At 56.2% G+C, this 115,343-nt stretch carries 100 protein-coding genes, 6 tRNA genes and 1 other RNA gene (2 of these 107 only partly in view); 24 read left to right on the forward strand and 83 right to left on the reverse strand.

Annotation, left to right across the window (positions count from 1 at the left end; translation table 11 throughout):
- The 10 genes from pdxS to glgA form a co-directional block, all read right to left on the reverse strand.
- Window positions 1-824: the 5' portion of a pyridoxal 5'-phosphate synthase lyase subunit PdxS gene (gene pdxS, locus G5S47_RS04190; RefSeq protein WP_219585153.1), read on the reverse strand. The gene continues 79 nt to the left of window position 1, outside the view; 824 of the gene's 903 nt are visible here — the first part of the coding sequence; it begins with the start codon at window positions 822-824; the stop codon falls past the left edge of the window.
- A 2-nt stretch (window positions 825-826) separates the two neighbouring features.
- On the reverse strand, window positions 827-1,588 hold the full coding sequence (locus tag G5S47_RS04195) for a YebC/PmpR family DNA-binding transcriptional regulator (RefSeq protein ID WP_219585154.1): 762 nt from the start codon (window positions 1,586-1,588) through the stop codon (window positions 827-829).
- A 134-nt stretch (window positions 1,589-1,722) separates the two neighbouring features.
- On the reverse strand, window positions 1,723-2,217 hold the full coding sequence (locus tag G5S47_RS04200) for a SixA phosphatase family protein (RefSeq protein ID WP_103632575.1): 495 nt from the start codon (window positions 2,215-2,217) through the stop codon (window positions 1,723-1,725).
- 224 nt (window positions 2,218-2,441) lie between these two features.
- Window positions 2,442-3,131: a histidine phosphatase family protein gene (locus G5S47_RS04205; protein WP_103632573.1), complete on the reverse strand. Its 690-nt coding sequence runs from the start codon at window positions 3,129-3,131 to the stop codon at window positions 2,442-2,444.
- 47 nt (window positions 3,132-3,178) lie between these two features.
- Entirely contained in the window at window positions 3,179-6,118 is a 2,940-nt protein-coding gene (locus G5S47_RS04210; RefSeq protein WP_219585155.1) for a bifunctional [glutamine synthetase] adenylyltransferase/[glutamine synthetase]-adenylyl-L-tyrosine phosphorylase, read from the reverse strand.
- Complete coding sequence (locus tag G5S47_RS04215) at window positions 6,118-7,452, reverse strand: glutamine synthetase family protein (protein WP_103632571.1); 1,335 nt, start codon at window positions 7,450-7,452, stop codon at window positions 6,118-6,120. Before G5S47_RS04215 ends, G5S47_RS04210 begins: the two co-directional genes overlap by 1 nt.
- Before the next feature lie 71 nt (window positions 7,453-7,523).
- Window positions 7,524-8,396, reverse strand: a complete 873-nt coding sequence (locus G5S47_RS04220) for an SPFH domain-containing protein (RefSeq protein ID WP_040318606.1) — start codon at window positions 8,394-8,396, stop codon at window positions 7,524-7,526.
- A 14-nt stretch (window positions 8,397-8,410) separates the two neighbouring features.
- Entirely contained in the window at window positions 8,411-8,875 is a 465-nt protein-coding gene (locus G5S47_RS04225; protein ID WP_006681117.1) for an NfeD family protein, read from the reverse strand.
- 49 nt (window positions 8,876-8,924) lie between these two features.
- Window positions 8,925-9,710 carry an ABC transporter ATP-binding protein gene (locus tag G5S47_RS04230; protein ID WP_006681118.1) on the reverse strand — a complete coding sequence of 262 codons (786 nt, stop codon included), beginning with the start codon at window positions 9,708-9,710 and terminating at the stop codon, window positions 8,925-8,927.
- A 42-nt stretch (window positions 9,711-9,752) separates the two neighbouring features.
- Entirely contained in the window at window positions 9,753-10,976 is a 1,224-nt protein-coding gene (gene glgA / locus G5S47_RS04235; RefSeq protein WP_006681119.1) for a glycogen synthase, read from the reverse strand.
- A 176-nt stretch (window positions 10,977-11,152) separates the two neighbouring features.
- On the opposite strand from glgA, the gene glgC reads away from it, so the two are divergent.
- Both glgC and serB read left to right on the forward strand, forming a co-directional pair.
- On the forward strand, window positions 11,153-12,391 hold the full coding sequence (glgC, locus tag G5S47_RS04240) for a glucose-1-phosphate adenylyltransferase (protein WP_006681120.1): 1,239 nt from the start codon (window positions 11,153-11,155) through the stop codon (window positions 12,389-12,391).
- The gene (serB, locus tag G5S47_RS04245) at window positions 12,388-13,098 is read left to right on the forward strand and encodes a phosphoserine phosphatase SerB (protein WP_257878403.1); all 711 of its coding nucleotides are present in this window, start codon (window positions 12,388-12,390) and stop codon (window positions 13,096-13,098) included. Before glgC ends, serB begins: the two co-directional genes overlap by 4 nt.
- 90 nt (window positions 13,099-13,188) lie before the next feature.
- On the opposite strand, the gene G5S47_RS04250 is transcribed toward serB, so the two are convergent.
- The 12 genes from G5S47_RS04250 to G5S47_RS04305 all read right to left on the reverse strand — a co-directional run bounded on the left by G5S47_RS04250 (window position 13,189) and on the right by G5S47_RS04305 (window position 21,360).
- Entirely contained in the window at window positions 13,189-13,746 is a 558-nt protein-coding gene (locus G5S47_RS04250; RefSeq protein WP_006681122.1) for an NUDIX hydrolase, read from the reverse strand.
- A gap of 3 nt (window positions 13,747-13,749) precedes the next feature.
- Window positions 13,750-15,006 carry a PrsW family intramembrane metalloprotease gene (locus G5S47_RS04255; RefSeq protein WP_219585156.1) on the reverse strand — a complete coding sequence of 419 codons (1,257 nt, stop codon included), beginning with the start codon at window positions 15,004-15,006 and terminating at the stop codon, window positions 13,750-13,752.
- A 38-nt stretch (window positions 15,007-15,044) separates the two neighbouring features.
- Entirely contained in the window at window positions 15,045-15,677 is a 633-nt protein-coding gene (gene pgsA / locus G5S47_RS04260) for a phosphatidylinositol phosphate synthase (RefSeq protein ID WP_006681124.1), read from the reverse strand.
- Window positions 15,677-16,237: an HIT family protein gene (locus tag G5S47_RS04265; RefSeq protein ID WP_006681125.1), complete on the reverse strand. Its 561-nt coding sequence runs from the start codon at window positions 16,235-16,237 to the stop codon at window positions 15,677-15,679. The genes pgsA and G5S47_RS04265 overlap by 1 nt, the downstream gene beginning before the upstream one ends.
- Window positions 16,238-16,242: 5 nt before the next feature.
- Entirely contained in the window at window positions 16,243-18,270 is a 2,028-nt protein-coding gene (gene thrS / locus G5S47_RS04270; protein ID WP_006681126.1) for a threonine--tRNA ligase, read from the reverse strand.
- A 146-nt stretch (window positions 18,271-18,416) separates the two neighbouring features.
- Window positions 18,417-19,454, reverse strand: a complete 1,038-nt coding sequence (locus G5S47_RS04275; protein ID WP_219585157.1) for a lipid II:glycine glycyltransferase FemX — start codon at window positions 19,452-19,454, stop codon at window positions 18,417-18,419.
- Between the two features lie 43 nt (window positions 19,455-19,497).
- Window positions 19,498-20,745: a carboxylate--amine ligase gene (locus G5S47_RS04280; RefSeq protein ID WP_179369683.1), complete on the reverse strand. Its 1,248-nt coding sequence runs from the start codon at window positions 20,743-20,745 to the stop codon at window positions 19,498-19,500.
- Between the two features lie 142 nt (window positions 20,746-20,887).
- Window positions 20,888-20,959 (reverse strand) — tRNA-Val (locus G5S47_RS04285).
- A gap of 1 nt (window position 20,960) precedes the next feature.
- Window positions 20,961-21,031: transfer RNA gene (locus G5S47_RS04290), tRNA-Cys, on the reverse strand.
- A gap of 40 nt (window positions 21,032-21,071) precedes the next feature.
- Window positions 21,072-21,144 (reverse strand) — tRNA-Gly (locus G5S47_RS04295).
- A gap of 70 nt (window positions 21,145-21,214) precedes the next feature.
- Window positions 21,215-21,286, reverse strand: a tRNA-Val gene (locus G5S47_RS04300).
- Window position 21,287: 1 nt separating this feature from the next.
- Window positions 21,288-21,360: transfer RNA gene (locus G5S47_RS04305), tRNA-Gly, on the reverse strand.
- 419 nt (window positions 21,361-21,779) lie between these two features.
- Between G5S47_RS04305 and G5S47_RS04310 the strand changes: the two genes are divergently transcribed.
- Together G5S47_RS04310 and G5S47_RS04315 are read left to right on the forward strand one after the other, a co-directional pair.
- The gene (locus G5S47_RS04310) at window positions 21,780-22,313 is read left to right on the forward strand and encodes a DUF3000 domain-containing protein (protein ID WP_219585867.1); all 534 of its coding nucleotides are present in this window, start codon (window positions 21,780-21,782) and stop codon (window positions 22,311-22,313) included.
- A gap of 2 nt (window positions 22,314-22,315) precedes the next feature.
- On the forward strand, window positions 22,316-23,557 hold the full coding sequence (locus tag G5S47_RS04315; RefSeq protein WP_219585158.1) for an HRDC domain-containing protein: 1,242 nt from the start codon (window positions 22,316-22,318) through the stop codon (window positions 23,555-23,557).
- A gap of 23 nt (window positions 23,558-23,580) precedes the next feature.
- Here G5S47_RS04315 and dxs read toward each other — a convergent pair whose 3' ends face one another.
- Window positions 23,581-25,464 carry a 1-deoxy-D-xylulose-5-phosphate synthase gene (dxs, locus tag G5S47_RS04320; protein WP_219585159.1) on the reverse strand — a complete coding sequence of 628 codons (1,884 nt, stop codon included), beginning with the start codon at window positions 25,462-25,464 and terminating at the stop codon, window positions 23,581-23,583.
- Between the two features lie 129 nt (window positions 25,465-25,593).
- Here dxs and G5S47_RS04325 point away from each other — a divergent pair, with 129 nt between their 5' ends.
- Window positions 25,594-27,594, forward strand: a complete 2,001-nt coding sequence (locus G5S47_RS04325; RefSeq protein WP_219585160.1) for an alpha/beta hydrolase family protein — start codon at window positions 25,594-25,596, stop codon at window positions 27,592-27,594.
- Complete coding sequence (locus tag G5S47_RS04330; protein ID WP_219585161.1) at window positions 27,594-29,414, forward strand: chloride channel protein; 1,821 nt, start codon at window positions 27,594-27,596, stop codon at window positions 29,412-29,414. Before G5S47_RS04325 ends, G5S47_RS04330 begins: the two co-directional genes overlap by 1 nt.
- A 54-nt stretch (window positions 29,415-29,468) precedes the next feature.
- Here G5S47_RS04330 and rnpB read toward each other — a convergent pair.
- Window positions 29,469-29,818, reverse strand: an RNA gene (gene rnpB, locus G5S47_RS04335) — RNase P RNA component class A.
- A 39-nt stretch (window positions 29,819-29,857) separates the two neighbouring features.
- Between rnpB and G5S47_RS04340 the strand changes: the two genes are divergently transcribed.
- Entirely contained in the window at window positions 29,858-30,676 is an 819-nt protein-coding gene (locus G5S47_RS04340) for a YaaA family protein (protein ID WP_006681134.1), read from the forward strand.
- Between the two features lie 99 nt (window positions 30,677-30,775).
- Here G5S47_RS04340 and G5S47_RS04345 read toward each other — a convergent pair whose 3' ends face one another.
- A complete protein-coding gene (locus G5S47_RS04345; RefSeq protein ID WP_006681135.1) occupies window positions 30,776-31,510 on the reverse strand; it encodes a zinc ribbon domain-containing protein in 735 nt (244 codons plus the stop codon).
- Window positions 31,507-32,355 carry a Nif3-like dinuclear metal center hexameric protein gene (locus G5S47_RS04350; RefSeq protein ID WP_442953386.1) on the reverse strand — a complete coding sequence of 283 codons (849 nt, stop codon included), beginning with the start codon at window positions 32,353-32,355 and terminating at the stop codon, window positions 31,507-31,509. Before G5S47_RS04350 ends, G5S47_RS04345 begins: the two co-directional genes overlap by 4 nt.
- Window positions 32,356-32,571: 216 nt before the next feature.
- Between G5S47_RS04350 and lipB the strand changes: the two genes are divergently transcribed.
- The 5 genes from lipB to G5S47_RS04375 all read left to right on the forward strand — a co-directional run bounded on the left by lipB (window position 32,572) and on the right by G5S47_RS04375 (window position 39,004).
- Window positions 32,572-33,261 (forward strand): lipoyl(octanoyl) transferase LipB, encoded by a 690-nt coding sequence (gene lipB / locus G5S47_RS04355; RefSeq protein ID WP_219585162.1) that lies wholly within the window; start codon window positions 32,572-32,574, stop codon window positions 33,259-33,261.
- Window positions 33,245-34,318: a lipoyl synthase gene (gene lipA, locus G5S47_RS04360; RefSeq protein ID WP_219585163.1), complete on the forward strand. Its 1,074-nt coding sequence runs from the start codon at window positions 33,245-33,247 to the stop codon at window positions 34,316-34,318. Before lipB ends, lipA begins: the two co-directional genes overlap by 17 nt.
- A 40-nt stretch (window positions 34,319-34,358) precedes the next feature.
- The gene (locus tag G5S47_RS04365; protein ID WP_219585869.1) at window positions 34,359-35,837 is read left to right on the forward strand and encodes a class I adenylate-forming enzyme family protein; all 1,479 of its coding nucleotides are present in this window, start codon (window positions 34,359-34,361) and stop codon (window positions 35,835-35,837) included.
- A gap of 173 nt (window positions 35,838-36,010) precedes the next feature.
- Complete coding sequence (locus G5S47_RS04370) at window positions 36,011-37,423, forward strand: NAD(P)/FAD-dependent oxidoreductase (RefSeq protein ID WP_219585164.1); 1,413 nt, start codon at window positions 36,011-36,013, stop codon at window positions 37,421-37,423.
- A gap of 66 nt (window positions 37,424-37,489) precedes the next feature.
- A complete protein-coding gene (locus G5S47_RS04375) occupies window positions 37,490-39,004 on the forward strand; it encodes a hypothetical protein (protein ID WP_219585165.1) in 1,515 nt (504 codons plus the stop codon).
- A gap of 125 nt (window positions 39,005-39,129) precedes the next feature.
- On the opposite strand, the gene G5S47_RS04380 is transcribed toward G5S47_RS04375, so the two are convergent.
- A complete protein-coding gene (locus G5S47_RS04380) occupies window positions 39,130-39,744 on the reverse strand; it encodes a cation efflux transmembrane domain-containing protein (RefSeq protein ID WP_219585166.1) in 615 nt (204 codons plus the stop codon).
- 255 nt (window positions 39,745-39,999) lie between these two features.
- Window positions 40,000-42,816, reverse strand: a complete 2,817-nt coding sequence (locus G5S47_RS04385; RefSeq protein ID WP_219585167.1) for a Cna B-type domain-containing protein — start codon at window positions 42,814-42,816, stop codon at window positions 40,000-40,002.
- Window positions 42,817-43,230: 414 nt separating this feature from the next.
- On the opposite strand from G5S47_RS04385, the gene G5S47_RS04390 reads away from it, so the two are divergent.
- The gene (locus tag G5S47_RS04390) at window positions 43,231-46,068 is read left to right on the forward strand and encodes a Cna B-type domain-containing protein (RefSeq protein ID WP_257878512.1); all 2,838 of its coding nucleotides are present in this window, start codon (window positions 43,231-43,233) and stop codon (window positions 46,066-46,068) included.
- 182 nt (window positions 46,069-46,250) lie between these two features.
- On the opposite strand, the gene G5S47_RS04395 is transcribed toward G5S47_RS04390, so the two are convergent.
- Window positions 46,251-47,087, reverse strand: a complete 837-nt coding sequence (locus G5S47_RS04395; RefSeq protein ID WP_219585169.1) for an ADP-ribosylglycohydrolase family protein — start codon at window positions 47,085-47,087, stop codon at window positions 46,251-46,253.
- A gap of 216 nt (window positions 47,088-47,303) precedes the next feature.
- On the opposite strand from G5S47_RS04395, the gene G5S47_RS04400 reads away from it, so the two are divergent.
- The 5 genes from G5S47_RS04400 (at window position 47,304) to G5S47_RS04420 (ending at window position 53,102) form a co-directional block, all read left to right on the forward strand.
- Complete coding sequence (locus tag G5S47_RS04400) at window positions 47,304-48,731, forward strand: purine-cytosine permease family protein (protein WP_219585170.1); 1,428 nt, start codon at window positions 47,304-47,306, stop codon at window positions 48,729-48,731.
- Between the two features lie 29 nt (window positions 48,732-48,760).
- Window positions 48,761-50,521 (forward strand): adenine deaminase C-terminal domain-containing protein, encoded by a 1,761-nt coding sequence (locus tag G5S47_RS04405; RefSeq protein ID WP_219585171.1) that lies wholly within the window; start codon window positions 48,761-48,763, stop codon window positions 50,519-50,521.
- A gap of 8 nt (window positions 50,522-50,529) precedes the next feature.
- The gene (add, locus tag G5S47_RS04410) at window positions 50,530-51,528 is read left to right on the forward strand and encodes an adenosine deaminase (RefSeq protein ID WP_103631843.1); all 999 of its coding nucleotides are present in this window, start codon (window positions 50,530-50,532) and stop codon (window positions 51,526-51,528) included.
- A 387-nt stretch (window positions 51,529-51,915) separates the two neighbouring features.
- Entirely contained in the window at window positions 51,916-52,746 is an 831-nt protein-coding gene (locus G5S47_RS04415) for a class I SAM-dependent methyltransferase (protein ID WP_006681150.1), read from the forward strand.
- Between the two features lie 2 nt (window positions 52,747-52,748).
- The gene (locus tag G5S47_RS04420) at window positions 52,749-53,102 is read left to right on the forward strand and encodes a cupin domain-containing protein (RefSeq protein ID WP_219585172.1); all 354 of its coding nucleotides are present in this window, start codon (window positions 52,749-52,751) and stop codon (window positions 53,100-53,102) included.
- 440 nt (window positions 53,103-53,542) lie between these two features.
- On the opposite strand, the gene G5S47_RS04425 is transcribed toward G5S47_RS04420, so the two are convergent.
- From G5S47_RS04425 to G5S47_RS04435, 3 genes are all read right to left on the reverse strand, one after another.
- Complete coding sequence (locus tag G5S47_RS04425; RefSeq protein WP_219585173.1) at window positions 53,543-57,646, reverse strand: ZmpA/ZmpB/ZmpC family metallo-endopeptidase; 4,104 nt, start codon at window positions 57,644-57,646, stop codon at window positions 53,543-53,545.
- A gap of 264 nt (window positions 57,647-57,910) precedes the next feature.
- Window positions 57,911-57,984 (reverse strand) — tRNA-Val (locus G5S47_RS04430).
- Between the two features lie 84 nt (window positions 57,985-58,068).
- Window positions 58,069-58,467, reverse strand: coding sequence for a DUF3052 domain-containing protein (locus tag G5S47_RS04435; RefSeq protein WP_006681152.1), 399 nt, complete (start codon window positions 58,465-58,467; stop codon window positions 58,069-58,071).
- Window positions 58,468-58,749: 282 nt separating this feature from the next.
- On the opposite strand from G5S47_RS04435, the gene aceE reads away from it, so the two are divergent.
- Window positions 58,750-61,488 carry a pyruvate dehydrogenase (acetyl-transferring), homodimeric type gene (gene aceE, locus G5S47_RS04440; RefSeq protein WP_179369696.1) on the forward strand — a complete coding sequence of 913 codons (2,739 nt, stop codon included), beginning with the start codon at window positions 58,750-58,752 and terminating at the stop codon, window positions 61,486-61,488.
- A gap of 135 nt (window positions 61,489-61,623) precedes the next feature.
- Here aceE and aspA read toward each other — a convergent pair whose 3' ends face one another.
- The 18 genes from aspA to rpsB all read right to left on the reverse strand — a co-directional run bounded on the left by aspA (window position 61,624) and on the right by rpsB (window position 78,435).
- Window positions 61,624-63,087, reverse strand: coding sequence for an aspartate ammonia-lyase (gene aspA, locus G5S47_RS04445; protein ID WP_219585174.1), 1,464 nt, complete (start codon window positions 63,085-63,087; stop codon window positions 61,624-61,626).
- Window positions 63,088-63,296: 209 nt separating this feature from the next.
- Entirely contained in the window at window positions 63,297-63,647 is a 351-nt protein-coding gene (locus G5S47_RS04450) for an acyl carrier protein (RefSeq protein WP_179369698.1), read from the reverse strand.
- Window positions 63,648-63,650: 3 nt separating this feature from the next.
- Window positions 63,651-64,154, reverse strand: coding sequence for a DUF3145 domain-containing protein (locus tag G5S47_RS04455; protein ID WP_006681156.1), 504 nt, complete (start codon window positions 64,152-64,154; stop codon window positions 63,651-63,653).
- A gap of 138 nt (window positions 64,155-64,292) precedes the next feature.
- Window positions 64,293-64,784, reverse strand: coding sequence for a peptide deformylase (def, locus tag G5S47_RS04460; RefSeq protein WP_006681157.1), 492 nt, complete (start codon window positions 64,782-64,784; stop codon window positions 64,293-64,295).
- Window positions 64,784-66,595, reverse strand: a complete 1,812-nt coding sequence (locus G5S47_RS04465) for a proline--tRNA ligase (protein ID WP_219585175.1) — start codon at window positions 66,593-66,595, stop codon at window positions 64,784-64,786. The genes def and G5S47_RS04465 overlap by 1 nt, the downstream gene beginning before the upstream one ends.
- 86 nt (window positions 66,596-66,681) lie before the next feature.
- Window positions 66,682-67,128, reverse strand: a complete 447-nt coding sequence (locus G5S47_RS04470) for a hypothetical protein (RefSeq protein WP_006681159.1) — start codon at window positions 67,126-67,128, stop codon at window positions 66,682-66,684.
- A 103-nt stretch (window positions 67,129-67,231) separates the two neighbouring features.
- Window positions 67,232-67,726 carry a hypothetical protein gene (locus G5S47_RS04475; protein ID WP_006681160.1) on the reverse strand — a complete coding sequence of 165 codons (495 nt, stop codon included), beginning with the start codon at window positions 67,724-67,726 and terminating at the stop codon, window positions 67,232-67,234.
- Window positions 67,727-67,743: 17 nt separating this feature from the next.
- Window positions 67,744-68,919 carry a flavodoxin-dependent (E)-4-hydroxy-3-methylbut-2-enyl-diphosphate synthase gene (gene ispG, locus G5S47_RS04480; protein ID WP_006681161.1) on the reverse strand — a complete coding sequence of 392 codons (1,176 nt, stop codon included), beginning with the start codon at window positions 68,917-68,919 and terminating at the stop codon, window positions 67,744-67,746.
- 226 nt (window positions 68,920-69,145) lie between these two features.
- Window positions 69,146-70,195 (reverse strand): threonine aldolase family protein, encoded by a 1,050-nt coding sequence (locus G5S47_RS04485; RefSeq protein WP_219585176.1) that lies wholly within the window; start codon window positions 70,193-70,195, stop codon window positions 69,146-69,148.
- A 12-nt stretch (window positions 70,196-70,207) separates the two neighbouring features.
- Entirely contained in the window at window positions 70,208-71,446 is a 1,239-nt protein-coding gene (locus G5S47_RS04490) for a M50 family metallopeptidase (RefSeq protein WP_006681163.1), read from the reverse strand.
- The gene (dxr, locus tag G5S47_RS04495; protein WP_219585177.1) at window positions 71,443-72,657 is read right to left on the reverse strand and encodes a 1-deoxy-D-xylulose-5-phosphate reductoisomerase; all 1,215 of its coding nucleotides are present in this window, start codon (window positions 72,655-72,657) and stop codon (window positions 71,443-71,445) included. Before dxr ends, G5S47_RS04490 begins: the two co-directional genes overlap by 4 nt.
- A gap of 15 nt (window positions 72,658-72,672) precedes the next feature.
- Window positions 72,673-73,224, reverse strand: a complete 552-nt coding sequence (locus G5S47_RS04500) for a DivIVA domain-containing protein (RefSeq protein WP_101627854.1) — start codon at window positions 73,222-73,224, stop codon at window positions 72,673-72,675.
- Window positions 73,221-74,468, reverse strand: coding sequence for a dual-specificity RNA methyltransferase RlmN (gene rlmN, locus G5S47_RS04505; protein WP_006681166.1), 1,248 nt, complete (start codon window positions 74,466-74,468; stop codon window positions 73,221-73,223). The genes G5S47_RS04500 and rlmN overlap by 4 nt, the downstream gene beginning before the upstream one ends.
- Window positions 74,469-74,476: 8 nt before the next feature.
- Window positions 74,477-75,367: a phosphatidate cytidylyltransferase gene (locus G5S47_RS04510; RefSeq protein WP_103631876.1), complete on the reverse strand. Its 891-nt coding sequence runs from the start codon at window positions 75,365-75,367 to the stop codon at window positions 74,477-74,479.
- Window positions 75,364-75,921, reverse strand: a complete 558-nt coding sequence (gene frr / locus G5S47_RS04515) for a ribosome recycling factor (RefSeq protein WP_006681168.1) — start codon at window positions 75,919-75,921, stop codon at window positions 75,364-75,366. The genes G5S47_RS04510 and frr overlap by 4 nt, the downstream gene beginning before the upstream one ends.
- An 18-nt stretch (window positions 75,922-75,939) precedes the next feature.
- Complete coding sequence (gene pyrH / locus G5S47_RS04520) at window positions 75,940-76,656, reverse strand: UMP kinase (protein ID WP_219585178.1); 717 nt, start codon at window positions 76,654-76,656, stop codon at window positions 75,940-75,942.
- A gap of 90 nt (window positions 76,657-76,746) precedes the next feature.
- Complete coding sequence (gene tsf, locus G5S47_RS04525; protein WP_006681170.1) at window positions 76,747-77,574, reverse strand: translation elongation factor Ts; 828 nt, start codon at window positions 77,572-77,574, stop codon at window positions 76,747-76,749.
- A gap of 33 nt (window positions 77,575-77,607) precedes the next feature.
- A complete protein-coding gene (gene rpsB / locus G5S47_RS04530; protein WP_006681171.1) occupies window positions 77,608-78,435 on the reverse strand; it encodes a 30S ribosomal protein S2 in 828 nt (275 codons plus the stop codon).
- A gap of 348 nt (window positions 78,436-78,783) precedes the next feature.
- Here rpsB and G5S47_RS04535 point away from each other — a divergent pair, with 348 nt between their 5' ends.
- Complete coding sequence (locus G5S47_RS04535; protein WP_219585179.1) at window positions 78,784-79,305, forward strand: M23 family metallopeptidase; 522 nt, start codon at window positions 78,784-78,786, stop codon at window positions 79,303-79,305.
- Window positions 79,306-79,350: 45 nt separating this feature from the next.
- On the opposite strand, the gene G5S47_RS04540 is transcribed toward G5S47_RS04535, so the two are convergent.
- The 17 genes from G5S47_RS04540 to G5S47_RS04620 all read right to left on the reverse strand — a co-directional run bounded on the left by G5S47_RS04540 (window position 79,351) and on the right by G5S47_RS04620 (window position 95,304).
- Window positions 79,351-80,265, reverse strand: a complete 915-nt coding sequence (locus G5S47_RS04540) for a tyrosine recombinase XerC (protein WP_219585180.1) — start codon at window positions 80,263-80,265, stop codon at window positions 79,351-79,353.
- Window positions 80,266-80,275: 10 nt separating this feature from the next.
- Window positions 80,276-81,430, reverse strand: coding sequence for a DNA-processing protein DprA (gene dprA, locus G5S47_RS04545; protein ID WP_219585181.1), 1,155 nt, complete (start codon window positions 81,428-81,430; stop codon window positions 80,276-80,278).
- Window positions 81,414-82,973 carry a YifB family Mg chelatase-like AAA ATPase gene (locus G5S47_RS04550; RefSeq protein ID WP_219585182.1) on the reverse strand — a complete coding sequence of 520 codons (1,560 nt, stop codon included), beginning with the start codon at window positions 82,971-82,973 and terminating at the stop codon, window positions 81,414-81,416. Before G5S47_RS04550 ends, dprA begins: the two co-directional genes overlap by 17 nt.
- Entirely contained in the window at window positions 82,970-83,380 is a 411-nt protein-coding gene (locus G5S47_RS04555; protein ID WP_006681176.1) for a YraN family protein, read from the reverse strand. Before G5S47_RS04555 ends, G5S47_RS04550 begins: the two co-directional genes overlap by 4 nt.
- Before the next feature lie 111 nt (window positions 83,381-83,491).
- Window positions 83,492-83,788, reverse strand: coding sequence for a DUF2469 domain-containing protein (locus tag G5S47_RS04560; protein ID WP_006681177.1), 297 nt, complete (start codon window positions 83,786-83,788; stop codon window positions 83,492-83,494).
- Window positions 83,789-83,823: 35 nt separating this feature from the next.
- Complete coding sequence (gene rnhB / locus G5S47_RS04565) at window positions 83,824-84,507, reverse strand: ribonuclease HII (RefSeq protein ID WP_006681178.1); 684 nt, start codon at window positions 84,505-84,507, stop codon at window positions 83,824-83,826.
- Complete coding sequence (lepB, locus tag G5S47_RS04570) at window positions 84,497-85,204, reverse strand: signal peptidase I (protein ID WP_006681179.1); 708 nt, start codon at window positions 85,202-85,204, stop codon at window positions 84,497-84,499. Before lepB ends, rnhB begins: the two co-directional genes overlap by 11 nt.
- 107 nt (window positions 85,205-85,311) lie before the next feature.
- Complete coding sequence (gene rplS / locus G5S47_RS04575) at window positions 85,312-85,668, reverse strand: 50S ribosomal protein L19 (RefSeq protein WP_006681180.1); 357 nt, start codon at window positions 85,666-85,668, stop codon at window positions 85,312-85,314.
- A gap of 181 nt (window positions 85,669-85,849) precedes the next feature.
- Window positions 85,850-87,193 carry a tRNA (guanosine(37)-N1)-methyltransferase TrmD gene (gene trmD / locus G5S47_RS04580; protein WP_219585183.1) on the reverse strand — a complete coding sequence of 448 codons (1,344 nt, stop codon included), beginning with the start codon at window positions 87,191-87,193 and terminating at the stop codon, window positions 85,850-85,852.
- A complete protein-coding gene (gene rimM, locus G5S47_RS04585) occupies window positions 87,193-87,717 on the reverse strand; it encodes a ribosome maturation factor RimM (protein WP_179369709.1) in 525 nt (174 codons plus the stop codon). Before rimM ends, trmD begins: the two co-directional genes overlap by 1 nt.
- 172 nt (window positions 87,718-87,889) lie before the next feature.
- On the reverse strand, window positions 87,890-88,129 hold the full coding sequence (locus G5S47_RS04590; protein ID WP_006681183.1) for an RNA-binding protein: 240 nt from the start codon (window positions 88,127-88,129) through the stop codon (window positions 87,890-87,892).
- A 2-nt stretch (window positions 88,130-88,131) separates the two neighbouring features.
- Window positions 88,132-88,620: a 30S ribosomal protein S16 gene (gene rpsP, locus G5S47_RS04595; RefSeq protein ID WP_103631881.1), complete on the reverse strand. Its 489-nt coding sequence runs from the start codon at window positions 88,618-88,620 to the stop codon at window positions 88,132-88,134.
- A 227-nt stretch (window positions 88,621-88,847) separates the two neighbouring features.
- A complete protein-coding gene (locus tag G5S47_RS04600; protein WP_219585184.1) occupies window positions 88,848-89,954 on the reverse strand; it encodes an amidohydrolase family protein in 1,107 nt (368 codons plus the stop codon).
- Window positions 89,951-91,552 carry a signal recognition particle protein gene (ffh, locus tag G5S47_RS04605; protein WP_219585185.1) on the reverse strand — a complete coding sequence of 534 codons (1,602 nt, stop codon included), beginning with the start codon at window positions 91,550-91,552 and terminating at the stop codon, window positions 89,951-89,953. Before ffh ends, G5S47_RS04600 begins: the two co-directional genes overlap by 4 nt.
- Window positions 91,553-91,706: 154 nt before the next feature.
- Window positions 91,707-92,984, reverse strand: a complete 1,278-nt coding sequence (gene ftsY, locus G5S47_RS04610; RefSeq protein WP_219585186.1) for a signal recognition particle-docking protein FtsY — start codon at window positions 92,982-92,984, stop codon at window positions 91,707-91,709.
- A gap of 88 nt (window positions 92,985-93,072) precedes the next feature.
- The gene (locus tag G5S47_RS04615; RefSeq protein WP_050998791.1) at window positions 93,073-93,417 is read right to left on the reverse strand and encodes a hypothetical protein; all 345 of its coding nucleotides are present in this window, start codon (window positions 93,415-93,417) and stop codon (window positions 93,073-93,075) included.
- Window positions 93,418-93,534: 117 nt separating this feature from the next.
- Window positions 93,535-95,304, reverse strand: coding sequence for an RNA polymerase sigma factor (locus tag G5S47_RS04620; RefSeq protein WP_373273801.1), 1,770 nt, complete (start codon window positions 95,302-95,304; stop codon window positions 93,535-93,537).
- Window positions 95,305-95,619: 315 nt separating this feature from the next.
- Between G5S47_RS04620 and G5S47_RS04625 the strand changes: the two genes are divergently transcribed.
- Window positions 95,620-96,720 carry a polyprenyl synthetase family protein gene (locus G5S47_RS04625; protein ID WP_103631884.1) on the forward strand — a complete coding sequence of 367 codons (1,101 nt, stop codon included), beginning with the start codon at window positions 95,620-95,622 and terminating at the stop codon, window positions 96,718-96,720.
- 104 nt (window positions 96,721-96,824) lie between these two features.
- On the opposite strand, the gene G5S47_RS04630 is transcribed toward G5S47_RS04625, so the two are convergent.
- Window positions 96,825-97,175, reverse strand: a complete 351-nt coding sequence (locus G5S47_RS04630; protein ID WP_006681191.1) for an Rv2175c family DNA-binding protein — start codon at window positions 97,173-97,175, stop codon at window positions 96,825-96,827.
- 120 nt (window positions 97,176-97,295) lie between these two features.
- Here G5S47_RS04630 and pknB point away from each other — a divergent pair, with 120 nt between their 5' ends.
- Window positions 97,296-99,338 carry a Stk1 family PASTA domain-containing Ser/Thr kinase gene (pknB, locus tag G5S47_RS04635; RefSeq protein ID WP_219585188.1) on the forward strand — a complete coding sequence of 681 codons (2,043 nt, stop codon included), beginning with the start codon at window positions 97,296-97,298 and terminating at the stop codon, window positions 99,336-99,338.
- Window positions 99,339-99,640: 302 nt separating this feature from the next.
- On the opposite strand, the gene G5S47_RS04640 is transcribed toward pknB, so the two are convergent.
- The 3 genes from G5S47_RS04640 to G5S47_RS04650 form a co-directional block, all read right to left on the reverse strand.
- Window positions 99,641-101,056 carry a class II 3-deoxy-7-phosphoheptulonate synthase gene (locus tag G5S47_RS04640; RefSeq protein WP_179369715.1) on the reverse strand — a complete coding sequence of 472 codons (1,416 nt, stop codon included), beginning with the start codon at window positions 101,054-101,056 and terminating at the stop codon, window positions 99,641-99,643.
- 8 nt (window positions 101,057-101,064) lie between these two features.
- Entirely contained in the window at window positions 101,065-102,282 is a 1,218-nt protein-coding gene (locus G5S47_RS04645; RefSeq protein WP_179369716.1) for a pyrophosphate--fructose-6-phosphate 1-phosphotransferase, read from the reverse strand.
- A gap of 125 nt (window positions 102,283-102,407) precedes the next feature.
- Window positions 102,408-103,226 carry a lysophospholipid acyltransferase family protein gene (locus tag G5S47_RS04650; RefSeq protein ID WP_179369717.1) on the reverse strand — a complete coding sequence of 273 codons (819 nt, stop codon included), beginning with the start codon at window positions 103,224-103,226 and terminating at the stop codon, window positions 102,408-102,410.
- A 49-nt stretch (window positions 103,227-103,275) separates the two neighbouring features.
- Between G5S47_RS04650 and G5S47_RS04655 the strand changes: the two genes are divergently transcribed.
- Window positions 103,276-104,022 (forward strand): 3'-5' exonuclease, encoded by a 747-nt coding sequence (locus tag G5S47_RS04655; RefSeq protein WP_219585189.1) that lies wholly within the window; start codon window positions 103,276-103,278, stop codon window positions 104,020-104,022.
- Window positions 104,023-104,170: 148 nt separating this feature from the next.
- Here G5S47_RS04655 and trpD read toward each other — a convergent pair whose 3' ends face one another.
- From trpD to G5S47_RS04685, 6 genes are all read right to left on the reverse strand, one after another.
- A complete protein-coding gene (gene trpD / locus G5S47_RS04660) occupies window positions 104,171-105,232 on the reverse strand; it encodes an anthranilate phosphoribosyltransferase (RefSeq protein ID WP_179369719.1) in 1,062 nt (353 codons plus the stop codon).
- Window positions 105,229-105,624 (reverse strand): response regulator, encoded by a 396-nt coding sequence (locus G5S47_RS04665; protein ID WP_006681198.1) that lies wholly within the window; start codon window positions 105,622-105,624, stop codon window positions 105,229-105,231. The genes trpD and G5S47_RS04665 overlap by 4 nt, the downstream gene beginning before the upstream one ends.
- Before the next feature lie 119 nt (window positions 105,625-105,743).
- Complete coding sequence (locus G5S47_RS04670; RefSeq protein WP_257878404.1) at window positions 105,744-106,730, reverse strand: FKBP-type peptidyl-prolyl cis-trans isomerase; 987 nt, start codon at window positions 106,728-106,730, stop codon at window positions 105,744-105,746.
- A gap of 22 nt (window positions 106,731-106,752) precedes the next feature.
- Window positions 106,753-107,106, reverse strand: coding sequence for an iron-sulfur cluster insertion protein ErpA (gene erpA, locus G5S47_RS04675; RefSeq protein ID WP_006681200.1), 354 nt, complete (start codon window positions 107,104-107,106; stop codon window positions 106,753-106,755).
- Between the two features lie 113 nt (window positions 107,107-107,219).
- Entirely contained in the window at window positions 107,220-108,206 is a 987-nt protein-coding gene (locus G5S47_RS04680; RefSeq protein WP_219585191.1) for a glycerate kinase, read from the reverse strand.
- On the reverse strand, window positions 108,203-109,579 hold the full coding sequence (locus G5S47_RS04685; RefSeq protein ID WP_006681202.1) for a M20/M25/M40 family metallo-hydrolase: 1,377 nt from the start codon (window positions 109,577-109,579) through the stop codon (window positions 108,203-108,205). Before G5S47_RS04685 ends, G5S47_RS04680 begins: the two co-directional genes overlap by 4 nt.
- Window positions 109,580-109,680: 101 nt before the next feature.
- Between G5S47_RS04685 and G5S47_RS04690 the strand changes: the two genes are divergently transcribed.
- A complete protein-coding gene (locus tag G5S47_RS04690; protein WP_006681203.1) occupies window positions 109,681-110,274 on the forward strand; it encodes a DUF3043 domain-containing protein in 594 nt (197 codons plus the stop codon).
- Between the two features lie 106 nt (window positions 110,275-110,380).
- On the opposite strand, the gene G5S47_RS04695 is transcribed toward G5S47_RS04690, so the two are convergent.
- The 6 genes from G5S47_RS04695 to glf form a co-directional block, all read right to left on the reverse strand.
- Window positions 110,381-111,256: a TrmH family RNA methyltransferase gene (locus G5S47_RS04695; protein WP_219585192.1), complete on the reverse strand. Its 876-nt coding sequence runs from the start codon at window positions 111,254-111,256 to the stop codon at window positions 110,381-110,383.
- On the reverse strand, window positions 111,253-112,311 hold the full coding sequence (locus tag G5S47_RS04700) for a quinone-dependent dihydroorotate dehydrogenase (protein ID WP_006681205.1): 1,059 nt from the start codon (window positions 112,309-112,311) through the stop codon (window positions 111,253-111,255). The genes G5S47_RS04695 and G5S47_RS04700 overlap by 4 nt, the downstream gene beginning before the upstream one ends.
- Before the next feature lie 18 nt (window positions 112,312-112,329).
- On the reverse strand, window positions 112,330-112,845 hold the full coding sequence (locus tag G5S47_RS04705) for a hypothetical protein (RefSeq protein ID WP_219585193.1): 516 nt from the start codon (window positions 112,843-112,845) through the stop codon (window positions 112,330-112,332).
- A 392-nt stretch (window positions 112,846-113,237) separates the two neighbouring features.
- The gene (locus G5S47_RS04710; RefSeq protein WP_006681207.1) at window positions 113,238-113,399 is read right to left on the reverse strand and encodes a MetS family NSS transporter small subunit; all 162 of its coding nucleotides are present in this window, start codon (window positions 113,397-113,399) and stop codon (window positions 113,238-113,240) included.
- On the reverse strand, window positions 113,396-115,018 hold the full coding sequence (locus G5S47_RS04715) for a sodium-dependent transporter (RefSeq protein ID WP_006681208.1): 1,623 nt from the start codon (window positions 115,016-115,018) through the stop codon (window positions 113,396-113,398). The genes G5S47_RS04710 and G5S47_RS04715 overlap by 4 nt, the downstream gene beginning before the upstream one ends.
- 166 nt (window positions 115,019-115,184) lie before the next feature.
- Window positions 115,185-115,343 carry the 3' portion of a UDP-galactopyranose mutase gene (glf, locus tag G5S47_RS04720; RefSeq protein WP_219585194.1) on the reverse strand. The gene runs 984 nt beyond the window's last position, so only the last 159 of its 1,143 coding nucleotides appear in the window; its start codon lies beyond the right edge, outside the window; the stop codon is at window positions 115,185-115,187.

The raw sequence follows: 115,343 nt of genomic DNA on the forward strand, positions 1-115,343 counted from the left end.
CGCGAAACCTCAGCAATAACGGACGGATCATCGTAGAAGGTGGTTGCCTTAACGATGGCAGCTGCACGCTTCGCCGGATCACCGGACTTGAAGATACCGGATCCAACGAAAACACCCTCAGCACCGAGCTGCATCATCATTGCAGCGTCCGCCGGGGTAGCAATGCCACCGGCGGTGAACAGAACGACAGGAAGCTTACCTTCGCGAGCGACCTCGGCGACCAGCTCGTAGGGAGCCTGGAGTTCCTTGGCGGCAACGTAGAGCTCATCTTCGGGAAGCGAGGTGAGGTGACGGATCTGGTCGCGGATCTTACGCATGTGCGTCGTCGCGTTGGAAACGTCGCCGGTACCAGCTTCACCCTTGGAGCGAATCATTGCTGCACCTTCGGTGATGCGACGGAGTGCCTCACCCAGGTTGGTTGCACCGCAGACAAAGGGAACGGTGAAGTTCCACTTGTCGATGTGGTTGGTGTAATCGGCCGGGGTGAGAACCTCAGATTCGTCGATGTAGTCGACGCCGAGGGACTGCAGAACCTGAGCTTCAACGAAATGGCCGATGCGAGCCTTTGCCATGACCGGGATGGAGACAGCGTTGATGATGCCATCGATCAGATCCGGGTCAGACATACGGGCAACGCCACCCTGTGCGCGAATGTCCGCAGGAACGCGCTCGAGCGCCATGACGGCAACTGCGCCCGCATCTTCGGCGATCTTTGCTTGCTCTGGAGTAACGACGTCCATGATGACGCCACCCTTGAGCATCTGAGCCATACCGCGCTTAACCTGCGGGGTACCAACTTCGCGAGTCGACGTGAACTCAGCCATCGTCACTCCCCTTCTTCCAGCTGCGCGCGGACCTCATCCGAGTACGTCATGTTGTTGTAGATGTTCTGAACGTCGTCAGATTCTTCCAGAGCGTCGATCAGTTTCTGAACCTTCAGTGCGCCTTCAAAGTCGACCTCAACGTCGGTCGATGCGACGAATTGAACTTCAGCGGAATCGTAATCGATACCTGCTGACTGGAGCGCCTTACGGACCTCGACAACATCGGAGGCTGCGGATTCGATGACGAATCCATCACCGGTGTCGGTCACTTCTTCAGCACCCGCATCCAGAACGGCTTCCATGATCGTGTCCTCGTCAACGCCGTCTGCTGCGCCCACCTCGACAATGCCACGACGGGAGAAGAGGTAGGAAACCGAACCCGGGTCCGCCAGCGAGCCTCCCTGACGGGTAAAGCCAAGGCGGACGTCGGAAGCTGCACGGTTACGGTTGTCGGTCAGACATTCGACGAGGAATGCAACGCCGTTCGGGCCGTAGCCTTCGTACATGATGGTTTCGTAGTTCGCGCCACCGGCTTCTGCACCGGAGCCACGCTTGACAGCACGATCGATGTTGTCAGCGGGAACGGAATTCTTCTTTGCCTTCTGGATGGCGTCATACAGGGTCGGGTTACCTGCGGGATCGCCGCCGCCGGTGCGTGCTGCAACTTCAATATTCTTGATCAGACGAGCGAAGAGCTTTCCGCGCTTCGCGTCAATGGCGGCCTTCTTGTGCTTGGTGGTCGCCCATTTAGAGTGTCCCGACATTACTGCTCCCTTGAAGGGTGGATTGCGTACCCGTATATCTTAGCGGGATTAGTAAAAGGTCAGCGTCTTCAAAGGTGGGCTATGGGACACAGTAAACGTTCGATGCCAATGCCCGTCAGCCTTGAACTCTGCGATTACAGCACGCGTGGGACGGTGACAATCCGTACTGGCAGGTTCGCGCCGGGACGAAAATCAGCGAAACTTCCTTCGCTTTGAATGATCAGAGCAGTCGCTTTACCGACGCCAGTGCCAAGATCGGCTTTCGCACTATCGTCTCCGATCAGGTATCCAACATGGCCGATTGTTGGCTGATGTCCGACAATCAGTGCGGATTCTCCAGGCAGGGAGTTAATCGTTTCGATGAGTGACTCTGCCCCTGCATCGTAGATTGAACGATCCTTGTACGTGGTCCTCATTGGCAGGTTCTTCGCGATCTCGTCGAAGGTCTGCCATGCGCGCACTGCTGTTGAACTGACCCCTAGTTCGATGTCTCCAACTTCGGCTTGCAGTTTGATGCCAAGCTCGTGCGCCCGACGGAGACCAAGATCGGTCAACGGTCGCGAGTGATCCGACAGCGCGAAATACTCCGGGTCAGAGTGGCGAACAAGGATCAGCGTGCATTGACTCATGCGAAAAGATTACAGTGTGAGGGATCGAGGAGGTTCAATGGCATTGGGACGAGGCCGCGCTGACGGTGTGTGTCAGGCACGCGAGTGTAATGCGCAGGCGGTGTGGATCATCACCTGGTCAAACCCGAAAATCCCGTGGGCGGATTCCAAGACGTGGCTGTCATGCAATGAACACCGCGAATTTCTGTCCGATTACATGCGATACCGGGGTTTTCCCTTTGAGATCAATCCTCTAGATCCCACTGATCAACTGGACGGTTATTCCACGTCAGACCAGTGAAGGCACCTCGCAGATCGTCGGGGTTGTGAGGAACGGAGGTGCCGAATCGTTCGGTGGGCCACTGCAAGATGACGGTTCCCGTATTCGACATGAAGTGAGTCATCACAAGAGTGCCGGAGATGTTGTGCGCAAGCGTCGATGCCAGCAGGCGCAGTAGGGCTCCATGAGCGACGATCACACCCACGCCGTCCGGATCTTCCTCAAGTACGAGGCCAGCCACTTCGGCGATAACGGGCAACGCACGGGCAAGCGCGTCCTCCCCCGTTTCAGCGCCAGACATACGAATGTGAGTTGCACCGTGCGACCAGTTTCCCGTTCCTTCAACGTAAACGGAGTCTGAGAACGGGTCAGCGTTCATCTCAACGTCACCTGAGCGTAATTCACGAATTCCTGGTCTCACCAGCGGAGTCAGGGCATACTTAGCGCATAGGGGTGCGCAGGTTTGGCGAGTGCGAAAAAGAGGTGAAACAGCAACCACTGTTGGAGCCTGCCCGACTTCAGATTCCCAGCGCGAAGCAAGATCGGTGGCTTGAGCCAACCCATCGGCGGTTAGCGGTAGTCCAGGCCTAGAGGTGTCAAGAGCGTGCGCTTCATTGGCGTAGGTCTGTCCGTGACGCACGAGGACGATTTTCACAACTGTGTTTCCGTTTCTTCTTCGTGCCTTGGTGTGCAAGGCAGTATTCAGTTCCAGAAGTAGGTATCCATCAATGCGCGTGCTTTGCGCGATCGACGAAGCCATTCTTCTTCCAGCTCACACTCGCTTGCCGCACCATATCCAAGAACGCGTGCCAGCGGGATAAGGTCCTTCGAGTCTCTGGGAACGGTATCGAGTTTAACTCCCGACATTCGCCCGGTTGTCAGCACGTTCGCCGCCCGGATTTGTGATGCGAGGCTCCACGCATTTTCCAACGTCTTCGCATCATGAGGAGCAATCCATCCCGAACGAGTTAATGCGCGCAGAGCATCAATCGTTGACGAGGTGCGTAAAGAGTCATCGGCATGAGCATGTTTCAGCTGAAGAAGCTGAACAATCCATTCGACGTCTGACAGGCCACCCGGCCCCAATTTCACGTGACGCGTGGGTTCGATGCCACGAGGCAGGCGTTCGCTTTCCATTCTTGCTTTGAGCAGACGAATGTCTCTGATCTGGGCCTCGTCAATCGCGCTGCCATAGCGCACGCGGTCGATTAACTCCCCCATCGAACGCATCAGATCATCGGGGCCGGCGAATACGCGCGCCCGAAGGAGCGCTTGGCGTTCCCAGGTCGATGCCCACTTGTCGTAATACTCCGCGTACGATTCGACGGTTCTGGACATCGGTCCGTTGCGTCCTTCTGGACGTAGGTCTAGGTCAACGCTGACACTCATCTGCGCTGTGACCGTCCCCAGCAATGCTTTCACGCGGTTGATGATTGTCGTTGCAGCGTTCACAGCGTCGCTCTCGCTCACGCCATTGGTCGCGCGATGAAAAGCCATGACATCAGCGTCGGAGGCATAGTTTGATTCACGCCCACCGTAACGTCCCATCGCCACGAACCCAACGTCGACGCGGTGACCGTTCTTGAGTTCTTCTTCGCGTGTTGCAATCGCTAATGCGCCGACAACTGCTGCGTCCGTAGCATCGGAGATTGTCTGCCGCCTGGCTCCGATTCCAGTCACCAAATCGCTCATCGCAGCACGAGTAAGTTCACGCGAACGCATGGCTCGCACGCGATATGCGGCCTTATCCGAATCTGCGTGGCGGTCAATCAACGAGGCCGCCTCGACTTTCAAAACCTCAGCTTCACGAGGGGCGAGGTCTTTATCAAGATCCAGCCAGGCGACTGCTTCGGGGCGATGTGACAGAGCCTCAGCGATCCACTTCGAGTTCGGCAGCATCTCGCAGAGCCTGGATGCGGCAACTCCGGAATCACGCAGGAGAGCCAAATACCAGTGAGAATCACCGATTTGCTCCGATAGAGCTCTAAAGTTCAGCAAGCCAAGGTCTGGATCTGCACCGTTGGAAAGCCACGAAATAAAAACGGGCAGAAGATGACGCTGGATCTTCGCACGCCTGCTTGTGCCCTGCGAGAGGGCCGTGATGTGGGCAAGAGCTCCTCGGGGATCGCGATAGCCGATGGCTTGAAGACGAGCCTGAGCACCATCGGAGTCCAACGTAGCTTCATCTGGGCTAAGGCCCGCAGTTGCCTGAACAATCGGACGATAGAACACGTCCTCATGGAGCATTCGAACACGATCTCGAATGCGTTTCAGTTCCTTCGCCAGAGCCTCGGAACTACCACAATGCTCAAGATCAACTCCCCTGCCCACCGCTCGAAGTTCGTTCGCTGACGTAGGGATCAGGTGGGTGCGACGCATGCGTTGAAGCTGAATACGGTGTTCAACAGCACGCAGGAAGCAGTAGCATTCACGCAATTCTTGAGCATCGCTACGCGCCACATAACCACCGTCGCTAAGGCGAGACAGCGCATCCAACGTTGATCTGGCGTGAAGCGAATCATCGGTACGACCGTGGACCAGTTGCAACAGCTGCACGGTGAACTCGACATCACGCAGGCCACCTCGCCCGAGCTTCAGTTCACGGTCAGCTTCACGACGGGGAATCGTGTTTTCAACGCGACGTCGCATTGCTCGAGCATTTTCAACAAAGCCATCACGCCCCGTAGCATTCCAAATGTACGGAGAAGCAACACGGAAAAAGGCCTGACCAAGCTCCATATCGCCAGCTGCCGGGCGAGCTTTAAGAAGAGCCTGGAACTCCCACGTTTCAGCCCACTTATCCCAATACTGTGTGAACGAGTCAAGTGTTCGCACAAGCGCGCCATGACGCCCTTCGGGACGCAGATTCGCATCCACGCTCCAGAGTGGCTGTTCATTACCCGGCCCCGAACATACCTGAGCCGAAAGCGCTGCCATGCGCGTACCCAGTTCGATGGCACTACGCTCATCAACACCCTCAGCCGGGGCAACAACGTACATCACGTCAACGTCGGAAATGTAGTTAAGTTCTTGAGCGCCTGTTTTTCCCATCGCAATAATCGAAAGACGAGCATTACCCTGCGGATCAATATCTCGTCGTGCCAGTGCGAGGGCAGCTTCGAGTGCAGCGTCAGCAAGCACCGCAAGGCGCACACCGACTTCCGGCATATAATCGGGCGGGTTCGGGTGCGTAGCATCGTCAGCAACGAGGTCCAACAAAACTCTGCGATACGCACGACGCACATCGTCGCCGTTGTAGCCGGGACCCGCAACGGGCATCTGCGACGCTGGATCAGCCCCCACTGCGTGAAGGAGCTCCGTCAACGGTTCATCGGGTTCAACAAGCAAGCCATCAATGCGTGAAGGGTCAGCAATCAGGTAGTCGCCCCACCAGGAAGATGCACCAAAAACCGCGACCAAGCGCCGAAGCCCATTGCCCCCGCGTTCAGCGATTGTGGCTAATTGAGTAGGGGCGGCCTCGTGAAAACGCAGGCAGGTTACCAGCGCGGAATCTGGATCGGCGCAGGCGTTGAACAGCGGTAGCCACTCGCCTAGCTCGCCGGGTAGGTCAGCCAAAAATGACGCTGCTCGCACCGGATCCAAGAAACCGCTACCGCGGAGGTCCTTCGGGACAACCTCCATCAGTAGACCTTGAGGAACTGGCGAATCTCCTGAGGCGTCACCTGCTGGCGGTACTCACGCCATTCCTTTTCCTTGTTGCGCACAACGTAGTCGAAGACCTCTTCACCAAGAGCACCGGCAACCAAGTCAGATTCGCGCATCAAACGAACCGCGGAAGCCAATGACGTCGGCAGAGCCTCGATCCCCATCACTTGACGTTCGCGATCCGTCAGATCCCAAACATTGTCCTCAGCTTCGGGGACAAGTTCGAGGCGACGTTCAATGCCGTCAAGACCTGCAGTGATCAGAACGGCGAGTGCAAGATACGGGTTCGCAGCCGGATCCAAGGCACGGTACTCAATGCGTGCTGCCGTACGCTTTTCAGGCTTGTACAGCGGGACTCGAATCAACGCGGAGCGATTGTTATGACCCCAGCACACGTAAGACGGAGCCTCGCCCCCACCCCAGAGGCGCTTATAGGAGTTCACGTGCTGATTGGTGACAGCAGCGATCTCGCGAGCATGTTCCAAGAGCCCCGCAATGAAGTGGCGCCCCGTGCGTGACAGCTGATAGTCACCTGACGGATCGTAGAAGGCATTTTCTTCACCTTCGAGCAGTGAAAGGTGCGTATGCATACCCGAACCCGGATGGTCAATAAAGGGCTTGGGCATAAACAGTGCGGCAAGGTTCTCGCGCAACGCGACCTCTTCGATGACGGTTCGAGCGGTCATGATGTTGTCGGCAGCACTCACCGCATCGACTGCACGCAGGTCGATTTCGTTTTGACCGGGGCCACCTTCGTGGTGAGAGAACTCGACCGCAATGCCCATATCTTCGAGCATACGAACCGCGCGACGACGGAAATCATTCGAATGCCCACGCGCAACATGATCGAAATAACCCGCAGAATCAACAGGCTTCAAGTTGTCGACACTGATCGGCTGTTGGAGCAGATAGAACTCAATCTCAGGGTGAACCATCACAGTGAAGCCGCGCTCTTGGGCTCGTTCAACAACGCGTTCCAACACGCCGCGAGGGTCACTACGTGCAGCCTGACCATCGGGGGTCAACACGTCGCAGAACATTCGAGCAACGGGATCTTCTTCCCCTCGCCACGGCAACATCTGGAATGTCGAAGCATCCGGACGCAACAACATGTCGGACTCGTGCACGCGGGTCATGCCTTCAATCACAGAACCGTCGAAACCGATACCTTCAGCGAAGGCATCTTCCAACTCGCCCGGGTCAATTGCTACAGACTTCAAGACACCAGCGACATCTGTAAACCACAGGCGAATAAAGCGAATGTCGCGGGCAGCAACCTCGCGCAGAACCTTTTCCTGGATGGAGTCCACGAGTCTCTTCTTTCAATCGGGGGCGATGGTGAGGGGGATGGTCAAGAACACGTCGTCCACACCGGACAGTTTTACTTGTTCGGGTTAAAACCCTTCGCAATGGAATCCAGAGCAGCCGTCAGTTCGGTGGGAACAACCCACACCTTCGACGAATCCCCCTTGGCAAGTTCCGGAAGCATCTGCAAGTACTGGTAGCTCAGCAGATCAGGCGTTGGATTGCCCTCGTGGATCGACTGGAAGACGGTACCGATAGCTTCTGCTTGACCGCGGGCGCGAGTGACAGCCGCCTGAGCTTGTCCTTCAGCCTTCAAGATGGCGGACTGCTTTTCACCCTCAGCCTGAAGGATCTGCGACTGACGGACACCTTCAGCAGTCAGAATCGCTGCACGCTTATCACGTTCGGCTCGCAACTGCTGTTCCATGGCCTGCTGAATCGACGGTGGCGGATCAATTGCCTTCAACTCAACGCGATTCACGCGGATACCCCAGCGTCCCGTTGCTTCATCAAGAACACCACGAAGCTGAGTGTTGATCGAGTCGCGACTCGTCAGCGTCTGCTCGAGGTCGAGCGAGCCAATGACATTACGGAGCGTCGTCACCGTCAGCTGTTCGATTGCCTGAATGAAGTTCGCAATCTCGTAGGTCGCGTGCATTGGATCCGTGACCTGGTAGTAAATCACCGAGTCGATGGAAACCACGACGTTATCGGCGGTAATCACCGGCTGTGGAGGGAAGCTGGTGACCTGTTCACGCAAGTCAACGCGCGCTGCAATACGGTCAAAGAACGGAATCAGCACATGCAAACCACCGTACATCACCGTGTGAAAACGACCGAGGCGCTCGATCACCAACGCGCGAGGCTGGGGAACAATCTGGACGCTCTTGGCAAGGATGACCACAACAAGGATCAACAGGAGCCCAGCAACGAAGGGACCAATACTCATGTCCACGGCGGCACTCACCCTTTCTGTTCTTCGAATGTTTTACTACGGTTCTCGACGGACGTAACAACCGCCGTAGCACCGTCGATCTCGCACACATACGCATGCTCGCCCACAAGAAGGGGCTTCTCGTCGATTGTGCGGGCAGACCAGACTTCGCCATCAAGTTTCACGCGACCACTGCTGGCGTTCACGGTTTCAATCACATCGACCTGTCGCCCAATCAAGGCGTGCACATTGGTTTTCACGTTCGTTTGCGACCAGAGCATACGCATTTTCAGCCACGGACGAAGCGCACAAAGAAAGACCAGCGAGCAGACCACAAAAACGCCGACTTCGGGCCAGAGCCCAGGGACAACAAGAGAGGTTAACGCCGCTGCTAAACCACCGATGGCAAGCATGAGGAACACAAGGTCAACCGTTGCCATCTCAATCAGTCCAAGAACGATGGCAACAATCACCCACCACAAAGCGTGCGTCATACACACTCCCCTTTGTCCGACGTGTCCACGGTGATACCTATGAAGAGACTTACCTGACGGCGCGAGCCCACCAGCGTCCGTTGTCGTTACCGGCGCTCAGAGGCAGACAATACGTCGCTGACAGATTCACTCCGGTGATGACGGAATCAATGACACCCGACTGGACGACCTTTGCTCCGTCCATCAAGACCGCGTGCGTCATTCCGCTGGGAATTTCTTCCACCTGGTGTGTAACCAAAATGACCTGCGGAGCATGCGGACCGGAAATGATCTCTTCAAGAGCTCCGATCAATAGTTCGCGGGCGCCAAGATCCAAGCCAGCGGTGGGCTCATCAAGAATCAGGACCTCCGGGTCTGTCATCAGGCTTCGAGCAAGCAACACACGTTGCGCTTCGCCCTCAGAGAGAGTTCCAAACTGACGATCCGCCAAATGATCAATACCGAAAGCAACAAGCAGATTGTCGCAACGCGCATCATCTTGAGCTTCGTATTCTTCGTCGCGATGAATTGCGATACCCCACGCTGCCGTGCGAACAAGGTCGCGAACAGTTTGGTGTGCACGAATGGAGGGGGCAAGCGACTTCGAAACAAGTGCAACGCGGGAAGCAAGTTCTTGACGGTCGAGAGCAAAAATGTCTTCGCCATCAAGTTTCACGGTGCCCTGCGCCAATGCTTCACGACCGGCTAGCGCTCGGATAAGAGTTGTCTTACCCGCGCCATTCGGGCCAAGAATCACCCAATGCTGGCCTTGCTCGGTGCTAAAAGACACCGAATCAAGAATCGCAGTTCCACGTTTGCTTACAGTTGCATCCACACATTCAAGGACATAAGTCATACCTATAAGCCTACCTTTGTCACCGAAATATGATCGGCTGACTCACACCAGTGTGCGATACAGATCCGCGGTCTTCTGGCCGATGGCATCCCAAGAGAAGTGGTCGCGAGCACGCGTCAGGCCTGCCACTCCCATCGTCTTGGCGCCCTGAGGGTTATCGAGGACTGCGATCAGGCGCTCGGCCATATCATGAACGAAGGTATCGGGCTTCAGAGGAGTGCCGGTGCCGTCATTCATTTGTTCGATCGGAACCAGATAGCCGGTCTCGCCGTCGACGATGACATCGGGAATACCGCCAGTTGCCGTACCAACAACGGGCAGGCCCAGCGCCATCGCTTCGAGGTTCACGATACCGAGTGGCTCGTAGACCGACGGGGTGATGAACACGGTCGACGCATCCAGAATTGCTGCAATGTCGGGCTGCGGGAGCATCTCAGAGATGAGGATGACGCCCTGACGCTTCGCCTGCAGGTCCTTCACAAGCGCGTCGACTTCGGCTGCAATCTGCGGAGTATCGGGAGCACCCGCACACAAAACAATCTGAACGTCATCGGGAAGCAGGTTCGCTGCGCGCAGGAAATGGGGCAGACCCTTTTGACGCGTAATGCGTCCAACGAACACAACGGTTCGCTTGGTCGGATCAATCGAATACGTCTTCAGAACGCGTTCTTGGTTCTCGCGTTCAGCGTCGGTAGACGGAGCACGCCACTTCGCCAGATCAATGCCGTTGTGAATGACGTGAACCTTCGCGTCGTCAACGTTCGGGTAGGAGCGCACAATGTCGGCCTTCATACCGTTCGAAACTGCAACAATGCCGGCCGCGGCCTCGTACGACGTCTTCTCGATGTAGGAAGAAATGCGGTAGCCACCACCCAGCTGCTCGGCTTTCCAGGGGCGCAAGGGCTCCAGAGAGTGTGCTGAAATGACGTGCGGAATGTCGTGAAGCAGAGCCGAAAGATGGCCGGCAAAGTTTGCGTACCAGGTGTGCGAGTGAACCAAGTCTGCGCCTTCGGTCTGGGCCGCGATGGAAAGATCTACCCCGAGTGTCTTCAGTGCCGCGTTCGCTCCTGCCAGTTCCACTAGGTCAGCGTGGCCGACGACTCCAGTTTCGGCTCCTTCGGTTCCGGGTTCACGAGGCCCGTCAAACGCGTGAACTCGAACCTCGTCGAGGCGGGGACGCAGAACTTTAGCAAGTTCAGTAACGTGAACACCTGCACCTCCATAAACAAAGGGCGGATACTCGCGGGTCAGCAGGTCAACGCGCATGATGGTCCTTTCAGGGAAGGCACAAACTTCTTGAGCTAGCCTATCGCGGGCACAGAGCACTCACCGACGAATCCCCGCATGCGTGCACACAGTTGCGCATTCAATGACCATATGTGATGGGCGCCACACAGTGGAATATGCGTGCAGGATCACACTGACTCTCATAGGCTTAGCCCATGGCCAAAAATCATGTTCTCGCAATTGTTCTTGCAGGTGGTGAGGGGAAGCGACTGATGCCGCTGACCGACGACCGCGCTAAGCCCGCTGTTCCCTTCGGCGGACACTATCGTTTGATCGACTTTGCTCTGTCCAACATCGTGAACTCCGGTTATCTGAAGATCATCGTGTTGACCCAGTACAAGTCCCACTCGCTTGACCGCCACGTCACCAAGACCTGGTACACATCTCCCCTTCTCGGTAACTTCATCGCCCCTGTTCCGGCTCAGCAGCGTCGCGGGCCTCACTGGTACTTGGGTAGCGCTGACGCTATCTACCAGTCCCTGAACATCGTCGATGATGAGCAACCCGACTACATCGTCATCATTGGTGCCGACAACATCTACCGTATGGACTTCTCTCAGATGGTGCAGCACCACATCGATTCTGGACTCCCGGCCACGGTCGCAGGCATCCGTCAGCCGATCGAACTTGCTTCCGCTCTCGGCGTGATCGACTCGGCAGACGGCAAGATCAACCAGTTCCTCGAAAAGCCGAAGAACGCTGCCGGCCTTGCCGACGATCCCACCAAGGTGCTCGCTTCCATGGGCAACTACGTGTTCACCACGAAGGACCTGATCAAGGCTCTCCGCGAGGACGCACACAACCCCGAGTCCAAGCACGATATGGGTGGCAACATCATCCCGTGGTTCGTCGAGCGTGGCGAGTGCGGTGTATACGACTTCCAAGACAACGACGTCCCGGGTTCGACCGACCGCGACCGTAACTACTGGCGCGACGTTGGTACCCTCGATGCCTACTACGATGCCAACATGGACCTGATTTCAGTCCACCCCGTGTTCAACCTGTACAACCGCAAGTGGCCGACGATGACGATGATCGACGGTTCCTTGCCACCGGCTAAGTTCGTGTACGGTGAAGAGCACTCGCGAATGGGTCACGCTGTTGATTCCTTCGTCTCCCCCGGGGTCATCATTTCCGGTGGCGAGGTCTACCACTCGGTTATCTCCCCCGGTTGCTACATACACTCCTGGGCTCAAGTCACTGACTCGGTTGTCATGGATGGGTGCCGTATTGGTCGCCACGCAGTGGTATCCAAGGCAATCCTCGACAAGAACGTTGTTCTTGAAGAAGGCGCTGTCATTGGTCTTGACCTCACGCGCGACCGGGAACGTGGCTTCACCGTTACGGATTCCGGTATCACCGTTGTCCCCAAAGGAACGGTTGTTACCCGTTGAGTAATACGCCCCGTTCTCTCCCGGATGCTTCGGCGTTCGGGAGAGACGCATTTTCACCCCCGCCTCGCCTGATCGTCACTGATGTTGATTCGACTTTGATCGCCCAAGAAGTCATCGAAGAGTTGGCGCATTTCGCTGGGACGCGCGGGCAGGTTGCTGACATCACCGCGCGGGCAATGAACGGCGAGATAGACTTCGCCGAATCTTTGCGCCTCCGTGTCTCCACCTTGGCGGGCGTTCCCGCTACGGTGTTCGATGAGGTTCTTCATTCGATCACTCCCACCCCCGGTGTGTGCGATCTGATTGATGCGGTTCATGCCCACGGTGGTTTTTTCGGTGTGGTCTCAGGTGGCTTCGAGGAAGTTGTTGCTCCTCTTTGTCACCAGCTGAACATCGATCATTACTTGGCTAACCGACTTGAGGTCACCAACGGCTTCTTGACGGGTAAGGTCCTGGGGGCAATCGTGACCGCGGACGCCAAGGTGCAGGCGTTGGAAGGGTGGCGTCTATTGCACGGACTGGATGTTAACCAGACAGCCGCCATCGGAGATGGAGCAAACGATATTCCAATGCTCCAACGGGCAGGCTTGGGAATTGCTTTCTGCGCGAAGCCCACAGTTCGTGAGCAAGTGAAGTATTCGCTGAACGTTGCACAACTGGATCTCTTGATTGAGCCATTGGGACTATCTGGGGTTCCTCGCACCTAGGCGCACACTGAGTACCAACAAATTCTCAATTGTCGGAGCTTTTTGATTAAAGGCGTATCGGATCGGAAATGGTCATCCGATCCGATACGTTCACTCTTCAGCGCTTCCTTGGCAGGCGCTTGATTCACGAATACGGTGAAGCTGACCGTCCCAACCGTTCACCCATGATTGGGCAAGATTCGCAAGGTTGAGGGGGTAGACCTCGCCGTTTAGCGCCCGTTGAGCAAGCTCATCGAGATCCCACCAGCGCTGTTCGTCGATCACGTCGCGTTCTAGGTCGGTCCACCCATCATTGTTCAGCGTGACACGTTGAGTGTGAGCGATGAAGAACCACTCGTCCTGTTTGGCGGTAATGGATAAAAAGTCGAAGGTTGCTTCACGATAGATCACGGGGCCAACAAGAGCATCGGGTTCTAAGACAATCCCCGTTTCTTCAAAGAGCTCTCGACAGGCTGCTTCTGCGGGATTCTCCCCCTCCATGATTCCGCCACCGATGGTGAACCACCACTGGCGTTCCGGCTGATCACGATCGTGTCCTTTGGCAAGGAGCAATCTGCCATTCTCATCAAAAAGGATCACGCGAGCCGCTTGTCGGTGCGGGTAGCCGTCTGCATCCACCGGCCATTCGTTTTCATCAAGACCAGACATGGATTACCTCGCGTTATTCAATGTCGTCTGTGTCATCGCATTGAGGAAGAACTGACGATCTTGACTGACCTGAGCAACCAACTGTCGGTCGAGTTCGATGCGAGAATCATCCGCACCCAAACGTTCTTGGAGCTTTTGATCAAGCCCCAGGGCGGCAAGATGAGAAAGGAATCGTCTCATTGCTTTTTGCGCGTCCTTGCCCGCAGGCTTCACCCAGTTCATCGCAGTTCTGCGACCGGCTTTCTCACTGACCATGACCACCTCGGCGGGAAGGACCCATCCGGCTTGGACGTAGGGAATGAGCCCTTCACGAACGGTCTTCAATTCGCGTCGTGAAATCCAGGTCAGCACAATCATCCAGCCGACGAACAGTGGAATCTCGACAAAGAGATAGTTGGTAATAAAACTGGTAGCTTCTGAGGTTCCCGCATAATTCCACAATCCGTGAACGTACATTGCGATGCTTAATCCCAGAAGGCTGACGATGGTACGGGGTAGCCAGGAGCGTAGGCGAATCAGCGCAAAAGCGAGAGCAAGGCCGGTGAATGATGTGGCCATCGGGTGCAGGAATGGGCTGAAAACCCCACGAAGGATGACAGTGACGGTCAGGGCCGCTGATCCTTCTTGGCTTGCCTGCAGGAAGTATTGAATGTTCTCGATAAAAGCGAAGCCTGCGCCGGAAAAGCCGGCATAGACAATACCGTCAATCAGGGAGTGAATGGTGCTTCTACGGGCGAGGATGATGAACAGAACACCGAGTGCTTTGAGTGTTTCTTCGACCGGAGGGGCAACATATACGGCTGTCCACCGCATTGCTTCCATTTCGTCGCCAAGTACCAGCGTGGCGTTGAGGAGCAGTGCAGAGTTCAGCATGGATGCCCCAACAATGGCGACGCCCGCACCCCAGACGAAAGCAACGATTTTTGTCCACAAGGGTTCTGGCTCATGACGATCCAAGTGAATGAAGAACCCCAGAACAACGATCAGAGGGAAGGATGCAAGGAATGCTAAGTAGGCGGTGGTTGATACGTCGCTCAGCGAAATGTATCCGTAAATGCTCAGCGCGATACAGATCGCTGAGACAGTAATGATTGACGTTTCGAAGCGCGGAAGGCGAAAATGTTGAGGCTGGGGCACATCCCACATTGGCGCTGAATAATGCGTCGTCGGAGAAACCATGTTTGCTCTGGGCACGTCGGGGCGAATACGCGAAAGTCGGAACTGTTCTCCAGGACCGGATGATGCACTTTCGTATGTCACTGATTCTCCGTTAATTGCCTACGTAGACGCGGGGCTTCTCAGATATGGCCGTCGATCTTCTTCAGTGCACCGGCAGTAAATGCGATTCGCTGGCCGACGGTGAATAGAGAGGCGAAGGCGACCCAGATGAGGCCTGCGACGGCCCACCACTGTCCACATCCCCAGTCGGTCAAAGCCGCCCCGACGAGGACAACGATCAACCGATCGGTTCGTTCCGCGATACCAACTTTGGCCAGAACTCCGATGGATTCGGCGCGTGCTCGAGCGTAGGGAACGGCTCCGGTACCGACGATGGCGATGAGTCCTCCAACCAGTCCAACCGTGCGTGCGGTTGAAGGCTCCCATCCGAAGATCAACCACGCGCACACTGATGCGAATACTGCGCCGTCGGAAATACGGTCCAGCGTTGAGTCAAGGAAGGCGCCGAAGCGCGACCCACCTGTCGTCATACGTGCCAGTGTGCCGTCAACTGAGTCTGCGAAAAGAACGAGGCCCAGCGCAATGCCGCCTTGCCAGACGTAGCCGAATGGAATAGTCGCGCACGCGACACCAACGCTGGCAATTGTTCCGATGATCGTCACCGCATTCGCACTGACCCCAAGTTTGGCGAGGAGGCGTGCAAGCGGTGTAAAGATCGTCTTCGTCATTGAACGACCGTGATTTCCAAGCATCAGGATTCCTTCGGCCAGGCGTCAGCGAGCATGTGGCGCGCATCTGATAAAAGCTGGGGAACAGCTTTCGTCTGAGCAATAATCGGCAGGAAGTTAGCATCCCCAAGCCAGCGCGGAACGATGTGTTGATGCAGGTGAGCAGCAATTCCCGCTCCGGCGACATCACCCTGATTCATCCCCAGGTTAAAGCCCTGCGGCCCACTAGTAGCGCGAAGAACTCGCATAGAGGTAGCCGTCAGCTCCCCCACTTCAATGCGCTCTTCATCGGTTAAATCCGTGTAGTCAGCGACGTGACGGTACGGACAGACCAGAAGGTGCCCAGAATTGTAAGGGAACAGGTTCATCAGCACGAACGCACGGCGACCGCGATAGACGATCAAGGCGTCCTCATCGCTCTTCGATGGAGCTGCGCAGAACGGGCAGGTGTGATCCGTTGAGTCTGATGGTTTGCCTTCGCCATTGATATACGCCATGCGGTACGGCGTCCAAAAACGTTTGAAGGCATCCGGAGCGCCCGCTATTTCACGGGAATCTTCAACCAGTGGCTCAACGTCACTCATGGTGTTCAGTCCTGCTCGACAAAAAGGTCCGAGTTGTTGCGCCTACGGACATGGTTCACGATGCGGGCAACAGCATCGTCGATGGCCACGCCGTTGTCCTGCGAGCCGTCACGGAAACGGAAGGACACCGCACCGGCTTCAACATCTTCGCCACCAGCAATCAGGGTGAAGGGAACCTTTTCCTTCGATGCGTTTCGGATCTTCTTACCGAAACGATCGTCGGAGTGGTCAACCTCTACGCGGATGCCTTCGGCCTTGAGCTTGGCGGCGACCTGGTCGACATAGTCAGCAAACGCCTCGGCAACCGGGATAATCTTCACCTGGACTGGAGCAAGCCATGCTGGGAATGCACCCGCGTAGTGCTCGGTCAGAACACCGATGAAGCGTTCGACGGAGCCAAGCTTCGCCGAGTGAATCATGACCGGGCGCTGGCGTGAGCCATCAGCAGCCGTGTATTCGAGGTCGAAACGCTCGGGCTGGTTGAAGTCGTACTGAATGGTCGACATCTGCCACGTACGGCCGATAGCATCCTTGACCTGCACGGAAACCTTCGGACCGTAGAATGCTGCGCCACCCGGATCTGGAACCAGTTGCAGACCGGTTGCCGAGCAGGCGTCTTCAAGAGCCTTCGTGGCGTTCGCCCAGTCTTCATCGGAACCGATGAACTTGTCCTTCTTCTTGCCGTCTTCGTCGCGCGTCGACAGTTCAAGATAGAAGTCATTCAGTCCAAATGCTTCCAAGATGGACAGGAAGAAATTGATCTGCGAGCGAATTTCTTCGCCTGCCTGCTCGGGCGTGCAGTACGTGTGCGAGTCATCCTGAGTGAAGCCACGCATACGGGTCAGGCCGTGGACAACACCGCTCTTCTCGTAGCGGTAATCGTGGCCCATCTCGAAGAATCGTGCGGGAAGTTCACGGTAGGAACGACCGCGTGAGCGGAAGATCAGGTTGTGCATCGGGCAGTTCATGGCCTTGAGGTAGTACTCCTGGCCAGCCTTCGTGATGTTGCCTTCTTCGTCGCGTTCCTCGTCAACCTGCATGGGTGGGAACATCGTGTCCGCGTAGTACGGCAGGTGGCCGGAAGTGTGGAACAGGCCGCCCTTAGAGATCTCGGGGGTGTGAACGAAATCGAAGCCAAACTGCTCGTGGCGTTCGATCACATACTTCTCAATCTCGTGACGCAGGATGCCCCCCTTGGGGTGGAAGACGACAAGGCCGGGGCCAATTTCCTCCGGGAAGGAGAACAGATCAAGTTCTGCGCCCAGGCGACGGTGATCGCGGCGTTCGGCTTCCTTGATACGCTCCTGGTAGGCGACGAGATCGTCCTTCGAGGCCCACGCAGTGCCGTAGATACGCTGCAGGTGATCTCCGGACTGGTCGCCCTTCCAATAGGCGGCTGATGCCTTGGTGAGCGCAAAGCCGTTGCCGATCAGGCGGGTGTTCGGCAGGTGTGGTCCGCGACAGAGGTCTTTCCATGCAACGGTGCCGTCTCTGCGAACGTTGTCGTACATGGTGAGCTCGTGGCCACCGACCTCAACTGAAGCACCTTCTGCACCCGAGCCCTTCGTGGTGACAAGTTCCAGCTTGTACGGCTGGTCTGCGAGCTCAACACGCGCCTCGTCCTCAGAAATGACGCGACGGACGAACGACTGGCCTTCCTTCACGATGCGCTTCATCTTCTTTTCGAGTTCACGCATCAGTTCGGGGGTCACCGAATCGATATTGCCGAAGTCGTAATAGAAGCCATCGGTAATGAACGGGCCAATACCAAGGTTGACATCCGGGAAGGTGTCCTGAACTGCCTGAGCCAGCACGTGAGTGGCGCTGTGGCGAAGAATGTCCAAGCCAGCGGGCGAATCAATAGTGATTGCCTCGACCGTCATTCCCTCTTTAAATTCAGTGAACAGGTCGCGAGGAGTGCCGTCAATCATGAGGGCAACGACCTCACGACGCTGCTCATACCAAGTAGTACCCGTGGTTCCACTTTCCACGGTCTGCTTCTCTTGGTCGATGACGAGGTCGATGCTGGACACGAATGTCTCCTTGATCAAACGATGAATATACCGCTGACAGTCTACTCGCCCAGTCGCCTCATCACCGCACCCGACCCCCTCAGTGAACCAACCAACGGACAAATCTCGACGCACGTGTGTACAACTGACGGAGATGAAAGAGGTGACTAACGGGAAACTCGACGCAACTTTCGTTTCACATTCAGCAACGAACGCACCGTGATGTACTGCGGGCGCGACACAGGCAGATCCCAAGCGCCAGCAACATCCGTGTATGAAGTCGCGAAAGCAAGCTTGTAGCGGCCAACGTGGAACAGCGTTGAATTACGCGGAGAATGAATGCCTCGAAGATCGAACCCTTTAAATCCTTCGCTACCAAGGAGGATTGCAACCTCAACATCCAAGAACGCAGGACTTCCCAAGCGGCGACCGCGATCCGAAGAAGCGCCGTACTCAGCTTGAGCATTCTTACCGTTCAGCAACACCAGATCCCAGCAGAGGATCTCGTTGTCCTGCGTACGAGCAGTGAATACGCGAGCGTGCTGTGACCCTAGGGTGCGCAACAGAGACTGGTAATAGCCGATGGGGTGTGGACGGAATCCATCACGCTCCGCTGTTTGCTTCAGGACCTCGTAGTACGGTGAAAAATCAACTGATGCGGCCTCGGTTTCCTCGTGGATCTGAACGCCGAACTCATCGGCTTTCTTCGTTGAACGACGAAGCGTGCGCCTGCCATCATTGGTCAATGATTCGAGCACTGCATCGCGATCCCCGCGTCCGGTTTCGATGATGACGGTGCGGTCATATGTCACGATCTGCAACGGTTCTTCAAGATCCTTGGCGGCAAACCACGAATGCAGACGGATGAAGACAATTCCGCGATCGCGACTGCGAACAAACTTCAGTAGGTCCTTGCGCAGGCATTCCTCGCGTTCAGGAGTGGCCTCGCGGATCCAGACGGGACCTGATTTTGCCCACAAGTAGCGCAACGCGCGAAGCTTGTATTCAAACAGCGCGATGACAGCGATGCATTTGTCGTTCTCATACCAAGCAAGGCGACCGAGCTCCCCTGCCCAGAGAGGATGTCCTTGTGCAGCTGAAAACTCTTCCCACTGCTGCGACTGTTCGATAGGAAGTCCACCCACGCCGGAAACAGCATGTTGCATGTCGCGTGCGCTAATCGGTCGCAGACTCGTGGAAGTCATGTAAAGCCTTTCGTCTCTGTTCACCCAGCAAGTAGTCATGGGCTCAGAATGAGCGGTCAGTCGGTCGAGGATAGTAGCGAGCAAATTTTCGGAAGTGGTTCAAACGTTGCAAGCGAACAATTATGTTCCGCTTTACATTGTCCTCGTGCGGATTGATCAGCGGATCAAAGCGACGATGGTTCTTGATCAACGATTTCACGCGCTTCTTCAAAGGTTCATCTCGCAAGTATCGCAACAGCAGTCGGTCTGGAACCATCGAATAGAGAATTTCACGCGAAATGCGCTTGTGTTCCATGCGCTTCCCATCGATCAAATCGCCCACCATGACGAGCATCGGATTGGCTCCACCTGCGGTCATGTACCAATTGTTGCGTCCAATTCGAGGATTCACTTCGAAGAATACGGCGCGGTTATCACGTGGATCGATCTTCACGTCAAAGTTGGCAAAACCGCGATATCCGGCACGTGTCAGCAGGCGTTCAGCTTGTTGCCACAGTTCAGGGAATTCTTCGGTGATCATGGCAACCGGATTACCGATCATGGTCGGTGCATGATCTTCAAGAAGCACTCGCGCCGAGCCGATCAACGTCACCTCGCCGTGGCTATCGACGTATGCGGTGATGGAACGCATTGCGGTGTTGTCGCCAGGGATCAGTTCCTGGACAAGAAAAAGATCGCGGAATCCGGCTTCTCCGAGCATTCTCCACATCTGCGCCAATTCGACCTCATCTTCGAGGAACCAAATCTTGCGTTTGCCTTCAAAGTGCAGACGATCGTAGGCATCTGCTCTGGCAGCCTTGGCAACAATCGGGAAGTCGAAGGGAATCGAAGGTGCAACCCACTGATCGGAATAGTCAGACATGTCGACGCCGATGCCTCGAGGCGCATCAATGCCAGCGTCTTCACATGCCTGCGCAAAAGCGACTTTGTCTGTAAGAAGCTCAATCGTTTCCAGGGATGGGAACGGGAGCGCGTAGTATTCGCCGAGCTGGTCGTAGTTGCGAGCAATGAAGGTTGAATGCAGGTCATGGTTTGCCATCAGAATCAATGCTTTATCAGCGTTTTCTTTGGCAATTGCACAAAGTTCGTGAAGAAGAACGTCGTCAGATGCGTCTGCTTCGATGTGATGAACGTCGAAGAAGTTCGAGCCCGTGATGGACACGGTGGGCTCGTTTGATACGCACAGGCATCGACATCCAAAGGCCTCGTTGAAAGAGCGACCGATTCCGTAAACACCAAAATCGCCACCCAAGATCACGGGAAGAATCACTCGTGAGCGAGAAGAGACCATGAATTCAAACCACCTTTGTGCGCGCCCGATCAGCCTACCTGTTTTGCTCTTTCAAGGATATAAGGGAAACCCTCATTACTGGGTGACCTGCCACGAGGTAACAAAAAAACGTCTTTCCCGCAGGAAAGACGAAATCATCGAGTGGGCGATACTGGGATCGAACCAGTGACCTCTTCCGTGTGAAGGAAGCGCGCTACCCCTGCGCCAATCGCCCGAGGTGGGTACGGGATTCGAACCCGTGTATACGGCTTTGCAGGCCGCTGCCTCGCCTCTCGGCCAACCCACCACGCTTGACCCATCGGAAAGGTTGAATCCGGGGCTCAACGAGCGGATGACGGGACTCGAACCCGCGACCCTCACCTTGGCAAGGTGATGCTCTACCAACTGAGCCACATCCGCGAACTTGTCCCAACTGATCTGGAACTGGGATTTACCCGTCGTGTCCCAAAAAGTATTGAGAGACAATGAGTGGGCGATACTGGGATCGAACCAGTGACCTCTTCCGTGTCAGGGAAGCGCGCTCCCGCTGCGCCAATCGCCCGAGCGGATGACGGGACTCGAACCCGCGACCCTCACCTTGGCAAGGTGATGCTCTACCAACTGAGCCACATCCGCGTATCTCTTCGAACACTTACGCGTTCATTTCGAACAGGGAAAACACTAACAGGGAATCACGCAAAAAGCGAAATCGAACGAACGTTGCGCGCGTCACAGCCACTGTTTTCCGCAGTATTTTGCGAAAAGATTACTCAGAGCCTCGGTGAGCGTACAGGCTTCCTTAGATACGCACGATGGACCAGCAACGAGTTCCTCATCGATACACCCCGCGAAGAGGTGGGCAGTATCTTTTCCGAATGTGCATGTTTTTACTCTATAAGTGACAAAACTACCATCGGATGCGATGCGTGAAGAAAAACAACGTCATTGCTCAGTGTGACGTGAATCGTGGCGGGTCATTTTCGCAGTGGACGGCGTGCCCAGCAAAGGGGTTGCTTTCACTCACTTAGCCTAAGTGCGTGGATAATCGCGCTGGCATGGAAGAGTTCGCTGAATCGTTGGCAACTCTGCGTCACGCTATCGATAATCCTCTTCTCGAGTTCGAAGAAGTTCCCCCACCTTCACGCATGGCACCTTTCACCGCAGCTCTTGTCATGCGAACATTGGCCAACGATGGCAGAGAACCTCTTGCTCAGGGACGTTTTGTCATCCTGCATGATCCCGACGAGCAAGCCGGCTGGAATGGAACATACCGCCTGGTTGCGCAGTTGCGTTCGCAAGTTGACCCTGAAATGGGGCATGACCCGTTGCTCACCGAAGCTCTCTGGGCATGGACAGATGATTGCCTGGTTGAAGAAGGCGCAGCGTATCACGACCTGACGGGAACAGTCACCCGAGAGTTTTCAGAATCATTTGGCGGTCTTTCATTGCGAGGCTCCACTCTCAACGTCGAAATCCGAGCCTCGTGGACGCCTTCGACTACCGACTTAGGAGCCCACCTACGAGCTTGGACAGATCTGATGCTTCGTACCAGTGGTGTGGCATCCCAGCGATTCCTTGAGGGAGTCTAAGAGTGCACATTCACCACACCGGCGGTTTACCTGACGGCGATACTGATTCTCCAGAGCTGATCGTTACCCCGCGCGAAGGCGTACCTAGTGTCATCGATACACCTGATGCGCTTGATCAAGCGAGGCGCAACCTAGAGCAAGGACTCACTCCCATCGCTGTGGATGTTGAGCGCGCCCAAGGCTTCCGTTACGGCAACGACCCCTACTTGGTTCAGATTCGACGCGAAGACGTTGGTACCTTCCTGATCGATACAGCCGCATTGCCTGACTTGTCGTCGCTTCAAGCGGGCGTGAACGACGTATGGCTTTTGCACGATGCGTTGCAGGATCTGCCGAATTTGCGACAGGTGGGACTCAATCCCCCGTCGTTGTTTGATACTGAGGTCGGCGCGCGTCTTCTGGGGTTAAAGAAGTTCGGTCTTGCTGCCGTATGCGAGCAGGTGCTCGGTTTGAGCCTCGTGAAAGACCACCAGGCATCTAACTGGTCGGTTCGTCCGCTATCGAAGGACTGGCTTCGCTACGCGGCCCTCGATGTCGAATTGTTGACGGAACTTTACCGTCGCTTGTCCATCCAACTGAACGACGCGGGTCGCTGGGAGTGGATGGAAGAAGAATGCGACTACCTGGCTCACCTGGATCCGCCTGCGCCCAAGAGGGACCGCTGGCGAAATCTGCCCGGCGCGGGAAAGATACGAGGCCGGCGCAACCTAGGAGTCCTCAAGGCTTTGTGGGAGGCGCGCGAAGAAATCGCTCAGGAACTTGATAAGGCACCCGGTCGTTTGGTGCGCAATGCTGCTCTGGTGCAGGCTGCGCTGAATCCTCCGCGGAATAAGCGTATGTTGCTGTCGATTTCTGAGTTCCGCTCCCCTGTTGCCAGGCAATACGCTGACCGTTGGTTACGCGCGATCCGACTGGCCGAAACGGCAAATGAGGACGAATTGCCACCGCTACGTCTTCCTCATCGTCCAGGTTCAGTTCCCGAAGCGCGAAACTGGGGTCGTATCGATCCTGACGCTGCAGCGCGATTGGCGGCTGTTCGCGGGGCAATGACCGAGCTTTCTGAAGAAATCGGTATTGCTCCCGAGGTCATTCTTGAACCTCGTATTCAGCGTTACTTGGCGTGGGCGCCTCTTGATCCGAAGCGTCCCAGCGGCGACGAGATTGAACAGAGGATGTTTGACAAGGGCGCTAGGGATTGGCAGATGGACCTTTGTCTTGACCCGATCGCGGATGTCTTGGAGTGACTCTTGAGGATTCAAGCTTCTCTTTAGAGGGTACGTGAAATACGTTCCGCAATCTGGTGAGCCGTCAAACCGCACCGTTCCAGCAGGGACTCGCGCTCGGCGTGCCGCAGGAATACCTTCGCAACACCCAGCGTGATGACGGTAGCATCCACGGACTCGTTGGCAAGAAGATCGCGCACCCCCCAGCCAAAACCGCCGTCAACGATGCCGTCTTCCAGAGTCACCACGCGTTGTGCCTGCTTGGCAAAACTGGCAAGTTCAGGGTTGATCGGTAGAAGCCACACAGGATCCACAACACGAACACGCTTACCCTGTTCAGTCAGAATGCGTGCTGTTTCAAGACCCTCGGGACCAAAAGCGCCCGCTACTACGAGGAGCACATCAACATCGTCAGTGTCGGGTTCAAAGAGAACATCCACACCGTTTACTGAGCGAATTGCGTTCATCGGCGCTGGTAGAGAGCCCTTACGGTAGCGGAGAACGGTCGGCCGATCCTTCACTCCCACCGCGCGACGCAAGCTGGCGCGAAGAGTTGCCTCATCACGCGGGGCAGCGAGCTCAAGTGAGGGGATGATCGAGCACATCGCGATATCCCAGACACCATTGTGTGAGGCGCCATCCGCGCCGGTGATACCTGCACGGTCAAGAACAACCGTCACGCCAGCCTTGTGCAATGCCACGTCCATTAACAGCTGGTCAAAAGCACGATTAAGGAAGGTTGCGTACAGCGCAACAACCGGATGAGCGCCCGCATAGGCCATGCCAGCAGCGCTAGCAATCGCTTCCTGTTCAGCAATACCCACATCGACAACGCGGTCCGGGAATTCCTCGTGGAATGGTTTCAAACCGACGGGAGCCATCATCGCTGCGGTGACACCGACAACAGTGTCGTCTTCGCGCGCAATTTTGACGATCTCGTCGGCAAATACGCTGGTCCAGCCGAAACGTGCCGGAGCAACGGGGAGTCCCGTTTCGGGGTGAATCGGTCCAACGGCGTGGAAGCGATCAGCGATGTCTTCTTCGGCGGGAGTATAACCGCGTCCCTTTTGGGTGATGACGTGGACAAGAACTGGATACTTCGAAGTCCGCGCACGCTGTAGTGTGGTTTCAAGCTCGGTCTCATTGTGTCCGTTGACGGGACCTAAGTATTTAAAGCCCAGGTCTTCGAACATTGCCTGAGGAGCAATAACGTCTTTGATGCCGGTCTTCAGACCGTGTAGCGCGTCGTATGCCGCTTTACCAGGATCCCCCAGAGCAAGCAGATGACGCTTACCCCAAGCAAGAGCACGTTCGTAGCCTTCCGAGGTGCGAAGCGCGTCGAGATGATGGGCAACACCGCCGATTGTTGGCGCGTAGGAACGTCCATTGTCGTTGACGACTACGACAACACGACGATCAGTTGATTCGGCGATGGTGTTCAACGCTTCCCAAGCCATACCACCGGTCAGGGCACCGTCACCGATGATGGCGACCGTTGATGACGCGTCGCCCCGGCGTTTCTTCTCGCGGGAAATACCATCGGCCCATGCCAGTGAGCTTGAAGCGTGCGACGACTCAATAACGTCGTGATCTGATTCTGAGCGGGAGGGGTAGCCAGACAGTCCACCTTCTTGGCGCAGGCCGGAAAAGTCCTGGCGACCCGTCAGAAGCTTGTGGACGTACGCCTGATGGCCGGTGTCAAAAAGAATCGTGTCTTTGGGTGAACGAAATACTCGGTGCAGGGCAATCGTCAGTTCAACAACGCCCAAATTGGGACCCAGGTGCCCACCGGTTTTCGACACGTTGGTGATCAGGAAGCTACGAATTTCCTTGGAAAGCTGAACAAGTTGAGCCTCTGAAAGGGTACGTAAATCCGACGGGGAATGGATGCTGGTGAGCAGTGGCATATCCGCGTCTGATGAACTCATAGCCCTCATACTAGTTGCCACACATGTTCCTAGCGACCTTCGCCCTCGAAAAGCACATCGTGAGCGGGCTAACATAGAGCTAACATGCTTCCTTTAGTCAACCGAAATGCCTGTGTGCAAGGAGGAACAATGAGCGTTACCGTCGCCCCCTACGGTGAATGGACATCCCCAATTTCCGGCGATTCTTTTACTGCTCGGTCAGTCACTCTCTCGCAGGTTCGCGTTGACGGTTCTGCTACCTATTGGGTTGAAGGACATCCGAAAGAAAACGGACGAGGTACCCTGTTGCGTCGTACCGGTGCTGGCGTTACTTCAGAGGTCCTCCCCCTGATCGATGGTGCTCGCCTTCCCGATATTCGCACTCGCGTTCACGAATACGGTGGTCGTGCCTACGCGGTGCTCGATGGTTTCATCGTGTTCTCCGACGGCTTTGATAACCGCGTCTACCGTTTCGACACCAACGACCCGCACCGTACGATTTCTCCGCTTACCACGCTGTCGAAGTCGCGCTACGGCGACTTCGAGATTGATGATGTTCGCGGCCTCGTCTATGCGGTCAGGGAAGATCACTCGGGCGACGGCGAACCGACAAACACGCTGGTCGCAATCCCGATCGACGGTAGTGCTGCACGCAACGACGCTGCGATCATCACGATCTTTGAAGGCACTGACTTTGTTGCTGCACCTGCAGTTTCTCCTGATGGCACGAAGCTTGCATGGCTGTCGTGGAACCACCCGCATATGCCGTGGACACAGAGCGCACTGCACGTGGGCGCACTCAATTTCGAAGGTCGTATTGAGGTTTCGAAGACGATCGTCGACAAGGAAGACGTGTGTGTCTACGAGCCTCGGTGGACTCTTGACGGTGACCTCATCCACGTCGATGACACGACCGGTTGGGCCAACCTGTACCGCACGGAAGGCTTTACGTGGAAGGATGACGAGCCCTCAGACGCGTGGACAACGCGCCTTCGCACTCGTGCCATGCACCCGGGAACTCGGGCGTTCTCGCACCCGCACTGGCAGCTCGGTCTGCACTCCTACGATAACTACGATAACGACCTGCTGATCTGCTCGTGGGCTGAGGACCTGACGTGGCACATCGGTACCGTGCGCATCGACAACGGAATGGCTGAAGAATGGGCAACCGGCTGGTGGCCGATCGGTAACGTGGCATCCAACGATGGTCGCGTAGTCTTCCTTGCTGACTCCCCCACGCACACGCCGGCAATTATTCAGATCAAGGGTGGCGCCACGACGATTATTCGTCCGTCATCCGAAGCTGAAATCAGCCCGGATCTGGTTTCTTCAGGGCAGATTATCTCCTGGCCGACCTTAGATGGCGAGACCGCGTACGGCTTCTACTACGCACCAAAGAACCCTGACTTTTCAGGCCCGAAGAATGCTCTTCCCCCGCTGATCGTCAATGTTCACGGTGGCCCGACTTCTTCGACCCGACCCGGCTTGTCGATTCCATTGCAGTACTGGACCAGCCGTGGTTTCGCTGTGCTCGACGTTAACTACCGTGGTTCAACCGGATTCGGTCGCGCATACCGCGAGCGTCTCAACGGTCACTGGGGCGTTATGGATGTGAATGACTGCGTTGATGGCGTGCGCTATCTGGTTGACCGAGGTTTCGTTGATCCGAAGCGCGTTGCTATCCGTGGCGGATCCGCCGGTGGCTTCACCACCTTGAACGCACTGGCAAACACCGATGTGTTCACCGCGGGAACGTCACTCTATGGCATCGCTGACCTGCGCCTTCTGTCTGCAGAAACCCACAAGTTCGAGTCTCGTTACAACGATCGCTTGATCGGTACTGAAGATCCGAACAGCGAACTGTGGGCCAAGCGCTCGCCGATTACTCACATTCACCAGATCAACGCTCCTCTTCTGCTGTTGCAGGGCGAAGATGACAAGGTGGTTCCGCCGTCACAGGCACGCCTCATGTTTGATGCACTGAAGGATCGCGGAAACGCTGTTGCGATGAAGATCTACCCGAATGAAGCTCACGGCTTCCGTCGCGCAGAGACGATTCGTGATGCGTGGAGCTCCGAGCTCGCGTTCTACGGGCGTGTCTGGGACATGGACGTCGACGTTGAATCCGACATCGATATCGCCAACCTCTGATGCGGGCTTCTGTTTCTTTCTTGGCACAACTGGGTGAAAAAGCAGGTCAGCACCGTTCTTTTGTCGGTCTATTAGCAGCGCTCGTCGGCATTATCGTCGGTGGTGCAGCGGTTCTTTTTAACCTGATGATTCAGGGGTGGACGTGGGTCACCACCGGTTACAGTGACTACTCAACGCATGCTGGCGACCCCCACGGAGTCTTCGGTTGGTCCCCCTGGGTGTTCTTGCTTCTGGCTCCCGTTGTCTCAGCGTTGATCTATGGGCCCCTGGTTCAGCGGTTCGCTCCCAGTGCGCGGGGCCACGGTATTCCAGAAGTGATGCTGGCCGTTCGACGCAAGGGAGGCAAGATTCCCGGGCGCGTCGCAGTGGTGAAGCTGATTGCTTCTTCTTTGACGATTGGCGCCGGTGGTTCAGCGGGACGAGAAGGTCCGATTGTCCAGGTCGGAGCGTCGCTCGGTTCCTCGTTGGCGTCCTCTCTTCGTTTGCCTCCGCAACGCGTAGTTCTTTTAGCGTCCTGTGGCGCAGCGGGTGGCATCGCCGCAACTTTCCATGCTCCGCTTGCTGGCGCAGTCTTTGCTCTCGAAGTGATTCTGACGCAGTTCAGTGCCGAAACCTTCGGATATGTCGTTATTTCTTCAGTGATGGCATCCGTTGTTGCACGCGCGTTGCAGGGTGACGAAACGATCGTGAATCTTGGTCATGATCTCTCCTTCTCGCATCTGACAGACATGTGGTGGGTTGCTCTCCTCGGTGTGATCGCCGGTCTTGCGGGTCTAGGTTTCTCGAAGCTCCTTTATTGGCTTGAAGATGTGATCGACGCTTTCTGGAAACGTCTGAGCCTTCCCGAATGGTCACGTCCGGCTGTTCTCGGCATCCTTTTGGGCGCGGGTATTGTGGCCTTCCCGCAGATGTTCGGCTCGGGATACCCGATCGAAGAAGACGCTCTAGCAGGCAAATACACGATTGGCTTCCTGCTGATTTTGATGGTGGGACGCGCCCTGTACACGTCCTACACGATCGGTATCGGTGGATCCGGTGGCGTTTTTGCCCCGACGCTTTTTATCGGCGCAATGGCCGGAGCCTCATTCGGGCAAATCCTTTCCCCCATTACTGACACTCCCGCCGGCGTCTTCGGTGTGATTGGTATGGGCGCGGCATTCGCTGGAGCGGCACGCGCTCCGATGACCGCCGTTTTGATCATCGTCGAAATGACGGGGCAGTATTCGCTGATTATGCCGATGATGCTTGCCGTCGTTCTGGCCACCGGCGTCTCGAGGTTCCTAACACGCGCCACCATCTACACCGAAAAACTTCGTCGTCGAGGCGACGTTCTGGATGACCCTGTGGATGCAACACTGCTCGGCGCTCACCCGGTTTCGCACTGGATGGAGGACGCTCCCGGTACTTTGGCACCCTCGACCACGCTCGATCAGGCGATTAAGAAGATGCGTGTCCTTGGTGCCCAGACTCTTCCCGTTGTCGACGATGCTGGAACCTACGTTGGGCTAGCAAGCGCCATTGATCTTGCTCTGGCGCGCCAAAGCGAAACAGATATGGCCTCGTCGCTGGATTCTTTGAAACTGCCCAACGTGCACGTCACGCCCACCGCACTACCGTCGAAGGTGCTCGAAGTACTGCAGACATCAGGTCTGCCGGGGATTCCCGTCGTCAATGATTCGTTGCATGTGGTGGGCTGGGTGTCCCAGCAGTCCCTGATTGAACGCCTCTATCGCGATCAGCGTCGCGCCATCGCAGCTCGCGCACAGTCGTCGTGGGGTTCGAGGTTCCAAGAGAAGCATTCACGCCGACACACGAGTTAACGAAGCGTAAGCGTAGAGTCTGGTATCACTCAGCGAAAACCCGACGTATACGGACGGATGAGTCGGTCTGTACGCCGGGTTTTGTCCCGCACAAGCGGTGGCGACCATCTATCTAGGACGTTTGTTGCCAAACGCCTCAAGCAACCTACCCGCAGGCGTCGGGCGGGCCACCCATACCTGCTGCTCGGTCTTGCTCTGGGTGGGGTTTACCAAGCCGGCTCGGTCACCCAAACCGCTGGTGAGCTCTTACCTCACCTTTTCACCCTTACCGCTTGCGCGGCGGTTTATTTTCTGTGGCACTATCCCTCGGGTCACCCCGGGTGGCTGTTAGCCATCACCCTGCCCTGTAGAGCCCGGACGTTCCTCGAGAACCGTGTGGTCCGCGCGGTCGCCCAACCGACTCATCCGCGCCCATAGTCTAACGCACCCGCTAGGCTTCACATATGTTCATCTGGTTACCCCCGTCCGAATCCAAAACAACACCAGCACACGGGCCTCGTTTTGACGTGACACAGCTTGCTCGCCCTGAGCTTGCATCCTGGCGCGAAAACTTGATCCACACTGTTCAGGCGCTCAGCGTTCGCGACGACGCTGCTCAGTTGTTCGGTCTTGGCCCGGCTTCAGCTGCGGATTTACAGGCGAATATCGACTTGTATTCTGCACCATGCGATGCGGCTGAAAACCTGTTTACAGGCGTTCTCTATGACGCGGTCTCATTCCCAACACTGCCGGAGCAGCATCATGCGGTCGCGCTTGAAACAACGCGTGTCTTCTCTGGGCTTTTTGGTGTGGTGAACCTCGACGATGTCCTGCCCAACCACCGTCTTGCGATGGGCACGAAACTGCCGGACATCGGCCCTTTGCCGACCTATTGGAAGAAGCCCCTTGATACATCGCTCAAAGCAGAAGCTGAAGGAGCTCCGATCGTTGATGCTCGTTCTGGCCCGTATCGTAGTGCCTGCCTCGCTCCTTGGGCGCATCGCATCGAGATCGGCGTGGTTCGTCAAGCGAAGGGGAAGCGTTCGGTGATTTCCCACGATGCGAAGCGGTGGCGAGGCCGTGCGTGCGCTCACCTCTACGCGTCAATTTCGGCTGATGCGGATTTCGACGCGATCGTCGAGGCTCTGTGTTCAGCCACTACCTTGGATCCGATCATGGATGCTCAGGGTGGTGCTCATGCGGTTATCGACGTGGAAGTACCTGAGGCGAAACCGACAAAGCAGGGCGGGTCACTCACTCACCTGGTGTTGGTCACCGACTGATCGGACTCGGGAGCAGATGCTGGCCGTCGTAGAGTGGCGCTGTCATACGATACGAGGCGACACACCCCGCCGCCGGGGCACGATCCCGAGCGATCGGCTTCAGGCTTGAGTCGTCCTCACAACGATCGCACCGGTATCTTCGGTCCAGTAGAGCTGGTCTTCGGGGGTGAGGCGAATCTGTTCAAGTTCGGCCGGGGATAGCTCCGCTGCCATTCCAATGCCAACACCATTACGTACTTCGAAGATCGCGAGGGCACCGAGGTTTGCGCGAACACGTTCATACTCGCCCACGAGGTCTTCTGGAAGCGATTCAGCGAGCGCACGACGCTTGGCGATCACATCGCGAAGCTCGTCGTCGCTTTCTTTCACGTCGGCAGCAAATTCCTGCTTGGTCTTTTCAATGTCGGCAGCGATCGCTTTCGCTTCGTCAATCATTGCTTGACGAGCATTCTTAGCCGCCTCAAGACGTTCTTCACCGTCGAGCTGTTCATTTTCCAAAGTGGACAAGCGCTTATCCATTTGAGCGATTTCATGTTCCATCGCGTTGATGTCGCGAAGAGGAACCTGATTGCCGTCGATTCGACTCTGTTGCTTAGCTCGTCTGGCGCTCACACGTTCGATCTCGTCCGCGCTACGTTGGACGTCTCGTTCAATATCTGCGATTGCTGCACCTTGGGTGACGGCTGCGCGCTTCAGGTCGTCGAGGCGTCCTGCGAGCTCGCGGACAACGCCGTGCGCCGGATGGGAGTCACGGGCGTGTCGAAGCGCAGATTCGCGCTGGTCGAAGGATTTGAGTTCGAGCAGGCTGAGCTGGTTCAGGTATGTTGCTTTCACTTACGTCCTCCTAATGTTGGGCGATGGCTGGTCCACGGCTCCGTGATAATCGTAGAGACTTTTACTCTCACTTCCACATTTGCAGTTGATGCAGCCTGCACTAGCTTGCGTTCAAGGATCGGGAGCCACGGCCATTCGGTGGCGTAGTGACTAGCGCAAATCAGGGCAGGCGCCCCACCTTCAAGGTGTTCGGATGCCGGGTGATGACGCAGGTCAGCGGTTAAAAAGACGTCCGCTCCGCCTTCACGTGCTGCCTCAAGGAAAGAGTCTCCCGCTCCTCCGGATACTGCGACGCGTTCGATGATTGCGCCGGGGTCTCCGGATCCGAAGATGCCGTGAGGTCCTGCGGGCAGGCGCTCGGCAACCAGGTCAAGAAAGTCGCCTAAACGAGTGGGCGCAATCGAACCGATACGTCCGTGTCCAATGGGTCGCCCGGCCTGGTCGATTCCGGTGGGAACCAGCGGTGATGAAGAGGTGATTCCCACCAACTGTGCGAGCGCATCGCCGACGCCATCTGCGCTGATGTCAGCGTTTGTGTGCGCGTTGAACAGGGCGATATCGTTTTTAATAAGGCGAGTGATGGACGCGCCCTTAGGGTCAGATGCCGGCAGGAAACTCGTTCCGCGAAGGTACAGCGGGTGGTGAGTGATAACGAGGCCGGCGTCCTCGTCGATCGCTTCATCAACGACGGCCGAAACGGGGTCGACGGCAAGCAGGATTGAGGTGACGTGAGCGGATGGGTCGCCTGCGATCAATCCGACTCGGTCCCATGACTCGGCACGGGAGGCGGGATACCACGCTTCCATCAGCGCCATGACATCTGAAATGGTCCATTGGTTACTCACGCTTTAAAGGATAGCCAATCGAAAGATGCTGGCGAGCGTGGATAAACGTGAGGAAACGCTGAAGAAATACGTGTTTTCAATGGTTTTTCGTTATCTGTCGAAGCCTCGTACCCCGCTTGGCGTGATCCTGCGGAAAAATGCATTACTTTCGAGAACACGTGCGCAAAGGGCCATTTCGATTAAGAAACGAAAGGTCTGGCGTTCTATCATTCCTAGGTGCACGTCATCGACCTTATTGATGCGGGAACGTCGGACTATATGGAAGTAGACCGACTGCAGCGTCAACTCCACGACCAAGCAGCCGCTGGTGACGGCGATTCGATCATTGTCACCCAATTCGCCCCCACCTGGACCGCTGGCCGCCACACGAAACCCGAAGATATTCCGGATTCCACTGTTCGGGTGATCCATGTGGACCGCGCCGGTTCCGCGACGTGGCACGGACCGGGACAGGTTGTTGTCTACCCAAATGTCAGGCTCAAGGAGCCCGTCGACCTGTACGCGTGGATCCGTAGCGTTGAAGCGGGTGTTATTGAAACAGTGCGCGAAGAATGGGGGCTGCCCGTTCACCGCATCGACGGACGCGCAGGAGTGTGGCTGACCGAAGAGGGACGTCGCGACCGCAAAATTTGTGCCATCGGACTGAAAGTTGCACGAGGCGCCACGTTGCACGGAGTCGCCCTGAACGTCGATATTGACCCGATAGAAGCGTTCGCGGGAATCATCCCGTGCGGGCTCTTCGACGCTGATGTTGCCTGTCTGTCGTGGGAAGGCGTGAACGTCCCATTGCGCACCGCTGCTGACGCACTTGTCTCGCACCTTATTTCTTCAATCCGCCCTCAGCTGGCTGACCCCAGCCAAGAGATCACCTATTCGAAGGGAAACGCCTGTGAGTACCTTGCCTGATCCCGAAGGACGCAAACTGCTTCGAGTGGAAGTTCGCAACTCGCAAACTCCTATCGAAAACAAGCCCGAGTGGATTCGCACGACGGCACACACCGGCGCGAACTATCACGATATGCGTTCCATGTCGCACGCCAAGGGACTGCACACTGTCTGCGCTGAAGCAGGGTGCCCGAATATTTACGAGTGCTGGCAAGACCGTGAAGCGACTTTCCTTTTAGGTGGAGCACTCTGCACACGTCGGTGCGACTTCTGCGATATCGCGACCGGTAAGCCCACCGAATATGACCGGGACGAGCCTCGTCGAATCGCCGAGTCTGTTGGCGAACTCGAACTGCGCTACGCGACGATCACCGGCGTCACCCGCGACGATCTGCCCGACGGCGCGGCGTGGTTGTACGCCGAAACCTGCCGTTTGATCCACGAGAAGAGCCCATCAACCGGCGTTGAACTGCTGGTTGACGACTTCCGCGGTCAGGACGAGTCGATCGACATGGTCATTGAAGCCGGCCCGCAGGTGTTCGCGCACAACTTGGAGACGGTGCCTCGTATCTTTAAAAAGATCCGCCCCGCGTTCCGCTATGACCGTTCGCTTGCGATGATTCAGCGTGCACACAACGGTGGCATGGTAACGAAGTCGAACTTGATCCTCGGTATGGGTGAGACGCGTGAAGAAATCAGCGAAGCGATGCGCGACCTGCACGATTCGGGCTGTGATTTGCTGACCATCACGCAATATTTGCGTCCTTCTCCCCTGCATCACCCGATTGATCGCTGGATTCACCCCGAAGAATTCCTTGAGATCGCAGCAGAAGCTGAAGAATTAGGCTTCGCTGGCGTCATGGCTGGCCCGCTTGTGCGCTCGTCGTACCGCGCGGGATTGCTGTGGGCGAAAGGCATGCGCGCTCGCGGGTTTGAGATTCCTGAGCACTTGAAGCACCTGGATAATTCCGGTTCCACTCTGCAGGAAGCGGGTACAGTTCTGGCGAATATGCGTGAGCGTCGCGCACGTCGTCAGGCGCGTGAAGCCGCAACACTGCCCGGGGTTCCCGTTGCCTGAGGCCCCAGTGACTCCGGATTATTCACCGGCCCGAGTTTTGATGCGTGCTGGGCGTCAGCACCCGAACCGCATGTCGATCATTTGGCCGGACAACAGCGTGTGGACCGTCGCCGAAAGCGCCGACGCGGTGCGCCGTGTGGCAGCATATTTGCGCTCGCTCGACATTGGCGAGGGTGACCGTGTCGTGTTTGCTGGCCGTAACAACGCTTGGGTTTTTGTTCTGCACGTTGCGTGCTCGTGGCTTCACGCTGTGACCGTTCCACTTTCGGAACGCCTACCGTTTACCGTCACGCAGTCGATTGTGGATTCGCTCGATCCAGCTCTCGTTTTGATCGACGAGGTCGCGCCCGCGTTGCAGCGTTCGGTCAGTGTGGGCGCGGAGTTTATGACGGTCGACGCTTTTGCTTCGAGCGCGCTGGGCTCCACGCCGATCGAAGGTGAGCCTCTGGCCTGCGCACACGAAACGGGTGCGATTGTCTTTACTTCGGGGTCGACAGGACGTACCCGAGGAGTTGAACTCTCTCACGCCCACATGTGGTGGGGCTCGATGTGTTTCCGCGATGGCTTCGAATATCTACCGGCACGCGATGTCGTGGGTGTGTGCGCGCCAATTTCGCATATCGGCGGCTTCAATGGCACGTCGATGGATGTCTTCAGCCACGGTGGAACGATCATCGTTTTCCCGACGTTTAACCCGACTGGCATCCTGCGTGCGATCGAAAAGCACCGCATCTCGATGATGTTTGCTGTCCCAGTCATGTGCCACATGTTGCTCGATACGAATGAGTCCGTCGGCGCAGATATTTCATCATGGGAGCGCCCGCTGATCGGCGGAGATGCGATGGGGCCGGCTTTGGCTGAGCGTCTGCGCAGCGCCGGCTTGCGACCGATCCACGTGTGGGGAATGACGGAAACTTCCGGGGCGGGAATGATGACCTCCCCCGATGCCGACGCCCCGGCGGGAGCATTGGGCCAACCTTTCCCCTACGTGGATGCGCGTCTGATGAACGCTGACGGTCACCTCGCCGGCGTGGGCGAGTTGGGCGAAATCGAGGTACGAGGCCCAGGCGTTTCAACCTCCTTCGTGACCAACGGGGAACGAGGCCTCGCACGCATGCATGACGATTGGCTGCGCACAGGCGACCTCGCCACACGCGATGAAAAAGGCTGGTATCACATCGTTGGTCGTGCCTCGCGAATGATTAACACGGGTGGCGAGCTTGTGGCTCCCGGGCGCATCGAAGAACTGCTACGCGGACTACCCCCTATCGCAAACGCCTGCGTTGTAGGTGTCAAGGATGATCGGTGGGGTCAGGTTGTTGCCGCGGCAATCGTTCGCGGACCGATCCCAAAAGAGCTGCGTGATGACGCCGACTTCGACGCATTGGAGATCGCTGACCTGATTAGTGATCAGTGTGCGCCGTGGGAACGAGTTCGCCGAGCGATCTGGGTTGATACTCTCCCCCAACTGCCGAATGGAAAACCGGATATTCAGGCGACGCAACGTCTTTTTGACTAAACGATTGCTGTGCTCCGCGCCCTTGCTGGGGAATCGTTGATCAGGTGATCGCGGCCTCGTACATGAGCGAAAAGGACGTGGGCACTCTCACGCCCTCAAAGACGGATTGGGACTGTCACACCCACCGACTCAATTAGTAAGGTAAGCCTTACGTAATTAATGAGGAGGATCTGGTGCACCGCATCGTCATCATCGGCTCAGGTTTTGCTGGACTTGAAGTTGCGAAGAAGCTGAAGCACGCGAACGCTGAAATCACGATTCTAGCCAAGACCGGTCACCACCTATTCCAGCCCCTGCTCTATCAGGTCGCAACTGGCATCCTCTCCGAAGGCGACATTGCGCCAACGACGCGTGAGATCCTCAAGAAGCAGAAGAATGTTCGCGTTCTGCAGGCGCTCGTTGAAGACATCGACATTGAAAACAAAGTCGTTATTTGGCGTAACCACAACGAAAAACAGACGACTCCCTACGACACACTGATCCTTGCTGCCGGCGCTGGCCAGTCGTACTTCGGCAACGATCACTTCGCCGTGTTTGCTCCCGGCATGAAGACGATCGATGACGCGCTCGAACTCCGTGCCCGCATCTTCGACTCGTTCGAGAAGGCTGAAATCGAATCCGACCCACATGAGATCGACCGTCTGCTCACGTTCGTTGTCGTTGGCGCAGGTCCAACCGGTGTTGAGATGGCTGGTCAGATCCGCGAAATGGCATCACACACGCTGGCAAAGGAGTTCCGCGCAATCGATCCGACAAAGGCTCGCGTCATCCTCGTTGACGGTGCCGATCGTCCTCTCCCCGTGTTCGGCGAAAAGCTCGGTGACGTGACGCGCCACGAGCTTGAAAAGCTCGGTGTCGAGGTGAAGACCCACGCATTTGTCACTGACCTTGACCGCGACACCGTCACTCTGAAGTTCAAGGACGGCTCAACCGAAACGATTCGTTCAAACTGCAAGGTGTGGGCTGCCGGCGTCCAGGCATCCGAGCTTGGCGCTGTTCTTCGTGACAAGGCCGATGCGGAGCTTGACCGCGCAGGTCGCGTCATTGTTGAAAAGAACCTCACTGTTCCCGGCCACCCGGAAATTTTTGTCCTCGGTGACATGATGAGCTTCCCGGGCGTGCCCGGCGTTGCTCAGGGAGCTATCCAGTCTGCTCGCTATGCAGCAAAGATTGTGGCAGCACGTCTTGCTGGCAAGCCGGAAACAACCGAGCCTTTCACGTACTTCGACAAGGGCTCAATGGCGACGATCGCCCGCTTCAAGGCGGTCGTGAAGATCGGCAAAATGCGCCTGACCGGCTTTATCGCCTGGGCGGCTTGGTGTTTCCTCCACCTGCTGTACATCGTCGGCTTCAAGTCGCAGATCGGTACCTTGGTTCATTGGTTCTTCTCATTCCTGTCGGGCGCACGTTCACAACGCACGACCACAAACCAGCAACTGGTTGGCCGCCTCGCTTTGGAACGTCTGGGCACCGGTTCGTCCGGCAAGCTCGTCGCCGGGGAGGATCCCGTTCAGGAAATCATCGATGATGAAGTGACCTCGTCACACAACGACGAGGTGACACCGAATACGCCTCTATCCCTTTAACTTCGAATGAATCGCCCCTTTCTTGATAGGGTGATCACGATGTTTCCATCGAATACAGGAGGAACAATGAAGAAGTGGTTACGCGCCACAACTGCTTTCGCAGGCGCGGCAGCACTGACATTGGGAGGCGCTGTTGCCGCTGTAGCAGCACCCAGTGTTGACGACGGTAGCAATGTCAAGACCTTCAAGGTTACCTGGAGTGACAAAGTAAAACGGTACGACCCGGCGCTTGAAGGCACCAAAGTCGAGATGCATCTATACTGTCCGGTCTACGAATTTAAAAACGGTGAAGAAACCGGTGACGTACTTGACTACGAGTGGCCAAAGCTCACACTCACCGTTGGCACAGATCAGCAGATTCCACTCGACGTGAACCTCGAGAATCCCAAGTACGCGGGTGTTGACAAGATCGGCGTTCAGGACTGCTTCCAATATCGCAACGATAAGTGGGGGTGGGGGCCGAGCAAGTTCTCTTTTGGAACTGGATATAGTAATGGCGTGCAACAACTGGCTATGGACCAGCAGGTCAATACCGATTTCACGTTTAAGTTGGTTGAAGGCGAGTGGGATGGGGAAACCTACCTTGGGGTAATACCTGAGGGAAAGGCTCCGAAAGTAAGCATCGGGCTAAAGCGGACTTACGAAGGTGAAACCGCCCCTCTTGAACTTAAGAACGGCAAACCTGCGGTAAACACCTATGTTTTCGCCGATGGGGATTCTCATAGGCCTTCTGCCGAACTCACTGCTACCAATGAAGATACTCCTATTACCCGCGCCTCCATTGGTAATAGCCTGGACATGTTCTCTGGATACACGGGTCGTTACAAGTGGTACCAGTTGACAGCGTCGATTGATGATCCAGAACAGGCTAAGCTTTTCCGTATTGAAAGCGTTGAGGGAAACGAGTCCGATGGTTGGACAGTTAATCTCAGCTCTGCTGTCCGCAAGATTACCCCCGAGGCTCCGACCGTTGCAGATTCCAACAAGTGCGGAGTTGCTGGCACGGTCAAGATTCCTGAATCTAAGTACTTTGACTACGAGCAGGTTCAGCAAGGCACCACTGTCTCGGTAGCGGCGCTACTGAAACCGGATTTCAAGGACAAGTTCGTGGTTGAGGGTAAAACGGAGTGGGAGCTCAGCGTCGCTTCTCAGCCGTGCCCACTCGATCCAGCTGAACAGTTGGCAACTCCTGCTGCTCCGAAGCTGATTAATCCTTCTGCTGATGATCCTTCTTCTTGCACCGTCGAACCTTACGTGACGATCCAGGAGACCGAGGGCGTGGCTTACACTGTTACTTCGAATGGCGTTGAGCTGAAGGCTAACAAGGACGGCAAGTACATCTACCCGTACAACTCGAAGGTAGAAGTTAAGGCCTCCGCTCTGGCTGGTTACTTCTTTGCTGACGACGCTGTAACCGAGTGGACCTGGGACAGCCACGATACTGCGATGGACCCAGCATGTAAGCCGGCTGAGACAAAGAAGAAGCTCGCTAAAACTGGTGCTGAGGTCGCTTCCCTCGTTGGCCTGTCTGCCGTGCTACTCCTTGCAGGTGGCGCGCTAACCGCACGCAAGTTCATGTAACCAACGAGCAACACGCAACCTGCCTACAGCGCAGTAGTTGCACAGAACCCCCGGAAGGGGAGCTGAGATCACTTAGCTCCCCTTCCGGGGGTTTGCTTTACCCACCTTGCCATTCCTATTTGCACTCAGTCGTCATCGAGTTCAAGCTCCGGAGTTTCTGCACGAGCTTGCTCAAACACTTCTGCCGCAGCCGAGAGGTTGATGAAGCCGATAACAAGACCAACCGCGATGTCTGGCCAGGGGCTGAACCAGAACACCATGACAACGCCAGCGGCAAGGATCAAAAGGTTTGCGAGCACATCATTGCGGGCGGCCAGCCAGGCACCTCGCACTAACGCTGTATCGTGCTTACGCAGTTGCAGTAGTAGTAGCGCGCTGGCGAGGTTGATTAGCATTGCAATAATGGCGGTTACCGACAAGGTGAGTGGCTCCGGCGCCTCCCCGGAGATCATTTTCCATATCGCGGTGCCAAATGCCGCAACTGCGGGAATGAGGATGAGGCCGGCCAGGCCGTAACTGGCTTTCCTCCTGCTTGCTACCGACCAGCCCAGGGCGGTGAGCACAAGCATGTTAATGAGGAAGTCTTCAAGGAAGTCGGCGGCATCTGCAAAGAGTGCGACTGAGCCAATGATTGAGGCGATCACCAGTTCAATGATGAAGCCGATGAGGTTTAGGATGGCAACCCAAGCAACGATTCGCCGGGCACGAGTGTCAAGATTCTTAGCGGTATACACGAGCATAGATTGTAGCTAATATCTTCAGATGCTTCGCGAGTCATCTTTTCCGCTGCGCTGGTTCTTATTGGTACGCGCTGGTTCCCTCTGACGGGGCACTAATCGAACGAAGTTAATGTGACCGGATAACGATAACAAAACACCTTCCGGGGATTAGCCGGAAGGTGAAATGTTGTGCATGACTAGCTCTGAATAATGAGGAAGCCAGTTACTGTGAGCCGGGTGGCCCCCCACCGTTTAGCGGGGGCCACCCGCACTTGCTTATGCGCGACGACGCTTGGATACAGCCCAGATTCCCGCAGCGAGCAGGGCCACGCCCACTACTGCCAGGCCTTGAACTGCTGCACCGGTGCGAACCAACGGAGGTGGGGTGTCCTTGGTGTTAGTAACCACGTATCCCTCGGCTGCACTACCACTGATAGAGGGGGTGTAACCAGGAACCTCTACCTCAACCACCGTATAAACGATCTCAGTCTTTTCGCCATCAACCGTCACATACTTAGGTAGGTCGGTAAACGTCCCCTTCCAGCCATTCTCAGCAGTCAGTTCCAAAGACTTATCCGTCTGCTGACCATCAGCCAACAAGTTGATAGTCACAGAACCCGGACGATCAGCCTCCACATCACCAGACCACCGCTTCTCAACAGGTACCGAGATAACTGGCGGAGCGTCCTTGGTGTTAGTAACCACGTACCCCTCGGCCGCGCCACCGCTAATGGAGGAGGTGTAGCCAGGAACCTCTACTTCAACAACCGTGTAAACGATCTCGGTCTTCTTACCGTTAACCGTCACATACTTCGGCAGGTCGGTAAACGTACCCTTCCAGCCATTCTCGGCAGTCAGTTCCACAGACTTATCCGTCTGTTGACCATCAGCCAACAAGTTGATAATCACAGAACCCGGACGGTCAGCCTCCACATCACCAGACCACCGCTTCTCAACATCAATCGACGTGGGAGGTTCGTTAACGATCTCGACCTCGATCGTCTTTGTGTCTTTGTTTTCCGTCACTACTGCGCCGTGAGACATGTAGCCATCGACGTCATGTTCGACGAAGGTCAGCGGGATCTTCTCGCCTGTCGCGGCGCCAATAAGGGTACTTGGATCGGGATAGTTGGCTAGCTCAGCCTTCCAACCATTCTCCTTTGTGAGCTTGATGGTCTCAAGTACCTTGTCCCCCAGCTTCACGTCCACCGAAATGCTCTCGGGGCGATCCTTGGGATCATCATTAGCCCACTTCTTTTCCAACTTCAGTTCCCACGGTTCAGGTTCGCCGAAGGTCAAAGTACCGTTGTTTGCGATACCTCCACCCGACATTCCTGTGCCGGTGGCTACGTTATCGGTGATCTTCACAGTCGCAAGAGTCTCTGCAATCGCCTTAGCGTCCTTAGTTGGCACCGACTTGAAGGCAATGTTGTTAGTAACTGTTTCGTTTGGTTTGATGGCAGTGTTGTCCCCATCAGCTGAGTAGCGTGGGACCTGGCTTTCAGCGGACCAGTTACTGTGAATATTGTATATGGAACCGTCCTGGAACCAAGCGCGGGGGCTTCCGCCGAGCATACGCTCAGTAACCTCGACCGCATGGCCCGCTACTGGCTTATCGAATTCGTGCTTGATGATGCTGGCGAAATCATCACCGGCACCGGCGAGTGTCCCCTTGACGACGTTAGGAGCCTCGTTATCAAAAATCGCTACGCCGCGCGTCACGTGCATAACGGTTGAACCCGTGGGGCAATTCCACACGCCACCACCTTGAGCGCTTGCAGGATGGTTACCAGCGCCTATCACGAAAACATCCTTGATTTTATTACCGCGTATAAGGCCGTTATAAATCGTCACCTCGGCCTTGGTGTCGTTGTACATCGCCCCGCCGCCCCAGAAGCCTTGCGAGGTGTTACCACTAAATTCTGCGGCGCGGATCTCGGCCTTTGTGGTTCCGCCAAAATATATACCCCCACCAGATAAGGCAGCGGTATTAGAGCTAATATCTGCGCCACTAATCTTGACCTGAATTTCACCTTCGGTATGGATTGCCCCGCCGCCATCAAATGGTTGCTTATTGCCATTGGCCGCGTTCTTTGTAAACGTCGCGCCTTCTATAATCAGCGAACCACCATCTTGGTATACACCGCCACCACTGCGTGTGGATACGTTCTCTGTAAACGTTGCGTCGCTGATGTTCAGCCTGCCTCCGACTTGATACAGGCCGCCGCCATCACCTTTATACTCCCCGTTGTTGTTGCCTTGAACAACAACGCCACCTGACAGAGCAACGTTGCTATTGATAAAGGCAAGAGCCCCACCGCGCTCCGTAGAGTTCTGCTGTAGAACCCCTCCAGTTATTTTCACTGAGGCATCTTCACCGTAAACTGCACCGCCATAGCCTTGGAATCTGGGGTGACTAATAACGTTTCCAGTTAACGTTCCGCCCGACATCTCGAAAGTACGCGTTCCGCCGTCGCGCGACCATAAACCAACAACACCACCGCGTAGCAGACCCGTGTTATTGCTCAGCGTTCCGCCTTTTACTCGCACGGTGCCGTTATAAGCCGTGATAGGAGCGTACTTCAGCTTTTCAACCCCCGCCGGGAGAAGTTTGCCGGACTCATCTGAAACGTTGTTTCCCGAGAACTCGGCTTCTCCACCAATGGTCAGGGTTCCGCCATTAACAAAAACGACCGGGCCGGTTACCGCAGTGTCGCGGATCGCGCCGCCTACAAGGTTCATATCGCCCGCAACGCTAAACTGTGCATTGGTGAAAGTCGGACCGGATAGGGTGAGTGTTCCACCCTCTTCTACCGAGAACAGCGGAGATCTATTTCCGCTGATCTTTCCACTACCCGTGAAGGTGACTTGTTTCCCCGCGGGCACAACCAGCGGCTGAGCACCGTCCTCTACGGTGATTTCTGATGCGATTGACAGTTCTGTTGACTCGCCGTCACCAAGACCCTCTACCGCCGTAATAATGTCGTCCCAAGAACTAATACCGGCTGCTTGAGCTACTCCCCCGGACAACCCGACTGTTGCCAGCACTGTGGCCAGCAAAATCCCGAATGACCGCACCCAAGGGCCTCTCATTATTTGCTCCTCTCATACGAGCGACCTCCGGTCTGCTCAACAACGGGCCAGATTACGCGCAACGTAACTTCGAGTCTTTCACATATGGGACTCAATTCCCAAGTCTTTTCGCGATCATTTGGCTTAGCGAGATTTCTTGTGTTTCCGGCCACTTTCACGCCGGGCGACATGCCGGATCGTATCTGACGATCCCCGCTAGGTGTTGGCTCGCGTTGTGATTATTTTGTCTACACAAAGTAGTATCTTGTTTCTTCGCGATTCCTCTGACAGTATGGCTTTAGTCCTACTAAGCTTTCCGGCCATTTTCCGAGGCTCTTCTTGCGCTCTAAAGAAAGAAGAAAAGTGAAAAGCACAAAGCGTTACAGTTTTCTCCCCGCCTTGTGGGCAGCATGTCTAACAGTATTTCTAGTGGTGATGGGCACCGGCCTTCCTCCGGTTGCCGAGGCCGCGCCAGAATCCCCGGACCGGCAGGTCCTCAAGTGCTATGAAGAGGGTCGGGTTCTGTACTGTGAGCCGGACCGCTTAGAAGAACTCATTGCGCAGGCTGGAACTACTCCGACCAGGATTGAAATTGGTAACGGTACCGAGACTCTGCTGACGAAGACTATTGTCATTCCCGCTGGCGCAGACATTGAGCTAGTGGACGCAGACATATCTCCGTGGTCATCAGAAAGCAAGATTATTCGTGATGACGGTGATTTCACCGGCAGCCTACTGAAGGTTGAAAAGGGCGCAAAACTCACCCTCTCTGATGGCACCGGAAAAGGCGAGGGCATCACTATCGACTCGCGCGCACAATACGACAATGTTGTGACGGGCTCCAGCTTCTCACCCACGATTCTTGTGGAGGGCGAACTGGTGATGAACGCGGGCACCGTTACTGGTGCGCGGAAGCTGAGTGGCTTCTATCAAGGTGCTGTCACGGCGCAGGGCGAAGAATCTAAATTCATTATGAATGGTGGAACGATCACCGATAATCACCGCCTGAAAAACAACCCCGGAAGCGTTCAGCGTGGCGCAGGTAACGTTGCATTGAATTCCGGCGCCACGATGGTGATGAACGGTGGCGAGATCTCCAAGGGCGAAACAGATACATCGGCGGGCGCTTACGGTGAAGTAGGCGGAATTGGCGTCTTTAACGGTGCCCACCTAACAATCAACGGTGGCAAAGTCACGCAAAACACGGGGTGGATTGGGAATATTAATGTGTTCTCCTGGATCTGGGATTGCCCAGCGCGTGATGAAGACACGACGTCAACGCGAGCAACGTTCGAATTCAATGACGGTGAGATCTCAGAAGGTGATGCAAGCTTTGGTGGCGGTGGCATAAACATCTTCGGAAATGCCGACGTCACGATGAACGGTGGCACCATCGAAAAGAACCATGCGAGCAATGGTGGCGGTGTCAATGCTATGGATCTATTCGTGAAGGGCGTGGATAACACTGGGAAGGAAGTTGCCGCGGAGGGTTTCACGTGCACCAAGGCTGAATACCGCGAACCGAATACGGAAGCCTGGACCAAACTTTCCCCCGGCGGCTTCACTATGAATGGCGGTAGCATTATCGGCAACAGTGCTTCCCGCACAGGTGGCGGCGTAAACGTGGTTTCCAACGGTGTACACCTTAACGCAGGTACGATCGAGGGAAATACTGCTAGCCAACAGGGTGGCGGTATCTACGTTGCAACCAAGTCGTACACCGCCCATTTCAAGGACACCCTCATCACCAAGAACAGCGCAACCGACGGAGGCTGGGTTGCAGTCGGCGGCGGTGTGTGGCTCTGCCCCACAGGGAGCATGCTGATACACGTCACGAACGGCGTAGCGGTATTCGATAACGAATCCCCAACGACTGCTACCGATCATCACTGGGGCGATGACATTGCGCATGATGCCTATGGAGGCTCCACTTCCGCACGCATGCTTATCGATTCGCACATGCTAGGTGGCGGCGAACCTACCCTGTATAAGGATGGCGGATTCAATCAGCCTCGTTTCGATGCCGAGAATCCTGGTAAGAAGCAGGTGTTCGATGGTGAGGAGAGGGAATCCGACGAAACCAGTGATTATCGGACCTCGCTTCACAACGCGGGCCTCAAGACCATTACTGACCAGAACGCGAAGAATAACGCGAACTCCTGGGCAAGGTTGATTATCACGAAGAACCAGTCTCCGCGCGGTGGCGGTATTGGCTCAAACGGTGGACTTGAGTTTGGAACCCCAGAAAAGACCGAGGTAAAGGTTTCCAAGGCGTGGAAGGACTCTAAGGGCAACGACCTTGTTGACGAAGCTTCTAAGGTTGCTGTCAAGGTGCAGCTGGTGGGATCAGTTGGCGGTGAGAAGTTCTACATTGGCCAGCCGGCAGAGCTCAATGCTGACAACAAGTGGACGCATACGTTCAAGGACCTGCCCAAGACCAAGACCGTCAAAGGTGAGCAGGTAGAGGTCACGTACTCGGTTGAAGAGCAGGGCGTTGACGGAGCCAACACAGTTAAATTGGAGGGCACCGCGCAGGACGGCCTGAAGATCACTGCCCCACTAGCGATGTCACCTGTAAACGTGCAGCTCCTGCAATCTACCGACGGCATTAACACGAGCCCCGTGGGTGATCCAGTAGTGCTAGATGAGACGAATGACTGGACACATATCTTCGAAGGACTACCAACCACGAAGACCACTGGGGACGAGGATTCCGAGAACACCGAGGAACTCAATATCTCCTACTCCGTCAAGGAGCTGGGCGTGAGCGGATTTACCATCAAGGTAGAAGGTGATACAGAGAAGGGCTTCACTGTCACGAACACCCAGGTACCTCAACCCACACAGGTGGATGTGACCAAGGTGTGGAAGGACAATAAGGGTAACGATCTTGACGCGGGTTCAACAAAACCGGTTAAGGTCCAGCTGACCAGAACAATCAATGAGGAAACCAACCCGGTTGGTGACCCTGTCGAACTAAACGCTGAAAACGAATGGAAGCACACGTTCACAGATCTGCCTCGGTTCATGATCAGCGACGGCAAGCGCGCAAGAATCACTTACGCCGTTGAAGAGCTCCCCGTTGACGGCTTCACCTCTACGGTTTCGGGCAATGCGAAGGATGGCTTCACCATCACTAACGTGAAGAACCCGCCGACGGAGAAGCCACGCAAACCGATGCCACGCACTGGTGCTGAGATTGGCTCGGCTATTGTCCTCGCACTTGCCCTGCTTGGTGGCGGCGTAGTGCTCGTAAGGCGCAACCGGGAATAACACACCACATGCGTCGCCCAATAAACCGGGGAGCGCATAGCCCGTAATAGTTTGGCCGGCCACTTCAAGTGAAGTGACCGGCCAAACTCATTTAAGGAACGTTGCGCATAATCTTTGCTCTACTCCCCGTACAGCGCAAGGCTCGGCAGTACCGTGACGGCGCGTAATGGAAGCAGGCTCGCCTAGAGCTCGGCTAGACCAGCCTCGTAGGCAATCACATACCCGCGAAGGTCTTGGGGAAGGTATTCGAGGGCGGTATCGGACATCAATCGCATTTGGGGGTCTACTCCCCCGTTGTGCTTGTAATACGCCCAGGCGATCGAACCGGTGATGGCCCCCATGGTGTCGGCGTCACCACCCAGCCAGATGGTGTTTCGGATTGCCTGCTCAAAGCTTTCCGATTCGAGGAACGCCTGGATCGCCTGCGGCACGGTTTCCTGGCAGGATTCGTAAAATCCGTAGGTGGGTTTGATTTGTTCGATGGTGAAGTCGAGGTCGTAGAAGTTTTCGCGAATGTAGCCTGCTATCTCCTGCTGTGTTTTACCTGTTTGCGCTAGGTAGATCGCGGCAGCTACAGCCTGCGCGCCTTTAATCCCTTCGGGATGATTGTGTGTGACTTCCGCACTGGCCTTCGCTAAATACAAAGCCTCTTCAAGGCTGGTGGCAAGTTCTGCCGCTGCACACACCCGCATCGCACTACCGTTGCCCCACGAGTTGTAAGGCTCTGGATTCTCTTCGCCTAGCCACATCCCAAAACTGCCGCCGTATGCGCCTTTCGGGTCTGGAAACCTGCGCCCCATCGTTTGCATGTGCGATACGAGGAGGTCGTGCAGGTTCTGCTCCGATCTGCTTCGCTCATCGAGTGCCTGGTAGTCCTTGATGGCCATGGCAACCGCGATGGTCATCAAGGAGTCATCAGTGAAGTCCGCTGCTTGAGGAAAAAGCTCAAAGTCGTAGGTATCAACGGGCTGGAACTCATAGTCTGAGCCCACAATGTCACCAATAATCGCGCCAATCATTCTCTGCTCCCTGTTCAACTATTGTTGCCGCGGATAGGCATTCTGCATCCAGCTTCGGCAACTATCTTTCGCTTTGCAATCCACTCTATTTCTTTAGGGACGGCGTTAAACCAGAAATCGCTTTACAGCAAGTTGAATCGGCCTAGGCGGTTCTATAAACTCGAGATCGGATCCTAACCCAGTTCGGCTGGGCACCTTGAAAACTAAGGAGACAATTTGTCAGATCCAGAGGCTCTTGAAACCTCTTCAGGTATCGATCAACAGGGCATTGATCTCGTGCCGCAAAATCGTCGGCACGGAAAAGCTATCGACTTATTCTTCCTCTGGGCCGGCACAACCACGAACATCTTCACCGTCTCTTACGGCGCGCTGCTGGTGATTCTTTTCGGCCTCAGTTTCTGGCAGGCTATCGCGGCGATCGTCGTCGGCAACCTAATCGCCTACCCGCTGTTGGCGCTGGCCTCGTTGCAGGGCCCCAAGACCGGCACGACCAACATGACGATCAGCCGCTCTAGCCTGGGTCCTCGAGGCGGACGAGCAAATGGCCTGTTCTCGTGGCTGATGTTGCTCGGCTTCGAAGCTGCCGGTCTGGTGCTCGTTTATTACGCGATTGCCGCGCTACTAGGCATTTTCGGCGTCGATATCTCGGGCGTTACGCAGGTCGCGGGCATCGTGGTGCTCGGCCTTATCCAAATGCTGCTGCCGCTGATCGGCTACAACTTCCTGATGACAGCGCAGAAATTCGCCACGATCATTTTCGCCTGCGCGTTCGTAATCCTGGCAGTACTGATCCTGCCCAAGGTAAACATCGCGACGGGCGAGGTAGGCGCCGACATCAACGCGATGATCAGCGCGATCAGTCTAGTAGTGGTCTCCGGCGGCCTGAGTTGGGCATGCTCCGGCTCGAACTTCTCACGATATTTGCCCGAAGAAACCAGCCCGTTATCGGTTGGCACCTGGGCCGCGCTGGGCGGTTTCGTGCCGTACCTCTTGCTGCAGAGCCTAGGCGCCGCCATGGCTACGGTCGCAGTCGGCCCCGACGTTGACCTCTCCGACCCGCTAGCCGTTCCCGCGATCTTGCCTGCGGGGTTCTCTGTGCCGTTTCTACTTCTAGTGGGCTTCGGCCTGATGGTACAAAACGGCACCAACCTTTATTCGTCGTCACTTAACCTGCAGACCGCCGGCATCCCGGCAAAGCGCCCGGTGGTTGTCGTCACTGACTCGATCATTTGCATCTTGATCACTATCTTCGCGGTCGCCCAGTCGTCGTTCTACGCGCTGCTGAGCGCCTTCGTCGGTTCGCTGAGCGTCTGGCTAGCACCTTGGATCACGATCTACCTCGTCGATTGGGTCATGAGATGCGGCAATTACGATCTGGCTGGCTTGATGAACGACAAGGGCGGGGTCTACTGGGGCGTCGGTGGCGTGAAGCTGCCCGGATTCGTCTCGCTGATTGCCGGAATGATCGGTTCCGCGCTATTTGCCAACACCGGATATTTCATCGGCCCGATTGCAGCTGCGATCTCGCCGCAACACCCGGAATATGCCCCTGACTTGGCGATTCCCGCCGGGATAGTGGTCAGCGGCGTCCTGTTCATAGCACTCACAATCACCAATAAAAAGAAGAACTTAGGGATCGCGTGACCGCGCGCCCGTAAAGCTAAGGAGTAAAAATGCCTAACCGGCACGTAATGGATGTGGCCTACGGCAGGGCACATGCTGACAAAATCATCGAAAACGGCAAGCTGGTTAATGTCCTAACTGGCGAGATCTATCCAGCAGACGTGGCCATCGCGGACGGCCGTGTGGCTGCCGTCGGCGATGTGTCTGTGCAGAAGGGCCCCAATACCGAAACCATCGACGCCGAGGGCCGCTACCTGACCCCGGGTTTGATCGACGGCCACTTGCACATCGAGTGCTCGAAGCTCTCTGTGACGATGCTCGCCGACATGGTCGCACGTTATGGCACCACCTCGGTCATCTCCGGACTCGATCAGGTGTTGGTCGCCGCAGGCATTGACGGCGTCAAGGAGTTCCTGGCGGAGGCCGCCGACTCGTCGGTACACGTCTGGTGGGGAGCACCGGCTAAGGCGCCCTACACCATCCCCGAGTCCAACGTCGGTTATGCGTTCAAGGCCGAAGACCACAAGATAGCCCAGGAGCTGCCCGAGTGCGTCGGCCTCTGGGAGACGGTTCAGGAGATGGTTGAGGACGGCGACGAGGACGTTCTGGCCGCGATGGACATGGCGGAGAAGAACCGACTGCACGCCTTCGGCTGCGCGCCTCTGGTGGACGCCCGCAGAGTGGCTGGATACGCCTCTTCCGGGGTCGTCCTATGCCACGAGTCTTACTCGCCTGAGGAAGAGCTGGAGAAGATGCGCAACGGCATCGACATCATCATCAGGGAGTCGACCGCGGCCCCGATGCTGCGCGAGAACATCAAGCTGGTCACCGAGATGGGCGCCCCGAGCGACCGTGTCGGTTTCTGCACCGATGACATAACCTCGAGCGATGTGCTTGGCCGTGGCCATCTCGACTACGTGGTTCGCCTGGCCATCGAGTGCGGCGTGACCCCGATGCAGGCAATTCAGATGGGCTCGATCAACACCGCTCGCATGTACAAGCTCGATCACAAGATCGGCTCGATCGCGCCCGGCCGCTTCGCCGACATCCTGTTCGTGGACGACCTGAATGACTTCCGACCCGCACGCGTGATGACCGCTGGCCGCATCGTCGCCGAGAACGGCAAGTCGGTCGTAGCTCCGGTGGCGCCCGAGCGCACCTCGGTTGTGACCGACACCTTCAAGCTGAAGGAAGTGGACGCAAGCCGCATCAAGGTCGAGGCCGAGGGCTCCAAAGCAGTCGTTCAGGCGATAGTGCTCAGCAAGGACGTGGCCTTCCGCCGTCCCGGCGTGGAGATCGAGCTGGACATCGTCGACGGCGTGGTTCAGCCCTGCACCGAAAAGGACGCAATCATGGTTGCCGTCGCCGAGCGCTACGGCAAGACCGACAACCTGCCGGTTGCCTTCATCAACGGTTTCGGTATCAAGAAGGGTGCGATCGCGACCTCCAACTCGCCAGATGACAACAACGTCGTGGTGGCCGGAACCAATGCGGCAGACATGGCCCTCGCCATCAACGAGGTGACTAGGCTTGGAGGTGGCCAGGTGGCTGTTGCCGATGGCGAGGTCATCGGCAGGTTGCCACTGCCGGTAGCCGGCATCGTAGCTGACATTCCAGCTGAGGAGATGGCCGCTGCCGAACAGGAGATGGATCGCATCGCCCGCGAGGAGTTGGGCAGCGATCTGCCGTCGCCGTTCGGCCAGCTGTTGTTCCTGTCGATCACCGCAATCCCGGAGTGGGCGATCACCGATCTGGGCCTGATCGACTGCGTCAAGTTCGTCGTCACCGATCCTGTAATTTCCAGCAACTAGGACTCAAAGTGAAGATTTCACCCTTCGTTCAGAAACTGCCCAAGGTTGAGCTGCACCTACACATCGAGGGCACGCTCGAGCCGGAGCTGAAGTTCAAGCTCGCCGAGCGCAATGGCATCAAGCTCGCCGAGGAAACCCCCGACCAGGTTCGCGAATCATACGATTTCGACGATCTGGCGTCCTTCCTGGCTGCGTACTACGACGGCATGAACGTGCTGCTGACCGCCGAGGATTTTTACGACCTAGCCATGGCATACCTGAGCAAGGCAGCCGAGCAGAACGTGCGCTACGTGGAAATATTCTTCGACCCCCAGGCGCACACCTGCCGTGGCGTCTCGTTCCACACCGTCATCCATGGTCTGCACCGCGCCCAGGTCGAGGCCGAGAAGAAGTTGGGCATCAAGTCGGCTCTGATCATGTGCTTCCTGCGCGACTTCCAGGCCGAGTATGCGATGGCCACGCTGACCCAGGCCCTGGATTACAAGCACTGGATCATCGGCGTCGGGCTGGACTCCGACGAAACTGACAATGCGCCCGAGAAGTTCGCCGAGGTCTTCGCTCGCGCTCGCGAGGAGGGCTTCCTGTTGACTATGCACGCCGACGTCGACATTAAGAACTCGATCGAGCACATCCGCCAGCTGATCGAGGAGATCAAGGTTGACCGCATCGACCACGGCACTAACGTCATCGAGAACCCCGACTATGTGCAGTATCTGGTGGACAACAAGATCGGCCTGACCAGCTGCCCGATTTCCAACACCTGGGTTTCGGACGGCTCCAAGACTCAGCTGATCAAGCAGTTATCTGACAAGGGAATGAAGATCTGCATCAATTCCGACGACCCTGCATACTTCGGCGGCTACATCGGCGAGAATCTGCAGCTAGTTGCCGATGAGTTGGACGCAGACGAGGACTTCCTCAAGCAGCTCTGCCTGAATGCGGTGGATATTTCGTGGGCCACCCCAACGCTCAAGAATCAGCTGCGGGAAGAGATTGCCGCCTGCTAAACCTTTCCAGCAACATAATTGGAGCCTTGGCTCAATGAAGCTGTTCCCCCGCACAGCGCGAAGCTCAACACCCCATCTACGTTATTAATAGCTAGCTTACGGATTGCCGCGGACGTACATATGGAGAACGAGGTGCTCCGGCGGGTTGCGCCATATCTGTCGCAGGCGCATATCACGCCCACAAAATAGTGTTCCCGCTCGTCCGTGAGATGGCCGCAGCCGACGCCCCTGTCAGGCTGCCGTCTATTTTGTCTTTGCTGGAGACTTCGGCACCAAGAAGTTGGTTTAAAGTGCGCGAAACTCATTCAAAGTCTGCGCAATCCTCTCTAACAACACAATGCACCCTTAGGTTGGGCTTACCTAATTCGTTCTAGTACTGTTGGCATCATGGACACAGATAAGAATGAACCCCGCCTTCCGCAAAGTGACCGGTCAACTCGTGTTGCGGCAGGCCATTGGGTGCTTGCCCGGGCAGGCAAGCGAGTTTTACGCCCGGGCGGATTGAAACTAACGAATCGAATGTTGGATGCGGCCGATCTATCTGGCAAGAAAGTGCTGGAATTCGCTCCGGGATTGGGACGTACGGCCACGCTCATGCTTGAGCGAGGAATCGCCTCCTACACGGGCGTGGATCAAGATCCAGATGCCGTCGCACGAGTGCAGGCAATGGTGGGGCCAAGGGGCACAGTTGTCAATGCAAATGCGCAAGACACCGGCCTTGAGTCCGAATCAGCTCAGGTTGTGGTTGGTGAAGCGATGCTGACCATGCAAGGCGATAAAGGCAAGCGAGAGATCATCGCCGAAGCGTTCCGACTGCTTCAACCAGGCGGTTGCTATGCGATCCACGAACTTGGACTCACCCCTGACAGCATAGACGCGGCGTTTGCGGACCAGTTGCGACAGCGCCTAGCCCGCACGATTAGGGTTAATGCTCGCCCTCTTACTCGCGCTGAATGGTGCGGATTGTTAGAACAGTCGGGTTTTTGTATCGAATGGGTGGGATATGAGCCGATGGCTTTACTGTCCCCACGTCGTAATCTAGCCGATGAAGGCATAGTCGGAGTTGCGCGAATTATGCGTAACGTTGCGCGTGACAAGGATTTGCGTCGCCGCATATTGGATATGCGCGCAACGTTCAACGAATACCGCGACAGTTTAACCGGCATCGCTATCGTCGCGCGCAAACCCACCGCTAGCCTGGAAGAAAAGGAGATTTGATTATGACTGAACTCAAACCATCATCAGCAGGCGCGCTGGGGTTTATTGAAAACCTTGCGCAGCACGTTGAGTATTGTGCGAACTCAACCACTTCTACAACGCTCATGCGCGCTGAGGGGGTGAACGTGGTGTTGTTCTCGTTCGACGAGGGAGAAGAACTATCCGAGCACACCGCCGCGATGCCGGTGATTGTTCAAGCCCTTGAAGGCGAAATCGAAATCAGCGGAGACGGTAAAACGGTGACGTTGCGTCCCGGCGGAATGGTGCATTTTCCTACGCGCCTACCACATGCGGTTAAAGCACTAACCAAAGCAAAAATGGTGCTTTACATGATGAGCCGACCAGCGGCGAACTAAGTAATTCACGCCAATTCGCGCAGGAGCGGACGGAACCGGTCCGCTCCTGCGCGTTGACTTTAAGGTGGCGTTGTCGGGCTTGTAACGGCAGTGGGCTTAACAGTATTGATAACGTGGCCAAACGTTGAGAGAAGTTTGAAGTGTCCAGGGCTACTTCAACCCCCGAAAGCACGCGGAACAATAGAAACAAGAAAACACGGTCAACACATAAACCAACTGAACCTAATTCTCAGGCCACTCCAAGTTTAAACTCAGTCTCGGCGGGAAAACCCTCTTCTAGCACCAATCCCTAACAACACAAAACACTCTAAAAACAATCCGCACCCTCAAAAGCCCTATAGCCCGATTGGGCGTATTTCTTGGGGATCAGCAAACCCCGTCACCGCTCGATCGCGACGGTGACGGGGTTTGCACGCAAGGTAGACCGGGTTCAAACCTCGTTACTGGATGCGCTCAGCTTGACGCCTGCGTCTAAGCAGCAATACGCCAGTAGTGCTGAGGAAAACGAGAGCTACTAACGCGGCCGGGCCCACAGAAGAACCAGTATTCGCTAATACCGGTGTCTTGCCTGCGGTTTTTGGAGCGCTCTGAGTCGAGTTTGACGAGGAATTGCTCTGCTGCGAAGGGTTACTGCCAGGTTCTCCTGTACCTGGATTAGGCGTAGTTCCGGGTGTCTCTTCACCTGGCTGTGTGCCGGGTTCACTAGGTTCGGTACCTGGTTGCTCGTCAGCCTTTACTATCACTTTCAGGGTGATTTCTTCACTGCTGCCGTCTTCATACGTAACGGTCGCCACTGCCGAAAGCTCTCCTGCTTCGTCGGTACTGGGGGCATCACCTTTCCACCCAAAGGTGACCTTAGTTAAATCAGCTGGAGCCTTCCCTTCAAATGTAATGACCGTACTCAGCTCCGGCAGGTTCTCACCTTTTTTCACCGTGATCGGATCGGCTTGCGGAGTATAAACATCTTTATCAGAAACAGTCTCAGCTGGGCCCAAATCTTCCCAGCAGAAATCGCCCGAATCCTTCGCTACCCCAAAGTTGTGGGCGCTCGTGTTGTTTTCGAAAACAAAGCCGTCTTTAGTTTTCGCAATCAGCTCTTTTGCTTGGTTGATTTCCCAAGCAATCTGATCGGTATCGTCAGGCTTAATCCATGTGGCATTTGGCTCTGCTTTCCCGTTAGCCACCCATTTATTACAAGGGTCGTTCACCTGAGGGATCTGCGGAATCTCTACCTTAATCAGGGGTTTAGCATTAACGCTAATACCCACGACAATGTCTTCGCTGCTGCCGTCTTCATAAGTAACCGTGATGGTTCCCTCAATCGCACCGACTGTATCCGTGCTAGGTGTCGGCGCCTTCCATTCGAACTTTACCTTATCTAAATCGGCAGGCACCTGACCGGGAGTATCCGGGAACTTCACCACATCTTTAGGTAGCGGAAGCATATCTCCCACTGTCAGAGAAATCGGGTCAGCAAACGGGGCGTACCGATCCTTGTCACTCACGCGGGTAAACGTAAAGTCCCACGAGGAAGTAGCGGAGGGTTTAAGGCTATAACCGTCCTTCGCCCTGGCAGTGACGGTAACCTTAACCGGAGCGTTCACATCAGCCTGATTGGGGCCAACATTTACCGTTCCAGTAACCACTGTCCCGTCAACCACGTATTCAACGCCCTCTACCTCAGGTACCGTGTAGCTACCGATATACAGATTTCCTTCATGTGTGAAATCGTCATCTGCGCTGGTAGGGGCTTCCGGGGTCACATAGGCAACAAAAGTCCACATGCCAATAACAGTTTCGTCTTTAGCTATGTTCGTGATTGTCGCAGGCTCCCAACCCTTGAAGTCATAAATCCCCTTATCGGTAACCACCTGCTTCTTCCCCGGTTCAACCAAGGTCACCGTGCTACCAGCAGCAATATCAGTTTGCGAGGCTGGTAGGAGCTTTTGCACCTCCCTGGGGAGGGCGTCGAAATCGTTAAAGCGGTAGCTAACCGTGTAAGTCTTCGGGGCGTCCTTATAAATGTTGGTAGCAAACTGATTAGTGTTTGCTTTATACGCTAAGAAAACTGCACTCTTTAACTGTTCCACCTTCGTATTCGTGGGCAACGTGCTGTACCAACCCGAATTTAGCAGACGATTATTCTTCAGGTCGTCTTCCACAGCAGCATTCATCAGCTCTTTAAGCTGAGCATAGGTAGTAATCTGCTGGGGCTTCCCCTCCCAATCAATAGTGATTGGTTTTAAGTTATCTTTCTTTGCAATCCGGTCAGCGTACTGGGCTTTTTTGAAAGCCGCCATAGTGGGATAAGTACCGCCACTCACCTGAGAAATAATCACGTCGTCGCTAAACTGAGTATTTTGCGCAACATTGCCTGGTTTTAACTGATTAGACAGGTAAGGAACCATACCCTCGTAGTAGCCGTATGCCGCAAGCATCTCCCAGCTCAAGCGCTTAGTGTGTATATCCCCGCTCATACCGGTCGGATTATGGGGTGCTCCATAGATAGGAGTAAACAGCGGGATCGCATAGTAGCCGTTATATTTAGCGGTACCGGTTACTTTCTGCCCATCAACCATGAGTCGATAGGCAACCGCGTTCGTATCTACCAGGTCATTGATTGTTTTAAGATTCTTCGCCTCATCGACAGTGATATTGTCAAACTTTTCATCTTTGCCAGACAAAGTAGCTTTATTAAACAACTTTACTTTTGTGGCATCGTCTTTAGACAAAGCTACGTCGGCTTCCAAATAATCCAAGGTATAGATTAAATCCATCTGGTTGCCGTAATAGGTTTTCAAATCCTCGGCTGTCTGGAAACGATCCGGATTCTCATTCCCATAAGTGTCTTGCCCAGTGCGGTCAAAAATCTGGTTGAGGTCGAAGTTCGCCCCTTTATCCGTATCGTCGTTCTTATGCCACGGCTCGAACACGCCTCGAGTAATCAGTTCGGCACTCGCGCCAGAACGCTGACCATATCCCGCAAAATGAACTTGATTCGCCATTTGGTGGGTGTGTTCGTGAGCGTAGGTGGTCAGCCCGCGATCATCTAGACCATTGGCCAACCAGTAGTGGATTTGTCCGCTATTAATGTCGGCCACTCCATCTGCCTGCGTGAAAGTAAAATAGTAGCCCAACGGTGTCATAAACTCTTTAACTCCGCTGGCAACTCCTTCACCCTGTTTAGGCGACCAACGCTTTTGAGCAGAAATCTCATTTGGGTTCTTAATCTGCTGGTTATCCCATACGCGACGGTTACCTACCAGTTGTGCGCGTTTATCCTCTTTTGCTATGCGATACCAAAAATCCAAATAGTCGGCGTGGCGGTCAGCGGCATACTCGACCTTGTTTTCAAACTCCTCTAGCTCGGCAATATAAGCATCTCGATCGGTATCTTTGAGCGTTCTATTCACATAGGTATCTGTCAGACCGTACATGATGGATTCCGCCGTCGACACCACATACATGGAGTTCTCTGACACGTTCAACAGGGCAAGTAGCTCAGCCTGACCGCTCGGTTCACCTTTGAGCTTATCGAATACCCTATATGAAGCAGTTGGGTTTGCCTGAGACTGTTTTTCGAAAATGACAGCTTTAGAAGTCTTCCAAAACCAATCGGCAGGATTCTGACCTGTCTTGGCTACCTGCTCATTGAGGAACGATCCCAAATCAGTCTGGTCAGCTATTTTCCCGCCTAAAACATCTTTAAACAGTTGAGGCGTAGAGAGCATTTTGCGCTGGTTAGCATTCTGCTGCCCAATAGTTTTGACGACGTCGAGGGGAGCATATTCCTTCCCGAAAGCATTATTTTCCGTCATCATTTGCCGGGCAACCGTAACACCTTCTTTGAGGTTAAATCCGTAGTTACGTTGCAGATAGGCAAGACCAACCAGAAATCCAGCAGTATCGCTTCTAATTGCGTTTACATAGTAGGCTGCGTCTTTGTTCTTCCCATCTGCCACGGCAGAATCTGCTTTTAGCATGAGGGGAAGGACTGTTGGTAAGTCTGCTTTGATTTGGTTGAATGCGCCTTCCATATCGGAAGCGAGCAAGTACTCTTCTTGTAGCGCCTTGAGTACTACATCATCCGGGACTTCGTTAAGGGAAGGATACTTATCTTTATTATCCTTCCAAATCTCAACTTTTTTGTTGAGTTTCTCGGCTCCCGTGAAGTTGGTCTTTGCAAGTTTCGCCCTGATGGCTTCATCACGAAAATCAACTGTTTGCAAATCGCCCAGGACCTGGTTGAGCACTTGCTGAACCTGTTGCTCTTCTAAAGCATCTGCCGCATAGGCACGAGGGAGGACCACCGAACCTGCAATAGTCAGCATTAAGAGAGTTCCCAAAGTTAAAGCCAACAGTTTAGATAGGCCACGCTCAATCTTTCCACGTAACAGAACAGAGTGACCCCTCATATTTCTCCAATGCACTTTCTTGCGAGAATTACCATCAGCAAAGACTTTTGGATTCAAGCCCAGACTCTTGTATTTGCTTCCCAAATTATCCCCTAAGATGCCGTGCCACCGCAATAAATCACTGCGCATTGCCCTTACAAAGCCAAACGACGCCTCCTGGCGACAATCGGCGCTGTCATCACCGGTTTATTCGAGATGAACGTCTCATTCCCCGTCCAGCACGACCTCAACGCATAGAAATACATTTGAGTCTTCGCGCTGATACTGGGAGTTTTCAGTGCACTGATCCTGAACTGGGTGATCTACAAGCGCTGACCTTGAGGGGTTATTCACGAGGTTTGCGCGGGACTCTCGGCGACAAAACGCAAAGGAAAAACACGTGGGTACCAAAAGTGGGCCCGGCCGGATTCGAACCGACGACATCTGCGGTGTAAACGCAGCGCTCTGACCAACTGAGCTACAGGCCCGTTACCCGCACACGCGCGGGAACAGTCGAAAGCATACTGGACTTGCGTTTCTCGCGCGAATCCCAGTGGCTCTTTGAGACTAAATCAACGACCCCGAGGACGAGCCGTCAAACGAATACCCGCCCAGTCATTACCAACCGAGGCAGCGGACGTGGAATGCAATCCCGCAACCTTCGCAGCTTCTTCAACATCAGCAACAGGAACGGTTCCAGCACGACCCGGCTTCGGGATGAAGACCCAGATCAAACCACCGTCATCAAGGTTCGACAGAGCATCAACCAGAAGGTCGGCAAGGTCATCTTCTTCAGCATCATCTGCACGCCACCACACGATGGCACCGTCAACGACATCTCCGTAGTCCTCGTCGACGAGCTGTTCGCCCGTCTCGGATTCAATGGAGACGCGAATCTGCTGGTCAGCATCATCGTCGACGTAAAATTCTTGAACAATCTGTCCCGGTGTGAAACCGAGGCTCACCGCCATGATGAACAACCACCCTTCGGCGTGAGCGCACGGAGCGCTGAAGTATCTAACACCCTTTTATCGTATTGCACATCACTGCTGAAACTCCATTTGTCCACGCCGTGAAGACCAGCGGAAAGGTCGAGCACATCTTCCCGATGGCACAGCGTGCAATAATGAGGCATTACTCATGGGTCAGAAGTCCCTGTAGGGGTCGCATGAAGAGCCCGAACAGTGGACAATAGGAACAAGGTCACGAAGCCGTGCACCACCGTAAAAGCTAAGCAATACCAGAGGGGATTCGTGAGTCACTTGAGCGAAAACCATCCCGTTGTTAACGGCCTGATTAGCCAGGTTCCGGACAACGATCCGGCAGAGACCGCCGAATGGATTGAGTCGCTGTCCGGATTGATCGACGAAAAGGGTGGTCCGCGTGCCCGCTACATCCTGCTTCACATGCTGGATCAGGCACGCCACCAGGGCGTCCATGTTCCGCAGGAATACACGACTCCTTACGTCAACACCATCCCGGTGCACGAAGAGCCCTACTTCCCCGGTGACGAGGCCATGGAGCGCCAGTACCGCCGTTGGATCCGCTGGAACGCAGCCGTCCAGGTGACGCGCGCACAGCGCCCCGGCGTCAAGGTCGGCGGACACATCTCGTCCTACGCATCCGTTGCCACCCTGTACGAAGTTGGTTTAAACCACTTCTTCCGCGGTAAGGATCACCCGGGCGGTGGCGACCACGTCTTCTTCCAAGGCCATGCCTCTCCGGGCCCCTACGCACGTGCGTTCGTCGAAGGTCGTCTTTCCGAAGAAGAAATGGACGGCTTCCGTCAGCAGGCATCGACCGAACACGGTCTGCCCTCGTATCCGCACCCGCGCCAGCTCCCCGACTTCTGGGAGTACCCCACCGTCTCCCTGGGCCTCGGCCCGGCAGAAGCCATCTATCAGGCATGGTTCGACCGCTACCTGCACCTGCGTGGCATCAAGGACACGTCGCAACAGCACACCTGGGCATTCATCGGTGACGGTGAAATGGACGAGCCTGAATCGCGTGGCATGCTCCAGCTTGCCGCCCAGCAGGGCCTCGACAACCTGACCTTCGTCGTCAACTGCAACCTGCAGCGCCTCGACGGCCCGGTCCGCGGTAACGGCAAGATCATCCAGGAACTGGAAGCCTTCTTCAAGGGCGCCGGCTGGAACGTCATCAAGGTCATCTGGGGCCGCGGCTGGGATCAGCTACTCGCCTCCGACAAGGACGACGCTCTTGTCCACATCATGAACGACACGCTCGACGGCGACTACCAGACCTTCAAGGCCAACGACGGCGCATACGTTCGCGAGCACTTCTTCGGTCGCGACCCGCGCACCAAGGCCATGGTTCAGAACTGGACCGACGACCAGATCTGGGCACTGCAGCGCGGTGGCCACGACTACCGCAAGGTCTACGCCGCTTACAAGGCAGCGATGGAGCACACCGGCCAACCGACCGTCATTCTGGCGCATACCATTAAGGGCTACGCTCTGGGTTCGCACTTCGCAGGTCGTAACTCAACCCACCAGATGAAGAAGCTGACGCTGGAAGATGCGAAGCAGCTACGAGATCGTCTACAGATTCCGATCACGGACGCAGAGCTCGAACGCGATCCCTACATGCCTCCGTACTACAAGCCGTCTGAGGACGATCCGGCACTCCTCTACATGAAGGAGCGTCGCGAGAAGCTTGGCGGTTGGGTTCCCGAGCGTCGTGACGACCGTCAGCCGAAGCTACCACCGTTGCCGACCAAGCCGTTCGAGGGTCTGTCGAAGGGCTCCGGCCCACTCGAGGTCGCAACAACCATGGCACTCGTTCGCCTGTTCAAGGACCTCTTCAAGGACAAGCAGGTTGGCCGTTACTTCGTCCCGATCATTCCTGACGAAGCTCGTACCTTCGGCCTCGACGCGATCTTCCCGTCCGCAAAGATCTTCAACACGCACGGCCAGAATTACACGGCCGTTGACGCTGACATGATGCTCTCCTACAAGGAATCCGAGCAGGGTCAGGTTCTCCACACAGGCATCACCGAGGCCGGCTCCGCCGCTGCCTTCCAGGCTGTTGGCACCGCATACGCGACCCACAACCTGCCGATGGTTCCCGTTTACATCTTCTACTCGATGTTCGGTTTCCAGCGCACCGGCGACCAGTTCTGGGCTGCCGGCGACCAGATGGCGAAGGGCTTCGTCATCGGTGCAACCGCTGGTCGTACCACGCTCGCCGGCGAAGGCCTGCAGCACATGGATGGCAACTCACAGGTTCTGGCTTCCACCAACCGCGCGTTCGTCTCCTACGACCCGGCATACGCCTACGAACTCCGTTACATCATGGAGGACGGCCTGGCACGCATGTACGGTGAGAACGATGGTCGTGACCCGAACGTCATGTACTACATCACCGTCTACAACGAGCCGATTCACCAGCCTGCAGAGCCTCAGAACGTTGACGTTGAAGGTATCAAGAAGGGTATCTACAAGGTCGAGGATCACTCAGGCCAGGGTCACAAGGTCCAGCTACTCGCTTCCGGCGTGGGTGTGCCGTGGGCACGCGACGCCAAGCGCATGCTTGCTGAAGACTGGGGCGTTGATGCAGCCGTGTGGTCAGTTACCTCGTGGAACGAACTGCGACGCGACGGCCTGGATGCCGACGAGCACAACTTCCTCCACCCGGAGGAAGCACCGCGCACCGCGTACCTCACGCAGAAACTGGCCGGTTGCGAAGGCCCATTCATCGCAACCTCCGACTTCGACACGCTGACCCAGGATCTGATCCGCCAGTGGGTGCCCGGCGAGTACCGTGTGCTCGGTGCCGACGGCTTCGGTATTTCCGACACCCGCCGTGCAGCACGTCGCTTCTTCCACATCGACGCTGAGTCGCTGGTCGTTCGCACCCTTCAGACTCTCGCCGATCAGGGCAAGATCGATCGTAGCGTCGTTGCTCAGGCAATTACGCGCTACGACCTGTTCAACTGCGGAATCGATTCTGTTGCAGACCAGGCACACTAAGACGAACTACTACCCTGACGCGGCGCTCAGTCGCCGCGTCAGGCCTCGTCAATAAGACAAACGAAAACTGCTGGGATGCTCACCCGAGTGTCCCAGCAGTTTTTTATGCGCCGAGCGTGCGACGCATATGAACGATTACTCTTCGTCCTCCAATTCCACGACCGACGGGTCGCCACCCGAGTAGTATCTCATGTCGCGGTACTTCGGGCGCAACAGGTTTTCAACGCTGAGCAGTTCATCCAGCGCAGCCTCGTCCAGAAGTCCCATTTCAAGAACAACCTCGCGAACGTTGCGACCACTACGCGCACACTCGCGACCAACCGCGTCACCGTTCGCGTGCCCGATCACCTCGTTAAGGTAGGTGACAATACCGATCGAGTTCAGGACATTGTTACGACAGACATCCTCGTTTGCCTCGATGCCGATGACGCAGAGCTCACGCAGGGTCCGTATCGCGTTCGTCAGCAGGTTGATGGACTCAAACAGAGTTTGGCCGATTACCGGCTCCATGACGTTCAGTTGCAACTGGCCAGCTTCAGCCGCGAAGGTCAGCGCCACATCGTTGCCCATCACCTTGAAGCACACCTGGTTCACGACCTCCGGGATCACCGGGTTCACCTTCGCCGGCATAATCGACGATCCGGCAGCGCGTTCAGGCAAGCGAATTTCACCCAAGCCCGCACGAGGTCCAGACGACAGAAGTCGCAGGTCATTGCAGATCTTCGATAGTTTAACCGCAAGACGTTTAATGGAGGCGTGCATCGACACGTAGGCGCCAGTATCGGAGGTTGCTTCCAACAGGTCGTCCGCTCCCCTGATCGGCAGTCCCGTGACCTCACGCAGGCAGTGAACGACGGTGTCCTGATATCCGTCAGGAGTATTCAGGCCAGTGCCAATAGCGGTCGCACCAAGGTTAACTTCCAGCAGTAGCGCCGAGTTGTTACGCAGACGCGGGATCTCTTCACCCAAGAGCACACTGAATGCTTCAAACTCTTTGCCTAGGCTCATAGGGACGGCATCCTGTAGCTGAGTGCGCCCCATCTTGATGACATCGCGGAACTGCAAGCCCTTCGATGCGAAAGATTCGATCAAACGCTCAAGTTCATCCACCAGATCGTCGACCTTCTTGTACAAGCCCAAGCGGAAGCCGGTGGGATAGGCGTCGTTTGTCGACTGAGACTTGTTGACGTGATCATTCGGGTTGACGTACGCGTAGCGTCCCTTCGCGTACCCTAGGTGTTCCAGCGCAAGGTTAGCGACAACTTCGTTTGTATTCATATTGACGCTGGTGCCCGCACCACCTTGGAACACGTCGATCGGGAACTGATCCAAACAGCGCCCATCTTCCAGGATTTCGTCGCACGCCCAAATAATCGCATCGGCGATTGTGTCGCTCAGTGTCCCCAGCTTCCGGTTCGCCATTGCTGACGCTTTCTTGACGGCAACCATGCCACGGACAAATTCAGGTTCCTCAGCGATTGTCGAACCGGAGATCTGATAGTTCTCGATTGCGCGGAGCGTGTGAATACCCCAGTAAACCTCGAGCGGAACTTCTCGTGCGCCCAAGAGGTCTTCCTCGATACGCTTCGTTGCCCTCACCTGCGACTCCTTCGTCTGTGGTTACGTGTACTGAGCGATGCTTGTGAGCATGCTCAGCTTCACTACTGTATTGCGCTATCTATGGTGACGTAAATCTAGGACGAAAGTCCACGACTTGCCGAAACTACACAAAAGAAAAACCGTCTCATCACCTTTTCTTGACCGAAGTCAAAGAAGATGAAAAAGACGGTCCTCGAACGCGGTTTCACCTACACATGTCCCGCAACACCGGAAAGCACATCGTCCAATGTCTCCCACGCATCAACCTCAGTATCTCGAATCGATAGCTTCAACTCGTGTTCAATGCGTGCAACGATCGCGTACCTGACTAACGTATCGATATCCAGATCCTTTTTCAGCGTCAGGTCACCGCGCGCATCTTCGGGGGCAAGGTCGACAAATTCCAAGATGGCATCCATCGTCACCTCACGCGCGTGCTCAGTTTTAGGGGACGAGGCCTCCCCCGCTTCATTGATCGCACCGCCTGTTTCAGGGGAGATATCGGACTTCTCCCCTTCAGCGTTGAGCGTGTACCCGAGCAGGTCAGCGATCGAACCCACCGGTTAGCCGACCTTGGAATTCAGATAGCGAACCGGTGCGCCGGCACCGGCGTGACGGAAGGATTCCAGCTCATCGTCCCACGCTTGTCCGAGGGCAAGATCAAGGCCTTCGCGCAATTCCTCGTAATTCGTGGCGCTCTCAATGGCGGCACGAATACGGTCTTCAGGAACGACGACGTTTCCGACAGTGTCCATCTGCGAGTGGAAGATGCCGAGTGATGGAGTATGAGCCCAGCGACCACCGTCCGTGGAAGCCGTGGCTTCTTCGGTGACCTCGTAGCGCAGGTGTTCCCAGCCACGCAGAGCTGAGGCGAGGCGCGCACCCGAGTCGACCGGTCCGACCCACGAGAACTCGCAACGCACCATGCCGGGAGCAGCGTCTTGCGCGGTCCACTGAAGACGCACATCTTGACCGAGAGCCGTACCGACTGCCCATTCGATATGTGGGCACAGCGCGGGCGGTGTTGAATGCACGAAAAGTACACCGCGGGTGTATGTCCCTCTCAATGTGACCTCCATAGTCTTTGAGGATCGTCTTCCCCTACGCCCTCAACTAGCACTGCCACATCTCACAACGGTGTAATTTAACTGTAAACGCCGTCGCACCATATAGCAAGAGGGTGCGACGGCGTTGCAACGACTCGATCAGAAGTGTGAGTTACGAATGTCCCTCAAAGCCTTCTTACGAGTCTTACGATCCAGGCGATCAATGTAGATCATGCCATCCAAGTGATCGCACTCGTGCTGCAGGCAACGAGCCATCAGCTCTTCACCTTCAACAACAATCGTCTTACCGTCCAGGTTGATGCCTTCGACGCGCGCATACCACGCGCGTTCGGTCGGATACCAGAGATCAGGAACTGACAGGCACCCTTCATCACCGTCTTGGAATTCGTCAGCCGACAGTTCCACAATCTTCGGGTTGAGGACGTAGCCGATTTCGCCGTCAATGTTCCACGAGAACGCACGAAGACCGACACCGATCTGGTTGGCGGCAAGACCTGCGCGGCCTTCCATGTCAACACCTTCAAGCAGATCCTCGACCAGCAGCTTCACCGAAGCATCAATATCCGTGATCGGATCGCACTGGGTGCGCAGAATCGGATCGCCGATGATGCGAATATCGCGGATTGCCATCATTTGCCTCCAAGAATCTCAGCGTGAGCAGCCTTCAGAGCTTCAACGGCCTGCGCGAGTGGCATTTCGGTCTTTTCACCGGTGGCGCGCTGACGAACCTCGACCAGACCATCCTTCAGGCCACGGCCAACAACCAGAGCCAGTGGAATACCGATGAGCTCGGCGTCAGCGAACTTGACGCCAGCCGAGACCTTGCGACGATCATCGTAGAGGACGTCCATGCCGGTGGCTTCGAGTTCTTCAGCGAGGCCCTTGGCAGTGTCGAAGAGCTCATCGCCCTTACCGGTTGCCAGAACGTGCACGTCGAACGGTGCGATCTGAGCCGGCCATGCCAAACCCTTATCATCGTGGTTCGACTCAGCGAGCGCTGCGAGCACGCGGGAAACGCCGATGCCGTACGAGCCCATGGTGACAACCTGGGACTTGCCGTTCTCGTCGAGAACAGTCAGGCCCAGAGCCTCCGCATACTTGCGACCAAGCTGGAAAATGTGGCCAATTTCGATGCCTCGTTCGAGGTGAAGCGAACCTGAACCGTCGGGAGCCTGATCGCCTTCGCGAACCTCGGCGGCCTCGATGGTGCCGTCGACTGCGAAATCGCGTCCCATAACCAGGTCGATCACATGGTGACGATCCTGGTTTGCGCCGGTCACCCAGGTGGTGCCCTCAACGACGCGAGGATCCACAAGGTAGCGGATGGAACCGGTCGGGTTTCCATCCTCGTCGGTTGTACGTGCCGGCGAGTTCGGTCCGATCACCTGCGGGCCAATGTAGCCACGGACCAGTTCGGGGTGATCCTCGAAGTCCTTGTCGGTTGCCATTTCAACTTCGGCGGGTGCGACAGCTGCTTCGAGGCGCTTCATGTCGACCTCACGGTCACCGGGCAAGCCAACGACGAGCAGTTCACGCGAGCCGTCAGGCTGGGTCAGAACGACGACAACATTCTTCAACGTGTCAGCTGAGGTCCATGCACGACCGTCTTCACGCGGGTATTGTGCGTTCAGCAGATCAACGAGGGACTCAATGGTCGCACAATCCGGGGTCGGAACAACGCGAGCCGGACCCACGTTGGACGCATCGACCGGAGCCGGTGCCGACGTCGTCACTGCCTCAGCGTTTGCTGCATAACCACCGGGTGAACGAACGAAGGTGTCTTCGCCGATCGGGCTGGGGTGCAGGAATTCTTCCGAACGCGAGCCACCCATGGCGCCCGACATTGCGGACACGATGACGAATTCAAGACCAAGGCGGTTGAAGATCCGCTGGTAGGTCTCGCGCTGCGCATTGTAGGAAGCGTCCAGGCCCTCGTCGGTAAGGTCGAAGGAGTAGGCATCCTTCATGACGAATTCGCGACCTCGAATCAGGCCTGCACGCGGGCGAGCTTCGTCGCGATATTTCGTCTGAATCTGGTACAGGGTGGTCGGCAGATCCTTGTATGAGGAATACATGTCTTTCACCAGTAGGGTGAACATTTCCTCATGGGTGGGAGCCAGCAGGTAATCCCCCGCCTTGCGGTCGTTCAGCTTGAACAGCGTCGGACCGTATTCTTCCCAACGGTTCGTTGCCTTGTAGGGCTCTGCCGGGATCAGACCCGGGAAGTGAACTTCCTGAGCGCCCATGCGATCCATTTCTTCACGGACGATGCCTTCGACCTTGCGCAGAACGCGCAGGCCAAGAGGCAACCACGTGTAGATACCGGGGGCAGTGCGTCGGATGTAGCCGGCACGAACAAGGAGCTTGTGGGAATCGACCTCAGCGTCAGCTGGGTCTTCGCGCAAAGTGCGCACAAAGTATGACGATAGAGTTCTCAGCACGCCTTCAAGATTAGTGCACCACGTCAGTGGTGTGCACCTTGAGGTCATCGACGAGGCCGAGCTCCTCTTTTCTCACACATTGACGTTCAGGCTCTCACGCCCACGAAGCGCCTAGCCGTACGAGCATTGAGTTCTTTTTCGGCGACTTTAGGGTGTGTTCGGTAATAGTGCTCTGCTCGCCAGCCGGGGTACATCCATGTTGGCAGGCTCTGTCCACACATAATCCAGACAGCGATCAAGGGAACCAATGCAAAAAGGAAGATGACAATAGTGCGTTCGAACAGTGTCTCGTGGCCGATGATGGTCTGAGCACTGTAGGCACCGACTGCGATCCACAGGCACCCAACAACGGGCACAGCCGGCCAAATGATCGCTTGGATCTGAGGAATAACTGGAGTGGGGCTATACGGGAACAATCGTTCCATGGCAACGACGCGTGTACGACGAGTGAGACCAGCCCATACCCAGCACCAGCCAACAATGATGGTAAGGCCAGTTACTACGAGCATTGCTACGCCAGCCCACGGCGCCATATGTCCTCCTTTGGACCAGCCCGTCTAGCACAAACGATTTTGGCGAGCCACGACGGTTTCTCTAGTGTAACCGTCGAACGCGCCACGCGTCTGATTCAGAACGTTAGATGGACTCAGCTGCCTTACGGATGTCGCGAAGCATCATCATCGCCCCGTAGGTTTCAAGGGAAAGCAATCCGTAGAGCTTTGCCTTGTCAAGGTTGGTTCCGTCGCTGGTGTGACGTTCGCGCATATGGAGCATCGTGCGACCATTACCCAAGTCGAGCAGGGCAAGAACGCACGTTCCCATCTGATCGATTTCTTCACCCTCGGTTCCAGGCTTGGGAGCATTCAGGATGATGCACGATTCTTCCTCTTTAGCCTTTAGCAAGGATTCGTCTTCAAGAGCAGCTTCGATGATCGACCAGACAGTAGAAGCCGGAGCGTTAATTCGAACTGCTCGATCAACCTGAACGTCAGCGCGGGGCACAAGAAGATCACCGGGAAGTGAAATCAAGGCTTCTGAAGCGGTCAGACCCAGACGTTTCGGGAAACCGGTGGCGTACAGTGAGGCGCCGGTTGCAAGCAGTCCCAGACCGAAGGCACGTGATTTTTTCATTCTTTCAAGTCCTTTTCTTAGCGACCGACGGGAATAACTTCGACTTGACCATCCCCCTCAGTCAGACCCATTTCTTCAGCTAGCGCGTGTGCGCGAGCAATCAGAGTTTCAACGATCTGATCTTCGGGAACGGTGTCAACAACTTCACCGCGAATGAAGATCTGGCCCTTGCCGTTGCCCGACGCGACACCAAGGTCGGCTTCGCGAGCTTCACCAGGTCCGTTAACGACGCACCCCATGACGGCAACACGCAACGGAACGGTCAATTCCTTGAGACCTTCGGTGACGTTTTCTGCCAAGGTCCACACGTCAACTTGCGCGCGGCCACACGACGGGCATGAAACGATTTCAAGAGTGCGATCACGAAGCCCCATGTATTCAAGAAGCTTGGTGCCAACCTTGACTTCCTCGACCGGAGGCGCAGACAAGGACACGCGGATCGTGTCACCAATGCCTTCTGAAAGAAGAACCGAGAATGCGGACACCGACTTGATGGTGCCTTGGAATGCGGGACCGGCTTCGGTCACACCGAGGTGCAGTGGCCAGTCGCCCTTTTCCGACAGCTGGCGGTATGCCTCAACCATGGTGAGAACATCATGGTGCTTCACGGAGATCTTGAAGTCGTGGAAGTCATTTTCTTCGAACAGTGACGCTTCCCAGACTGCCGATTCAACGAGGGCCTCGGGAGTCGCCTTGCCGTACTTCTTCAGCAGACGAGGATCCAGCGAACCAGCATTCACGCCAATGCGCAAAGAAACACCGGCGTCGGATGCCGCCTTACAGATTTCTTTCACCTGGTCGTCGAACTTGCGGATGTTACCGGGGTTCACGCGGACAGCTCCACAGCCCGCATCAATGGCTGCAAACACGTACTTCGGGTTGAAGTGAATATCCGCGATAACGGGGATACGCGATTGCTGTGCGATGATCGCAAGCGCCTCAGCGTCCTTATCCGTCGGGCATGCGACACGAACGATGTCGCACCCTGCTGCGGTGAGCTCTGCAATCTGCTGCAAAGTTGCACCGATGTCGTGGGTTTTCGTTGTGGTCATCGACTGGACAGAAACGGGGGCGCCACCACCAACGCGAACATCTCCAACCATGATCGACCGCGTCTTCTTACGCGGGAACGGAGACGTCTTTACTGCGGGGATGCCTAAAGATATTTCACTCACGCGCTCATTATCTCCCACTTCGGCTGTTTCTTCTTAGCGCAAAGGTGTGGGAAAGGTTAATGAAGATATGTCACTGTCACCATTTAGTCTCTGCATTTCACTCAATGGACGCGAATTCAAGGGAGAAACATGGAAACCCGCGCTTTCACTTCACACCGGGCATCCGTTATCGGTGTTGGTACAAGGTAACTCGGAACTGACTGGGGTGATGTGAGTCCTCAAGCAGCTAAGGAGCTACTGGAGGTTAACACGCAGACGAGGTCGCAATCCACTGAAGGAGGGCAGCTTCGTCTTCATCTGTGGTGGACCACGAAATGACGAAACGAACCGCCACCGTGTCGGCGACCGGCGCCCATTTTTCGATAGCAAAACGCTCGCGCGCGTCCTCAGCCATTTCAAGCGGGAGAATCGGGAAGAGCAGGTTCGTCGGAGAATCCACCAGCATCTCAAAACCGGCGTCTTTGAATGCCTGTTCGATCCGCTGAGCGCGCTGGGTAGCCTCGCGCGTAATGCGAAGGTACAGACCGTCGGCGAACATCGTGCGGAACTGCGAGCCCAGGATCCAGCCCTTCGACGCCAGTCCGCCGTGGATCTTCATCATCGCACGCAGTGAGTAGTCAGCCTTTGACGCGTCGGGCAGGACCAGGGCTTCACCCATCATCATTCCGCACTTGGCGCCACCAATGGAGAACGCATCGGTCAGCGTTGCCAGGTCAGCGAAGGTCACGTCATTTGCTGACGACCCCATCGCATATCCCAAACGCGCGCCATCAACGTAAAGGCCAACGCCGAAGGAATGACAGATCTCAGAAATCGCAGTCAGTCGTTCGAGCGAATACAACGTTCCAAGCTCCGTGGGCTGGGAAATATAAACCAGGCCCGGCGCAGTCACATGCTCACGCACACCGCCGTCGCGCCATTCAAGAAGAGTCGCTTCGAGCTCATTTGGGTCCATCAGGCCATCATGCGAAGGAATCGTATGAACACGGTGCCCAGAATTTTCAATCGCACCGGCTTCGTGGGTAGCAATATGACCGTCAGCGGTGGCGATCACTGACTGCCACGGGCGCAAAAACAGGTCGATCGCAAGATCGTTAATCAGGGTTCCACCGGCCATGAAACGGACTGCTCCACCGGGAATACCGCACTGGTCGAGGATCAGCTTTTCAGCTTCATCGCAGATCGCATCCATTCCATAACCGGGGAACTTCTGCATTCCAAACGCCGTCAAATCGGCAAGAATCTGCGGGTGAGCAGTCGCGGAATAGTCGTTCGTAAAAACAGCCTTGGCCATTTCAACTCCAGTTCAACGCAATGAAAGCGGATCAACAATGTCAGCGATAACAAGCACGATGCTCATCACCGCCAATAATGCTCCCACAACCCAGGTCAGCGGTAATAATCGGGCGGTATCGACCGGGCCAGGATTCTGTTTTCCTCCCATGCGCGCCACTCCTCCGCGCACGCCTTCGTAGAGCGCACCAATGATGTGCCCACCATCGAGAGGCGGCAGAGGAATCAGATTGAAAACCGCCAACGCCATATTCAGCGAGGCCATCAGACTCAAAAGGAACGCAATCTGAGAACGCACATCCGCGACGCCACTGCCCGCAGAATCGCTGGTCACCTCACCAGCAATTCGTGACACTCCAACAATCGAAATCAAGCCTGACGAATCGCGTTCACTTCCCGTCACCATCGACATCGTAACGTTCCACAGGGACTGTGGAATCTTCGTAATTGCACCCACCGTTCCCGTGAACATGTAGCGATATTCCTTGGCCGCATCCCACATCGAGGCCGCCGTATATTCATATCCGGCAGTCACGCCCACCACGTACGTGCCGTCCTCCGTCTTGCGCGGATATAACGAGGCCTCATGAAGGTCGCCATCGCGTTCAAAGGTCACCTGAAGAGGCTGTCCATTGGACGAGGCAATGGAGTCTCTAAAGGCAGACCAGTCATTCAAGTTCCGGCCATCAAGCGCGATGAGAGTGTCGCCCCCGGTCAGACCGGCCTCGTACGCCGGAGACGCAACGGTACCCGCATTCGTCTGAATTGTCGCAGACACATCCGCAAGCGTTAACGAGGCAGTGCGGAAACCAATGCCGACCATCGCAATAACGAGGAAAAGGAACGCAAGCAAGAAATTCATCGCGGGTCCAGCCGCCATAACAATTGCTTTCTTCCACCACGTCAGACACCAGAATGCACGGTGTGCACACCCTTCGGGCATTTCTTGGGCACTCTGGTGGCGCGCTTCTTCAGCAAGATCCCGCTGTCCCTTCGAATTCAGCGTGCGACGACCCGGCTTGGCAGGGGCGAACATGCCGAGGATACGCACGTAACCACCCAGCGGAATCGCGCGAAAAACAACCAACGTGCCTTTGACTTCACGCGACACAATCTTCGGACCAAAACCGATCGCATACTCACTGACGACCGCGCCGAATTTCTTCGCCGGAACAAGGTGGCCAAGCTCGTGAAGACCAACGGTGATGATAAAGCCGACGACAACGGCAAAGATCCCCGCCAGGTAGCTCATGAAGATCTACTCACCAGCGCATTCGCCTGCGCGCGCGCCCATTCTTCGACCCCAAGAATGTCATCCAACGTCGGGTCTGCAATACCATCGTGAGACTCAACAACCTTTGTCAAAGAATCGACAATGCCCAGCCACGGTAGTTTCTTGGCTAAAAACGCATCGACGAACACTTCATTCGCAGCGTTGTACACCGCTGCATGCGTCGGTGACGAGGCCACCGCATGACGCGCAAGATTGATGGCAGGGAAGGTATCGCTATCGACCGGTTCAAAGGTCCAACTCTGCGCATCGGCCCACGTCAGAGGCTTTTCCACGTCGTGCAGGCGCTCGGGCCATGTCAAGCCCAGGGCGATGGGCAGACGCATGTCGGGTGGCGAAGCCTGAAGCGTTGTTGCACCGTCAATCCACGTCACCATTGAGTGCACGATCGACTGCGGGTGAACAGTCGTCACAATGTGCTCGGGAGCCACATCAAACAGCAGGTGAGCCTCAATCAGCTCCAGCCCCTTGTTGACCAGCGTCGAGGAATTGATCGTGACAACCGGACCCATGTTCCACGTCGGGTGAGCAAGAGCAGCTTCCGGAGTGATATCAGCAAGTTCAGCGCGCTTCTTACCCCTAAACGGGCCACCTGATGCCGTCAGAACAAGATCGGCCACCTCAGTGTGGCCGGTGACCACTGGTGAAGTGAGGCCGGCCTCGTGAACTCCACTGGCCAACGCCTGAGCGATAGCCGAATGCTCGGAGTCGACAGGCACAATCTGACCCGGACGCACACAGGCGCTACGCACCACATGGCCACCCACAACCAACGATTCCTTATTCGCCAAAGCTAGCGTCGCACCGGACTTCAAAGCAGCCAGCGTGGGAAGCAGACCCACTCCCCCGGTGATACCGTTCAGGACAACTCCGTCAGGAACAAGTGAAGCCACCTGAGTTGCCCCGTCCGGCCCTTCGATAATCTGCGGGTGCGCAGACGAATCAATGGTATGAATCGCGTCGCGTAGCTCGCCACCAACACGGCGATCCACACTGACGACAGGAACATCGAACTCAACCACCTGGCGCGCAAGACGCTCAATATTGCCGCCGCCAGCAGCAAGACCTCGGATATCGAAACGCAACGGATTCGCGCGAACGATATCCAACGCTTGAGTACCAATCGAACCGGTCGACCCCAGCAGGACAATCGGCTGACGCGAAGAAGTCACGATTCGCCCTCCCAATCAGGAAACAGCCAGAAGAATCTCTACGGCGCGCCCAAGATAGGCGTCAACCGTTCCTTCCGTGTAGCCCTTCTTGCCACGAGCAGGCTGGAAAACAGCAAGACGAACGTCATCGACGCTCATCTCAGTGCCCTCGTCAAAATAGGCGGCCAAACGATCCAGCAGATCATCAACCTGAGCCGCGTCATATCCACGACCGGATTCCGGGTGTGAGAAACGCTCGCCCCGAGGACGCATCAGGCGGTCGTACAGCGTCGTTGCGCGCTCGGCAACCTTCTCGAACCATGCGGCCTCGCCGTTAACAGCAATATGATCCGCACGATCGCGCTGAACAAAGGCCGCTTCAAGACGGCTCATCGCGGAATCAACAGCATCAATCGCGTAGCCACGACGCTTCAATGGGAACGTCGCCTGGCGAACCTGCTGTGCAGAGAACTGCTCTGCCGGCAAGCCACCTTCATACGCCTGGCGCGCGTCCGCAAAGAAAGCGTCCACACGCTCAGTCGCATAGCCGTGACGCCAGAAGCTCACTCGTGGGAAAGAGTCACTCATCGAGTCTCCTGAATTGAAGTGGAATCTGAATTGATAGACCGACGCTTCGCATTCGCTTCCTTCACCGCTGTTGCGAGCTGACCGCACGCACCATCAATGTCAGAACCGCGAGTATCGCGAATCGTCGTTGAAATCCCATTGTTGCGCAGAGTAGCGACAAATGTGTCCTGAGCACGCCGAGTAGACGCAGTCCAGATTGTGCCGGGAGTCGGATTCAACGGAATTGGGTTCACATGAGCCCACCCGTGACCGCGCTTATTGAGCTCATCAGCAAGCAATTGGGCACGGTATTCCTGATCGTTCATATCCTTGATCAGCGCGTACTCAATCGACACGCGACGACCCGTCGCAACAAAGTATCGGCGAGCAGCATCAAGCAACTCCCCCACCTTCCAGCGCGAGTTAATCGGAATCAACTCGTCGCGAAGGTCATCATCGGGAGCATGCAACGAAACTGCCAACGTCACAGGCATGCCTTCTTTCGCCAGCTTGTCGATCGCGGGAACCAAACCCACCGTCGACACAGTGACGTTTCGAGCTGAAAGTCCAAAGCCTTCTGGGCTGGGATCAATCAGGCGGCGCAGAGTATTCACGACCGTGCGGTAGTTAGCAAGCGGTTCGCCCATACCCATAAACACAACGTTAGAGAGGTGCGTCGGCCCGCCGGGAAGCTCGCCATCCCGACACGCAATCTGCGCTTGGCGCACCTGATCGACAATTTCGCCCGTCGACAGGTTACGAGTCAGCCCCATCTGGCCGGTCGCGCAGAACGGACACGCCATGCCACATCCTGCCTGCGAAGAAATACACAAGGTCGTGCGCTGCGGGTAACGCATCAGCACGGATTCAACGCGCGCCCCATCGAAAAGCTCCCAAAGGTGCTTAATCGTCATCCCGCCATCCGCGTGTTGCGCGACGACTTGGCGAACCAGTTCAGGCAACAGACCTTCACGAATTGCATCGTGCATCGATGCGGGAATATCACTCATCTTCGCCGGATCGGCTTCGAAGTGATCAAAATAATGTCGAGAAAGCTGGTCAGCACGGAAACCGGGAAGACCCAGATCCTTCAGGACCTGCTTACGTCCTTTTGCATCCACGTCAGCGAGGTGAGCAGGTGCCTTGCCAGGTTTAGCTGGCGCGAAAGAAATCACCGGCTTCGCATCGGCTGACGTTGCTCCTTCTGGGGGCTGGTCAGTCGGACGCACTTCACGCCGACGCTGTTTTTCGAATTCGAGGCTCATAGGATTCCTTACAGCGTCCAGGTGAAGATCATAAACATAAGCGGTGCAACCATCAGCAAAGCATCAACGCGGTCAAGGACACCGCCATGCCCCGGCAGAATTTGCGACATATCCTTCAGACCGGTTTCACGCTTGATTAACGATTCAGTGAGATCACCGAGCGTGCCGACAACACACGCAACAACGCCGGCAAGGAGGCCGAATGCCCAGTGGCCACCAAGTGCCCAGAAAGCAAGTCCACCAAGTGCGACAGAAGCAATTGTCGAGCCGATGAAGCCTTCCCAGGACTTCTTGGGTGATAGACGAGGCGCCATCGGATGTTTGCCGAATAGAACGCCTGCGACCCAGCCACCGGTATCGGATGCGACGACTAAGCCAACGTAGGTGAGAACCACCCATGGGTTACCGAACTGGCGCATCATCAGCACAACGAACGAGGCAAGGAAAGGAACATACAGCGCGACAAAGACCGATGCAATGACGTCGTTAATCCGCCCCTTGGGGTTCGGATCCAAGATTCGCCACGCAACAACAGCGAAAATGGTTGCGTACAGGGCAAAGAGGAGCGCTTCTGCGCCAAGAGACCATGCGCACGTGACCATGCCGATAGCTCCCGCATACAGCGGAGCCATCGTCAGCTTTGTTTCTAGGTGGGCGAATGCGCCACCTAACTCATATAAACCCGCCAGCGACGCCAGCACAATGAACAGTGTCAAAAGTGGCGGTACATAAAACAAGCAGATACCGACGAAAAGAATCAAAACAACGGCAGTAGATACTGCTGCTGGAAGATTACGTCCTGCCTTCCCGGTGGCTGCCAGTGGTTCCTTCACCTTCGTTGGTTGCGGAGAGAAAAACTTCGCAACCAACGAAGGGGAAGAATGATCAGAGGCGCTCACAGCGTCAGGAGCTCAGCTTCCTTGGATGCAAGAAGCTTGTCAACCTGTTCGACCTGCTTCTTCGTCAGCGATTCGAGGCTTTTTTCTGCACGATCGACCTCGTCTTCGCCGGCTTCGCCGTCTTTCTTCAGCTTATCGAGCTGTTCCTTTGCCTTACGACGAACGTTACGAACTGCGACGCGAGCATCTTCGGCCTTGGTCTTTGCCAGCTTCACGTATTCCTTACGACGTTCTTCAGTCAAGGCAGGAAGAACAACGCGGACAACGTTGCCATCATCGGTCGGGTTCACACCCAGATCAGATTCACGCAGGGCCTTCAAGATCTCATTCGTGGCAGTGCGATCGAACGGGGAGATCAACACGGTACGAGCTTCAGGAATCTGGAAAGAAGCGAGCTGTTGCATCGGCGTGGGTGCACCGTAGTAGTCGACAAGAATCTGCTCGAACATCGCGGCGTTTGCGCGACCGGTGCGGATATTGCCAAATTCGTGGCGTGCGGATTCAACCGCACGGTCCATCTTTTCCTCGGTTTCAAGGAGGATGTCGTCAATCATTCGTGACTCCTATGTTGATCAGTCTTGCGCAGTCACAAGAGTACCGATTGTCTCACCCATCAGGGCAGCAGTCACATTGCCTGCTTCAGACATTCCGAAAACTCGTGTCTGTAAACCATTATCACGGCAAAGTGCCAAAGCTGTTGCATCCATGACCTTGAGTTCCTGAGAAAGGGCATCCGAGTACGTCAGGAATTCAAGACGCTTCGCGTCCGGGTTCAGGCGCGGATCGTCATCGTACACACCATCCACGCCGTTCTTAGCAACAAGAAGCTCGTCGCAGTGGGTTTCAAGAGCACGCTGAGCTGAAACCGTGTCCGTCGAGAAGAACGGCATACCGGCACCCGCACCGAAGATAACAACGCGCCCCTTTTCCATATGGCGAATAGCGCGCAACGGAATGTAGGGTTCACCAACCTGGGTCATCGTAATTGCGGATTGAACACGCGCAGGAACACCGGCTTGTTCGATGAAGTCTTGAAGCGCAAGGGCGTTCATCACGGTACCGAGCATGCCCATGTAGTCGGCGCGGGAACGATCCATTCCTGCTTTAGCTAGCTGTGCACCGCGGAAGAAGTTACCGCCACCAACGACGACTGCGACTTCAATGCCTCGACGGACAGCAATAGCAATCTGCCGAGCAATATCGCGAACGACAGTGGGGTCAAGACCAACGGCGCCACCGCCGAAAGCTTCACCAGACAGTTTAAGAAGGACCCTACGAGTATGAGGCATGCGCGTTTCTCCTGTTCACGCGGTAAGAAGCATTAGTACACAGGATAGCCGAATGGCCCCGCCCATTTGGGCGGGGCCATTCATGCGTTATCAGGCTCCGACGTGAACGCGAACGAACTCGGTCACCTTTGCGCCGGCCTCGGCAAGAACCTTGCCGACCGACTTAGAGGGATCGCGAGCGAACGCCTGGTCCACGAGGCAGTTGTCCTTGAAGTAGGCTTCCATGCGACCTTCGACGATCTTGCCGACGATGTGCTCGGGCTTGCCTTCTTCGAGCGTGATCTTCGTGAGAGTCTCGCGCTCCTTCTCGAGGACGTCAGCAGGAACGGCATCGCGATCAAGGTATGCCGGCATGTAAGCGGCAATGTGCATTGCGATGTCGTGAGCAACTGAAGCGCCAGCTGCGTCGGTGACGACGAAGACGCCAACCTGCGGGGGGAGGTCGGGGCTGGTCTGGTGCAGGTACAGGTCAACGTTCTCGCCCTCGACGCGCACAACGCGACGGATTTCGAGCTTTTCGCCGATAACTGCTGCCATGGAATTGAGCTTGTCCTGAACGGTCTCGTCACCCATGGGGGATGCGAGGAGAGACTCAAGATTGGATGCGCCCGAAGCAACGGCTGCTGCGAGAACCTCGTTTGCGAAGTCAATGAACTTCTGGTTCTTTGCAACGAAGTCGGTTTCGGAGTTGACCTCGACGAGGACGCCAACACCATCGTCAACCTGAGCGACCAGAAGGCCGGCGGATGCCTGACGATCTTCGCGCTTGGAGAGCGACTTCAGACCCTTCAGGCGGATGATTTCGAGAGCCTTTTCAGCATCGCCATCAGCCTCGGTCAGAGCCTTCTTCACGTCCATCATGCCTGCGCCGGTCTGCTCACGCAGAGCCTTGACGTCAGCAGCGGTGAAATTCGCCATTGATGTCTCTTTCTACTTTGAAGTTGGTAAAGATCAGTTCTCGGCGGGGGCTTCGGTAGCCGGAGCTTCTTCAGCCTTGGCTTCGCCCTTGTCGCCTTCGAGGAGTTCGCGTTCCCACTCGGCGAGCGGTTCTGCAACGGTTTCTGCCGAGTCAGCGGACTTGCGGGTTTCGGAACGAGCGAGGAGGCCCTCTGCGACTGCGTCTGCGATCACGCGGGTGAGCAGTGCAACTGCGCGGATGGCATCGTCGTTACCGGGGATGCGGTAGTCGACCTCGTCCGGATCAGCGTTGGTGTCGAGAATGGCGACGATCGGGATGTTGAGCTTGCGAGCTTCGGAAACCGCGAGGTGTTCCTTCTTCGGGTCAACGATCCAGATGGCGGACGGGGTCTTGGCCATGTCGCGGATGCCACCGAGTGTGCGAGCCAGCTTGTCCTTCTCACGACGCATCATGAGGAGTTCCTTCTTGGTGCGACCGGATGCGGCGACATCGTCGAAGTCGATCTGCTCGAGTTCCTTGAGGCGCTGGAGGCGCTTGGAAACGGTGGAGAAGTTGGTGAGCATGCCACCGAGCCAGCGGTGGTTTACGTACGGCATGCCAACGCGGGTTGCCTGCTCTGCGACGGCTTCCTGCGCCTGCTTCTTGGTGCCAACGAAGAGGATGGTGCCACCGTGTGCGACGGTCTGCTTCACGAAATCGTAAGCAATGTCGATGTCAGCAATGGTCTGCTGAAGATCGATGATGTAGATGCCGTTGCGTTCGGTGAGGATGAAACGCTTCATCTTCGGGTTCCAGCGGCGGGTCTGGTGACCGAAGTGGACACCGGACTCGAGGAGCTGACGCATGGTTACGACTGCCATTGAATCGTCCTTCCCCGCAAAACTGCGGGATCATGAGGGTTTTCGCCCTCGATTTCGGTTACGTGCTGTGCGCGGGTACGCAAGCCCTGGTGCCATGACTTAAGTTCACCTCGAAAGGACCTGGAACTTATGCCCACCGCGGAAGACCGCTGACGTGAAAATGGCACGCGAAGTCACCTGCAAGCAGGTGCTCAAATAGCTTATCTCATATGCCCTCATACTCCCTATTTCGCTTGATGTGACCCTCGTCGCCAGACTTATCCACAGGTGCCTCACCCGATCGCGGAGTATCCACAATAAGCAATCACTCCATTCGCCCTTTGGCCCGCGATCAACGACATTGAGTGCATGTTTCTTCACAATGACCGTTATGCACGTCTTCCTTTGACGATCCTTGTCGCCTTGGCTCTGTTTTCTTGCCTATTGACGAGGCCGGCCAATGCATCCGTCTGGCAACACTGGCAGTGGCCGACCGGGAATGTGGCAAGCGTGACCAGGGGTTTTGATCCTCCGGCGTTACGGTGGCTTTCAGGGCATCGCGGAGTCGATCTGAAGGTCGATGTTGGCGCTACGATCTATGCCCCGGCTGACGGGATTGTAGAAGTGGCCGGCGAGGTTGCCGGCCAGGGTGTTGTCTCGTTATCCCATGGCCCGGTCCGTTCAACATATGAGCCCGTCGATGCTCTTGTGAGCGTTGGAGACCACGTCAGTGCGGGGGCTCCCATAGCAACCCTCAGACCCGGGCATGAGCCAGCAGGCGGTCTGCACTGGGGGGCTAAAACCTCAAGGGACCACTACGTTAATCCCCTACGGTTCTTAGTTGGCGATCTTGCCCTGAAACCCTGGGATGGGAGTAAAGTGCGCGGGTAGCCTCGTCAATCGTAGGCGGGGCGAAGCTGGAGGGCAGACGAAGAGTTAAGCGCGCGGGTGCGCCTGAGCATAGATAGCGGACAATCGTTTTGAATCAACGTGCGTGTATCGCTGGGTGGTCTGTAAAGAAGAGTGGCCGAGGATCTCTTGAACGCTACGCAAATCTGCTCCCCCTTCAAGCAAGTGCGTCGCCATCGTGTGCCGTAGAGCGTGTGGCGCAAGATCTGGGACCCCAGCTCGGGCAGCTTCGCGATGGAACATGGAGCGGACAACTCGAACATCGATCCGCTTACCCTGGTCACCAATGAACAGAGCATTCCCAGAATCAGAATTGCTCAGTTGCGGACGACCGCGAACCGTCCACGTCTGTACGGCTTCGAGGGCAAGATCGGTCAGCGGAACAACGCGTTCTTTGTTTCCCTTACCCAAAACACGTCCGGTGTGGCCCGAATAATCGATGCTTGTCACATTCAACCCAACGAGTTCTGAGATACGCATTCCCGACGCATAGATCAGTTCAAGGATCGCCCAGTTCCGCAGATCTGTCGCATCGCCTGAACGGGCGTGGGCACGCGCATACTCCATCAGGGTCGTCGCATCATTCGATGTCAGAACCTGAGGAAGGCGTTGATCTACGCGAGCAGACGCAAGCGATGCAGAAGGATCATGAGCCAACACGTCATGGTCAATCGCCCACCGACAAAAGTTTCGTACGGCAGCGGTCTTACGTGACAGGGTCGAACGTGATGCACCCTGCTCACTCAGTTTCGCTAACCACAGACGAAGACGGCGCGTTGTCAAGCGAACGTCTAGTTGCTCGCTCGTTGGATTCGGGTCAACGCCGATGAACTCAAAACATCCAGCAACATCGACCGAATATGCCGTGATCGTATGGTCAGACAGCCGACGCGCATGGGTCAGGAATGATACCCATGCGTCGAAGATGCCTAACTCACTCATGCCTTCATTATCAGCACCGAGCTCCACCTTTGCGAGCCCAACCGCGGGAGTTAGAACGCACGTACCCGTCAAGCTCCAGTTCCGCGAGCGCCCGCAACGTTTCCTGTTCGCTCATGCCAGCGTTTGCGGCGATGGTGGAAAGTGTTGAGAGGTTGCGTATGGGAAGGGCTTCCCATGCCCTGCGCGCGTGGGGTGAGAGTGCATTGACTCCCTGATCTGGGCAGACGGGTTCACCGAAGAGTGTGCCTTGGAGTTGCGTGTGCAGGGGGTCGATCATTTCGTGGATGTCGGATGCGTTTCTGATGAGCGTGGCACCGTTGCGAATGAGCTCGTGGCATCCCGTTGAGGATTGCGAGGTGATGGGTCCGGGGACTGCTCCTACGGGTTTGCCTAGTGTCATTGCTCGTCTGGCTGTTGCGAGGGCACCGGATCTGGATGACGCTTCGATGACAATGGTGGCATCCCCCCAAGCGGCTAGCATTCTGTTTCGTCCAAGGAAGCGCCATTTTGCGGGTCTGAAGCTTGGTGGTACTTCTGAGACGATGGCTCCTGACGATTCGACGATCGTTTCGAAGTCGCGGGTATGAGAGACGGGATAGGGGTTTGCTACTCCCCCGGCAAGGATGGCGATTGTCTGTCCGTTTGCTGCGAGTGTTCCCCTGTGGGCGGCGATGTCAATGCCGAATGCTCCGCCGGAGAGGATGGTATCGCCTCTGTCGGCAAGCTCGGATGCGATGTCGAAAGCGTTCCTTGTTCCGAGGTTTGTTGTTGCTCTCGCTCCGACGATGGTGACTGAACGTGTGTGTGGGAGCGTGCCCACGACCCATAGGCCAAGTGGTGTTGATTCTTGAAGGATGGTGAGTTCTTTGGGGAAGGATGGGTCTTCTTGGCTGATGAAGCGTCCGCCTAGGGCGTGGATTGCCTCAAGTTCTTGGTTGAGGTTGTTGCGTAGTGCACGTGGTTTGAAGCGTTTCCAGGCGTCTTCGAGTGTTTTTCGATGCTGTGACAGTGGTGGTGGGAGTGGGCCGGGAGAATCGGCGCGTACCCATTCGACTGATTCAATGAGTCCAAGGTGAAGTCGTAGAGCGTGGGCATGGGCGTCTTCGGGTTCTTGGATGCATGTCCACCATGCCCAGGCGAGGTCGCGTTCATTGATAGAAGGCATCGAGTGCTCCTGAGTTTCTCAGTTGTAGTGCCTGCGCAAGGTCGGTGTCGTTGGGTGTGGATCGTTCGGCTAGGTCGGCGAGCGTCCACATGAGGCGTAAGACGCGATCGGCGCCTCGCATGGACAGAATTCCTCTGTCGACGCCTTGATCGATGCGGTCAATGTATGTGCGTGCTATGCCCGAGTGCTGTCGCACCCAGGGGCCGGGAAGCTGACAGTTGAGGGTCCATCCTGTTCCTTCTAGGCGTGTGCGTGCCCTGTCGCGTGCGGCGAGTACTCTTTCGGCTACTTCTTCGGATGTGCGTCGTTTGCTGGCGTTGAGCTGCGCGCGGGTGGGAGCATGCATTGCGATCGTGATATCGATGCGGTCAAGCAAGGGCCCTGATAGTCGTGTGATGTACCTGCGTTTTTGGATAGATGCGCATCGACAGGGGCGAGCTTTGGTTCCACCACCGCACGGGCAGGGGTTTGAGGCGAGGATCAGTTGAAATCTGGCGGGATAGGTGGCTTGTCCTTTGGCTCGATGGATCGTGATGACGCCTTCTTCGAGTGGCTGGCGCAGAGCGTCGAGGACCGAGGGAATGAATTCGGTTGCCTCGTCAAGGAACAGGACTCCCCCGTGTGCCAGTGATGCTGCACCCGGCATCGCAATCCCGCTACCGCCACCAATCAGGGCCGGCATTGTGACGCTGTGGTGAGGGGATTGGAAGGGTGGGGTGCGCATCAGGGTTGCGTGGTCTTCGAGGCGGCCTGCGATGGAATGAAGTGCGGATGTCATCAGGGCCGTTTGATCATCCATCGGCGGCAAAATCGTTGGCATACGTGATGCGAGCATTGACTTTCCGGAGCCAGCTTCACCGATGAGCAACACGTGATGGCCTCCCGCGGCAGCCACCTCTAACGCGTCAACAGCTCCGTCTTGACCTCGTACATCTGCTAAATCTGAAACCGCGGCGATGCTTTCTGTCAGTCTCTCAGTCGGCAGAGCGTGGAGAATCGGGATAGGTGTTTTCGGACGTAGAGCATCTCCCCCAGCCCAGGTAACAAGATCAGCTAAGTGGTCGAAACCAATGACATCAATACCGTGGACAAGACGAGCTTCTAAGACACATGTTGCGGGAACGATGACACGTTGAATCCCGAGTTTCTTCGCCGACAAGACCGCGGGAAGAATTCCTCGGATTGATTGGATACTGCCGTCAAGAGCTAGTTCTCCTAATAGAGCAGCGCCTACGAGTGCCTGTCTTTTCAGTGAGCCCGCAGCTTGAAGCACTGCGATGGCGATCGCAAGATCAAACCCTGAACCAGACTTTGGAAGACCCGCCGGTGACAGGTTCACGGTGATATGAGAGTCCATCACTTCCAAGTTGCAGGACTGCAACGCCGAGCGAACCCGGTCTTTCGCTTCACGCAAAGACGCGTCCGGCAGGCCAACCAGAGTGAACTTGACCAGTCCGCGCCCCACATGTGCTTCAACGCGCACCCGATGGCCTTCTATGCCCACAAGTCCAATTGAATCAATGTGTGCAAGCGAGGCGTTCATGCGATGCCTCGAATCCATTCGATGCGCGCACCGTAGTCACGTAAGTCCGCATCTGGACCAGACTCTTCAACGACTACGCGCATTGCCGGATCGACAGTGATCGCAACAATGTCAACGCGCAAGTGCCCACGGCACTCATGCGATCGCACCCAAGCAACCGACAGCGAACGTAGTTGCCTGACCTTTCGATCATCAACTGATTCGAGCGCACTCCCCTTTGCATTCCCAAAGCGGGTTCTGACTTCGATGACAATCGTGTTTGACCCGTCCGTCGCAATGATGTCGAGCTCGCCTGCCCTGCCGTTGCGCCAATTTCGATCAACAACCTGCAGACCACCTTCGCTGATGAAGCGCGTCGCAGTGACCTCGCCTAGCATTCCGAGTCGACGGCGAAAATCGTTTCCCATACTGACCTCCGCACCAAGCGTCAGTCAGGAATACACAGAAAGAAAGTCAGCGAAAGCGAAATTGTGGATAAGTAGCACCCACCTGAAATTGTGGATAACCCACCGAAGGGGTCAGAGGTTCAGCTCTGGCTTGGTCAATTCTTCGACGTTCACGTCTTTGTAGGTGATGACTTGGACAGAACGCACGAAACGCGAGGAACGGTAAATGTCCCACACCCACGCGTCAGTCAGCGTGAGTTCAAAGAAAATATCCCCACCAACTGGACGGGCTTGAACATCGACCTGATTGCAGAGGTAGAAACGACGTTCGGTTTCGACCACGTACTTAAATAAGCCAATGACATCCCTGTACTCGCGGAAAAGCTCAAGTTCCAGAGAGTTTTCGTAGCTTTCGATGTCTTCACTCACGGTTCAATCATGCCTAACAAATTGTTCCTGACCCTTCAGGCGCGCTCGGCGCGCCCAGTGCCGGGAAGGTTCCACGAACGGCGATGAAGAGGAGAAACCCCCAGTCGCCTCAGAGCGTCAATGTGTTTTGCCGAAGAATAGCCTTTGTTCGAGGCCCAGTCGTATCCCGGATCTTCCACCGTTTTCATCCATTCGTCACGTCTGACCTTCGCGACAACGGATGCGCCGGCCACGACCGAGCATGATGCGTCAGCCTTGACGCGAGTGGCAACGTGTGGCACCTCAATGTCCGGGTAGGGTGCGTCATCAATCGGAGAAAACAAATCGTCGGATCGCGTCAGCCAATTATGCGCCCCATCAAGCAGAACAATCACGCGTGCGCCATTGGGAATATCCAACTGTTGCAGAGCACGCATACCAGCCAAACGCAGGCCAACAATGATTCCGTGGGCGTCGACTTCATCATTCGAAGCAAAACCCACACCAACAGACTTCGCCCACCGGCACACCAGAGGCTCCAAGGCGACGCGTCTTTTTTCGCTTAACAGTTTCGAGTCGCGAAGCCCCGCTGGTTGAGGGGCCTCGTCCCCCGTGACAAGGCATGCCCCCACGACAACGGGCCCTGCAATTGCACCACGCCCCACCTCGTCCATTCCAATGACAACGTCATAGCGGGTAAGGAGCTCACGTTCGACATCGCGCGTCGCATCACTGGGCATCGGGAATACCAGCAAAAACGTCGCGACGATTCAGGCCAGCCTTCCAATGCGACGTCGGCCAAATAACTGCGCTCACAGTGCCAACAACCGCGTCTTCGGGAACGTAAGGTGTTTCACCAGAACCCATGTGGTAGCGAGAATCCGCTGAATTACCACGGTTATCACCCATGACCCAAAGCGTGCCCTGGGGAACCGTAATATCGAAAGAAATGTCAGAGGGAAGCTGACCGTCAGCAATGTAGGGTTCGTCCACGGGCACACCATTCACTGCAACCTTGCCTTCGGCCGTACAACAGGTGACGTGATCACCGCCCACACCGATCACGCGTTTCACAAGTGTTTTATCTGAACCACCGGGAAGAAAACCAACAAATTTACCGACAGCATTGGCAAAAGAATCGTCGGTTGAAAGATTCGACGGGAGCCAGTCCAACTGATCGTGAAAAACAACCACGTCACCGCGCTCAATATTTCCCGTGTGTGCCGCGATACGTGAGACTGCGATACGGTCGTTTTCCACCAGGGTGTCGCGCATGGACGCGGAGGGAATCCAAAACACTTGGACGATAAAAATGCGGAGCAGAGTGAAGATCACGAACGCCGCGACCACGATCAGGGCAAGTTCACGAATCCAAGCAAAAAAGCCACCTGAACCGGTATCCCCATCAGAATCGATGGCGTAATCACTGTCAGTCACTCGTAATCCTTCACTTTTCAGAGGAGATGCCAACACCGGTTGGCATACGAACACGCAAGCCCGGCGCCCCGAAGGGCACCGGGCACACAGCGGTCATGCTCAGAGTTTCACTCTGCGCTGCCCGAGCGGTGTTCCTTAATCTTGGCAGCCTTGCCGTGACGCTCACGCAGGTAGTAGAGCTTTGCACGACGGACGTCACCCTTGGTGACGACCTCAAGGCGGTCGATCGTCGGTGCATGCAGCGGGAACGTACGCTCCACACCAACACCGAAGGAGACCTTGCGGACGGTGAACGTCTCAGAGACGCCGTGACCGCGACGGGCAATAACAACACCCTGGAAGACCTGGATACGGGAACGGCTACCTTCAATAACCTTCACGTGAACCTTGACGGTGTCACCGGCGCGGAACGAAGGAAGATCGGAACGAAGGGAAGCGGCGTCGACTGCGTCCAGCTTCTGCATGTTTACTCCTTGACACTTCTGCCGCAGGTCAGTTGCGTCGAATACGGCAGGCGGGGCCTGCGCTTTCTTCAACGGGCATTCATGTGAGTGTCCCCCTGCGGCAGGTTGCACTCGAATGCACCGTGTTCAAGTGTGCCACATTCGTCAGGCGGTGCCCACTGTCTACGAGGTACGAATATGTCTATCGAACGGTGAGATTCCGCACGAGGACAACGTCTACGTTCATTACTCCCCCGACGTTGAACGTGCGACGCGCCTTCTTTTTGAAGCCGTGCTTCTTGTAGAACTTTTGAGCGCGAAGGTTACCGGTGTTTGTTGCTAAAACTAAGCGCGGGGCTGCATTGGAAGCTTCAACGTCCGCCACTGCTGCTTCAAGTAGAGCGCCCGCCAGACCACTTCCACGCCACGTAGCATCCGTGTAGCACTTGGACAGGTAGGCGTCCGACGCTTCGATACGTCCGGGGCGCACCATGCCTTTTTCAATCGCGTCTTCACCGATGATCGACAGGGTGTATCCGCCCAGTTCACCGCCGATTTCAGCGACCAGCACGCGGTATCGTTCCGGCTGAGCGATGAATCGAGCACATGCTTCAGGCGATAGCTGGTCGCCGATAAACGCTGCGATTGCTTCATCAGAAAGGACGTCGGGACAGGCGTCCGGGAACGTACGCGCCGCAAGTGCGGCAAGAGCGTCGGCATCGTGTGCCTGAGCCACTCGAATCGAAACCGTATGATGCCCGCTAGGGGTGACGAGGTGCCCGCAGGCAGCAAGAAACTCTTTGTCAGCTGAATCGAGATCCCCGTACTGCAACTGAGCAATCAAATCCGGCCTGCGCTCGACTGTCCGCTTCAGCGACAGGTCGCGTCGCCAGCGTTCGATCCGCCCGTGATCGCCACTGAGAAGAACGTCAGGCACCTCGATATCACGCCACGAACGAGGCTTCGTGTACGTCGGGTACTCCAACAGACCGTTCTCATGGGACTCTTCCTCGAGCGACTGAGGGTTCCCCATAAAACCGTCGAGTAGACGCGTCACCGCTTCCACAAGCACGAGCGCCGCCACTTCCCCACCGTTCAACACGTAGTCGCCGATCGAGTACTCAAGAACCTCGACACCTAACGCGCGGTAGTGATCGGCGACGCGCTGATCAATCCCTTCGTATCGTCCGCAGGCGATCATCAGCTGATCGACGTTAGTCAGGTTGCGTGCGGTTGCCTGCGTCAACGGGATACCGGACGGTGTTGGGATCGCAAGAACACGACGTTGCGCAACGTCCTGGTCTTGCCCAGCAGAGCACTCAGCAATGACCTCGTCGAGAGCCTCTCCCCACACGGTCGGCATCATCACCATGCCCGCGCCACCGCCGTACGGGGTGTCGTCAACTGTGCGGTGTGCGTCGTGCGTCCAATCACGCAGATCGTGGACATGCACATCGACGAGGCCAGTCTCGTGTGCCTTGCCCAGCAGAGACAGATTTACGGGCGCGAAGTACTCGGGGAAAATCGAGAAAAGGTCGATCCTCATCAGTTGGAATTCCTATCCGATGCATCGACATAGTCATCATCAAACAAGCCGGGAGGCGGAGTCAGAGTAACGCGCTTATTCTCAACGTCAACCTCGGGGACAAGCTCTTCAACGAAAGGCACCATGACTGTTGCTCCACTGACGGGCTTGACCAGAAGAAGATCCTGAGCCATTCCAAACTGCAGGCCAGTCACTGTTCCCAGTGTTGCGCCATCGGGCATCACAGCTACGCACCCCTTCAGTTGATGCGGATACCATGCGTCTTCTTCTTCAGTTTCTTCGACCAGAAGCTTCTTGCCACGCAGAGCCTCTACCTGTTCGCGGGTTGACAGTTCCTCGAAGCCAACAAGCAGGCGATCCTTGTGCATACGCGCACTGCGAACCGTCAGTTCCATTTCAGGCTCGCCCAGTACACCGAAGACAAAGCCGGGTGTCCAGATCTCAGGATCGTCGGAACGTACTTCCACCATTGCTTCACCACGAAGGCCATGAGCTGGCCCGATGATGCCTGCGGTCATCTGCATAGTGTGTCCTTCATCCTTCAGTTGTGTACACCGAGAAGTGACGTATTGGCTTCTAGTATCCCACGGCCAGCGAATCGGTCTGCATTCTGTTTACCGCTCATATCGTGGGAGAAATAAAACAGTGGAGGGGCTCAAAACTGAGCCCCTCCACGTGAGTTGTGTTTGCGAGCGCTTACTCGCGATCCGTGTCGACAACGTCAACACGAATAGGACCGCGCGTTGAAAGAGCGCCCATCACCGTGCGCAGAGCGCGAGCGGTGCGACCGCTACGACCAATCACACGACCGAGGTCATCGGGATTGACCCGAACCTCAAGGAGGTGACCGCGTCGCATGGAACGAGCCGAAACCCGAACATCTTCCGGGTGGTCGACGATTCCAGAGACGAGGTGCTCAAGCGCATCAGCCAGCATGATCAGGCTTCCTCGCCAGCTTCAGCCGGAGCTTCTTCAGCTTCAGCTTCTGCTGCCTTTGCTTCAGCCTCGGCAGCTTCAGCAGCGGCCTTTGCTTCTGCTTCAGCCTCTGCCTTTGCAGCTGCCTGAGCAGCCTTCGACTTTTCGGCTTCTGCTTCTGCAGCCTTGACAGCTTCAGCAGCTGCGCCAGCCTTGTCAGACTCGGCAACCTTGACGCGGGAAACCGCATCCTTCTTGCCGTTGAACTTTGCGATGTCGCCGGTCAGGACGAGCAGGTTACGAACCTGGTCGGACGGCTGTGCGCCAACACCCAGCCAGTACTGAGCGCGAGCCGAGTCGATGCGGATGATCGACGGGTTCGGCTGTGCGTCGTACAGACCGATCTCTTCGATGACGCGACCGTCACGCTTCTTGCGCGAATCGACGACGACAACACGGTATGCGGGAGCGTGAATCTTGCCCACGCGCTTCAAACGAATGCGAACTGCCACTTGTGTGGTCACTCCTGTTTCTAGTTCAGAGTTGGAACGTGCACTTCCCCGGTGGGAAACACAGGTCAATGTTTGTTCCGGGACGCGGTCAAAGAAGGTGAGAGGGTCCTTCAGTGCCCGAGTACGCCCTCAATTGTGCCATAGTTGGCGCCCGATGCCCCAAATCTGGGGCTCATCACACGCTTCAACCCGCCGTGGAATCGGTCACGTCCGAAACAAAGCGCAATTCAAGAACGCGAATAAACCAGCTGCCCATTGATCACGACATGGTCGGGCTGATCCAATGCACCGCTTGTTCGCGGATCCTCGCGGTAGATCAGAAGATCCGCACTGGCACCCGGACTCAACTGCTCAAAGTTCAGTGCAATGCGGGACTTCCATGTGGCGACATCGATCAGTTCTAAGCGCGATACTCCCCGATCCAGCCAGAGTTCAAACTCTTTACCGATCGTCCCATGCTCTTGGTAGCCACCAGAATCAGTACCCATCACCAAGGTGACGCCGAATTCCCGGAGCATCGCGAAATGCTCGCGACGCTCGTCGTACATACGAGACATGGTCGCACCGTATACGGGGTATTTCGCTCCGGCCTGATCAGCGAAGTCCTTGAACAATTCAACTTGAAGTAGCGTCGGAGTGATCAGCACTCCCCTGCGCGCGGCCTCATCTGCTTGATCCGCGTCCATGCCCGTCGCGTGTTCAATGTCGTCGACGCCCGCTTCAAGAAGCGAGTCGATCGTCGCGTGAGCGAAGGAGTGAACCGCCACTTTCGCACCGTTTTCGTGGGCAGCTGCAACGGCATCCACAAGAACCTCCGTCGGCCACAGCGGATCGAGGTCAGAATCTGCACCATTCGAGCGATCAATCCAGTCGCCGACCAGTTTCACCCAGCCGTCGCCCCGTTTCGCCTGCTCAGCGACGAGGTCCGGAAGATCAGCGAGATTCTCACAGTCGATGGGCATGCCACGAATGTATCGCTTGGGACGAGCAATATGACGTCCTGCTCGAATCAGTTTCGGCAGGTCATCGCGTGAATCCAACCAACGATTATCAACGGGAGCGCCACAATCGCGCAGAGCCAAGACACCCGTGTTCCTCTGGGCACGCGCCTGTACTTCTTGCTCTTCAAGGCCCACGGGCCCATCTGATCCAACGCCAATATGGGCGTGAGAGTCAACGAATCCAGGCACCGCAAAGCCGGTGAAGTCCGAACCTGTCGTCCCGGCCTCGTCGATCATGGTGATGCCGGAAGGATCAATCTTCCACGAACCGGTTGTCCACGACGCCGGTGAGCCGGAGGTCGCGGACCAGAGTAGCGATCCCTGAAAGATCACTTGAGGCCGGCCATCATGCGCTTGATGTCGTCTGGCAGATCATCCATCGACGGACGAGCTGTTGGTTCGGGAGCAGGCGCACCGCCGAATGCGGATCCTGTAGCGGGAGCAGACGAACGTTGCTCGGGCGGAAGAAGAGCCTCAAGCTCCTGCTGGCGACGCTTCGCAGGATTACCGGAACGCGCCTTCTTCTTGACCTTCGCACGCTTTGCCTGAGCGGCACGCGCATTCGCCTTCTGCTTCGCCTTACCGCCCTGGCCGGGCATGTTACCGAAGCCGGGCATTCCGCCCATCTGGCCCATCTGGCCCATCTGGCCCATCATGGACTTGGCAGCTTCAAAGCGCTTGACCAGCGAGTTCACCTCAGCAACCGTTACACCGGAGCCTCGTGCGATACGCGCACGACGCGAACCAGTCAACAGCGAAACATCTTCGCGTTCCGCTGGCGTCATCGAACGGACAATCGCCTCAATACGATCGACCTCGCGTTCATCGAAGTTTTCAATCTGCTCGCGAATCTGGCCTGCGCCAGGAATCATGCCGAGCATCTTCTTCATCGAGCCGAGCTTCTTCACCTGTTGCAACTGCGAGAGGAAGTCACCCAAAGTCAGTTCGCCGGCCATTGCCTTTTGCGCCATGCGCTCGGCTTCTTCGGCGTCCAGCTTCTTTTCTGCCTGCTCGATCAGGGTGAGGATGTCACCCATATCGAGGATGCGTGACGCCATACGGTCAGCGTGGAAACGCTCAAAGTCATCGAGGTTCTCACCCGTGGACGCGAACAGGATCGGTGCACCGGTCACGCCTCGCACGGAGAGCGCAGCACCACCGCGGGCATCACCGTCGAGCTTCGACAGGACAACACCGGTGAAGCCCACGCCATCGCGGAACGCGGTCGACGTTTGGACGGCGTCCTGACCGACCATCGCGTCAAGCACGAACATGATTTCGTGCGGTTGAACAGCATCGCGGATCGCGACAGCCTGAGCCATCATTTCTTCGTCGACACCCAAACGACCCGCGGTATCGACGATGACCACGTTAATGCCGTTTTCAATCGCGTGGTTCAGACCCGAGCGTGCGACCTGCACCGGATCGCCAACGCCATTACCGGGTTCGGGCGCCCACACGTGAACGCCAGCACGCTCACCCACAACCTGCAACTGGTTCACTGCATTCGGGCGCTGAAGGTCAGAGGCAACAAGAAGAACGGACTTGCCTTCTTCGCGGAGCCACTTACCGAGCTTTCCGGCAAGCGTCGTCTTACCGGCACCCTGCAGACCAGCAAGCATGAAGACCGTCGGACCACGATCGGCAAACTTCAGTTCACGAGTTTCGCCGCCCAGAATCTCAACCAGTTCCTCGTTGACGATTCGAATGACCTGCTGTCCGGGATTCAGTGCCTTCGAACGCGCTGCACCGTAGGCCTTCTCACGGACCGAGTTGGTGAACTGACGGACAACGGGAAGAGCAACATCAGCATCAATCAGGGCGCGACGAATCTCTGAAATTGTCTGGTCAACATCTGATTCGGTCAGCACACCACGAGAGCGAAGCTGTTTAAAAGACTGAGTCAGCCGATCCGACAGATTTCCAAACACGTTGAGTCTCCCAAAAGGTGGAAAGCAAAAAGGGTACGAGGCCATGACCTCGTTGAGTGGTCAAAGCCTATCGCACGCGGGCTATCACAGCCGTATGCGAGGCAGCCCTCACACAGCGTGAGACTGACCCGCCTAGCGTGCAACTCGAAAAGTGTCAGCCATTCACGATGGCGTCAACGAAGCCCTGCGGATCGAACGGAGCAAGATCGTCAGCGCCTTCACCCAGGCCAACGAACTTCACCGGAACACCAAGAGCCTTCTGCACGGAGACAACAATGCCCCCCTTTGCAGACCCATCAAGCTTGGTCAGGACAATGCCGGTCACTCCAACAACTTCAGCGAAAACCTCAGCCTGCTTCATACCGTTCTGACCGGTGGTCGCATCGAGGACCAGCAGAACCTCGTTGACGGGAGCCTGCTTTTCCATGACACGCTTGACCTTGCCAAGCTCATCCATCAGCGTCGACTTCGTCTGCAGACGACCAGCGGTATCAACCAGCACGACATCAATATTCTTGTCTGCGCCAGCCTTGAGCGCATCGAAAGCAACCGAAGCCGGATCTGCGCCCTCGCGGTCAGAAGCAACGACCTCAACACCAACGCGCTCACCCCACGTGCCCAGCTGTTCGCCGGCAGCAGCGCGGAAGGTGTCAGCTGCACCCAGCAAAACGCTCTTGCCTTCGGCAACGAGAACGCGAGCCAGTTTGCCAACGGTCGTCGTCTTACCGGTGCCGTTCACGCCAACCATCAGGATCGATGCGGGAAGCTCACCTTTGTCGCCCTGACGATCAAGATGCAGGCTACGATCCATCGCAGGATCAACCAGCGCAAGAAGCTCTTCGGAAAGAAACCTCTTAATGGAATCAGTGTCGTGAACACCTTCGACAGCCACGCGATTCTTTAGTGCCTCAATCAGCGTGTCGGTCGCTTCAAGACCAAGATCAGCGACAAGAAGCGTATCTTCGACTTCTTCCCAGTCAGCGGCTTTCAGCTCACCACGGGACAACACCGAAACGATAGCCTTGCCCAGCGTGCCCGAACGCGACAGGCGCGACCGCAGGCGAGCCATACGGCTCGGCAGTGATTCAGGAACCTCAACTGACAGTTCAGGTGCTTCGACAGTCTCTTCAACAGGTGCTGTCAGCTGGTCTTGCCCGCCATCTACGACAGGGTCAGACGTCGGAGCGCACAAGGCGGCCTCGTCGATCGGCGACGGACTACCGCGCGCATCAGGTGCATCTGCGGGGACCTCATCCGCAGGAGTTGTCGGCGCGGCCGTAACTGGCGTGGCCGGAGTAGCAGGCGTAATAGTCGGCATGGACTTCTTCGAGCTACGCGCAACTCCAATACCAATGCCCACGATGACAACGACGAGCAGTGCAATACACGCAATGCCCGCCGGAGAGCTTAAAAATGAAAGAACAGCGTCCATGGGCTCATCATCTCCCATGGACGCTATCAAGTTCCACTTATTGGTTGAACCTAACGGAGTCGAACACTAGTGGCACGCTAGGCAACGTTTACTCGGCCGAAGATTCCTTGCCTGCCTTGCGGTGCTCCTGCATCGCTTCAAAACGATCCGTCACACGCTCAATACGATCAACGCCGGGCAACCGATCCGCATCAAAATACGCGTTCTTCATCGACGACGTATCACCCATCAGATCCGTCAACGTTGTCGAGTGAGGTGACACGGGATCGGCATCATTTTCGGGAGCATTCGTCAGCTTCTCACGCTGGTCACGAAGATGTTCCTGCCAAACGGACGCAGGGCGACGCTCAAGTGCCAAACCAACGATCACCGCAACAGCGATAACCACAACGAGCAGAAGAACAAAGGCCATGATGAGAAAACCCGAGAGCATGTAACTATGTTCTAACTGTTCGAGCCCGCCCGCCACCTCACACTTAGTGACTTCATCGTTTCGTGACCATGAGATGACTCACCGCAACGTTACTGAGATAAGACAAACGCGAGGTGATCAGTCGAGGTAATCGCGAAGCACCTGGCTACGCGACGGGTGACGCAACTTCGACATCGTCTTCGACTCGATCTGACGAATACGCTCGCGCGTCACGCCATAGACCTTGCCGATCTCATCCAGGGTCTTCGGCTGACCATCGCCCAGACCGAAACGCATCGACACAACGCCAGCTTCACGTTCCGACAGGGTGTCGAGCACGTTGTGGAGCTGTTCTTGAAGAAGCGTGAACGACACAGCGTCGGCGGGAACGATTGCTTCAGAGTCTTCGATCAGGTCGCCGAACTCAGAATCGCCATCTTCACCCAGCGGAGTGTGAAGCGAGATCGGTTCGCGACCGTACTTCTGAACCTCGACGACCTTTTCGGGTGTCATGTCGAGTTCCTTCGCCAGTTCTTCCGGCGTGGGTTCACGACCAAGATCCTGAAGCATCTGGCGCTGGACGCGAGCGAGCTTGTTGATGACCTCAACCATGTGGACAGGAATACGGATCGTGCGAGCCTGGTCAGCCATTGCACGCGTGATCGCCTGACGAATCCACCAGGTTGCGTAGGTGGAGAACTTGTAGCCCTTCGTGTAGTCGAACTTCTCAACTGCACGAATCAGACCGAGGTTACCTTCCTGGATCAGATCCAGGAACTGCATGCCACGACCCGTGTAACGCTTAGCCAGCGAAACGACCAGACGCAGGTTTGCTTCCAACAGGTGATTTTTCGCCAGCTGACCGTCGGATGCCATGAAGTGCAGCTCACGACGTTCCTTCGCCGTCATCGAATCGGCTTCGTTCTTCAGCTTGTATTCAGCGTAGAGGCCAGCTTCAATACGGCGAGCAAGGTCAACTTCCTGCTCTGCGTTCAGCAGCGAAACCTTGCCGATCTGCTTGAGGTAGTCCTTGACCGGGTCCGCGGTTGCACCCGCGACGGTCACCTGCTGGACGGGCTCATCGGACTCGTCGGAGTCGGAAACGACGAAACTCCCCTTCGTCTTTGTCTTCGACGTTGTTACCTCAACGACTGACGGCTTAGGCTTGGACTCTTCATCTTCCTCTTCAGATTCATCTTCCTCTTCAGATTCATCTTCATCATCTGACGTATCGTCGCCATCTGTGTCTTCAGTATCGTCGAGTTCTTCTTCGTCGTTCAGATCGATATCAGCATCGTCGATATCGTCTTCAGTCTCTTCTTCAGACTCTTCAATTGCCGGTTCTTCGACCTTGGGCTCGTCCTTCTTCTTGCGACGAGTCGTCTTCTTTGCAGGCTTGTCTTCTTGAGCCTCTGTAGCCTCTGCAACCTTCTTGGTACGACGCGTAGCTTTCTTCGCGGGCTTACCTTCTTGGGTCTCTGCACCCTCGACGGTCTTCTTGGTCGTGCGACGAGTTGCCTTCTTCGTGGACTTGTCTTCTTGAACCTCGGCAGATTCGCCGTCCTTCTTCGTGGTGCGACGAGTCGTCTTCTTTGCCGTTTTTGCGGGCTCTTCCTGGGTAAGCGGAGCCTGCGCGTCGGTTGTAGGAGCATCACTAGAAGCGACTTCAGCGGTCGCCTTCTTCGTGGTACGACGCTTGGTCTTCTTTGCAGGAGCCTTGGTGGCTTCAGCTTCAGACGAAGCCTTTGCAGTTTCGTCGGCGACCTTCTTCACGGTACGTCGAGTCGTTTTCTGAGCAGGCTTCTCTTCGGGAGCGACGTCGCCAGCTTCCGCGGTCTTCTTTGCCGTACGGAGCGTGGTCTTCTTTGCTGGAGCCTTGGTAGCTTCGTCGGTAGCCTTTTGAGTCACAGCCTTCGAAGCACGCTTCTTCGTTGCTGGTGCGGTCTTTTCTACCTCTACTGTTTCGTCAACCCTACTAGCCTTGGAAGTAGTCTTGGACCCCTTGGTAGTGCTCGATCCGGCCACACCTATCCCTTTCGCAGAAAATGGGGACTTCTTCGCGCCGATTCGGGCGCTGAAAACCTACTTTTAATTATAGTCCGATAGTGCAAATTTTCCTGATGAACTCACCTGTCAACCCCTATTTTTAATGATGTAGCTCACCAAAGGTGAAACAATAATGACCAGCACCACATTTACACGTGTCACGCTACAGTGTGACCTATGGAAACACTTACCGCACGGTTCGCCGAACTCCGCCCCACCATCGACAATGCGACTCACGATCATCTGATCGCGTTGATGGATGAAATCGGCACGTCACGAGTCTCGGATGAATTTACTCAGACCTGCGTCGCCTCGATCCAGTCAGGCAAGCGTTTCCGCGGACTTCTGGCATATTTCGGGGCTTCGTTGGCCTTGCAACGTCCGCTGGATGATCCGGATCTTGACCTTTCGGCGTTGGCAGCCGGCCTTGAGCTCTACCAGGCCTCAGCATTGGCGCACGACGATCTCATTGACCATGCTGATACGCGTCGCGGAGCCCCCACTCCCCATGTTCGCCTTGCTGAGATTCATCGCGATAGGGGCTGGGAAGGGTCTGCAACCGCATTCGGTGCCGCCGGCGCCGTTCTTGTCGGTGACCTGTTGTTCTCCGCCGCCCAGGCCGCAGTCAATTCTCAGTGCTCACTGTTGGCCCCGGAGCGCGCCTTCTTGCTCATGCAGCGTTTTACGACGATGCACGCGGAAGTGGGCTTGGGGCAATACCTTGATATCCGAGCAGAAAATCTTCCGTTGGACGTCGAAGATAACGTTGCCATCAGCGTCGAGGATGTCATGGAGGTTGTCCTCCACAAGAGCGCGCATTATTCGATCGTCCACCCGGCGATTCTCGGGGCGATTGCCGGCGGTGGTTCACCCGAGCTGATCCAGGCGTTGGACTCCATCCTCACTCCGTGGGGTATCGCTTTCCAGCTTCGCGATGACGATCTGGGGATCTTCGGCGACCCGGCAACCACGGGCAAGCCTGCCGGCGATGATCTGCGTGAGGGCAAGCGAACCGTATTGCTTTCTTTGGCGTGGTCTCATGCGACTGTAGACGAACGTCGCACTCTGCTCGGAGTGCTCGGCGACGAGGATGCTTCGGATGAAGCGATTGCCCAGTGCGCGACGATTATTGAAGAACGCGGTCGACGCGCCCACGAGTCGCTGATCGATTCTCTAGTGAAGGAAGGCCATCGCGGTTTTGACGCCTATCCATTCACTGAAGATCAGCGTCGCGATCTGACCGAGTTGGCTGAGATCATCACCGCCCGTACGGCGTAACCAGTCACCTTACGCGTTCAGATTTGCCTTCTGTGATAATGAAAAGAACGAGGCAACGCACATGGCGAGCCTCGTTCTTTGTTCAAGCGCGGGTCGGAATAATCTCAGAACGCCAGAGTTGAGGCGATTGAATTGACCTTGTGGTGGCGCCCCTTCAACAGGGCTTCCATGGGCGTTTCACCGAGTTCGTCTTGAACGGTGTACAACCAAGCAGCCGCTTCTTCGGGCGTAAAACCGTCGTCCTCCAGAAGCGTCAGCGTGCCAGGAAGGCTGAACAGTGGCTCCCAGCCGTTTGCACCTAAGACAATGATTTCGCGAGGAATCGCAGGCTTTCCGCTCTCGCCCTTCACGGCAAACAAAACATGATCACGCACAAACTGCTTGATCCGGCGTTCTTCGACGCCCAACAGACGACCGGCTTCTTCAAACGAAATAGTTTCCACATTCTGGGTCATGTTCTCAGCCTAGCCGTCAAACGCTCCCCCGGCCTCGTCTCGAGGCACTGAGCGCACGAACTCACATGGCGCGCCGTCTTGCGTACGCCCACTACGGCGCCCCTCTAATACAATCCGAACGTGACCGATTTTGATTCAGACCGACGCACCCCTGACACTGGTTCGCAGCCGACTGAACGCCTGCAGACCCTACCAGGGCATCGTGTTGCACCTGAATCACCCGAGCCCAACGATCTTTCATCCCCTACGAGCGACCAGATTGATCCGCTTCTAGGAATGCTTATTGACTCGCGCTATCGCGTAATCCGCCTGCTGGCTCGTGGCGGAATGGCAACCGTGTACGTGGCACAAGACGAACGCTTGGAGCGCCCGGTTGCTTTGAAGATCATGCATCCGCATCTTGCCCAGTCACAGGATTACGTTGCTCGTTTCCGTCGCGAAGCGCGATCCGCTGCCCGCATTATTCACCCCGGTGTCGTCTCGGTTTTCGATCAGGGTGTTGTTGCTGGTCAGGGATTCTTGGTCATGGAACTCATCGACGGACCGACCCTTCGCACTGTCTTAAACGAGCAAGGTTCTTTTACCGTTGGGCAAACACTGTCCTACGTTCACGACGTTCTTGACGCACTCCGAGCCGCTCATCGTGTTGGTGTGATCCACCGCGACATCAAGCCAGAAAACGTCCTTGTTCCCGCAGATCCGCCTGCTCGCGTGACCGATTTTGGTTTAGCACGCGCGGCCTCTGAAGTGTCACTTTCGACCACTGGTTCAATGCTGGGAACCGTGGCCTACATTGCTCCGGAAGTTGCCCTGTCACACGACGTTGATCAGCGCACCGACCTTTACGCCGTTGGCATCATGGCGTTTGAAATGCTCACGGGTTCAGTGCCGTGGGAAGGCGAAAATGCTATCCAGATTGCTACGCATCATGTGAATGATCCCATTCCGATGCCGTCGGCTCTGGTCAGCTGGTTGCCTCGCGAAATTGATGACTTTATTTCAGCGTTAGCTGCAACGAATCCTGATGAGCGACCAACAGACGCCGGTGAAGCACTTGAGCTCCTCGCTCGCGTCGAAAGTGGACTGCCGGAAGAAATCCTTGCTCGTCGAGCCGACGTTGCACCAAAGGTTGCCTCTTCTGCGGGAGAAACTGCCACTTGGGAGCATCTGGGTGTGACCTCTTCACTTCCCCCGAATGGTCATTCCACGTCCCGCACTGTTGTCCAGGCCGCTGGAGTGCAAGGAGCGATGCATTCTCCAAAAAAGAATCGCCGTTCGTTCATCGGCAAGTTCCTGGCCATCATTGCCTTCGTCTCTATCATCGGTGGTGTAGGTGGCTGGTGGTGGTGGAACGAGTATGGCCCCGGCTCGTACTTGACCATGCCTCAAACAGCTGGGCGTTCCTCACAGGCCGTGAAGTCAGAGCTTGCAGCTCTTGGGCTTGGAGTGATTGAAGAGGAAGCGTTCTCTGACACCGTCCAATCCGGTATCGTCATTTCTTCTGATCCCGGTGGCGGGCAGCCTGTTCACAAGAACGCAGAGGTTCGCGTAACAACCTCCAAAGGCATCGATATGCGACCTGTGCCCGATCTTGTTGGAAAGAACAAGTCTGAGATTGAGACTGTGCTCACCGATGCTGGTTTAGCCGTGGGCACAATCAACGAAGAGTATTCGGAAGAGGTTGCCAAGGATATCGTCATTTCTCAGTCCTTGGATCCCGATACGTCGATCCCCCACGATACGAAAATCGATGTTGTTGTCTCGAAGGGTCGAGAACCACTGACGGTTCCGGACCTCATGGCGATGAGTAGCGCTGATGCTCAGGCTGCGATCGAGGCACTGGGATTGGTCGCGTCGCCAAGTGAAGAGTACTCGGACAGTGTCGCCGAAGGCTCCTTGATTTCTCAGACAACAGCAGCTGGCACGACTCTCCATAAGGGCGACAAGGTCGAATATGTCGTTTCCAAGGGGCCAGAAACAGTTGAAGTCCCCTCCATTACGGGTAAGCAGGAAGCTGAAGCGAAACGAATCCTGGAAGCTGCCGGCCTGAATGTCACGGTTCAACGCGTGCTCGGTGGCTTCTTCGGGACCGCGCGTTACACAGATCCCGGTGCTGGCACGGTTGTGAAAAAGGGATCGACGGTCACCCTCTTCATCGTGTAGTCGATAGCTCTGCATAGAGCTTCTACCGATACAGCTTCCACTGTGGCTCTCACTACAGCTGTCAGAAGCGTTGACGGTGTCACTCCAACGCCCGACACCCATACTTCGACAAACTCCGCCACGTCACACCATGCCCCCGTCCAAGAACACGAACACAACCAGGAAAGCGCCCAAAAACGGGGTCCGCTCCACGCAACCCCCACACCATCGCCACAGACGACCAAAGCCACCAGAACAAGGCCGCGCCCGCCAAGCAATACGATGCTTGTGCGGGCACGGCCTTGTTGTATCGGGACTAAGATTTAGAGATCGCGACGCAAATACTCTGCGACTTGGAATGCCATTTCCAGCGACTGCTGGTGGTTCAAACGTGGATCCACCAGGGTCTCGTAGCGCTTCTGAAGCGACTCATCGTCAAGCTTTGCTGAACCACCAATAACTTCGGTGACATCGTCACCGGTCAGTTCAACATGGATGCCACCCGGGACGGTTCCTGCTTCATCATGGGCATCGAAGAAGCCTTTCACTTCCTCCATGATCGTTTCAAAGCGACGCGTCTTATATCCGGTCGACGAGGTGATCGTATTGCCGTGCATGGGATCGGTAATCCAGGTGACGGGGCGACCGTCAGCCTTCGCAGCGCTCAGCAACGGAGGAAGATTTTCAAGAATCGTACCTGCACCCATGCGAGTGATGAATGTCAGACGTCCTTCTTCCCCTTCGGGATTCAATCGATCCATCAATCCAAGCAGATCGTCGGGGGTCGTTGTAGGACCAACCTTGACGCCGATCGGGTTACGCACACGTGCAAGAAGCTCAATATGAGCACCTTCAAGATCACGTGTGCGTTCCCCTACCCACAAGAAGTGACCAGATGTGTCATAGGGCAAGCCGTTACGCGAGTCGATACGCGTCATTGCTGACTCATATTCAAGCAGAAGTGCCTCGTGCGACGAATACAGATCAACGTCACGCAGTGAATCAAAGTCAACACCGGCAGCCTGCATGAATTGGACGGCGCGGTGGATCTCTTCAGCCAACGACTCGTAGCGTGCGTATGCGGGGTTCTGCGTAAAACCACGGTTCCAGTGGTGAACCATGCGCAGGTCAGCGTAACCACCCTTCGTGAAGGCGCGAATCAGATTCAGCGTCGACGCAGCATGGTGGTACGTCTGAAGAAGACGATCCGGATCCGGGATACGCGCTTCGGGCGTGAACTCGTAGGAATTCACCGCGTCTCCTCGGTACGACGGAAGAGTCACGCCGTCGCGGGTCTCCATGTCGGAAGAACGCGGTTTCGCATATTGTCCGGCGATACGACCAATCTTCACAACGGGAAGCGAAGCACCGTATGTCAGGACAACCGCCATCTGAAGAAGCGCCTGAATCTTTAGACGCAGGTGATCAGCGGTGGATTCTGCGAAGGTTTCGGCGCAGTCTCCACCCGTGAGGACGAAGGCTTCACCGCGTCCCGCAACTCCCAACCAGGTCCGCAGATCGTCCACTTCACCAGCAAACACAAGCGGTGGCTGGCGACGCAACGCTGTTGTTACGTCTTCGACTGCCTGCGCATCCGGGTAAGTCGGTTGTTGCAGGGCTTCACGGCTACGCCATGAGTCCCACGGCGCGTCCGTACCGGCTTCTGGAGCTACGAGATTCTCCGGGTCGCGGCACGCCGGGTACTGTGCGAACCGTGGCGTGCCGCGACCGGGATTCATAGGAAAACTCACTGTGCAGCGGGCTTCACTTCCTGGCCGATCTCGGCCATCATGTCGAGGAACCACTTCTGAGAAATATCGAAGGGTTTGCCACCGGCAATACGCGGGAAGGCGATTGCGGTCAGACGGTCACCGTTTTCTTCATCGTGGCCGATAACGCCGGATTCGCCCTTGAGAGCGCATTCGACAGCAAGATCAGTCATGGACTTGATCAGGCGCAGGTCCTCAGCGTTTGCACGCGAAGAACGTGAGAAGTAGCCCGACTTCTGGACCATGACCTTCTCAGCGTCAATCTTGGATGCGAACTGCTTGGCGAACCACTGGCCGGGGTTGATGGTGTCGAGCTTGACGTGTCCGAAGGGGTCGCGTTGGACCTCAACGCCAGCTGCTTCCATTTCAGCGATGATCTCAGGAACGCCGGCACCCTCGGAGAGGAAGATGTTGACGTTGCCCTGCTCGTCCATGATCTTCTTCAGGCGGGCGGCCTCGGCGTCGATGTCGAGTGCCATTTCGGGTAGGAAGACAGCGTGGATGTCCCAGCGCTCCTTCGACAGGCCGATGGAGGGAACCCATTCCTGGGTCTTCAGCCAGTTGTGGTACTCAAGCGAACCAGCAGCGGTCAGCCAACCGCAGTGCCGACCCATGATTTCATGGATGATCAGCATACGGGGGTTGGAGCGGTGCTCGCCGATGACGTTCTGTGCATACTCGGAGACTTCTTCAGCGGCGGTCCATGCACCCAGGGACTGACGGATCGGCACAACGTCGTTGTCGATCGTCTTGGGCAGGCCGACGACCGTCAGGTGGTAGTCATGTTCTTCGAGATAGGCAGCAAGATCTGCAGCCGTGGTGTTGGTGTCGTCACCACCGATGGTGTGCAGGACGTCAACGCCATCCTTACGGAGCTGCTCAGCAGCCTTTTCAAGCGGGTTTTCGCCTTCGGCGACAAGGCCACGCTCGACGAGGTTCTTCGCGTTGGTCAGCTTGACGCGCGAGTTACCGATCGGGGAGCCACCGAAGCGGTGAAGGACGCCAGCATGCTTACGAGCTTCTTCGTCAACGACGACGAAGTTGCCGGTCAGCAGACCGTGGTAGCCGTTCTGGTACGCGATAATCTCGATCGAAGGATCGATTTCGTTGTAGCGCTCAATGAGGCCACCAACAGCGGAAGAAAGACACGGAGCGAAGCCACCGGCGGTGAGCAGAGCGACGCGACGAACCGACATGGAAACACCTTTCAGCGTTGGAACAAGTGCGGTCGGACGACACGCACCTCAAACACCACTAGTTTAAAGCCACAGTGGAGTTGGTATGGGGGTCGCCCGTCCCATGGACGGGCGTGCACACGCATTTATTCTGCGTTTTCACCCGTGTGAGGATCAGTTTCTCTGGATTCTTCTTCGGGGCGATGAGGTACCTCGACGATCGGAGCGGTACGCCCGCCGGGGCCGGGTCGACCATTCGTGGGAACCGGGCCGTCGAACTTTCCGTCGGCGGCAAGCTTCGCCTTCACGTCTGCTGCATAAAGGTCAACGTATTCCTGACCCGAGAGCAGCATCAGGTTGTACATGATTTCGTCCGTGATGGCGCGCAGGACGAAGCGATCCTTGTGGAGACCCTTGTAACGGGAGAAATCCAGGGGTTCGCCGATGACCATGCCAATGTTGGTACGCGACGGGATTTTCTGGCCGATCGGTTGAGCAGCGTGCGTGCCGATCATCGCGACGGGAATAACTGGGGCTCCGGACAGCAGAGCAAGTCGAGCAACACCCGTTTTACCGCGGTAGAGACGTCCATCGGGCGAACGGGTTCCTTCGGGGTAGATGCCGAAGAGTTCACCGCTGGCGAGGCGGTCAAGACCGGCCTTCAAAGCACCTTCGGATGCGCGACCGCCCGAACGATCAACGGGAATTGTGCCAACGGCGCGCATGAATTCCTTCGTGACCCAGCCTTTTGCACCGGTACCCGTAAAGTAGTCGGCCTTACCCATGAAGACGACCTCACGGTCGAGCATCATTGGCAGGAAGACAGAATCCCACACCGCGTTGTGGTTTGAGGCAAGAATTGCCGGCCCGGAGGTCGGGATATTCTCTTTGCCACGAATCCACGGCTTGTATGCCGCCTTCAGGATCGGACTTCCGGTTGCCTTCAATGCTTGGTAGAACGCCACGGCCCCTCCACGAGGTTCGAAGGTGAAAACACGAACTATGCTTAACTCTATGCCCACTTCACGCGATATGTTGGCAGGCAACGACGCTATCTCAGATTCAACGGACAGGCGTGCGAATATCGTTGCACAGGTGCGCACGTGTCTGAGCCAAGTACGTCAGATACGCGACGGCGCATCACCCATAATCAGTGGGCTGTCTTTTGCTGATACGACGTACGTTGTCGTTGATCTTGAGACGACGGGGCTTGGCAACGATGACCAGATCACCGAAATTGGTGCGCTTAAAGTCCGCGGCGGCCAGGTACTTTCTACTTTCCAGTCGATGGTGAACCCACTGCGTCCTATCCCTAAAATCGTCACGACTTTGACAGGTATTACCGATGAAGACGTGGAGGGCGCTCCGACTGTTGACCAGGTCCTCCCCCAGTTCTTGACGTGGATCGACGACGGTGATCCCGCGCAGGTTTTCGTTGCTCAGCACGTTCCTTTCGATCGCGGTTTCCTGCTGAGAGCATGCCAGCAGACAGGTCTTAAATGGCGACCTTTGCCCTATTTCGACACGTTGACTCTTGCCAGGATTCTGCTTCCAAAGCCTGAGGTTCCCAGTCATCGCCTGGGTGCTCTAGCCGATTATTTCGATGCTCCCGTAGTGGAAGCACACCGTGCTTTGGCTGATTCCTACATGACGTTGCATGTACTGGACGGGCTTACGCGCATACTCGAAGACATGGGAGTGACCAGCAGCGACGATATTGCTCTCTTGTCGACGCCAGGCGAAGAGTTGAGTGCCTACTAGCACGTCGGGGTACGAGGCACATCATTGAGCTTTCCCTTTAACAAAGCACAAGGTAAGGCGACAGAACCGAAAAACCGGGCGGACACCTGATATTGTCCGCCCGGCCTCGTACATTCTTCATCGCACCAAGGTGCACGATGAGCACAACTCAGGCTGACGCGAGTTCGATCCAGCGGTTCAGCAGATTCATGGCACGACCATCATTCATGGCATCGCGTGCCATCTGGATACCAACGCCGAAACGCTCGACCAGCGAGCCATCGCCAGGACGCACTCCCTGAGCCTTGCCGTATGCGATCAAACCACCCGCGGTGTTCAGCGCAACCGCGTCACGAACAGCCTTTCGGCCACCGCCGAGCAGGATTTCTCGGACGACAACAGCGTTATCGTCTGGGTCGCCACCGCGAAGGTCTCCGATTGCTGCAGGATCCATGTCGAAGTGTTCGGTCGGGTCGAACTCGCTATGAGTGACTTCGCCGTCGCGGATCTCCCAGATCTCATTCACGTCAACCGTAGAGAGTTCATCCAAGCCGGTTTCCTTGCCTCGGAACACCAGAGCAGACGCGCCACGATCAGCAAGAACGCCGGCCATCAGGCGAGCATTCGTCGGATTCGACGAGCCGATCGCGTTCGAGGTCACCTTCGCGGGGTTCGTCAGCGGGCCAAGAATATTGAATGCTGTCGGGAACGCCAAGGAACGACGAACAGGAGCGGCAAAACGCATCGACGGGTGAACCTTGTTCGCGAATAGGAACGCGATGTTCAGTTCATCGAAGATCTCGCGCATGTGCTCGGTCTCGTGGTTCAGGTTCACACCCAAGGCTTCCATCACGTCGGCACTCCCCGACTGGGAGGTCGAGGCGCGGTTACCGTGCTTGATCAGCGGAGTACCAAGGGATGCCAGAACGATTGCTGACATGGTCGAAATGTTGACGGTCTTGTAGCCGTCACCACCCGTACCGACAATATCAAGAGCATCGGTGGGCAGGTCAACGCTGACCGCGTGGTCCTGCATAGCGTCGGCAAGACCACGGATCTCGGACACCGTTGGCTTTTTGATGACCATAGCGGTCAGGAAGGATGCCAGGCGTGATTCGCCAAGCTCGCCACTCATCACCTGGTCCATCATCCAGTAGGAGCTGTCGTAATCCAGGTCCTTACCCGAGATGATGTCGGCGATCAGTCGAGCCCATTCGAAAGATTGACTCACTGGCGCGCTTTGCGCAGAAGGTCTGCAACGGTTTCCTGCAACTCGATCGGATCAAGGGGATCCGAAATAGTTGCCGCAGCGCCCGCCCAGGTAGCAAGCCAGGAATCCTGCTGGCGTGCGGTCAGGAAGATGATCGGCGGAACTTTCTCTACCGTGTTCTTCAGTTCCTGAGCGACGGACATACCACCTTCCTTGGTGGTTTCAGCATCGAGGATCAGAAGATCGAAATCGTTGTTTTCCACCAGTTCCTTGGTGCCGAAGGGGGTTGCAGCTTCGGACCATTCGATGGTCGGCAGATCCTTCGCAGCACGGATACCAACACCGTTGACAACAGCATGGCGCTTATCAATGTCGGCGCTAAAAACCAGGATGCGTGCGGTCATTTCGCTCACGATCTTCTCCCAATGGTTGGATGCCTGTACGGCCTCGAAATTTTTAACCGGGTCTATTGTATGCGCTAGTGGGCGATCCACCGCTTGGTGAACCGCCCACTCAAACGAGTTGCGTCAGACTATCGGTGTGCCTTCATCACTCCGATAACGTCCAGAACGAAAACCTTCGGGGTGGTCGTCTGCGTTGAGTCCGACTGAGCACCGGACTGGGCAGACTGCTGAGCAGCTGCGCTTGCACCGGCGATGTACAGGAAACGAGTACCAACAGTCTTCCCTACCACCTTCAGGTCGGCAGCATCTGCGGTGTACTTGTTTGTGGTGTCAGACCACGTCGACTGGATCTGAGAGGCATCACCGAACGGGGCACCCAAACCGCGATAGAGAACAATGTCGCCGTCTTCGATGGTCTCACCGATACCGGTGTAGATATCAATCGATGCGTCTTCGGTGGGGGCAGCGCTTCCTTCGGTGAAGGACAGAGTAGGTTCGACCGCTGGGGCACCTTCAACGCTGATGCCGGCGGGCAGTTCGTTACCGGTAGCGGTAGCGTTCTTCAGGCTTTCCTCATCAATAGAAACGTTCGATGTGGAATCAAGCAGGTCGACAACGAAAATCAGCGTGGAGTTGGCGGGAATCGATGCGGAATCTTTGTCTCCGTACGCCCAGTTTGCGGGAACAACCAGCTCAACGCGGTCGCCAACGTGCTGGGTCGCCAGGCCGTAGGTCCATCCGGGGATCACCCGGTTCAGAGCGAAAGCGATCGGCTTACCGGTTTCGAAGGAGGACTCAACCTTGGTGCCGTCCCAGAGAGCGAGCTCGTAGTTGACGTAGACGGTGTCGGTGAGCTGAACTTCAGCGCCGTCACCTTGAACGAGGGTCTTGACGTAGACCTTGTCGGTCGGAGCGTCGCCTTCGCCGGCGGAGATTTCAGTGTCTTCACCGTATCCGCCCGTTGTTGCCGGGAAGTTGAAGTCGCCGTCACGTTCAACCTCGGGGATTGATGTACCCGATTGGGGTGAGGCAGACTGCGGGGCGTCAGTAGAACCACACGCTACTAGACCAAGGGAAACGGTGATGGTGAGGACGGCTGTGGCCGCCTTATGCATAATCTTCATGTTTGCTTTCGGCTCAGTGGAAGGATTCACCACATGCGCAGGTGTTCTGCGCGTTCGGGTTGTCGATGGTGAAGCCCTGACGTTCGATCGAGTCTGCGAAGTCGATCGTTGCACCGGTGAGGTACGGAACCGACATGCGGTCGACGACAACCTCAACACCGTCGAAGTCGCGCACGGCGTCGCCGTCGAGCAAACGGTCATCGAAGTAGAGCTGGTAGATCAGGCCGGAGCAACCACCGGGCTGAACGGCGATGCGCAGGCGAAGGTCGTCGCGACCTTCCTGTTCGAGCAGGCTCTTCACCTTGGCTACTGCAACGTCCGTCAACGTCACTTCGTGTGCGGGTGCTTCGATGCCGGTGTCAGACATGATGCTCCATTCGTTTGAAAAAAGTCATTAACAATTGTTTAGAGTACGTGCGTTCGTCGCGTTGTGCCACGGCAGGGGCGCGCGTGGACGCTACGGGTGAGAAAACTAACCGTCTATCGCGCCCACGTGCGCGCGATTCGTTCTCCAGCTTCACCCAGGGTGAGCGCCCCATCGGTAAGGAATTGCCCATGCAGACCCCACTGGGCACGTTCGTGCGCGGCAAGTGATGATTCGGCTGCGAGTGCCACGACCGGTAAAGCGTAAAGCCCCGCCACGTCCGTGATCACATCCAGTGATGCGTCAGCGAGCGACGGTGAATGTAAGCGCGGTTCGGCGACGATGACGAGGTTCGCATCTGCGAGCGCAGAATCAAGGTCGCAAATGGCACGCAAGAATTGGCCGGTGGGAACAATTCGTCCCCCCAGTGCACCGACAATCGCGCCGATTCCACCGGCTGCACCGGATCCGGGAGCCGTGCCCCAGTTGGTGGGAGCGGCCTCGTCCCCCGTGGGGGACGCCAAAAGGTTACGCTTCGCTTTCGTTGAAAGAACACGGGTCAGCATCGAAGTGAGCTGAAGGTTTTGCGATGTGCGCGCCTCAAGGTCGACGCCGAGCGCCAGCACGGATGACAGTCCCAGCAGTGGCCTCATCGACGAGGCCGCGACCACCACATCACGACCGGCGATTGTGGCGCGGGCAGTATCGAGCGCACGTCGCAGCCGGTCTTCAAGATCCGGACCATCGCTCAAATCGACGTTGGATAGGGCGCTCAAAAACCCGAATCCGCAGTCAACGTCAATCGAATGGGCGCCTTCAATAAGCGGGGTGAGCCCGCCGTCAAGGGCATCGAGCGTGCGCTGGCCCGCGTCGAACGTGGATTCTTCGTGGATGGGAACGACGATCGGTGCCCAGCCGGTGGCCTGCGCTTGCGCGAGTGCTTCGGTGAAGGCAACGCCAGCTCCAAAAGGAACAAGGCGAATATTCCAGTCGGGTTTGCGCGCGCTAAACCCGTCAGCGCAGGCATGTAAAGCAGCCAGCGTTGACGGGTATGCGGGGTCACCGCCGGTCCAGTGCCCGGCGATGACCAGTGTTGAACTCACAGTTGGGGCAGACGCGTCAGGAGCAGTGCTTCAGCAAGAATCGCTGCACGCAGGTCCGGGATCGACTGCGACTCGTCTTCGGAGTGCGCGTTCGTGAGCGGATCCTCAACGCCGGTCACGACCACCTGAGCGTGAGGGAACAGGCGCTGGAAGTCGGTGATGAACGGGATCGAGCCACCCACACCAATGTTTACAGACTTCACGCCCCACGCATCCGACAGGGCCTCGTGCAGAAGCTTCGTGACGGGTGAATCCATATCCGCTTGGTAGCCGTTTCCGGCTTCGTTGCGGGTGATCTCAAGGTGGGCGCCGAACGGTGCGTGCGACTCGAGGTGCTCGATAAGACGATCCATGGCCTCAACCGGATCCTTGCCCGGGACGACGCGCATCGACAGGCGGAAGCGAGTGTGCGGAGCTATCGTATTCGACGAGTTCGACACGGGGCACGCGTCAAAACCGATGACGGAAACGCTGGGCTTGGTCCACACGCGGGCGGCCAGATCGCCACTACCGGCAAGCTGAACGCCGTCAAGCAGGCCAGCCGCTGCGCGGAACTCATCTTCTGGCCAATCCACGTCAGCCTTATCGGAGCCACCAAGACCCTCGACAACCAGATCGCCCTTCTCGTCGTACAGGGACGAGATAAGCATGGCAGCGCAGGTCACCGAGTCCAGCATCGGGCCACCGAACATACCGGAGTGAACCGCGTGGTCAGCGACAGTCAGGTCGACGGTGCACACGGAGTTGCCACGCAGGGTCGAGGTGACGGCGGGCTCGCCGACCTTCCAGTTATCGGAGTCGGCGACGACGATGACGTCAGCCTTCAGCTTGTCCTTGTGGGTTTCAAGGAAGGTCGTAAACGACGGGGAACCGATTTCTTCTTCGCCTTCGATAAAGACAACAACATTCACCGGCAGGCGATCCTTCAACAGCGACATCGCACCGAAGTGAACGATGACGCCGGCACCGTCATCCGAGGTGCCTCGACCGTAGATGCGATCCCCGCGAACCTCGGCAACAAACGGGTCAGATGCCCAGCGGGACACATCGCCGGTCGGCTGAACATCGTGGTGGGCGTAAAGCAGAACCGTCGGTGCGCCCTCAACCTTCGGGCTGGTCGCCACGATGGCGGGCTTACCTTCCACGCCTTCGGGCGTGGTGACGCGAAGAACCTCGGCGTCAAAACCAAGCGATGCGAAGCGCTCACACACGTGTGCGGCGCTACGAGTCAGGTCTTCCTGGTGCGCAGGATCGGAAGAAACCGAAGGAATTGCAACCAAAGTCTTCAATTCATCAAGGAAAGAATCGAAGGAGGAATCGAGCAAAGAATTGAGTTCATCTCGCGACGGCGCGAGTGCAGATGTTTCAGACATGACTCTTACATTACTGGACGAAATGAGCCTTTGGCGCTTTCATCAGTTAGCCTGTGTACGTATTTCATGCACCCATCACTGGCATTCAAAGGGGATTACAGGTGTCCGAAGCCGAAAAGCAGAACGAAACGACCGGCAAGAAGGGACGTCCCACTCCGAAGAGGAAGGACGCTCAGGCGCGTAATTCTCACCCGCTGGTTCCCGCTGATCGTAAGGAAGCAAAGCGTCAGGCACGTGCCCAGCGCGATGCGCAGTTCAAGCGTGAGCAGATGGCATTGGAGACCGGCGACGAACGCTACCTGCCCGTCCGAGACAAGGGTCGCGTGCGTCGTTTCATCCGCGATTACGTCGATGCACGCTGGTCGTTCTCTGAGTTCCTTCTTCCCGTGATGGTGATCTTCCTGATCGCGATGATGGGGGTTTCCCTGATCCGTTCGCTTCCAGCTAACGTCACAAGCATCATGATGATCTCGGTGACTGTCGCGCTCTACGGCCTATTCCTGATCTCAATCATCGAAGGCGTTGTTGTGTGGCGCACGCTGAAGCGTCGCATCGGCGAGCGCTACCCGAACGATCAGATTGCAGCGCGTTCGTGGTACTACTGCTTCTCGCGCATGATCATGGCTCGCCGTTGGCGTAGCCCTCGTCCGCAGGTTGCGCGTGGTGAATTCCCGGGTAAAAAGAAGATCAAGTAACCCGGTTACTTCCGCTTAAAAGTCGAGGTCACGCCCGCTGGCCTCGACTTTTTAGTATCGCTTCTGCCACTTCGCCGATTGCGTATGGTGGTTCCTCGTTCGTGTTTTACGAGGCCGCCTGGCCGACATGGCGAGTTGCCCAGAATACGACTGCGGAGGCTGCTGCGACGTTCAGCGAGTCGACTCCCCCAGCCATTGGAATACGCACAACGGTGTCGGCGTTCGCGATAGTGCGCGGTTTCAATCCGTCGCCTTCTGTTCCCATGACCATCGCGATCTTGGCGTCTGGCACGGTGCAGGCATCGGATTCAACAAACTCGTCCAAGCTGACTGAGTCGTCAGACAGTGCGAGTGCTGCAACGTGGAAGCCAGCATCGTGCAGTTCATCCATTGCGGGCCACTTTTCCATGCGAGTCCACGGCACTTGAAAGACCGTGCCCATTGAGACTCGAACCGATCGCCGATAGAGCGGGTCAGCGCAACTGGGCGTCACCAGAACGGCATCGACGCCAAGAGCGGCCGCGGACCGGAAAGCTGCACCGACATTCGTGTGATCAACGAGGTCTTCAAGAATGACGATGCGACGTGCTGGCTCACCGTTACGGGCAGTTTTCAAAAGATCACTGACTGACTCCAAGACCGGGCGTTGCATCGCTGCCAATGCGCCTCGATGCAGATGAAAACCGGTGATGGTTTCTAAAAGAGCCTCGTCCGCCATGAAAATCGGGATGTCTGCCCCGTCGGGCGACCCCGTTGCCTTCTCGATCAGCGGAGCAAGATCACTCATCCATTTTTCAGCCATAAGGAATGACCGCGGATGATGACCGATTTCTAGGGCACGCATAATCACGTTCGTTGACTCTGCCATGTAGAGTCCGCGTTCGGGTTCAAGAGCGGCACGAAGCTTGACGTCTTTCAGCTTCGTGTAATCGGCCAGACGAGGATCTTGGTCAAGATCAGCCGATTGAAGAGGAATAATCACGGACGCACCTTCGCCAATTCCCTGTTCACTTCACCCGGCCATGATGGCCCCTCGTAGATGAACGCGGTGAAGGCTTCGACAAGATCGGCACCTGCACTCAGCATGGCGCGCGCATCGTTCGAAGTGAAGATTCCGCCGGCTCCGATCAGGATCTGCTCATCATCGAGGTTCGAGGCAACAAGGCGTACAACGTCCAGGGCACGCTCACGCAATGGAGCTCCGGATACACCACCATCACCCAGATCGTGGTTGATGGTCGTGTTCGTGGCGACTACACCAGCCACACCCAGTTCGCGCGTGAGCGCACAGATGTCGACGATATCTTCATCAGCCAGATCGGGAGCAATCTTGACGAACAGAGGAATCGGACGGTCCGTGGCTTCCTCGCAACCTTTTCGGGCTGCCTGCAGGATCAGACGAAGCGAATCAACGGATTGAAGATCGCGAAGCCCCGGAGTGTTCGGAGAAGACACATTGACGATCACAAAATCAACCCACGGTGAAAGCTTGCGAGCGCAGTATTCGTAATCTGCCGGGGCCTCTTCGGCGGGAGTTACCTTGTTTTTCCCAATATTGGCACCAACAATCGCGTTGCGACCCGCTTTTGTTGAACGCAGTTTCTTCAAGCGCTCACCCGCAGCATCGGCACCTTCGTTGTTGAATCCCATGCGATTACGAAGACCCTGAGATTCCATCAGACGCCACAAGCGAGGTCCCTCATTGCCAGGTTGACCCTTCGGGGTGATCGTACCGACCTCGACGAATCCGAAGCCCAAAGCAGTCAGTCCAAGAACCGCACACGCATCTTTGTCCATTCCTGCTGCAAGACCCAGGCGGTGACGTACAAGACGCCTGCCAATGTAAACCTTGCGTCGCTCTGGAAGCGAATCAACATCGATATCGTCAAAGTGACCGATCGTCGCTCGCATTAAACCGCGAGTAAGTGCACACTTTCCTGCATGTTCAATGGCAGTAATACCCAAATGATGAGCCATCTCAGGATCGATGCGATAAATGAACGTTTTAAACAACCACGAGTACGTCTGACGGATCATGCCTTAAGCCTATGTGTTTCAGTCCCACCATATCCACCACCCATTTCGTGATTGAAAATCGGTGGGGACTAAGAGAAATTCATCAGGATCCCCTTGAGCGCTGGTCAGCCCGTATTTTTCACGAAGAATCGGCCAACATAACGCCAACGAACGTGCATATGGAGCCTGCGCAGAGCAGTCGGGTGTGGAAGGAAGATAGATTCCATCAATGCTGATCCGTTCGTCAAAACGAGGTGCACACACAACGTATCCGCTCAAATAGACTCCCCGATTGTTCGCGCACGCTTTCAATAGGTCACACACCTGTGGTCCGGAGTTTTGTGATTCTTCCAGGTTTGCTTTGGGAAGCAGGGACAGAAGCTCACCAGCAACGTGGGATCCGATCATGTCAAAACGTGCAAAATCATCGCTCAAAGCGGGAAGACACATATAGGGCGATAACAGTTCATAGAGCCCCGTTTCGTGAACCCAATGGCGTGGACCGTACAGTCCCTCATAGCCCGACATTGGTTGAAGAGTATTCAGCGTCATCATGCAATCCTTTCTTCGTTGAAAACGACTGCTTTTACTGAACGCCGAACCGGCTGAGGGCGCATCTTCATTCCCTCGCTTCTGTGGATAAGTGCCCCTTCATTACTTTTGTGGATAACTCCCCAGGACTGACCAATACGACAACGCCATCGGCTACACCCCCACATACCAAGACGGATCCCTAGATATCCGCACAGGCTGGGCAGGCCGCTCAAGCACCTCGACACGCCCGGGAAAAGACACACAACTCGGGCATCAGCCCCCGGGTATTAATCCAAAAATCGGGTGGAATGCACTATGGAATGCAATAAAGGCAGTGGCCGGTGATGAACAGTCATCACCGGCCACCGCCGTCGATCAAGCCAAGCGCCACGCAAGGCACTTCCACGGCTTCATCATTCGCTTGTTGTCGAGCCCTTCGGGTCTAGCGACTGAGCTGGAGCCTCGGCCTCGTCCCCGGGAACTGAAAGGGTGCGGAGAAGCACGACGGAGGCAACAAGGCCACCCCACACAAGAAGGATCGTCACAAGGAACATGACGGTTGCAGCTGCGCTCACGATGCACCTCCTTCACGGGTTACCTCAGCGGTTTCGGCGCCGGAAACGGTCGCATTAACCAAAGCGTCTTCGTCTTCTTCGACAAGGTGAGCAACCGTAGCTGCATCGACGCTGTGATGACTCCAGGGCAAAAGCGTCAGGATTACAGACACGATGATCGCGAACGCAACCGAGCCCCAACCAAAGATCAGGACGAAGCTGGTCTTGTAGCCACCGTAGCCTTCCTGGATGTAGCCGACGATCGCAGAGAAGAGCATGAAGATCAGCACTGCGGGGATAATGACGCCGACCAGCGCTTCCCAGGCCTTCGGCACCTTGACGCTGGACACTGAGTTCAGATGTGTGCGCAGGCCCTTCAAACGCGGAGCGAAGAGCGCTACCAAGATTGCCATCGAAACAGCGGTCGACACGACGCCGATGTTGTTGATGAAGGTATCGACGATATCCAGGTTGTTCAGACCCGAGCGGGTACCGAACAGAGACAGGGAGATAATCATTGCGGGAACGCCGAGGACCATGGAGGCCTTAACCGGCGAGAAACCGAACTTATCCTGCAGCCCGCCGGATACAACCTGAAGGAGCGACAGTAGCGAGGTAATACCGGCAAGCACCAAGGAAGCGAAGAACAAGACCCCGAACAACGAACCACCGGGCATCATCGAAACGATCTGCGGGAAAGTCACGAAGGACAAGATCGGGCCAGTCAGGCCTTCCAGTTCATTCACGCCCACACCCTGCGATGCTGCCATGAAACCAAGAGCAGAGAAGACGCCGATACCGGCGAGGATTTCGAACGAGGAGTTCGCGAAACCTGCGACCAGAGCGGTGCCGGTCAGGTTCGTCTTCGGCTTCAGGTAGGACGCATACGTCAACATGATGCCGAAGCCCACGGACAGCGAGTAGAAGACCTGTGAGAAGGCTGCGAGCCACACGTGCGGGTCGGACAACTGTCCCCACTGCGGAGTGAAGAATGCGTTCAGACCATCGATCGCGCCATTGAGGAAGATTGCGCGAAAAACCATGACCAGGAACAGGACAACCAGCAACGGAAGGAAGACCTTGTTTGCTGCTTCAACGCCCTTGGACAGGCCACGGCCGATGATCAGAAGGACGAACATCCACACGAGTGCCAGCGGGATCATGATGGCTGCAACGGGGCTCCATGAGAAGGTTTCACCATCAACGGTCTGCAGGAAGTCATTCAGGAAGAAACCCTGAGGATCATCGCCCCACGATTGGTTCACCGAGTAGATCATGTACTGAACGCCCCATGCGATCACGGCACCGTAGTACACCATAATCACGAAGCAAACCAGAACCTGGAACCAGCCGATGAACTCGCCACCGGCTTTCAAGCGACGCAGCGCCCACGGCGGTGAACCACGGAACTTGTGGCCAAGCGAGTAGTCGAGCCACAGCATCGGAATACCGACTGCGATCAGCGCGACAAGGTAAGGAACAAGGAAGGCGCCACCGCCGTTTGCGTAGGCGACACCGGGGAAACGCCAGATATTTCCCAGACCGATTGCGGAGCCGATCGCGGCAAGGAGGAAGCCGGTCTGACCGGTCCAGGTATCCTTGCGTTCCGGCTGCTCGGCCGTAGGTGTTTGAGTTGACATGGGTACTCCCTATAGACAGGATTTCCATTCAATGTAACGGCCACGCATAAAGTGCCGGCAAAATGTCCACCAGATAGACACCTAGGCGCACATTGGTCGCTTAAACGTTTGACAGGATCTTCGTCGCCTTCGCCTCAGGGCTGAAGTCGGACTTGGCGTACACGCCTTACCAGCGCGAAACAACCTCATCAAAACGGGTCAAAGCCGACGCAATCGCCATATGCATATCGAGGTACTGATACGAGCCAAGTCGCCCGCCAAACAGAACCTTATCCTCCTGCGTCGCAAGCTCGCGGTAGGTAGCCAGAGTCTGCCTGTCGGTCGG

It is taken from the genome of Schaalia turicensis (genome assembly GCF_019380255.1).
Taxonomy (GTDB): domain Bacteria; phylum Actinomycetota; class Actinomycetes; order Actinomycetales; family Actinomycetaceae; genus Pauljensenia; species Pauljensenia turicensis_A.

Coding starts and splice junctions, on each gene's coding strand:
- glgA (WP_006681119.1), bottom strand. CDS start 10,976: ATGCGCGTTGACCTGCTGACCCGCGAGTATCCGCCCTTTGTTTATGGA.
- G5S47_RS04195 (WP_219585154.1), bottom strand. CDS start 1,588: ATGTCGGGACACTCTAAATGGGCGACCACCAAGCACAAGAAGGCCGCC.
- pyrH (WP_219585178.1), bottom strand. CDS start 76,656: ATGCCTCATACTCGTAGGGTCCTTCTTAAACTGTCTGGTGAAGCTTTC.
- G5S47_RS04615 (WP_050998791.1), bottom strand. CDS start 93,417: ATGCTCTCGGGTTTTCTCATCATGGCCTTTGTTCTTCTGCTCGTTGTG.
- G5S47_RS04685 (WP_006681202.1), bottom strand. CDS start 109,579: ATGTCTGAAACATCTGCACTCGCGCCGTCGCGAGATGAACTCAATTCT.
- tsf (WP_006681170.1), bottom strand. CDS start 77,574: ATGGCGAATTTCACCGCTGCTGACGTCAAGGCTCTGCGTGAGCAGACC.
- G5S47_RS04325 (WP_219585160.1), top strand. CDS start 25,594: ATGAGCGTTACCGTCGCCCCCTACGGTGAATGGACATCCCCAATTTCC.
- G5S47_RS04415 (WP_006681150.1), top strand. CDS start 51,916: ATGGACACAGATAAGAATGAACCCCGCCTTCCGCAAAGTGACCGGTCA.
- G5S47_RS04390 (WP_257878512.1), top strand. CDS start 43,231: ATGGGCACCGGCCTTCCTCCGGTTGCCGAGGCCGCGCCAGAATCCCCG.
- rlmN (WP_006681166.1), bottom strand. CDS start 74,468: ATGAGCCTCGAATTCGAAAAACAGCGTCGGCGTGAAGTGCGTCCGACT.
- G5S47_RS04275 (WP_219585157.1), bottom strand. CDS start 19,454: ATGACTTCCACGAGTCTGCGACCGATTAGCGCACGCGACATGCAACAT.
- trmD (WP_219585183.1), bottom strand. CDS start 87,193: ATGAGGATCGACCTTTTCTCGATTTTCCCCGAGTACTTCGCGCCCGTA.
- G5S47_RS04250 (WP_006681122.1), bottom strand. CDS start 13,746: ATGTCTGGTCTTGATGAAAACGAATGGCCGGTGGATGCAGACGGCTAC.
- G5S47_RS04330 (WP_219585161.1), top strand. CDS start 27,594: ATGCGGGCTTCTGTTTCTTTCTTGGCACAACTGGGTGAAAAAGCAGGT.
- G5S47_RS04405 (WP_219585171.1), top strand. CDS start 48,761: ATGCCTAACCGGCACGTAATGGATGTGGCCTACGGCAGGGCACATGCT.
- glgC (WP_006681120.1), top strand. CDS start 11,153: ATGGCCAAAAATCATGTTCTCGCAATTGTTCTTGCAGGTGGTGAGGGG.
- G5S47_RS04230 (WP_006681118.1), bottom strand. CDS start 9,710: ATGACTTATGTCCTTGAATGTGTGGATGCAACTGTAAGCAAACGTGGA.
- G5S47_RS04340 (WP_006681134.1), top strand. CDS start 29,858: ATGTTCATCTGGTTACCCCCGTCCGAATCCAAAACAACACCAGCACAC.
- G5S47_RS04310 (WP_219585867.1), top strand. CDS start 21,780: ATGGAAGAGTTCGCTGAATCGTTGGCAACTCTGCGTCACGCTATCGAT.
- G5S47_RS04435 (WP_006681152.1), bottom strand. CDS start 58,467: ATGGCGGTGAGCCTCGGTTTCACACCGGGACAGATTGTTCAAGAATTT.
- rimM (WP_179369709.1), bottom strand. CDS start 87,717: ATGCAGATGACCGCAGGCATCATCGGGCCAGCTCATGGCCTTCGTGGT.
- G5S47_RS04280 (WP_179369683.1), bottom strand. CDS start 20,745: ATGGTCTCTTCTCGCTCACGAGTGATTCTTCCCGTGATCTTGGGTGGC.
- G5S47_RS04645 (WP_179369716.1), bottom strand. CDS start 102,282: ATGTCGGTTCGTCGCGTCGCTCTGCTCACCGCCGGTGGCTTCGCTCCG.
- rpsB (WP_006681171.1), bottom strand. CDS start 78,435: ATGGCAGTCGTAACCATGCGTCAGCTCCTCGAGTCCGGTGTCCACTTC.
- G5S47_RS04425 (WP_219585173.1), bottom strand. CDS start 57,646: ATGCGCAGTGATTTATTGCGGTGGCACGGCATCTTAGGGGATAATTTG.
- G5S47_RS04715 (WP_006681208.1), bottom strand. CDS start 115,018: ATGTCAACTCAAACACCTACGGCCGAGCAGCCGGAACGCAAGGATACC.
- G5S47_RS04225 (WP_006681117.1), bottom strand. CDS start 8,875: ATGACGCACGCTTTGTGGTGGGTGATTGTTGCCATCGTTCTTGGACTG.
- dxs (WP_219585159.1), bottom strand. CDS start 25,464: ATGAGTTCATCAGACGCGGATATGCCACTGCTCACCAGCATCCATTCC.
- G5S47_RS04210 (WP_219585155.1), bottom strand. CDS start 6,118: ATGGAGGTTGTCCCGAAGGACCTCCGCGGTAGCGGTTTCTTGGATCCG.
- rnhB (WP_006681178.1), bottom strand. CDS start 84,507: ATGCCCAGTGATGCGACGCGCGATGTCGAACGTGAGCTCCTTACCCGC.
- G5S47_RS04705 (WP_219585193.1), bottom strand. CDS start 112,845: ATGATGACGCTGAATACTCTTCAACCAATGTCGGGCTATGAGGGACTG.
- G5S47_RS04670 (WP_257878404.1), bottom strand. CDS start 106,730: ATGCATAAGGCGGCCACAGCCGTCCTCACCATCACCGTTTCCCTTGGT.
- G5S47_RS04555 (WP_006681176.1), bottom strand. CDS start 83,380: ATGGGAAACGATTTTCGCCGTCGACTCGGAATGCTAGGCGAGGTCACT.
- G5S47_RS04470 (WP_006681159.1), bottom strand. CDS start 67,128: ATGGCGCCGTGGGCTGGCGTAGCAATGCTCGTAGTAACTGGCCTTACC.
- G5S47_RS04485 (WP_219585176.1), bottom strand. CDS start 70,195: ATGGCCAAGGCTGTTTTTACGAACGACTATTCCGCGACTGCTCACCCG.
- G5S47_RS04535 (WP_219585179.1), top strand. CDS start 78,784: ATGTTTCTTCACAATGACCGTTATGCACGTCTTCCTTTGACGATCCTT.
- G5S47_RS04640 (WP_179369715.1), bottom strand. CDS start 101,056: ATGAATCCCGGTCGCGGCACGCCACGGTTCGCACAGTACCCGGCGTGC.
- G5S47_RS04420 (WP_219585172.1), top strand. CDS start 52,749: ATGACTGAACTCAAACCATCATCAGCAGGCGCGCTGGGGTTTATTGAA.
- dprA (WP_219585181.1), bottom strand. CDS start 81,430: ATGCCTTCTATCAATGAACGCGACCTCGCCTGGGCATGGTGGACATGC.
- erpA (WP_006681200.1), bottom strand. CDS start 107,106: ATGTCTGACACCGGCATCGAAGCACCCGCACACGAAGTGACGTTGACG.
- G5S47_RS04395 (WP_219585169.1), bottom strand. CDS start 47,087: ATGATTGGCGCGATTATTGGTGACATTGTGGGCTCAGACTATGAGTTC.
- G5S47_RS04625 (WP_103631884.1), top strand. CDS start 95,620: ATGGAAACACTTACCGCACGGTTCGCCGAACTCCGCCCCACCATCGAC.
- G5S47_RS04630 (WP_006681191.1), bottom strand. CDS start 97,175: ATGACCCAGAATGTGGAAACTATTTCGTTTGAAGAAGCCGGTCGTCTG.
- G5S47_RS04220 (WP_040318606.1), bottom strand. CDS start 8,396: ATGAGTATTGGTCCCTTCGTTGCTGGGCTCCTGTTGATCCTTGTTGTG.
- G5S47_RS04550 (WP_219585182.1), bottom strand. CDS start 82,973: ATGAACGCCTCGCTTGCACACATTGATTCAATTGGACTTGTGGGCATA.
- frr (WP_006681168.1), bottom strand. CDS start 75,921: ATGATTGACGACATCCTCCTTGAAACCGAGGAAAAGATGGACCGTGCG.
- G5S47_RS04475 (WP_006681160.1), bottom strand. CDS start 67,726: ATGAAAAAATCACGTGCCTTCGGTCTGGGACTGCTTGCAACCGGCGCC.
- G5S47_RS04385 (WP_219585167.1), bottom strand. CDS start 42,816: ATGAGAGGCCCTTGGGTGCGGTCATTCGGGATTTTGCTGGCCACAGTG.
- def (WP_006681157.1), bottom strand. CDS start 64,784: ATGGCAATCCGCGATATTCGCATCATCGGCGATCCGATTCTGCGCACC.
- G5S47_RS04365 (WP_219585869.1), top strand. CDS start 34,359: ATGCGTGCTGGGCGTCAGCACCCGAACCGCATGTCGATCATTTGGCCG.
- G5S47_RS04200 (WP_103632575.1), bottom strand. CDS start 2,217: ATGAGTCAATGCACGCTGATCCTTGTTCGCCACTCTGACCCGGAGTAT.
- G5S47_RS04590 (WP_006681183.1), bottom strand. CDS start 88,129: ATGCTGGCTGATGCGCTTGAGCACCTCGTCTCTGGAATCGTCGACCAC.
- G5S47_RS04700 (WP_006681205.1), bottom strand. CDS start 112,311: ATGATCCGTCAGACGTACTCGTGGTTGTTTAAAACGTTCATTTATCGC.
- G5S47_RS04655 (WP_219585189.1), top strand. CDS start 103,276: ATGCCCACTTCACGCGATATGTTGGCAGGCAACGACGCTATCTCAGAT.
- G5S47_RS04265 (WP_006681125.1), bottom strand. CDS start 16,237: ATGAGTGACGTTGAGCCACTGGTTGAAGATTCCCGTGAAATAGCGGGC.
- pgsA (WP_006681124.1), bottom strand. CDS start 15,677: ATGCTTGGAAATCACGGTCGTTCAATGACGAAGACGATCTTTACACCG.
- rplS (WP_006681180.1), bottom strand. CDS start 85,668: ATGCAGAAGCTGGACGCAGTCGACGCCGCTTCCCTTCGTTCCGATCTT.
- G5S47_RS04540 (WP_219585180.1), bottom strand. CDS start 80,265: ATGAGTGAGTTAGGCATCTTCGACGCATGGGTATCATTCCTGACCCAT.
- G5S47_RS04490 (WP_006681163.1), bottom strand. CDS start 71,446: ATGAGCTACCTGGCGGGGATCTTTGCCGTTGTCGTCGGCTTTATCATC.
- G5S47_RS04375 (WP_219585165.1), top strand. CDS start 37,490: ATGAAGAAGTGGTTACGCGCCACAACTGCTTTCGCAGGCGCGGCAGCA.
- G5S47_RS04380 (WP_219585166.1), bottom strand. CDS start 39,744: ATGCTCGTGTATACCGCTAAGAATCTTGACACTCGTGCCCGGCGAATC.
- G5S47_RS04500 (WP_101627854.1), bottom strand. CDS start 73,224: ATGAGTGACTCTTTCCCACGAGTGAGCTTCTGGCGTCACGGCTATGCG.
- ftsY (WP_219585186.1), bottom strand. CDS start 92,984: ATGGACGCTGTTCTTTCATTTTTAAGCTCTCCGGCGGGCATTGCGTGT.